Here is a 115,343-nt window from a genome sequence, read left to right as displayed (position 1 = left end):
TAACGCTAATAGGCGTAGTACTTCATTTTTGATATTGATAAAATGTATTTTAGGAATAGATTCATTAGAGAAGAGCATTAAATAAAAGGGAATGAGTAATTAAATATATAAAGTATTTAATTACTCATTCTTATGATTTTAAATTTAAATTATAAATCTTTCTTTGCATATATTTTTAGAGATATTATCATTGATATAAAACCAATAATAATTGAGATGAAACAAGGCATCCATGTTAGGACAGTTGGTGAGAATGGAAAAATACTTTTGAAATCAATATTGCTTGATTGAAGTCCCCTTATAAGAGTAGGAGCAACAAAAGGTATTAAAAAAGCAGTTAAAAGTGATATGATTTTTGTTTTGTCATAACCAAATTTAAACTGAACAGGAAGTAGTACACCAAATAAAATACTTAGAGTTAAAAACGTTATTCCAAGAGCACTAGCGCTAAGGCTTTCTATACTCAATGGGGCGACAACTGAAATGATTATACGAATAATAGCTGCACAAATAAAAATTACAAAAAGAAAAAGGTACTTCGCTTTTACAAATGCGCTTCGAGTGTACGGGGTAGCACAAAGTAAAGCCGCTCCCTTGTACTGATCCTCAAATTTGGATACTGTTCCGAACAAAATATATTCCATCAAAATAACGGTTAAAAGAAAGCTAAAAAGACCGCCATCGTTTAATTTTAATTGTGAAGAAAGATAAATAGGAGCTATAGCAGCAAAAACGAGTAAGATTAGAAAATATTTTTTGACTAACAAAAAGTCTTTCATCACTAGGTTAATTAACATGGATGTTCCCCCCAATATATGAAAGCATAATATCCTCAATAGTTGGTCTTTCTATTAATACATCAGGCATGAGTCGACGTACATCATCTTTTTTATTAGTAATCCCTTCAAATCCATAGTGAGTTTGATGTAAATTTAAAAAAAGAGGCCTTGTTTGTTCATTAATTAAGCGGTTGTCGCCCTTTACCAATGCATGTGTGTCTATTAAAACATCTTTTTCATCATTAACTAAAACTTTTCCATTATCAATTAAAATAATCATATCAGCAATTTTATCTAAATCTGATGTAATATGAGTGGAAAAAAATACGCTTTTCCCCGGCTCTTTCATGAAATCAAGGAGAATATTCATTAATTCACTTCGTACTAATGGATCTAAGCCACTTGTTGGTTCATCCATTATTAATAGATCTGCATGATGGGATAGGGCTAATGCAACTGCAAATTTCATTCGCATTCCTTTGGATAGGGTGGAGATTTTTTGTTCTAGATTTAAGTTAAACTTTTTAATGTAATTTTGGAAAACTGGTTCATCCCATTCAGTGTAGGATGGAGCAATAACATTTTTCATTTCCTTTACTGTTAATTCATCATAAAAATAGCCCTCATCTAGCACGATACCAATTTTGTTTTTAGACTTTCTTTCATGCTTATCCATATCTTTTCCTAAAAAATTAATTTTCCCAGAATCTTTTAAAATGAGGCCCAAAATCGCTTTAATTGTAGTGGTCTTTCCAGAACCATTTGTACCGATAAATCCTGTTATACAGTCTGTGTTAAGTGAAAAGGTAACATCTTTTAACGAAAAATTCCCGTAAGATTTATTTAAATTATTTACTTCTAACACAACATTCATTTTTCATTCTCCTCCTCTAAAATTAAATCTAAAATTGAATGGAGATCATCTGCATGAATACCTATACTACGAGCCATTTGACAAACTTCAGTAAGTTTAACTTCTACCATCCGGCGTTTGGACTCCATTAACAACTCTAAATTTGTAGGAGCTACATAGGTCCCTTTTCCAACCTTTGTTATTATAAAGCCTTCTGTTTCTAATTCTGCATAAACTCTTTTTGTAGTAAGTACACTTACATGTAAGTCGTTAGCAAGTGAGCGGATTGATGGTAATTGTTCACCCTCTTTTAATTCATTGTTAAATATAGATTCTTTAATTTGTTCCTTTATCTGTTGGTATAAAGGCATACTTGATACATTACTTAATACTATTTTCATTAAACAACCTCTCTATCGATAAGTGTTATGGTACGACATACACAGCATACACAACATACACACAATACACAGTTAATATTATAAATTATAAAAAATAGATTAACAATATATAATGCGATCAAATTGTTTGAAAGTTAACTTGAATAAATTATTCATAAATAAAATTTTTGTTATCAGTTAATAAAGATATTTGCTATTTTAAATAAATCAAAAAGAAAGTTTTGTAAATATATGTAACGAGATGTTAAATAAACACACAAAAAATGTTTAAAATTTTTTGTGTGTTTTTAGAAAACATGGGGGGTTATACTTTAGTCGCACCACACAATACAGAAAAGGAGGTAGGTCAAATGGAAACACCAGTAGTACAACCAAGGGATTGGACTTGTTGGAGTTGCTTAGTATGTACGGCATGTTCTGTGGAGTTATTAAATCTAGTTACTGCGGCAAATGGAGCTAGTACTGCAAGTTAAAACTTTAAAATGTGAGAGTGTTTATGGTGAAATTAAATTAGGACTTATTCTATAAACAAACAGTGATGTTAAGAATAAGTCCTATAAATTTATCAAAAATGAGTATGGGATTTTGTAATACATAAACTAAAAACAACTTAAAATTTTATAGGAGATGATTAAAGTGAATGGTTATCTATTTTGGAAAGAGAAGCTGGAAATAAGAAAATTCACATTAAATTATGAATCTATATTGGTTGTTCATAAAAATCCTAACGAAAGCGCTCCCACACTCAAAAACGAAAACACATTTACGATAAATAAAACCGCCACTGAAATTATTGAATTAATTGATGGTACTAAAACATATGGACAAGTTGTATCTTTCTTACCTTTAAAATAAAGTGAAGATCCAATAAGTATTGAAAAGAAATTAAATGCATTTTTGAATAATGTATCCAAAGTTTACAATATGAACATTGGTATGCAAGAAGAACCTATAAATGTACCAGTTAATTTAATTGAAGAACAAACTATATATCCAAAAATGGCTTCAATTGAAATCACAAATAGATGTAATGTAAGATGTCGTCATTGCTATGGAGATTTTGGGGCAGTAAAGCCAAAAGTAATGAGCTTAGATCAAATAAAATCATTATTAGATGACTTAAATCATATAGGAGTGAAATTAATTGAACTTACGGACGGTGATATAACAGTACATCCAATCTAAAAGAGATATTGTTATATGCATTTACCTTGGATTTTTCTCAAATAACACTGGTGACCAATGGCATAGCTCTTTCTGATAAAGTCATGGACATAATAATAATAATAAATAAGTCGAAAACATTTGTGCGGGTTGATATGCATAGTTTAGATGATAATTATTTGACTTGGTTCTTTAAAGTTCCTAATACACTTCATAAAATTAAAAATAACATTCTGAAATAAAGTAACGATTTTTTGAGGGGAGAAAAGTAAATGTTTATAGAAGCAAAAAGATTACTAATACGAAAATTTGAATTCAAGGATTGGGAAGCTGTTCATGAGTATACATCAGATAGCAATGTTATGAAATACATACCTGAAGGGATTTTTACTGAAGAAGATACAAGAAACTTTGTAAATAAAAATATGGGTGAAAATGCTAAGAACTTTCCTGTGATATTAATAGATGAAAATATCCTCATTGGTCATATTGTTTTTCATAAATATTTTGGTGAACATACTTATGAGATTGGTTGGGTATTCAATCCTAAATATTTCAATAAAGGATATGCTTCTGAAGCAGCACAAGCTACATTGAAATATGGGTTTAAGGAAATGAAATTACATAGAATTATAGCTACATGTCAGCCAGAAAATACCCCATCATATCGAGTGATGGAGAAAATTGGAATGAGGAGAGAAGGCTATTTCAAGAAGTGTATACCCCATGGAGATGAATGGTGGGATGAATATTATTACGCTATTTTAGAAGAAGAGTAGTGTTTCAGAGTGCATTATTTAAATCAAAATTACAATTTAATTTGAAAATCGCTTGGTCTATAAAATCATTAAAATGTGGATGGTGCACCATACTCATCAAGCTAATATTATATAAGTTTAATTTCATATAATATTTTTTCTTTTTTCTAAAGATCCAGTGTAAGTTCTTTAAAAATTTGCATCCTAAATAAACCCTAACGGGCTTCAGATTTTTGATTACGCTACATGATTGTGGGGCATAGAAAAATTATATACGACGCCTAAGATATCAAAGACTGTTTTCTTCTCATACCTATGGGATTTTCGTCCGTTTTTCTGTAAGAGATTAAACAGACGAAATAATATCTTTGTTAATTCTTGGGTGTTTTTTTGTAAAGATTGATAAAAAATATTTCTTAATTTTAATATTTAAAACTTGTGTATACGTGTTACAATGAAGTCCTCCAATTTATTTTATTCTTCTATTTAGAATTTATGGTTTAGTTATCCCTTACAACAAAATCGACCGTAGTGAATGATTCATGAATAGAGTGATGCATTTCGAAGGGTTCAAAGGCTGTTAAACATAATCATGTAAAGAATAAATTTACGTAGTTAAGTTTTAGAGAATTTATAATGGTAAGGATTTCATCCGATTGGAATAGCACTAAAGTGAACTACTCGCCACTTAGCAAAGCTTGAAGTGGGAGCTTCTCAGTTCCACGACGAAAGTAACCTTTCGTCTCCCTGAGCGTTACTTCGGGGTGTTCCACCCCTAGTCCAACGCATGGATGCTCTTTTGGTACGGTTGATATTTTACGCAGGAACCGAATGGCTTGGTTTTCGCACTCTATTTTCTTCCTGCAACCTTCTATATCAAGTTATCAAAGAACTTCATATAGCTAGTTTATCAAAAGTTTTTGGCTATGCCAAACCGAAATTCATCTTCCACCTATCATTGGGCTACGCCCTTCACACGCTTGAGGAAGGAGAATTCTTTCGGGGAATACGTTAAATTTTTTATCCAATTAAGGTCAAATAATATCTGTTAAATGAAGGTTATGTTTCATCTATTTTATTGGGAACAATTCGTAGCTTTAGAATTGCTGAAAATGAAAAGATAACATATTCGAAAGGAGGATAGATAAAACGCTGACTGTGAAATGCAAATCGCAAAATAAGAAAGTACAGATAATAGGATGTGATTATGGTTTCATTTCGAAAGGTACCATAAATGAATGTGGAAAAAATAAAGGAGAAAAATTTAAATAAACTATATCAGTAGTAAAAATGAAAGGGAGAAGCATCTAGTGTTTAATATAAAAGAAAGATTGGAACAAATGAAGCTTAAAACGAAGTTGTCTATGGCATTTATTGCAATATTAATTATACCAAGTCTTATCGTAGGAGTATCATCTTATGATAAAGCAAAAACAGATCTTAATGAAACAATTCTACAAACTGCGAAAGATAATGTAAGTATTTTAAATAAGATAGTTGATGATGAATTAGAAAATAAATATGGAGATGTAACTCATTTTGCAAAGATACTTACTCAAGGGGATTATAATGCTGACCAATTGCAAAATGTACAAAGTAAATTTGATCAATACATACAGTTACATCCAGAGATAGAAACAATTTATACTACATCTAGTAATAATCAATTTATTCATGCCCCCGTTGGAAAAGTACCAGAAGGATTTAATCCGTTAGAAAGTAGTTGGTATAAGGATGCAGTAAAAGCTAATGGAGAGATTATTGTTTCGTCTCCCTATAAATCAAAGGCTACAGGAAATATGGTAATAGCAATTGCAAAGCAAAATGCTGATAAAAGTGGTGTCATTGGTGTTGACTTGAATATTAATGATATTGTAAAAACATCTAAAATGATAAAAATAGGAAAACAAGGCTTTGTATCTATAGTAAGTCAAGACAAGACTATAGTTGTTCATCCTACACTTAAGCCAGGGGAGAAATTAGAGAAATCATTAGCAGATGAACTATACAAGAAAGAAGATGGAGTAATTACTTATACTCTTAATGACGAGGATCGAAACATAAGCTTTAATACAAACAAAAAAACAGGTTGGAAAATAGCTGGCGTAATGCCTACGAAAGAAATTGAAGAGGCTACCAATCCTATTTTTTATAAAACGCTCACTATAATAGGGTCTTCATTGTTGTTAGGTGGAATTGTTATCTTCTTCATTCTTAAATCTATTATTAATCCATTAAGGCAATTAGTTATTTCAGCTCAAAGAATTAGTCAGGGAGATTTAACTGAGAAAATAGATATTCGTTCAAAGGATGAACTGGGTCAATTAGGTGGTAGTTTCAACACAATGGCAGAGTCGTTACGTAATATAATTTCTCGAATTAATACATCTGCAGGACATGTGGCAGCTTCATCTGAGGAACTAACCGCTAGCGTGGAGCAAGCAAGTGTTGCGACAGAACAAATTACAAAAGAAATGGAAGAAATATCAAATAGTGCAGAAGTTCAAAATAATGAAGTTGCGTCGGGAGCGAAATTAATTGGTGAGGTAACACGAAACATTCAATGCGTGGCAGATAATGCTTCTGAAGTATCGGCCTCATCCTTATACACAAAACAAAAAGCCAATGAGGGTGAACAATTAGTAGAACAAACTGTAACGCAAATGCAGTCTATACATCATTCTGTTTCTCAATCCGATAATGTAATTAAATTATTAGATAAGAAATCGCAGCAAATTGGAAGTATATTAGAAGCAATTCAAACTATTGCAGAACAAACAAATTTATTAGCATTGAATGCAGCAATTGAAGCGGCTAGAGCAGGAGAACAGGGGCGTGGATTTGCAATTGTTGCCGATGAAGTCAGGAAGTTAGCGGAGCAATCATCCGAATCTTCAATGGAAATTGGAAGTTTAATTAATGAAATACAAGCAGATGTACATGAGACTGTAAAAGCTATGAATGAAGTAGGCGTTGAAGTGCAGTCGGGAATTCAAGTTGCGAATGATACAAAACAAAGTTTTTATGAAATTTCAAAATCTGCAAATGATATTGTGTCAAAAGTACATGGTATGGTGGAATTATCAAATAAAATGACAAGTGATGCAATGAAAGTCGATACATCAATTAATCAAATATCTATGGCTGTGAAAGAGAATTCTTCAAGTATGCAAGCGATAGCTGGTTCATCTGAAGAACAACATGCTTCGATGGAAGAGATAAATTCTTCGGCAATACAATTAGCACAGATGGCCGAAGAACTTCAAGAATTAATTGGTGGATTTAAGATTTAAATTCAGATTCTAGGATAGGATCCTAGATAGTGTGTTTAAGGATAGAAGTTAAAAATCTTATAACGATAAAAGGAGCAATTTAATTTGCTCCTTTTTCACTTGAATTCTACATGGAATTTAGTATCAATGATTCCAAAAGCAACTTTACAAGGGAACGGATTTCTCCCTGTTGAAGCAGCACACATGAAAGTACCCAATACTCCAATTCTAAAGGTAATCAGAAGAAAAAGAACCCTATTGGGTTCTTTTTCAAGGCATATTAACAGTAAGGAGAATCATGAAATGCTACTTCAAATCTTTATTAGGGGAAAGATTTTGAAAAAGCTTAACATACATCTATTTTTACATAAATGTAAGATATAGTAAATTGATAATGTTTATACTTACTATTATCAATATTCAATTAAGATAGTTAACACTATGTGTATAGTGTTAACTATCGCTTAGTGCAGTATAGATTTAGAAATCTAATAATAAATTTCATTTGTTAAAAAGCCTAATAGGTTTATCATTTCAAATACTAACTAACATTTAAACGATTTTAATTGATATAGCCAATGAAAGTAAATAAAATAAACAAAGACCCTGTAAAAAATACAGGGCCGGATATAGGGTTAAGGGAACACATAGTTTCTTAAAAACATAATAGCATATATTTTTTGTATAACTATATGAGGATTTTGACAAAATTAAGAACAAGGCAGAAAATCTTTGAGAAAGCAAATATAGTGGTGGAAATATGATTTGGAAGTGAACTATTTGCATGTTAATATAGATGAAAACTCTTGAGAACCGTGATCAAAATGTCTTTAAATAAGAGGTTTAGGTTAGTGGAATAATTGAATTTCCTGAAAAAGAAAAATGTTTTTTGAATAAAAAGTAGAAAAGACACCTTTTGGGTGTCTTTTCTTTTGGGATACAGCTTGCATATTGCTGAATTAGATACGAAACCATAATTCAATTATGAAATAAACAACATAAGAAATTTTAACATAATCTAGACTGAACAGAATATGTAATAGTGCATTTTTAGTTTTTATTTGGTTTATTGGATATAGAGCGCAATATAAATAAAAAGGGCATGCAGTCGTATCTGCCGCCCCTTTAGGAGGAATTCAAGACACCAATAGGACACGTATTGGTAAAAAGGCTCAAAAATAGTATATGTAAAAAGAAAAAGCCCTATACCAAAAGTGGAAGGAGCTTTGTCTTTTTTACATATTCAAAATCAAATTCCGTCCTTTTCAAAATCAGTACAGCAAACATATGGTTTGGAATAAAATTAGAAAAAGTATACATGAAAATGGCAGACAACAATTTTGTTGCCTGCCAGTGCCAATGGACTGAATGAGTTAGTCAATTACTGTAAATTTACTATCCCATTACCAGAAGAGTGAAGCCGCTAGTTCAAACGGCTTAAACCTAGTTTGCCTAATAAAGAGAAAATTATGTGAGGAAATTTTGTTTGCACTATATGAAAAGATAATTAGATATTCATCAGACAAGGATAATACAGCATATCTTGAATAGGGTGTAGGAACGAATTAAGGAAAAGAATGTTATTAGGGAAGGGACTGAATCAGGGGTGGGAATTTCGGACAGGATTTGGGGAGCCGTGGTTGCCTTTGGTATTGCGACTAATATCACTGCTTGTATAATGGCAGTATACATTCAAAAATATGAGCTAATGATAAACTACCTTACAAATATTTTATTTTTAATAATTATAGCGATAACGTATATTAAGATGAAAATTAACAAGTGGGTGGCGTTAGGGTTTACATTGGTTGTAATGGAAAAAGGTATTAAGGCAGGTTATGACTTCTACACACATGATTACTATGGTGTCAGTTGGAGTTTAGCTATCATTGTCTATTGCATATACGAGATGAAAAATTATTATGTTGAAACAAATAAATAGTCGTAAAAAATAAGAGTTAGTCGGTGGAATTCTTGTTAATGTATACAATTTTTTTGAACAATGATTTTACGGTCCTGTTTTTTACTTCAAGGGTATAAAAAAAGACGCCATAAGGCGCCCCAAAATTGGGTGAATGAGGTTTTAGTTTTTTAATCTAAAGAAACTTATGTATCAGCTCACAATGAAAGTATATCATAATATACAATGGGAATAATATGTATTATTACATATCTGAGTTTACCAAAAGTAAAATGAGAGTAAATCAAAATATTATAAAAAAGACACTACAAGAGTGTCTTTTTGTGGAAAATACTCTATAATTAACTTTGGGGAAGGTAATGTTAGAGTATTCGTTTAGCATTATCTTTATATTTGATAAACCATGAAATCAAAAGATTTTGTGGTTTATTTTTTGAACAATAACTATTACAGTATTAGCAGTGAGCTATCGATTATTATAAGCATTAGGAGAAAAGGGAATAAAAGTCTAACATCGAATAACGGTTCCGGAATATAGTGTTGCGAAATGATCTCCCATATCCCAAACGGCACTTGCTTGTATATAGCCCTTAAAGCCTTCTGAAGAATAATAAATCTCTTTTGGTATAATTTCTTTAGTTTGGAAATGTGCTTTAGAGTACTGTACATAATGGTTTTTAATAACTTTTGATTCTGGAACAATAGTGTTTTTTTGTTCCAATGTTTGTAGAGCACTAGTAGGTGGTATGAATTTTACAGTGTCTTGGTAATTACGATCTAAGGTGTCAGCTTGTATACTGTGTGACGACACAAATACGCTTAAACTACTTCCCACAATTAATGTTGCAAATGCTAACTTTGAGAATTGCGTTAATCTAATCATTTTATAATCTCCTTTTCATTATTTTGTAAGGTACCTCCTTACAACTCACAGTCTATATCCACTACATAAGGGTGTACATACATATTGATAGACAAAATTCTACAAAATACCTCGTGTTTTTTGGTTTGTGTATAATAATTCAATGTTTAATAATTTATCAGAATTAAAAATATAGGTCTCATATAAATGAAAATAAATAATTTATGCAGAACTTGTATATAAAATTATTGTTTAAATATTCTAAAATGAGTTGATAAAGATGACGTGGTATTATTAGACAATAATTCATTCGATAGGTTGTGTTTGAAAAGTGAATTCTCTTTTTGAGGTTTTATTATTTAAGATAACTAAAGGATTAAGTACAAGCCCACAATTTAAATAAAAAAAGTGAGAAAAATGATAAACATTCTTCTCACTTTCATCAATTAGGGTGGCATATACATAAATATGCGTTTAAGAGGATTTTCGGATGAAAAATCCACATACATAGTATAACAAAATATTTAAGGCACTTCGCATGTAATATTGCATATAAAGAGTTGATAGATATAATAGTTAGTCTATTTCTATTATTTAACGGATTTTTCCGAGAGAGTTCTCCTGCCTTAGGAGAGTGTAGGGTGACAGGTGAGAGAAGAATTTTGATTTGGCGTAGCCAAAAAGAACAATACATATTTTGATATGTAAAGACCCTTCATTTGAAGGGTCTTTACATACACTTACATTAAGTTTGTTGTGGTGCACCACCATGATCACCAACACTATATGTGGGAGCAGGGTAATGTCCATGAGTAGCAAACTGATCCGCTTTAGAAAATTGAGAAATTCCCACCGTTAGAACCCCAATAAAAGCAATACCTGATAATAATAGGCTGATTTTTTTCATTATTTTAACACTCCTTTTTCGATTGATTTTCGTCTTGCTTGGTAACAAATATGGAAATAGTCACTTACCTTTTGGTGATTCTCTAATTGTCTACATTTTGTGGCAAATAATTCAGCGTATTCGACAACATATTCCCATAATTCTTCTTCCTCAAAGTATAAGATTCCTTCTTGAATGATTTTTTCTAATTCTTCCAATGGAATATTTTCGTTTAATCTTTTTAAAATAGAGAAGTGGTGAATGTATTCTTCGTTATGAATTTCTCTGCAAATCTGTAATCCCTTATCAATGAGTTTGCTAGCTGTCGATTGTTCTCCTAATTTATAATGTTCCTTAGCTTGTAGGAAGATAGCCTTGAAGTGTGTAGGAATTTTTTCTGTTACTTCTGAAAGATGACGAATAGCTAACGTAGACATACTTTGATCAGAATACAGCCACCCCATAGTACTTTTTACGTATAACAAAGAATCTTCTTCCTTATTCTTCTGTAGTAATTCAATTGCACAATGTAGATATTCTTCTGCTTGTTCGTACTGCTTTAAATAGATACAGCAACCACCTAGCAAACTATTACAAAAAGCTGTTTTTATTTCATAACCTTCATACTTTGAAAAGATTGCTTTCGATTTATTTGCGTATTCGATAGAAGCGAGCATGTTATAGGTATGGTGATAAAAAGTAGCAATTCTATAGTAGAATTCAGCATGTTCAATTTCATCTGGAATATCTACTAATATCTTTTCTGCAAGTTTATAATGTTCCTCTGCCTCAGTAAAGCTTGATATAAAAGTAGAATGAATGGATTTGAAAAAGTGATAATAGAAGCGTAGAAAATGGTCTGTAGGCATATCATAATCACTAATAGCATCAAAACTATTTTGTTGAATACCGAGGCTGTCTGTTAAGACTGTATAACGAAATTTAAGTAGTGAGTAATATAGTAACAAATTTTGATCCTGACGTTCTTGATTTGGCTCAATGCTTAACTTATTAATTTTTTCATCAATTTTCTTTTTTAGATTAGTAGCCTTTATAACTTGTTGAGATAGCATAGATTGATACCAGTCGTTCAATAGAGAGGTTAATTGCTCATTTCCCTTTACTGAAACACTCACTATATACTCCCCCATCCTATAGAAATATCTTAATTCTATATAATTGTAACTATCATAGCAAAATAGGAGGGAAAATGGAGGTATTTTACAATGTTTTTCAATAAAATTCATAAAAAATAATCAATTTATGTCGAATGTACTTAGAATTTAACAAAAAAAGTATAAACTTTGGTTATGTAAATAAGAAGAGAATAAAGAAAAAAACTTGTAGGAATTCCTACAAGTTTTTTTAGATAATGTAAAAAGGTAAAACAGACTATCTCATTACTCGTAACAGGGAAACTATCTTACTTATGGCTTGATTTCATTATATAACGAGTATTAACATTTGGAGTTTTAATATTTGAAAATTATGTGAATTTATGAAGAAGGTATACTATTTTAAAGACCAGTAGGGGATAAGGTGCATAAAGGAGAGAATCTCCTTTAATCGTTCTGGAAAGATGATTCTATAAGTTATTTGTCAATAGAATAAACATTTCATGAATTTATTACCATTGGTGAAAGTAAATGAGAGACTCAATATATAAGCAAGAGCTTTGGTGGGGTAGTTACAAGAAGGGAATAAGTATAAAATTGTTAAAGCTCAGTATAATTGTCGGAATTTTAACCTTGTTTGTTTTTCTGATAGGATAAGTAGAAGAAGATAGGAAGTTTTTCTTTGAAATAAGCTTTTTTGACAGGAAGAGATTTTTTTCATAACTAGAACAAATAAATAAGTTCATATACTGTATTGTCGTTAAAGAAAGGCATTATGCTCTCTAAACAAAGGAATCACTAAAACAATATGTGATTCCTTTATTCTACGGTATAATGTCTATGATTGATTTGAAATAACAGAAGAAAAAAATTGTTAATGGACAATCACATGATTCTTGGTATAGTAGGTTCATAATTTAGACTATAAAAGTTAATGTGTTCTTTATTATTTTAGCCAAGAAGAAGCCCTCTTTAAGGAATACTCAGTGAGTATGAGTAAGAGGGATAGTTCAAAGCATGGAATATTGTTTGATTTGGTTAACACATAAATTTAGCATCTCTGCACGGGTGTAAGAATTATAATGTTTATACCATTCTATTGTATTTTCTAAAGTCTGTTGTAGGGACCACTTCGGTTGCCAATCAAGGTTGAATTTTGCTTTACTAATGTCAAGGTTTAGTAAATTTGCTTCATGAAAGTTTATTGGAACAATATTTTCTGCTGTCCAATCCCCGCACCCCCAAATATCTAGTAAACTCGTCACTAATTTTTCTACTGGAACAATATTGTCTAGGGATGGTCCAAAGTTCCATGCTCCTGAAAAAATAATACCATTATTTATAATCTTTTCTGTGAGAAGTAAATACCCGCTTAAGGGTTCTAATACATGTTGCCAGGGTCTAGTAGCAGTAGGGTTTCTGATAATAATCTTTTTATTCGATTCTAATGCTCGTATACAATCAGGAATAATCCTATCTATTGACCAATCACCACCACCAATTACATTACCAGCTCGAACGCTTGCAATTATTTTCTTGTGTTGAGAAAATGTTTCTTCTGAAAAATAAGAATTTCGATAGGAAGAAATTAAAAGCTCACAGCATCCTTTACTTGAACTATATATGTCATGACCGCCCATAGAATCAATTTCACGATAACCCCAAGGCCATTCTTTATTTTCATAGCACTTGTCACTTGTCACCATAATTCCTATTTTAGCTGATTCATGTAATCGAATTGCTTCTAGTACATTCATAGTTCCTAGAACATTTACCTCGTATGTTTCTCTAGGATATTCATATGAATACTTAACTAGCGGTTGTGCAGCTAAATGGAATACAATTTCAGGGTTATAATCTGTAAAAACTTTATTTAGTTTACTAAAATCTCTTATGTCTCCGCGAATATCTATTATATCATTTTGAAGATTGGTAACATTAAAGTTGTCGTTTTTATTTTTAGGATCCAATGAATATCCAATTACAGTGGCACCTAATTCCTTTAACCATAGGGATAACCAAGAACCTTTAAAACCAGTATGTCCTGTAATTAAAATTTTCTTTCCATAAAAAGCGTTATTAAAGTTTTTGTTTAACAATCAATCCACCTCCTTTAGTACCATATTTTTAGGGGATTAGGTATAAATGTGTATTGTTTCTATACCAATTAATAGTTTTAATAATGCCTTCTTCAATATTAATTCTAGGTTCCCAAGAAAGAGATTCTTTAATTTTATGAACATCTGCCTCAGGAATCCATCTTTCGTTTGTTCTAGAGGGAATTGCACCGTAATTTGGTCTGGAATTGGTGTTCAAATGTTTGAATAATAATTCTACATAATGTTTTAAGGGATGGATGGTACCACTCCCAATATTAAAGATATCATTTTGTACAGTGGTATTTTCTACTGTTAGGATACAGGCATCTATTATATTTTCTATATAACAATAATCTCTTAATTGATCGCATAGAGTTAAATTTACATCTTTATTTTGTAACACTTGCAAGATAATATAGCTGAATATTTTATGTGGATCCTCGGCTTCTCCGAATATGCCAAAAGGTCTTAGTGTTATAAGATTAATATTGTTTTCGCTTGCAATTTGATGGGCTAATATAGTAGCAGCAGCTTTGGTACTTCCATAGATATCCACAGGAGTTAGTAGCATATTTTCATGAATCGGTTCCATTTTATTGCCGTATTCAGAACTACTGCCCATATGAATAATTTTTTTGCAATTTACTAGTTTTGCTGCCTGAATTATGTTACATGTCCCTATAATATTTGTTTCTATAGCATGTACGTAGTCTGTATGGGCAGAATTTACACCATAGGCGGCCAGGTGAAAGATATAATCCGGATTAACTTTCTTTATTGCATCTTGTACTTGTTTTTTGTCTCGTATATCTATTTCGTAGGTTTCAATATTTTTTAGAATATCCTTCAGTCTCCAAGAATTGGATGATTTTCTTATAAAAAGAACAATTTTTGCTTGTAAATTTAAAAGTCTTCGTACCAAGTGAGAACCAATAAAACCGTATCCACCGGTAATAAGAAAAGTTTTGTTTTTAAATGAAGTAATCATAGTGATAATCTATCCTTTATTAAGATGTATTTTTAGTTGATGGAATAAAATTATTTATTTTAATATAAGGAGAATATCAGTCTTAATTGTGAAGAGGGGAGGGATATTTAAAATAATTTTTTATTGTTGTTGTATCAATGTGATCAGCAAATAAAGGGGATGAGGATTTTTGATAAGTGTTATGAAGGATATGACATGTCTTGTTCAATTGTTCAATATAAGGGATGTATATATGATCTAAAATCGCGGGAGGGAATTCTAAAGTTTCATGTTTCCATAAGTCGAACTCATTAGGATTAATAATCTGCATACTTCCAAAGTGAAAAGCAATTAGTTCATCTTGATCAATAAGAACTTTGTTATCTATTTTTGATATAGAACTGCTATTTAAAATTACATTCCAAGGTGCTGCATCAATACCTTTATGAGTCATGATTTTTATATTAGAAAAAATGTTAGGAATGTGATTTAAATATTTTTGGTCACCCCATCTATTCATTTCAACATCATAGTGATTTTTGCAATATTCTAGGCATTTATCTTTCCACCATGTTAAAATTTCTTTACTATTTTGATCGTTTTTAAAGCCTACTAAACCAGCTTGGTATATACCGTGTATGTTTTCAATTTCAGTAGAACTTCTTTGAGGGCAAAGGAATACAGAGTATTTCCACCATTCATCAAGAATGATATTAGGTGTTGTAAAGAAATACATATCAGCATCACAATATATAATGTGATCAACTTCGGGATAAAGACTAAGGACATGTAGACAAAGAGGAGATTTCAATGTCCAACAATATTCTTGTAAATTTCTTTCATTCTTTATACTGAGGAGTTCATGATTTTCAATATCTTCTACCGGAATGAGTATGGCGTGCTGTAATTTTAATTTCTCCAATGTTTGATAAGTTAAATCATCCATACAACAAATCCATACAGTAAATTTAGTGTTGAGATTTTCTAAGGAATAATAAGAGGTCAATCCTTGAATTAATCGTTCTTTACTTATAATCATAGAAAAGTTCATAAAATGATTGGATTGATTCATTTTTCTTCTTAATTGTGAATCTTTATATAAGGTTTGAGCTTCATTTATATCTTTTTTACTTAAAAATTGTTTCGTATTTTTATTGAATTTTTCTTTTAATTGCTTTAAAACAAATTGGATTCTTTCTAAATAAGGAGTGTAAATATGATTTAATATATTGTTTGGTATTGAAATTGCTCCCAAAGACCAAAGATCAAAGTCATTTTCAGTAAAGATAGTAATACATGCAAAATGGTAAACAACTAGTTTATCATTTTCAATAAATACATCATTTTTACTCTTATCAATTTTGTAATCGTTATTATATATACAGTTCCAAGGTGCAGCATTTATACCTAAGTTATTGGAAATTTTTACTTTTGGAAAATAGATAGGGATATAATCTAAATACTTTTGGTCGCCAAATTTTCCCTCCTCAGGTTCGGCACTACACCAATCTATACATTTATTTTTCCACCACTTTACACTCTTTCGTCCATAGAGATCATTCTTAAATCCAATTAGACCAGCCTGATATTTGCCGTACATTTTTTCTACCCAATCACGATCTCTTTGGGGAGTAAGGAAAATAGAATGTTCACCCCATTCCTCAAAAATAATATTAGGATCAGAGAAAAAGCATAAATCACCATCACAATATAGAATAGATGGTAAATCATAATTGACCAATAAATATTCTATCAAGACAGATTTTAAAGTCCAACAATATTCATTTACTTTTCTTTTTCTCTTAATTGCTTTTAGTTCACTGTCTTCTAATTCTTCAACTTGTAAAAGGTTTACGTTAATTAGATTCATTTCTTTTAATAATGAATATGCAAAAGGATCTATACAACAAATCCACAATGTGAATTTTTCTGAGTACTGCATTAATGATTGCTGTAAGGCAATGATTTTCAAGACATATTCACTACCTACAATGACACAGAAATGATTATTTAGATCATGTTGTTGATTATAGAATTGAGAGTTAATTTGTTTCTGAGTATTTTTGGGGGAGAGATTTGAAGTTTTCATTTCTGTTGAAAGCGGGTTAACTATTTTCTCATTAGAGGGGATATATAATCGAGGTAAACTTATTTTTTTATTATTAAAGTTCAATGTTTATTCAGTCCTCTCCACTAAAATTTATTAGGATTCCAACTTTCATCTACGATTTTTAAATCTTTAGGTGTATCGACACTAGCCCAAAAATCCTTGTGTTCATAGACTGCCAGCTCATTATCTTTTATTAAATTTCGGAGAGGGTCTTCTTCTAGAACACAATCATCACTATTACCTAAATAATCGAATATTTCTTTGTTAAATACAAAAAAACCGCCGTTAATTACTTGATCAAGTAATGGTTTTTCTTTAAAATCAATAGCAATTCCATTTTCGACCGCTAATAGGCCATATTGGCTATTCTTTTTAATTCCAGTTAAGGTAGCAATTTTTCCTTTTTCTTTATGGAATGCTATTAGTTGATCAATATCTATATTGGCTAATCCATCGCCATAAGTTAATAAAAAGGTTTCACCGTGTACAAAGGGTTCAAGTTTTTTTAGCCTTGCCCCAGTCATTGTATCAATTCCTGTATCTATAAAGTGTATATTCCAATTTTCTAATTCTTGAAGTAGCGTATATTGACTGGTTTTAAAATTCAAACTAAAGTCATTCTCTTTCCAGCTAAAGTCCATAAAATATTCTTTAATTTTCTCACCTTTATATCCTAAGGGCAAAATGAAATCAGAATGTCCAAATTTTCTATACCAATTCATTATATGCAAGAGGAGAGGTTTTCCTTGAACTCGAACTAATGGTTTGGGAATATCCTCTAAAATTCCTTGCATCCGAAGCCCTTTTCCGCCACACAAAATTATGACTTTCATAGATCTATTTCCTTCCCCTCTATATATTTTACTAATTTAAGCTATGTAGTTTGTTTGATAAATGTATACACGGTTGTACCATAATGACAATCAACTAAAAAATATATGTTAGATTTATAATTCAAATGCTGATTAAATGTGGAGAATACGCAAAGTAGTTTATCATGAATTGTATGTAAATTAGTTTATTTAGTACTAATGAAAGAAATTGCTTGTTCTTAAGATAAAAGAAGGGAAGGGGAATCTGGGGTAATGGAAGAAGCATGTAATTAAAAGTATAAGAAGATAAAATTATAACAAAAATAAGGTGAATTATAGAATCGGGTAGTTGTGAATATACTACCTACGCAGAATATGCTGATTGTATAAATGATTTTAAAGAAATTAACAGAAGAATAGCGAAGGAAATTAACTATTAAAGGAAAAGTGAACAAATATTCCATTTTAAATTCTAGAAATTAAAAAAGAGCACCGCATAAAGGTGCTCTAGTGATGGAATTAATTTTGTAAAGAACTATTGATCCTATAAAGAAGGACTTATGAATAATTATATGAACGGATAATGAATTAAGTGTGTACTAATCAGAGGGGAATTTTATATCTCTACGCCTATTTTAATCTACAGAAAAAATTATGTTAAAAGTGAAAAGGAAATTAATAAGTTAATGCTATTTTATTTAAAATATAATCCCAATCGGAATCATCACCTTCCCATCTATCCTGATAACGTGGGAGTTCAATTGAACAAACCCTAGGTATGCCCCAATTTTGTTCAACAATATTAGATATACCCTCCTTAAAATTTACAATAAGAATATTAAAATCTTTATTTGTAATTTTGGATAATACGTTCTGTAATTCAACGGCTTCATCTCGGTTTCCCCAAATTCTAATGAATAAAATTGATTCACTACTAGTTATTTTTTCAAGGAATCGATTAATTTTAGTATCTAATTTAGCTTTAAAAGAAGGGTAAATTACTTTCCAATCCTCATCTGAATTAATAGGAAAGTCATGCATTGATAAACAATTATAATAAGTGTCCTTTATACAGTAGGTAACTCGTTCTGCCCATTTAGTTTGATTATCAAATTCTGATTCAATAAGACCATAACTTTCTGAGCCTTCTACGACTAAATTTTCCAACTTCATAAATTTTTCAAATCGATTCTGAAGTAATCTGTTTACATCTGAAAGTGATGGATAATAAAACCAATCTAAAGGCCCAGAAAATGTTCTTAAATGGTGCCTTTTGATTTGGTTAGTAACTTGGCACAATCCTCCTAAACTTACAATTAGGCCATAGGATTTTTGTATGTCTTCTAGGTTCATCCTCATCATCCTTTTTATAAAATGATTTACATGGTCTATTCAGTATATGATGCAATAATAGATTAATGTGGACCTATATATCGAAGTACATAAAGTTAATACATTTGTATAAATTAAAAAAATTAAAATTCCTAAGTTGGGAAATTTTTTTTGATGTTATATCATGGAGTTGTTATTGGAACGAAAGCTGTTAGGGAATATTGCCCCAGGTTTATATATTTTCCAGTAAATTAGAAATCTGTCCTTGATTACTAATAATTATTGAAGAGGGAAAATTCCACTGAGAAATGCTGTACTAATTTCTAATGGTCCCGGTATCTTTTATTTTGATGTGTGTCTTTACATTTATTTTAGCCTCCGCTAACGTTTGTAACCAATCTCCTTTTACTTTTTTCCATTCTTTATATTGAAAAGCTCTGGCATATAGGGATAATCCGATTGGGTCAATTTTATTTTGCTGTATTTCATTCAATATACTTTGCAAATTATTATTAATTTCTTTTTGAATAGCACTTTTTAAATTATTTATGTTTTTTTTATTATCATAGTGCCCCTTAATTATATTGGAATTGGTTTTTTCTACTAAAGCTATATTGGCATTAATATCGAGATTAAATACAAACTTTCCATTTTGAAAAGTAACATCTACCTTCCTTGTCGCATTCTGTACGAAGATAGAAGTGTTTGTTTTTTTGTTGGATTTTTTAGAAGGAAGCGCAAGGTGTAGTATCATTCGACCGTTACTTTTTGACTTATTTAAAAGGTTAAAAAATTTAACATCTTTTTTAGGGAGATGAGTTAAATATTTCCCTCGGTGATTTAAAAATGCAATTCCTACTGTGTCGATTTCATCCTTTGATTTTTTGATAATTGGAACAGTTTGCGTCATACCTTCTTCATTTTGTTCTCTCATTAATTGTTGAATTGTAGAAGAGACGGATTGGTTATTTTGAATGGAAGATTCGATTACACTATTTATATAAGATGACAGTGATGGTTTACTAAGCTTATGAATTTTAAAAATTTCTTCTGCAGGTCCATCTACAAGTACTACTTTAGCATTAATGGTAGCGTAAGGATCACGGTAAGAAGAATCAAGCTCTTGTAACCAATTTGCTTCTCGCGCTAATTTTTTCCCAATTAAAATGATTTCAGCTTTGGAAGCTGTCATAAAGCCCGTTAATTTGGTATCTATCTTACTGAATCCAGTATATACAGTTGATGCTTGTGTCCAATGTTCTATAGTCCTTTTTGGCTGCTTATGATGAAAGAGCGGTATGCTTGTTCCAACTTTTATGTCTCCATTAGGGGTTCTATCCAAGCCAATTAACAGGATTAATGAAACCTTCTCAAGAGGGATTCTCTGACTACAACCAATTATATATACACAACAAATTACAATCCATATCCATTTTCGAATCAAAGTTGTTTCCTCCTAGTAAGCCAAGTAAAAAGAATGCTGTAAGCAAAAAATAAGATTGGTAATAGAATGAAGAAAATGACATTTAAGATATCCATAAGAGAATATATAAACAAATATTGATCCACATCGGGATTTAGGAAAATAAATAGGCCAACAATAAATAACATAAAAGCAAGCAGCGCCCAATTACGGGCGTTTTTTTGAAGTGAAATGGTCATAGATTCAAAACTGAAAAATAAATACGGATATATCGTAGTGGAAAATACAATTAAATAGTAAGCGATATAGATAATTTCTAATCGTTCCATGAAAGAAAAACGTACCCCTTTTAACAGATGAAATACTGGCCAAATTGCGTCTTTTATCCCCTCCGGACTAAAGTATATATAGGAAAGAATAGTTACATATAGATAGAAAAACATGGTTCCAGTATTTGCTATTAGTAGTCCTTTTATGGCTTTATGTTTTTTTTGTAAGAACGGATATATATAATATGCAATTTCTAAGCCAGCATAAGGAGTAATGGTTTCTTTTGTTGCCTTTACAATAGGGTATAATCCTTCTTTAAATATAGGTAGTAGGTGTAAAGGGTTGTAGTTAGTCTGTAGTGAAAAAAGAAGAAATAGTGGCATCCAAGTAGTGAAGAAGAAAACAAGCATAGAATAACTAGTAAGAGCCCTTAACCCACTCAAGGCTAAAATAATAAAAGGTAATAGTAATAATATGGTGATTTGATAAGCAGGAGTGGAAGGGAATATCCACACTTTTACAATGTCAGTTGCCTTTAATAAAGTATTAAAGCCAGCAAAAAATAGATAAAAGGCATATAAAAGAAAAAGAATTGTCCCTATCCATTTACCAAAGTATGTTCTTAAGATTTGTGAGAAATTTTTGTTAGGATTTTTTTGTAACATTAATATAATAAATACGCCGATTATAGAAGTAACTATCCATCCAAGAAGAATCGAAATCCAGCCATCTGTGCCAGCAGTAGCAGCAAGTGGGCTTGGCATAATTAACATACCTGATGCAAGTTGCAGTGAATGAATGAAAATAATGAATTCAAATAAAGTTATTTTTTGGAACTTAGGGTTCCCCATGTGAACCACCTTCTTTTTTCTTTCTTTGTTTCGGCTGACCTGTACTCGAGCGGCTGGTAAGCATAGAAATAGGAAATCTTATAAAAGAATCTTTTAACTCTTGAAGACGAAATGGTGCTATTGGCAATCCGTATGGTGAACCATACGAAGTTAGTGAAACAAAATGAGCAAATAAGAGCATTAATCCACTAACAATACCTACAATCCCATAAAAGTAAGCTAATAACATCATTGGAAAACGAATAAGGCGTATAGAACTTGATAAATCATAATTAGAAACAATAAATGAAGCAATGGCTGTAATAGATACGATAATAACCATAACGTTACTAACAAGACCTGCTTGAACAGCCGCCTGTCCAATTACAATCCCTCCAACAATTCCAATGGTTTGTCCAATTGGTTGTGGTAAACGAATACCAGCTTCACGTAGCATTTCTAGTGTGATTTCCATTATAAAAGCTTCCAATAAGGGAGAGAAAGGGACTTTGACTCTTGACGTTGCAATAGAAGTGTATAAATCTATAGGAATAATTTCAAAGTGAAAAGAGACTGTAGCAATATAAAATGCAGGTAAAAAAATAGCTAAAATAAATCCTGCAAATCGTAATAAGCGAAAAAATGAAGCAATGAGCCAATGAATATTATAATCATCTGGAGTTTGAAAGAATCCAATTAAATTCATTGGAACAACCATTGCGCCAGGGGATCTATCCATTAATACAGCCACTTTTCCATCAAGTATATGATTTGAAATGGCATCTGGGCGTTCGCTTAAATAAGCCTGTGGAAACGGAGACCAATTTTGATCCTTTGTAAAATTAGATAGTTCACCGATGCTTAATACCGCATCTGTTTTAATTCTACAGATTCTGTTTTCTATTTCTTGGACTACATCTGCGTTCGCAACATCACCTAAGTAAATTAAATAGACTAAAGAAGTGGCTCGTTCTCCAATCGTCAGCTTTTTGATTTTCAGCTCTGCAGAAGGGAGATATCGACGAAGTAAGCCTATATTTTTTGTGACATTTTCAATAAATCCATCATGTGACCCTTTAATGGTAACTTCTGAAATTGGTTCTTGAATTGCTCTTTCTGCCCAGCCTTTTGTATTTATTAGAAGAGACCGTTTTTCTCCTTCCATAAGCAAAACACATTGACCCTCAAGTAATCCTTCTTTAATTTCATTCCATGTATATACTATTTTGGTATGAGTAGCAATAATATTAGAATTAAATATTTGACTGTCTTCATGTACCTTTTGTAATAATGGGGTAACAACATTGCTTTTTAAAGCGACACCATCTGTAAGGCCTTCAAAATAATATAGTAAAATATTCGTGCTTGTTTTTAATTGCAAAGGATGTTCAATTAAATCTGCACTAATATCAAAGATATTATCTAATGTATTTTTAAGTTCTTCTAAGCTACTTGTTTGGATCTTCTCAATGTTTTTATCTGATTTAGTTTCTAAGGTCTCTTCATCTATGAACAAAATTGACACCTCTTTAATATAGAACGATTAGTTGTATTTATTATTTTTATATGATGGAATTTTATTCGTAAATGTAAATAAATTGGCAATGGAAGTTAATAATTGAGAGCAAAAAAGTAGGGACGATTTGTGTGGAAATCTAAGTATCAAGATAGAATTGAAATTTGAATGATTATAACAAAAAAGAACCCTTGATAGGCTCTTTTTCATAGTTGGTAAATATATTGTCAACAATAGATGGCGTTTAAGGTAGTAATTTAGATGTCTTTAAGTTAATCAGCTGAATTTTGTAGGAAGAATACTTTTTTTATATCTTAATGCTCAACTAAAAAGACATTACATTTATTTGGGTGTTTTAGTGTAATTGAATTTTGCACGCTAACAAATTTTGTTTAGGGACAAAATGTTTTTTCTGAATTAACAGAAAAATATATGCACAAAATTCCTATTAGTTATTTTGGTAGGTATCAAATATTGCTTTGGCCTTATTTTCTTGATGTTACCGTACGTTTATATGTTTCTAAGGGAAAGAAATACTTTCGTTTTTATTACCATCTATTGTTTGATTAAGATGGTAACATGAAATTGAAGCGTTTACAACCAGAAAATAAAGAAAAAATATTAAAATACGACTTTTTTCGACAATATTACTTCATTGATATTTCATATTTTTATAGGAAAAGGTGAAGAGAAACGTACCTTTTCCTATAAATTTTTTGTAGGAATTAGAAATAATTAAAGTAATAATAGCCTAAAATTAAAATGAAATTCAATGCATGTGAACCTAAAGTCATGAAAACCATTGATAACGTTATCATTGAATTTATGAACTGTAAAAGTTTTAAACAGTATGGTCAAACTTTAGTCCATTTTGCGTTTCTTCCTTTTGAAACTAGCTTAATATGGCCAAATAATTGTAAGGAATTTAAAGCCTTACTAATTGTACTCTCTGCAATGTCTGGATATCTGTTACGAATACTTTCCTTAGTAAAGGGTTGTTTTTGTTTAAGTATAAAATCCTGAATTCTCTCGACTTTAGTATGTTTACATATAGAATCAAGAACAGTGTTATGCAGATCTTTGTAAGCCTCTAATATAATAGTTAAAAACGTTTTTAACCAAAAGCTACTATTGTGTTCCTCGCAGTACCAATTTACCGATGATTTATAAATCGAATTGTAATATTCAGATTCGTTTTTCTTAATATACTTATCCAAACATACATATTTTACAAATGTATGTCCACTCTTAATGAGCAGCAACTGGATTAACATAAATGCTAGCCTACCATTACCTTGATTGAAAGGGACTATGCAATAAAAATTTAATATAAAACGAGCTATTAATAAAAGCGAATGTAGCCCCTTACTAGTATTTAATGAGTTGTATTGATCACATAATTGCTCCATAAACTGTGGAATGAGTTCATGTGGAAGAATGCGGTAACTATTCAAGTGCATTCCATGCTCAGGAATACCTGGAATAATAAAAGGTTTTTCACGCCATTTGGCACTGTCGGAGGTAAGGTAATGTATTAGTTGAAAATGTAATTCCTGTATAGTTGCTGGATTAATTGATAAAGTACAGGAGTTTTTATGTACAAAAGAAAGTGTTTGATAATAACAAAAAATAGCATCTTCCGAAATATTTTGAGGTACTATATCATCTAAAATAAGCTCTTTTAATCTTTTATTAGGAACTTTTATATCCTCATAAATAGTAGTGAAATTTTTTATGTAATGTAGTGGTATAGTTTTTTCTAGACTATTAAATATGTCAGGGTTTTGTTCCTGATAAGCAGCTAATTTTCCTTTGAATTCGCTAATTTCACTTATTAAATTGATTAACCTCCTTTTTAATTCAATATTTTTATACTTATCATCAAAAAAGTCTCTCATATTTGTTCCCCCTGTAACCCCTTAACACGTTGTTGCATATATCATTCCATTCTAAAGGTATTTCATGACATCATTGTGAAATAACGACATTTTTGTTCTGATTTTGATTATGTTTTAGAATTTATATTTTTATTTGATAATAAAAATATAAATTCTAAAGAAGAATCGTTAGGATTCAATTTTAATAGGCATAATCCTAACATCAAATGTACAAATGTACAATAAAAAAATAAAAAATATAAAACTATCGACACTTTTGAAAGATTATTTAAAAGATTTTTAAGTAGCTGTAGCTATAGATGTGTTTTAGTTTAAAAATAAACTATTAATTTGTGACAGTTATGTGCCTAATCTATTTATTTGCTATGATGAGAATTCCAAAATTAGATCCTAACGAGCTTAATTTTCTATATTTAACATAAAGATTAGGGGAGGTATGTTGATAAAATGTATCATTAAATATAGACATATATAACGTTTAACACTTGTATTGTAAAATATTTTGACATAAGTTAATTTAAATACTAGGTACAGGAACATTTAATAAAAATTCAGTAATGTACCCTTTAAACGTTTTACCCTAAGAACGTTTGTATTTATTTAAAACAAAAAAAACCTCAAGCACACTGAAGTTTTTCTCTTTGTTTCTGTACCTTATTAGGTAAAAATAATACAATAAATTGGTAGAACGTTATGGGGGAAATTGGATTTATAATTCTATTTTTTATCTTACGTTATCAATCTCTTGATGATTTGTTTAAAGTAAGGATTAAAAGGGCAGGAGATAGCCATTAAAAAGAGCTATAAATTAAGTTGGACAAACGATCCGGGAAACGAAAGATTATTTTTGTCCTGCAACTGAGAAGTTCCCACTTTAAGTTTTGCAAAGTGGTGGGTAGTTCATTCATATATTTAAAATATAGTTTAACCGTTTTTTTTATTGTATTACGGATATGTTTATCTAAAGAAGGGGGGATTAACTTGAGGAAATGTAAATGTGAGCCAAGCTCAAGATATTGAGCTCGGCCCTTAGGGATGTATTTTCTTAGTGATTGTAATTCATATTATCACCTCCTTTAATGGATATTTGGAGAACAGATACTTAAAACACATAATGAATTAACTAATATTGTTAGGAAAAAGAAACTGGCAACAACTCAATACCTCTTGAAGTAGCTGTGACCCTACGTGTTGGGCGTCTCAATAATCGTAAACGACTCGACTCTTCTAAAAGACATAAAATCAATTCTTTAATTGCTAATTTACCAAAAAAAGTTCCTACACATGTATGTGGTCCCCAACCAAACCCCAGATGTGGATTTTTTGAACGGTCAAGAATTATACTATCAGGTTCAGGAAACACTTCCGGATCCCTATTGGCTGCAGCAAACAGTACTACAATTACATCACCTTTCTGAATTGTAGTATCTCTAATTTTTGTCGTTTTGGCAGCTATGCGACCCGTTCCTTGTGCTGGTCCATCAAAACGAATTAATTCATCGACCCCAGTGTCAATTAAAGATTTATCATTTAATTTATCAAACACTTCTGGGTGTTCTAATAGAGTAAGTACGACATTACCAAATACAGCATATAAAGATCCAAAACTTGCATTGAACATCGTACCAGTTGTATTACGAATGTAATGCTCAGGAACATTTGTGTTTTGAGCATGCTTTCTAATGTATGAAACAATTCCTGGCCTATCTTCAGCAGCAAACCACTCACCAACAAGAGCATTGAGTTTTTCGCGTGCTTGATTACCTGGTTCAATATTCTCAGGTCTTAGTCCTGAATCCATTTGTCTAGTAATAGCTTCCGATATTTCAAGAAAAGAATCCAAGTTTGGCTCATCAACACCAAGTGTAATTGCTGTCATACTTAATGCTAGCGGAGCGGAAACCTCTCTCATAAAATCAAATTCATTTATTGATTTGTGTTTTTTAAAAATATCTTTAATTAATACATGTATTTTCTCTCGAACATTATTAATATCCTGTGAATTAAAAGTTCTCGTTAATAGATTACGCAAAGGTATATTGTCAGGTGGATCCAAAGATTGAACATTATGACGTACATCTGGAATTTCCACTCCAACTCGTCTTCTATCAGTTGTAAATACTTCATGATTACGTAGCACTTCTTTACAATCATCGTATCTTGTTAATACCCATGATTTCATTCCTTCATGCCAATAAACGGGAGCGTTCTCTCTTAACTTTTTATAAATAGGATATGGATTCAATAATGTTTCAGGATCGAGAGGATCATATTTAAGTTCTATTTTTTGTAACATAATCGTCTCCTTTCACAAAAAATAATGTTTTTATCTTTTTCTATAAATTAACAAGGGCTCTCCTAATCACCAATACCCTCACTAATTGGCTCCTCAAGAAGGGATTCTAATTTGGAAACTGATTAAATCTTATTAGCATAAATAGGAGCAGCATGAGTTATGCTAAATTCACCAGCTATTATTGCACTCGCTAAAGCGATGTCAGTAAACTTTTTTCCTTTCTCATTAAAACTCCGTAGTTGATTTATAATTCATAAATCAAATTTAACACTTTTAACACAAATGTAAATATTTTGAATTTTTAGAAATATTATTCTGATTATTACTAATATTGCTACGTATATAAGATTTAAATTTTGAACAAAGTTGTGATGTTTTTTCCTTTAGATCTGTTTATCTAAAGGGGATTACCATACATGCCCATCAAATTAAGATTTTGAAGTACCCCCTAAATGGAAATTTTGTGTTTTTATAGCATTGAAGTTTATTTTTCTCTATTTTCTTAAGTTGATGGGCATGGGGTTAAGAAAACATGTGCAAATTAAGATTTGGAAATGACTTATTTGGAAGTTATATAATAGAAATGTGAAGGCTGGAAGAAAGTGATAATATCAGTTTCTTCCAGCCTTTTTTTACTTTAAAAGTGTATTTTTTCTACATAAGATTAAACAAAAAACTTTAAATTAATATTTGAATTTTTTGTGAAATTAAATGAGGTTTTATTCTTCTATTAATACATAATGTTACAAAATAGACTTATTGTATTTATTTTATTTTAATATGAGATTAAAAATAATAATAAATGTACCAATATATGAGAGGTATTAGTAGATTTATTAGTAATTTGTTCGTTTATCTCTATATTGCTATTATATTAGCGATAATATATAGGGGGGATAAGAATGAATTTGAAATTTACATCTAAATTTGAAAGATTAAGAAAAAGTAAAAAGGGAATTGGTGCTTGTGTTTTAGCTGCAGGGGTGACGGCTATTACAATGATTCCTCAAAGTGCGTATGCACACGGATTTGTTGAAAAGCCAACCAGTCGTGCTGCTTTATGTAGTCAGAATTATGGAGCATTAAATTCAAATTGTGGAAATATAATGTACGAACCTCAAAGTCTAGAAGCACCTAAAGGATTTCCAGATGGTGGACCGATTGATGGGAAAATCGCTTCGGCAGGAGGATTGTTTGGAGGAATCCTTGACCAACAAACATCAAATCGCTGGTTCAAAAATACGATTAAGGGTGGAGAAAATACATTTACATGGAAATATACAGCTGCACATCTTACAAGTAAATGGCATTATTATATTACAAAAAAGCGGTGGGATCCTAATAAACCATTAACACGTGCTGAATTAGAACCAATTGGAACAGTGAAACATGATGGTTCGGCCGCATCAAATAATTTAACACATACAATTAATGTACCAACTGATCGAAATGGTTATCATGTTATTTTAGCTGTATGGGATGTAGCAGATACGTCAAATGCGTTTTATAATGTAATTGATATAAATCTAGTAAATAATGAAGCTCCCGATACAGTAGCTCCAAGTCAACCAACTGAATTAAATGCGTCTAAAGTTACTGCTAGTAGTGTTGTCCTAACATGGAAGGCCTCTACAGATAATATAGGTGTAAAGGAATATCAAGTGTTACGCAATGGAGAAGTAATTGATACGGTACAAGGTACAACATTTATTGATAAAAAACTAAAAGCAAATACGGAATATACCTATACAATAAAGGCATTAGACTCTGCTGGGAACATATCAAAAGAAAGTGAAGAACTGAAAGTAAAGACAATAAATGAAGTCCCAGATATAGAAGCTCCGACTCAACCGAAAGGATTACATAGTATGAGTACAACAGCAACAACTGTTGACTTGATGTGGAGTCCGTCTGAAGATAAGGTAGGTGTAGACCATTATATTGTATATAGAGAAAGCGCTGGAGTTATGAATAAAATTGGGACAACGGATAATACATCCTTTATGGATAAAGAATTAAAGGCTAATACATTGTATAAATATGTAGTAACGGCGGTTGATGAAGCTGGAAATGAATCTAGTAGAAGTGATATTTTGAACGTAACCACAAAGTCAGAGGATTTCACATATGAAAAATGGGATGCGAGAAAAGCATATACTAAAGGTGATAGAGTAGTACATGAGGGGAAAGTGTATGAAGCCGTTCAAGATTATCAAGGCAAAGGTGACACAAATTGGATTTTTGCCCTATCGCTTTGGAAGCCAGTTTTGAATAAATGATAAGTAGGAAAATGTAGTTAACATTTTTAGTTTTTTCTTTGAAAATAAAGGGTGTTTCAAATATAAATTCTCTAATGGTTTAAATGATATGCTAATACATTTAACCTGCATCTAATATTTATGAAATGAAATCAAAAAAAGAATCCCAATGGTATTCCACTAGGATTCTTTTTTCTAATTTGTAATAGCGTATATTTTCACAGTGAATTTGTTAGTCGCACCAATTGGGCTTGCGATATAATATTTAGTATTTGTGTAAGCTTCAGTCCTAGATCCATGTGAAATGTTTTTCCAACGAATAGAATCGGTACCTAGGGAAACATCAATCATTACATTGAAAGAGATAGTAGAAGGATGATCTTTTTCTGAAGGCTCAATAACCCATTTTAATTCTTTGGTACCTACAGGTAAGCTATCAATTTTAAAGTTTTGACTGGATCGATTTTTTTGTCCGGATAAAGGACTAGATTCGGATGAAATTTGCGAAATTAATATCTCTTTTTCATTCGAATGTACACCATTTAATTTAATGATACTATCAATTAAACCTGGCCCAGGAAAATCAGCTGCGATAATACCAGAATGTCTAACGCTACCTTGTTGTAAGAAGTCGGTTCCAAGTGTATTCATCCCACCATAATATACTTGTCCATTTATATCACGGGGGAAATCACCCCACGCATTAGTGGAATTCGTTTGAATCAACTTAGGGTTACTATCAGTATTTCTATTCTCTTTTCCACTTGCAACAAACCAAGGATATACATTATTTAAAAATGCGGCTGCGCCACCTGTACCACTAAAATGGTTAAGATATATTTTTCCTTTATTAAAGTTAGTATTTGCATCTTGTAGATGAGTTTTTATCGCATTCCATTTTTCATATATTTCGTCTGGTCCGCTTCCAATTTCAAATTTATCTTGTATATTCAAATTATCGTAATCAATACCGTACAATTGAGAGGAGGTAAAGTTTTGTAAGACTACAATTTTACCCCGGATATCTCCTAAAGTAGGGTTGTTTCTGTCTATAGTTGGTACGGAATTAGGATCCCAAAAATATGAAGCATGAACGTTTTTATATTTTAAAAATATCTCCTCAAATGATAGAGATCCACTTTCAGGTGTAGTTTCTTCTTTTAAGCGCATTAAAATGGTTTCTGTTGGATAATCTTTTAAAAATTGAATTGCCTCTTTTAATACATCTTCAAACACTGCTTTTTGATTTACAATGCCATGGTACATTGCAAAAGTATCTTTTACACGTTTAACGCGCATATCTACATATCGAATTCCAGAATTTAATTGTTGAGGTAGACTCATGGTTTGATTTTTTGTCAAATTTTCATCAAGAAAACTTGCCCCATGTAAAGCCATTGTACCGTGAGTTCCTGGAATAGATAGTTCACTTAATTTTGTTGAATCTGCTACTTCTGACATCCACGAGGGATTTTGATAACCCAGATTGGGTTCATAGGAATACCCTGGATGACTATCAGCTAAAATAGTTGATGGTGTACCTAAATTTGCTAGTGTAAAACAAGTGAGGATGCTAACTTTACAGAAATTTTTCATTTTTATTTTGTTCATTTTATCTCTCCTGACCTTTAAATAATGGCTATAATAAGATGGTTTTTGACTATATTTATTGTTTCCTATTCCTAATGTAATGAATTTTTGTAATTGGAAAAGGGGTAGTGAGCTAACTTGAGATATTATTAGTTTACTGTAATGAATTGTATCTAATAGCCAAACGGATTCTTAAAGAATAGAAGCATAAAAAGGTGAAAAATAAGCTTTTTGCTGTATTGTATACAAACAAAACAGAAGCCTTAAAAAGACTTCTATTTTGTGACATATTATGAATGATAAGGTGGTTTAACAAATTAAGATAATGTGAGTGAGCGGTAAAAATCAATTTATAGCTGTTTCAGGAATTTCTTGTAACAAGGCTATTTAGGAAAAGTGGTCCCTACAATGCTAATAAAAAATTAAAACATTTTACTCATTAAAACTTAGACTAACTACAGTTGCAATAGATTGGGCTGCATGTTCCCAGCTTCCATCTATAACTTTACCAATCTGCTGACCAAGTGCATTTAAATCATTTGGATTAACTGGAATTCCATTATACGCAGCAAGAATTGATAAAAGTGGAGCAGCAAATGGTGTCCAACCACCTCTATCAATATTAAATACAGGCTTATCTACTACTTTTCCATCTTGCACAGTAAACTCATAATAAAATTGATCATCTGGGCGGAAACTTAAATGATGAGAAATTTGTCCCTTAACATATTTTTTTCCTGCACCTAAATTTACTACTTCTATTTCTTTTACGTTAAATTCATGCTCAAATACTTTTATTTTTTTGACTTCTGGACCATTTAAGGCAGCATTAACAGCTGTTTCTAAATTATTTTGTGCTAATGGTTGAATACTCATTTGAGCCTCTTTTTGTTGGATAGGAGTCTCTTTTTCTGCAGCAAACACTGATGTAGTAGATAGTGCACTTGTAGCTAATGTAGCTGTAAGTACTGTTGTCATCATGATGTTTCTTTTCATCTTCATAGTTTTTCTTCCTCTCTTAAAGTTTTGATATATAATCTTTTAAAAACTGACATGGTGCAATATTTTATTCCATAATGCACAAAAAACTGGTTTAAGAATGATCTGGAATTATGTCAGGTAATTAAAATTAATTATATATGTATCTAAGATGATATCTATCTACACATATTTTTTCAATTTTTCGAAAAATTTAATAGTAATGACTTCTTAAGAGTCAATTTAGTACCTTGTTTATCTATAGAAATCTTATAAATAAACTAATTTCATAGTAAATGTAATATGTTTGATATTAAATGTCTTACATAATGCTATAATATTTCACAATTTTTTTGTTATTTATATTTAAAAAAGCTATCGGATTATGGGGGATATGTAATGCGTTACAAAACACTCATCCAAATGTATTGATTATAAAGGGTGGGTGTTTTCTTCATATAGGATGTTATGAAAACCTGTCGATGAAGGTCTACATTAAAGACTGTCAAGCATTTTTGTATGCTATATCATTTTTTATAAATAAGACCCAATGATATATAGACTAATTACAAATTTCAACAGTAGATAGATGACAGAATTGAAATAAAATTAGAAAAATCATCTTTATAATGGTAGAATATGGTTGGTTAACCTATCGATAAATAATCTAAAAATCCATTATTAAAGGGGGAATTAATTTGGGGAGCAGGAACAAAAGAATGAAAAATTATTTTCAAAGGTTAGTAGCTGTAAGTGTTTGTATTTTGTTAGTTTTTCTGGGGAGCAATTATTCAAAAGCGGAAATTGTTGCACCAATAACATTAAATCCTAAAGATGTAGAAGCGTTCGCCAATAAAGTAATCCCAGAGAAAATGAAAAAAGAAGGCGCTGCTGGTGTGGCTCTTGTCGTTGTAAAGGATAATCAAATTTTACTTCAAAAGGGATTCGGATTTTCCGATAAAGAAAAGAATACCTCCATCGATCCTAAAAAAACAGTTTTTCGATTAGCGTCAATATCAAAAGTTTTTACTGCTAGTGCTGTCATGCAGTTAGTTGAACAAGGAAAAATTGATTTAAATAAAGATATAGTAAATTATATGGGGGGACTAAAGTACCAAAATAACATGAGTGAACCAGTTACAATGGAGTATTTACTTACCCATACAACAGGGTTTGATTATGTAGATCCTAGACCAGAGGACATCCATTATCAAGATAATGATTATACAATGCTTAAAGATTATGTAGAAGGTAATATGCCCACAGTAGTGAGAAAGCCAGGAGATACATATACATATGATAATTTTGCTTCTATGCTTCAAGGGTATATTGTTCAAAATTTGACAAACACACCTTTTTACAAATATATGGCTAAAAATATTTTTTACCCTTTAGAAATGCATAATAGTAGTTTTGTTATGACTAATTTTATTAAAGAAAAGCTTGCAACAGGATATGATGCTAAAGGTAATGCCATTCCATATTATCAAACAAGACCAACAGATATGCCACAAGGGAGTATGTTTTCTACAGGGAGTGATGTAGCCAATTTTATGATTGCTCAATTGAATGATGGTAAATTTAAAGATAACCAAATACTGCAAAAAGAAACTGTAGAAGATATGCAAAAAACAAAATTTGCTTTACATCCCAAATACCCTAATATGACATACGGATTTGAGTTCTTTTCACCGCAAAGTCATAACGGGCAATATGTGTTTGGGAAAGGTGGAAATATACCCGGTTTTTCATCTTTAATGTGGTTAATTCCCGAGCATAAAATTGGAGTTTTTGTTGTTACAAATAAAGATAGTTCAGCACTACCTGTTGAAGTATTTGATGACTTTATGAATCAATTTTTCCCAGATAAAACAAAGCCTGAATATTTAAACCCTAATGAAGAAGAATTAAAGAAATTTGAAGGGGTTTACCGAGATTTGAGATTGAAAAACCTAATGTCACATGTAAACATAAGTGAAGGAAAGTTATATGTAAGTGATAAAGTATATGGTAAACAGGAGCTAAAACAAATAGACCCTTTACTATTTGAGGATGAAAAAGGGAATTATATGGCATTTAAACTTCACAAAGATGGTACTGTGAAAGAAATGATACATTGGAACTCTGGCAGCTCAGCAGTGAAGTTAAGTGAGCCTGAGAGATTTAAAGACATAGATGAAAATCATCCATATGCAAAGTTTATAAATCCTTTACATCAATACGAGGTATTACAAGCAAATAAGGAGGGGAATTTCACCCCAGAATCTTCTCTTACACGAGCAGAATTTGCATATTGGTTATCTCAAATTGCTTACTTTACGCCACCTTCAAAAAAAGAACCGGTGTTTTCTGATGTAAAAAATCATCCTTATGCGCCACATATTCAAAAGTTATATGAAATTGGTATTTTATATGAAAAAGAAGGGGAACAATTCCATCCAGACCGTGCAATTACTAGACAAGAAGCAGCATGGATTACCTGGCAGTATTTAAAAATGTTAGGTGCGCCATCTGCAGATGCAACATTAAAGGGAGAAACTGATGATTGGGCAGTAGAATCCGTGAAAAACATTGTAGGTCATCGTTTAGTAGGGCCTGAGGTTATATATAATGAAGATGGATCAGCAGATTATTTATCAAGACAAAGTATGAAACGACAAGAGGGAGCTGCATTGTTATTTTATGTTTTGTTATCTAGTTAATTTTTTTTGAGGTAAATTTCACAAAAAGAAAAAATCTAAAGAGTTTGAAATAATATACAGAAAAAGAATAGTCTTCGACCCATGATTTATCGTAACAAACAGGGGTGGATAAGTTATAACCATACTCCAAATCTTAAGTAGAGCAGTTATTAGAAGGGTTTCTTAAAAGTCACACTTAAATGAAAAATTTCTGTTTCTATATTTAGTTATTTTGAGAAGTCAGCTCATTTTTTGTTTTGGGGCGTTTCTTTTTTAAAACTGTTGGATATTAGTAACGAGGATTATGAAGTCAAAATTCCCTCTAACGTTTCATAAGAGAATTCATGATATTAACAATATCTAATTTACTTACTGGCTCAGAATGTCCTACTACACAAATATCAAAATCAAATCCTTCAATCGCTGTAATTAAAGAACTCAATTTATCCTTATCCAAGTGACAATTATTATAATAATCCACTCCAACAGCATCCAAAATAAATAATACTCTTTCTTGGAAGGCAAAGATGCAAACAGAATCGTCTCTATGTGGAGAGGTTACATGATGTAATTGTGCAACAATACCTCCTAAATCGATTTCCATATAACCGTTGAAGGATATGTCGGAAGTCTCTACTCGTATTTCGGATAGCAAAGGGTACTCTTTACGAATACAAGAATCTGCAAATTCAATTTCAACTCCTTCTGCTAACCTCTTTTTCATTTCAGAATCTGTCCATTCCTACATAGCCAATTCTGTTAATTTATCATTCGTCTTTTTGTGGGCAATTGTAATTCCTTCCAATGCATGCATCCCAAAAGTATGATCTCAGTGCCAATGTATAATTCCAATTCTTTCTGGATTTCTTAATCCCTCATTACGTACAGCTTCATTAAACAATTCAACATGATGTTTAGAATTTCCTGAGTCTACCATTAAAGAATAATTTTATCCATTTATATATCCAAGAACTGGTCTATCGGACTCTTTATTAAACATATTATAAAAGACACGATCTGTTAGCTTTCTCAAATCCATAAAATAAATCCTCCTGTTATATTCATATCTTTATCCAATACTACCATGCTCGTAAGTCTGTTTATACATTTTTTTACAGAAAACAATGTGTTTATTCGTTTTAGGGGCATTTGCTTTTCTTAGCCTGATGATGATGTGGTGCTACCACAAATAGTAATGTCGATGGGTAATATTAACAAAATATTCATTTAAATCAGATAAAATAAGGATGTTTTTAACTTATAATATTATTATTACGATGAGTTAACTTGAAAATTAATTTCATATAGGAGGAGGAGAATGAAGACTAGAGATAGTTATAAAATTATTGTAATTGGTGCTGGGACTGCAGGAATATCTTCTACTGCACATTTGTTACGAAATGTACCCCTATTGAAAGAAAGTATAGCAATTATTGATCCATCAAAAAAACATTATTTCCAACCACTATGGAGTTTAGTGGGGGGAGGAATTGTTTCAAAGGAAAGTACGATGCGTAATCAAGAATTGCTTATTCCAAAAGGGGCAACGTGGATTCCTAAAAGTGTCGTTAAGTTGTTTCCGGAAGAAAATAAGCTACTTTTAAATGATGGAATGCTGCTTGAGTATGAAATTCTTATTGTAGCAGCTGGTATACAAATAAATTGGGACGGCATTAAAGGCTTAAAGGAGTCTATTGGGACTAATGGGGTGTGTAGCAATTACTCTTATACATATGTTGATTCTACTTGGAAAGAAATTGAAAAATTTAAAGGAGGAAATGCGGTTTTTACCCACCCCAATACTCCTATTAAATGCGGCGGTGCTCCACAAAAGATTATGTATTTAGCAGAAGAGTATTTTTCTAATAGCGGTGTAAGAAACAAAAGTGAAGTGATGTTTTATACCGCGAACGCAAACATATTTCAGGTTCCACGATATGCTAATACATTAGAACAAGTACTAGAAAGAAAGAAAATTATAACAAATTATAATAAAAACTTAGTAGAAATTATTGCCGAAAAGAGAGAAGCAATTTTTGAAGATACGCAAACGCTGAAAAGAGAAACGGTACCCTACAGTATGATTCATGTTGTTCCACCAATGGGACCACCTAATTTTATTAAAGAGAGTGAAATAAGTGATTCTCAGGGGTGGGTAGATATAAACCCATATACTTTACAACATGTACAGTATAAGAATATTTTCGGACTTGGAGATTGTACCAATTTACCCACCTCTAAAACTGGAGCGGCAATTCGAAAACAAATACCTATCTTAAAACAAAATATTATGGACGTACTTAACGGAAGAGACTTGCAGGCTAAATATGATGGGTATACATCTTGTCCGATTATTACTGGTTATAAAAGTCTGATACTCGCTGAATTTAACTATAAATATGAGCCTCAAGAAACGTTTCCATTTAATCAAGCGAAAGAACGGTATAGTATGTTTTTACTTAAAAGATATATGTTGCCCTATATGTATTGGAATTTTATGTTGAAAGGGATCCTATAAGAGAAAAGAGAAAGTGGTTATAAAAATTAAAATTGAAAAGCAAATTGAAATAACTATTTGGAGGGAATAGCTATGCTTTTAAAATATTTTTATGATGAAAAATTAGCACATGCTTCTTATTTAGTAGGTTGTCAGAAGGAAGGCGTAGCAATTGTAATTGATCCAGGTCGCTATATAGAACAATATATAGAATTTGCTAAGAAAGAGGGGATGGAAGTAGTTGCTGCGGCTGAAACTCACATTCATGCAGATTTTCTTTCTGGGTCTAGGGAACTTGCTAATCTTTATCATGCAAATTTATATGTATCTGATGAAGGAGATTGTGATTGGAAGTATCAATATCTTAACGAAGGTCGATACAATTTGGTTAGAGAGGGCACAGAGTTTAAAGTAGGTCATATAAAATTTAATGTAATTCACACACCAGGGCATACGCCTGAAAGTATTTCTTTTTTAGTAACTGATACAAGTCAAAATAACTATACGAATAATAAGCCAATAGGAATATTCACAGGCGATTGTATATTTGTAGGAGATATAGGAAGACCCGATTTATTAGAAACCGCTATAGGTATGAAAGATACTGCTAAAATAGGAGCGAAACAATTATTTGATTCTATAGAAAAAATAAAAATACTCCCTGATTATTTGCAAATATGGCCATCACATGGTGCAGGAAGCGCATGTGGAAAAGCATTAGGAGCAATTCCGACTTCTACATTAGGTTATGAAAAGATGTTCAATTGGGCATTTCAGTGTAATGAAGAAAGTGATTTTGTATCGACTTTATTGACGGGACAGCCAGAGCCTCCAAAATATTTTTCATTAATGAAGGATTTAAATAAGTACGGTCCACCAATTCGTAAGAAGAGAGAAGTTTTTGCTATTAAAACAGTAAAAGAACTTCAAGAAGTTATGAGGAGTGTTCAGCAAATAGTTGATATAAGGGATGTAGAGAGTTTTGCTTCTGGTCACATCGAGAAATCAATTAACATACCGTATAACAATTCCTTTACAACCTGGTGTGGATGGTTACTAGATTATAAAACAGAAACGATAATCATTCTAGATGAGGAAAAAGTTAGAGTTGAGGAGGTTATTAGAGACTTTGAATCTATTGGGTTAGATAATATTATTGCTTTTGCACCCTTACAAGTTATACAAAGACTTGATAGGTTTGAAAGTTACAAAGAAAAAACATCAATTGAATTATATCCACATATAAAAGATGGAAGCGTTAAGGTAATCGACGTGCGTAGTAAAAAAGAGTGGGAGGAAGGACATCTTTATGATGCAATACATATCCCTTTAGGAAATCTATTTAAGCAGCTAGATTGTATACCAAAGGATTGCTCAATCGTTTTACAATGTCGAACCGGATTGCGTTCCGCTATAGCAGCTAGTATTTTACAAAGAGCTGGTATAAAGGAAGTGGTTAATCTAAAGGGAGGATTTCTTGCATGGAAAAAAGAAGAGCTTCCTTATACAACTTGTAATCTCAATGTGTAGGGAAATAATTTTTTTAATTTATCCGATAAGGAAAATTACGGATTACATAGGAGTATATCTATAAATAGGAGAACCACATTAAAATAGGAGAAATAGATAATTTATTCTATAGACCTAAATTTATTCAGAATTATGCTGATGAGCAAATAGATATAGTTTTATCAGGACACGCTCAGGGTGGACAATTTAGTTACTATTTATCAGCAAATTAGTGGCTCCAAATCAAGGTGTTTTACCTAAATATACAGTCGGTTTATATAAAAAACAAAATAAGTCTATGGTAGTGAGTATAGGATTAGGTAATAGTATCATTCCGCAAAGAATTTTTAATAGGCCAGAACTTGTAGTCGTACAGTTAAATTGAACTGTACGACTTTTCTATACAGAAAAAATAGGACATATGCATTTTATACAAGTTAACATTACAATTTTGTTAAAAATTTTCTACGTTACATAAAGTAACAAAATTTGACCCGAAGAGTTTGTTATAGTGTAAATAATCAAAAAAATCAAAAATTAGTCGAGTGAAAATTGTGATAAGTAATTCATGTAAAAAACTTAAAGGGGTGTACACATGCATAAAGAATACGAAATTGAAGAGTATACGGCGATTGAGGAACAAATACATTATTATTGTAAATGTTTATTAGTAACTCATCCTGATCAAATTATAAAGTATTTAGAAAAAAGATTAGAAAAATATGCAGAAACATTACAATATGCACATTTATATCCCGACACAGTTATATTACCGTTACAGCAATTAGTTATCGAATATTCTTTAGATGTTGCTAGAATTAGGAAGTATATGAATTTAAAAACGTAAAGTAAAATTTATAGTTTAAATGAAACAGAGTCGACTTTAGGAAATAAAATTCTAATGTCGACTCTGTTTCATTGTTTAATATCGTCGAGTGAAAATACATACTAATCAATGAAGTTTGACATATAATTACGCAAGAGTAAAATAAAAGTGAGTACTCACTCATTTTAGAGAAGGGGGAAGAATACGTGAAGCAACCTGCCATTATTTTACGGACTGTATCAAAAAGTTTTGGGAAAAAAGAAGTTTTACACAATCTTTCATTACAAGTTGAAAAAGCAGAGATATTTGGTTTAGTTGGCCCTTCAGGTTCTGGGAAAACGACTCTTATTAAATTGATTGCAGGTATTAACGAAGCAACGGAAGGTGAAGTGCTTGTTTACAACACGAACATGCCTAATTTAAATGAAATGAAAAGAATTGGTTATATGGCTCAAGCTGATGCATTATACGAAGAACTATCAGCATATGAAAATGCAGATTTTATGGCAACGATGTACGGATTAAAGGGAAAGCATAAAAAAGAAAGAATTGAAGAAGTTTTTGACCTTGTACAATTATCACAACATATGAAAAAGCAAGTGCAGCATTTTTCAGGCGGGATGAAGAAGCGTTTATCATTAGCAATAGCACTCCTTCATGAACCAGAAATATTAATTTTAGATGAGCCAACAGTGGGGATAGATCCGCTTCTTAGAAAAACAATCTGGGCAAAATTTTATGATTTGAAAAAGAAAGGCACAACGATAATTGTAACGACACACATTATGGACGAAGCTGAATTTTGTGAACGTCTAGGGTTAATTAGAGAAGGAAAGCTAGTTGCGACTGGTACAACTGAAGAATTGAAAAAGCGGGTATCATCAGGAAGGATTGAAGATGTCTTTTTGTTGGAAGAGGTGGCTGAATTATGAGAGTTACCGGTGTAATCATTCGTATTATTCGCCAATTTTTTCGAGATAAACGTTCGTTAGCGATGATGTTTGGGGCACCTATGTTATTACTTTGGTTATTGTCGCTAGTGTTTACACAAAAGGACTATGTACCGCATATTGCTGTTGTTGATATGCCCGCTCAGTTAGTGAAAGTGATGAAAAATCAGGAAGCGTCAATTTATGAATATAATACAGAAAAGGCAATGTCTGAGCTGGAAAATCAAAAGGTAGATGCAGTCATTCGTTTAGAAAATGGAAAAATGAATATTGTATTAGAAGGTAGCGATTCGTCAAAAAATCGTGCTGTACTTCAAATATTACAAAAAAGTACAGAGAAGAACGATGTATCGATTATGAAACCTGAAGTGAATTATTTACATGGCTCTAAAGACTTTACAATGTTTGATGGACTTGGTCCTGTATTAATCGGTTTCTTTACATTTTTCTTTGTATTCATTTTATCAGGGGTGTCTTTCGTAAGAGAACGTTTAAGTGGTACTTTAGAAAGGCTATTATCGACTCCAATTAAAAGATGGGAAATAGTTGTAGGATATATTATTGGTTTTGGGATCTTTGCATTTATACAATCCATTATTATCGTAAGTTTTTCAGTTTACATTTTAGACTTGTATGTAGCTGGCTCCATATGGCTAACGCTACTTATTACATGTATGCTTTCTTTAACGGCATTAACTTTAGGGACGTTTTTATCAGCATACGCAAATAATGAATTTCAAATGATTCAGTTTATACCGCTTGTCATTGTGCCACAAATATTCTTTTCTGGTTTGTTTCCAATTGAATCGATGAATAAGTGGCTCCAAATGTTAGGGAAATTATTTCCGCTCACATACGGCGCTGACGCAATGAGACAGGTGATGATTCGAAATCAAGGATTTACAGAGATTGCATTAGATTTAACTGTTTTACTATTTTTCTCAGTATTATTTGCAGTAGGGAATGTATTTGCATTAAAGAAACATCGAAAAATATAATGATGAGATAAAGGGGCATTATAGATGAAGAAGGATTGGCTGGAAGAATTAATTGCCGCAACAAATACAGACAAACGAAACGAACGTCAAATGCGTATATTAGAGGCGGCTGTTGATATGTTTGGAGAAAAAGGCTATGCTTCAACTTCAACAAGTGAAATTGCAAAACGGGCTGGTGTAGCGGAAGGAACAATCTTCCGCTACTATAAAACGAAAAAAGATTTATTGTTAGCAGTTGTCATGCCGACATTAACGAAGTTTGCTGCACCATTTTTCGTACAAGCATTCGCAAAGGAAATATTTAAATCGGAGTATAAATCATATGAAGGGCTTCTAAGAGTTGTTATTCATAATAGATTTGAATTTGCAAAAAAGCATTTTCCAATGATAAAAATATTAATTCAAGAAGTGCCATTTCAGCCGGAACTGAAAAATGAAATACAGCAGTTAGTTGAAACAGAATTACTTTCACATTTTAAAAGATTGATTGAAAAGTTTCAAGAAAAAGAGGAAATTATTGAAATGCCCCCAGCTACTGTTTTACGACTTACTTTATCAGCTGTATTAGGTTTATTATTAACACGATTTTTATTATTGCCAGAAGAAAAATGGAATGATGAAGCGGAAATTGAAAATACGATTCAATTCATATTGTACGGATTAACGCCACGAATTTAATCATAGGCAAAAATGTGTTGCAGTGTGAAGTACATATTTTCCATTTAAAAAAATAATAAATCGCCTTTAAAAAGGCGATTTATATCCATTATATATTTTTGATAAATAAGTACTTGTTTACTAAAAATGTTCTAAATTAACGTGTTTCTTTGTCTCTTCTTCTAAGGCCTAATAATCCTGCTAGTCCTAATAAACCGAGCCAAGCCCAATTATTATTTCTATCACGATTATCATTTAAATCATTTGTTGTATTTACATTTCGAGTTCTTACATCATTATTAACTCTGTCTAAGTTATTGTCATTAACTCGAGTTGAAATATCAGTGTTATTAACTCTGTTCATATTAGTTCCATCGTATTCAGCTTGTGCAGATGTACCTAAAAACATAATGGATAGTGCTAAAACACTTAAAATAGATGATAATTTTTTCTTCATAACGCTCCCTCCTTTCTTACATATTAATTTCTCCAGAGCATGTGTGTATTATTCGTTTCACAGTTTCTGAACCGTCATTATAAAGGACACATTTATAGAAAATAGAGTTGAATGATTGCTAATATATTATTGGCTATATATTTATCATAAAATTAAATGAATCAAACTTTGCTTAAAATGTTAATCTTAGTACAATTTATATTATACGGACTAGCATGAAGGAGGTAATGAAATGAGACAATTTGCAAAACCTACAATCGTTGTAAGTAAATGTTTAGAGTTTGATGCTTGTCGTTATAATGGAGAGATGATTCCGGATGTAACAATACGAAATTTGCAGCCATTTGTTACATTTATACCTGTTTGTCCAGAAGTCGAGATTGGATTGGGGACTCCTCGTGAAACGATACGCATTGTAGAAGAAAAAGGGGTGAATAAACTTGTGCAACCGTCTACAAGAGAAGACCTCACTGAAAAAATGGAGCAGTTTTCAAATGAATTTTTACAAACGATATCAGATGTGGATGGTTTTATTTTAAAAAATCGTTCACCAAGTTGTGGTACGCGTGATGTGAAAATTTATTCTGGTTTTGAAAAAGCACCAGCAAAAGGAAAGGGACCTGGTTTATTTGGCGGAGCAGTAATAAAAAATTTTTCGCATCTTCCAATTGAAGAAGAAGGTAGATTGTCGAATTTTATTATTAGAGAACATTTCTTTACAAGGTTATTTACAATCGCATATTACAAGATGATGAAACGGAATAAAAATATGAAAGACCTCGTATCGTTTCAGTCGGATAATAAATATTTATTTATGGCATATAATCAGGTAAAGCAAAAGGAATTAGGGCGTATTATTGCAAATCACAAAAATGAAAAGATTGAAGTTGTATTTGAAAACTATGAGAAGACTTTATATGAATTATTTATGCGCACACCCCGCTATACATCGAATGTAAATGTATGTGAGCATATTTTTGGATACTTTAAAACAAAGCTGAAAAAACAAGAAAAAGATCATTTTTTAGATCTGATACAAAAATATAAAGAAAAGAAAATTCCGCTTAGTAGCTTACTTGCAATTTTAAAATCATGGGCTCTTCGATTTGATGAAAAGTATTTATTAAGACAAACATATTTCGAACCATATCCTGAAGCTTTAGTAGAGATTTCAGATTCAGGTAAAGGTAGAGATTATTAAACAAAAAATTACATAATTCGACAATAAAACTCCTATGTTGTTGTAGAACAATGTAGGAATTTTTTTGTGCATTAGTACAGAATCTGTTTTAAAATTAAATTATGACAGAATTATAACAATTATCTAACTAATATTCTTGTCTTTTCATTCGTAATGTTTGTAGTAGAAACTCGCACGCTGTCGAAACTCAATATTCGATAAGGGGTGTGTAGCGGAATGGAATTTACTCTAACTCGCGAAAAACAAATGATTAAAGAAATGGTACGTGACTTTGCTGAAAAGGAAATCGCACCGAAAGCTGTATATTATGACAAAACTGCAGAATTTCCATATGAAACATTTCAAAAAATGGGCGAACTAGGATTATTAGGTATCCCATTCCCAGAAGAGTATGGAGGTTCAGGTGGCGATACTGTATCGTACGCGTTAGCAGTTGAAGAAATTGGTCGTGCTTGTGGTGGAACAGGATTAAGTTACGCTGCAACAATTTCATTAGGTGCTTCTCCAATTTATTATTTCGGTACAGAAGAACAAAAACAGAAATATTTAGTTCCAATGGCATCAGGCAAAACGTTAGGTGCTTTCGGACTAACTGAGCCGAATGCTGGATCTGATGCAGGTGGTACACAAACGAAAGCTATATTAGATGGAGACGAGTATGTTATTAGTGGTGAGAAGTGTTGGATTACAAATGCAGAGTATGCAAACACAATTATTGTAACCGCTGTCAACGGTGTTGAAGAGAATGGTAGAAAACGTATTTCTGCATTTATCGTACCGACTACTAGTGAAGGGTTAACGATTTCAAGCCCTTACGATAAGATGGGCGTACGTGCTTCTAATACATGTGAAATCGTACTTGATAGTGTACGTGTACCGAAAGAAAATATACTTGGTGATGTAAATAAAGGGTTTAAACAATTCTTATATACACTTGATGGAGGACGTATTTCAATCGCAGCATTAGCTGTTGGTATTGCGCAATCTGCATTTGAACGTGCACTGCAATATGCGAAAGAACGTCAACAATTTGGAAAGTCAATTTCTAATTTCCAAGCGATTCAATTTAAATTAGCTGATATGGCGACTGAAGTAGAGCTAGCGCGTAATTTAGTACATAAAGCAGCTTGGTTAAAAGATAACGATAAACCTTTCGGTAAAGAAGCGGCTATGGCAAAACTTTTCGCATCTGAGGCTGCTAGTCGTATTGCAAATCAAGCGGTACAAATTCACGGTGGATACGGCTATATGCGTGAATATGAAGTAGAACGACATATTCGTGATGCGAAACTATTAGAAATTGGTGAAGGAACTTCTGAAATTCAACGTCTCGTAATTGCTAGACATTTAGGATGTAGATAAAAAGGAGGAATCACTATGTTTCAAAAAATATTAATTGCTAATCGCGGGGAAATCGCAGTTCGTATTATGAAAACTTGTCAAAAACTTGGTATTCGCACTGTTGCTATTTATTCTGAGGCAGATGAAAATGCCTTGCATGTAAAAATGGCAAATGAAGCTTACTTAGTAGGTGGGCCGCGTGTCCAAGAAAGCTATTTAAACCTTGAAAAAATTATTGAAATAGCTAAGAAGACAAATGCTGAAGCAATCCACCCGGGGTATGGATTATTATCTGAGAATCCATCTTTTCCGGTTCGTTGTAAAGAAGAAGGAATCGTATTTATTGGTCCATCAGAAGAAATCATTACGAAGATGGGAAGTAAAATCGAATCACGTATTGCGATGCAAGCTGCAGATGTCCCAGTAGTTCCAGGTATTACTACAAATATTGAAACTGCTGAAGAAGCAATTGAAATTGCTAAACAAATTGGTTACCCATTAATGTTGAAGGCATCCGCAGGCGGCGGAGGCATTGGAATGCAGTTGATGGAAACTGAGCAAACGCTCACCAAAGCATTTGAAAGCAACAAAACAAGAGCACAAAACTTCTTCGGTAACGGAGAAATGTATTTAGAGCGCTATATTGCAGATGCACATCATATTGAAATTCAGCTTTTAGCAGATACACATGGTAACACAGTGTATTTATGGGAGCGTGAATGTTCAGTACAGCGCCGAAATCAGAAAGTAATTGAAGAAGCACCTTCACCATTTTTAGATGAAGGTACACGAAAAGCGATGGGTGAAGTTGCTGTACAAGCTGCTAAAGCACTTGGTTATACAAATGCAGGTACAGTTGAGTTTCTTGTAGATGATCAGAAAAACTTCTATTTTTTAGAGATGAATACGAGATTACAAGTAGAGCATCCAGTTACAGAAGAAATTACTGGTTTAGATCTTGTAGAACAACAACTTCTAATTGCATATGGTGAAAAATTATCGTTTACACAAGATGATGTAAAACGTAGTGGTCATGCCATCGAGGCACGTATTTATGCAGAAGATCCGAAAACTTTCTTCCCATCACCTGGGAAAATTACAGATTTAACGCTTCCAACAAATGTACGTATTGATCACTTTTTGGAGAATCAAGTAACGATTACACCTTTCTATGATCCAATGATTGCGAAAGTCATTGCTCATGGTGAAACGCGTGAAGAAGCAATTTCCAAATTACACGATGCATTAGAAGAATTAAAAGTAGAAGGTATTAAAACGAACACGCCAATGCTACTTCAAGTATTAGAGGACGAAGTGTTTAAAGAGGGCATTTATACAACAGGTTTTGTAACGAAACAACTTGTTAAAAAATAAGATTTAACAATACTAAGGGGGAAAAAATGATGACGAAAGTATATGCATCGATGGCAGGAAACGTTTGGAAGATTGTTGTAGGAGTAGGGGATACAGTAGAGGAAGAACAGGATGTCGTCATTTTGGAATCTATGAAAATGGAAATTCCAATCGTTTCAGAAGAAGCTGGCACAGTTATGAAAATTAATGTGCAAGAAGGCGATTTTGTAAATGAAGGAGATGTATTACTAGAAATTGAATAGGGAGATATAGGGGGGAAGCGAATTGAAACTACCTAATTTTGCTGTCATTAAAGAAGTCGGGCCACGTGATGGCTTACAAAATGAAAAAAAGATTGTTGGCACAAAAGATAAAGTAAAATGGATTCAACTACTTACAGAGGCTGGATTATCGTACGTTGAAGTTTCCTCATTCGTTCACCCTAAATGGGTCCCTGCATTGGCAGATGCAAATGATGTGTTTTCTGAGCTGAAAAGGGATCCAAATGTTACATATGCAGCGCTTGTTCCAAATCAAAATGGTTTGGAGCGAGCTTTTTTGCAAAATGTAGATGAGGTGAATGTTTTTTTATCAGCAAGTGAATCTCATAATAAAAGCAATATTAATAAATCAATTCAAGAAGCATTAGTTGTAATTGAAGATATAACAAAACAGGCATTATTCGAAGGGAAAAAAGTAAGAGGCTATGTTTCTACTGTATTTGGCTGTCCTTATGAAGGGGATATAAGTCTCGTAGCAGTTGACGAATTATGTGATCAACTATTTTCATACGGCATTTATGAAGTGTCTCTTGGTGACACAATCGGAGTAGCGAATCCGTTACAAGTAGAGCGAGTATTAGAGCATTTATTAAAGAAATATGATGCTTCGCAGTTTGCAATGCACTTCCATAATACGTACGGAATGGCTCTTGCGAATGTAGTAAAGTCTTTAGAATATGGTATTGCAACATTTGATAGTTCTTGTGGTGGTCTTGGCGGCTGTCCATATGCACCAGGAGCATCAGGCAATGTTGCAACTGATGACTTAGTTCATATGCTCCATAAGTTAGGTGTCCAAACGAATATTGATGAAGAGAAGTTATTGAGAGCGAGTCAATTTATTCAAAGTAAATTAAATATTCAATTACCGAGTCATGTGTATAGAGCGCTTCAACATAAAACGATAAGTAGGTGAGAAGATGCTACAATTACAAAACATTTCAGTTGATTATGTAACACCTCATGTTGTAAAGATTTCGTTATATCGTGAAAGACAAGCCAACTCATTATCTTTAGCGTTATTAGAAGAGTTACAAAACATATTAACTCAAATAAATGAAGAGTCAAATACTCGTGTAGTTATTCTAACAGGTGCTGGTGAAAAAGCGTTTTGTGCTGGTGCTGATTTAAAAGAACGCGCTGGTATGAATGAAGAACAAGTTCGCCATGCTGTTAGTATGATTCGCACTACTATGGAAATGGTTGAACAATTACCACAGCCAGTTATTGCTGCTATAAATGGAATCGCACTTGGTGGTGGTACGGAATTAAGTTTAGCTTGTGATTTTAGAATTGCGGCTGAATCTGCAAGTCTTGGTCTTACTGAAACTACACTTGCAATTATACCAGGAGCGGGTGGTACGCAGCGATTGCCAAGGTTAATTGGTGTTGGTAGAGCGAAAGAATTAATTTATACAGGAAGACGTATTTCGGCACAAGAAGCGAAAGAATATGGTCTAGTAGAATTTGTTGTACCAGCTCATTTACTTGAAGAAAAAGCGATTGAAATAGCAGAGAAAATTGCTAGTAATGGCCCTATTGCTGTTCGATTAGCGAAAGAAGCAATTTCAAACGGTATTCAAGTTGATTTACATACCGGATTACAAATGGAAAAACAAGCGTATGAAGGTGTAATCCATACGAAAGATAGATTAGAAGGATTACAGGCATTCAAGGAAAAACGCACACCAATGTATAAGGGGGAGTAAATATGTTAGATCAAAAACAACAATCGAATACATTTGAAGAACGAGTTGAAACGATTAAACAAGGCGGTGCACCAAAATATCATGAACAAAACAAAGCGAAAGGTAAACTATTCGTTCGAGATCGCTTAGCTCTTTTATTTGATAATGGTGAATATGTAGAAGATGCATTATTTGCAAATTGTGAACAAACAGGGTTACCCGCTGATGGTGTTATAACAGCAACGGGTAAAATACATGGTCGTACAGCATGTGTAATGGCGAATGATTCAACAGTAAAGGCTGGATCATGGGGCGCTCGTACAGTCGAAAAGATTTTACGTATTCAAGAAACGGCAGAAAAATTACGTGTTCCGTTATTTTATTTAGTTGACTCTGCTGGAGCACGTATTACTGATCAAGTTGAAATGTTCCCAGGGCGCCGCGGTGCAGGAAGAATCTTCTATAATCAAGTGAAATTATCAGGTAAAGTTCCTCAAGTATGCTTGTTATTTGGACCTTCTGCAGCTGGTGGTGCTTATATTCCAGCCTTTTGTGACGTTGTAATGATGGTTGAGGGAAATGCATCTATGTATTTAGGGTCTCCTCGTATGGCTGAGATGGTTATCGGTGAGAAGGTAACGTTAGAAGAGATGGGCGGAGCTCGTATGCATTGCTCTGTATCAGGATGCGGAGATGTTTTATGTAAGACAGAAGAAGATGCGATTACACAAGCAAGACAATACATTTCATATTTTCCAAACAACTACTTAGAAAAGACTCCATTAGTTACACCTCAAGAACCGAAACAATTCGATAAAACGTTAGAAGAAATCATTCCAGAAAATCAAAATGCTCCTTTCAATATGAAAGATCTTATTAATAGAGTTATTGATGAAGGTTCTTTCTATGAAGTGAAAAAATTATTTGCTCAAGAACTAATTACAGGTTTAGCACGTATTGATGGTAAGCCAGTTGGTATTATTGCAAATCAACCGCGAATGAAAGGCGGCGTATTATTCCACGATTCAGCTGATAAAGCAGCGAAGTTTATTAATTTATGCGATGCATATCATATTCCGTTACTATTCCTTGCAGATGTACCTGGATTTATGATTGGTACAAAAGTAGAACGTGCTGGTATTATTCGTCACGGTGCAAAAATGATTTCCGCAATGAGTGAAGCAACTGTACCGAAAGTTTCTATCGTTGTTCGTAAAGCATATGGTGCTGGCTTATATGCGATGGCAGGTCCAGCTTTTGAACCAGATTGCTGCCTAGCATTACCAACAGCTTCTATTGCGGTAATGGGTCCAGAAGCCGCGGTCAATGCTGTATATGCAAATAAGATTGCAGCTTTGCCTGAAGAAGAGCGTGATAGCTTCATTGCTGAAAAACGCGAAGAGTATAAGAAAGATATTGATATTTACCATTTAGCATCAGAGATGGTCATTGATGGTATTGTTCATCCGAACAATTTAAGAGAAGAGTTAAAAGGACGATTCGAAATGTATATGAGTAAATATCAAGTGTTTACGGATCGTAAACATCCTGTTTATCCAGTTTAAAAGCCCTATTTAGGGCTTTCTTGCTCAAAAAGTCAAGGAGGGGAAAACATTGAAACAAGCAGTTTGGTTTCCAACAGAAGAGTATAAAGAAAAAACGCGTTTATATGGTTGGATGAAATCATTGGGCTATGAAGATTATGAAACGTTTTATAATAAGTCAATCGAAGAAACGGCTTGGTTTTGGGGAGAAGCTGAGAAAGCAGTTGGCTATCAATGGATGAAACCTTATACAGAAGTGCTAGATTTAGAAAATGGTACGCCATTTGCACAGTGGTATAATGGCGGAACATGTAATGTTGTAGAATCGGTTTTATCACGCTGGCTTGCAGATGATGAAACGAGAACACAACCAGCACTTCAGTATGAAGGGGAAAATGGAACTTCAAAATCATTTACATATGAGGAGCTTGATAGCTGGGTAAGTCGCGTTGCAAACGGTTTGAAACATGCGGGTATTGAAAAAGGTGATCGTGTCACAATTTATATGCCGATGATTCCAGAAACAGTTGTTGCGATGCTAGCGGTTATGAAGATCGGAGCAATTATTTCACCAATATTCTCAGGATTTGCATCTGATGCAGTCATGACACGTGTACAAGCGGCAGGGTCTAAAATGATTATTACTGCAGATGGTTTTTCACGCCGAGGTAAAATTGTTTCATTAAAAGATGAAGTAGATAAAGCTTGTGAGCATTGTCCAACTGTTGAAAAAGTTGTTATCGTACGTCATGCAGGAAATGATTTTACACCGCATAATTATGATTTCTCATGGAGTACGTTAGAAAAAGAAAAGCCATTTGTACATGCTGAAGAAATGCATAGTGATGATCCATTAATGCTCATTTATACATCAGGTACTACTGGAAAACCGAAAGGGACAGTACACACTCATGCTGGATTTCCTTTAAAAGCAGCTTTTGATGCGGGATTTGGAATGAATATCAAACAAGGTGACCGCGTATTATGGGTAACTGATATGGGATGGATGATGGGACCATTTTTACTATTTGGCTCTCTCATTAATGGAGCAACGATGGTTATGTATGAAGGTGTTCCGGACTTCCCAGAAGCAGATCGTTTATGGGAGACAGTTGATAAATATGAAATTACACATCTCGGTATATCACCAACATTAATTCGTGCGTTAATGGCAAAAGGTGATGAGTATGTAAATAAACATTCACTTAAGAGTTTAGAAGTATTCGCCTCAACAGGTGAGCCTTGGAATCCAGATCCTTGGATGTGGCTATTTGAAACAGTTGGAAAAAGTAATGTACCAATTTGTAACTATTCAGGCGGGACTGAAATTTCTGGTGGGATTTTCGGGAACGTCCTTATTAAACCAATTGCACCGATTAGCTTTAACGCTTCTTTACCAGGAATGGCAGCGGTTGTGCTCGATGATCAAGGCAATCCGATTCGTGATGAAGTTGGAGAATTATGTTTAGAGAAACCTTGGGTTGGTATGACGAAAAGTTTCTGGGAAGACGATGAGCGTTATGTGAACACATATTGGTCACGTTTTGAAAATAAATGGGTTCATGGTGACTGGGTTGTTTACGATGGTGAGCAATATATTATTACAGGACGCTCGGATGATACGTTAAACATTGCTGGGAAACGTATTGGACCTGCTGAATATGAATCAATTCTTGTAAAGCATAATGATGTCATAGAAGCTGCCGCGATTGGTGTACCAGATGATGTAAAAGGTGAAGTTTGTCATTGTTTTGTAGTATTAAGAGATAATGTAACATTTACTGAAGAATTAAAGAAAGAATTAATGAGTTTAGTAAACTCTCATATTGGAAAAGCATTATGTCCAAAAGATATTCAGGTTGTAGAAGATTTACCGAAAACACGTAATTCTAAAGTAATGCGACGCGTCATTAAAGCCGCTTATTTAGGAAAAGAATTAGGCGATTTATCATCACTTGTAAATCCTGAGGTAGTTCCGTTTATTCAGGGATTACAGTCTAGTAAATTATAAAATTAAAGCATGTATAATGTGAACTGACCTCTAATTGTTAGAGGTCAGTTTTTATATATACAGGATAATTTAGTACATGTGTTTGTTTTTTCCTTTCTATGTTTTTGCCTCGTACACTTTAAAGTTAGTGGACATACTATATTAATAGAAATGATTAGGGGGTGAGATTTTGGGTTCTCGATTTAATAATTGTAAAAAGAAGTGTACATGTAAACAGGATGATTGTTGGGATGTTTTCGAAGAGTGTAAAAAAGAACATGAAGAGCAAAATAAAAAATGCGATTGTTGCTGTGTACAAGGAATTAGAGATGAGCTGAGAAAGTTAGTAAACAGATCAGTGCGCATTACAACAGGAACTAATAATTATGCAGGAACTGTTTCTTCTGTCACTTGTGATGTTGTAAAGCTTGCTAATAGTGCTGGGGTAGTTACAGTAATTATTTCAGTTTGTAAAATTGAAGCAATTGAACCATTGTTAACATAGGAAACATAGCATAACTGAGCTATGTTTTTGTAAAGCCATTCTTATGAATGGCTTTATTTTCATTTCGTATAAAAGGAGAATATATTCTATATATAGAAATAGGTTTGAGGATATATAGAATGGTGTAATGAAAGGAGAATGAAGTTGATTAAACTAAAGCCCTTTAAAAAATCTGATTTCAAGCCATTAATTGATTGGATTGACTCCGAGGATTTTTTAATACAATGGTCGGGAAATGCATTTACATATCCTTTAAATGAACAGCAATTAGAAAAATATATAGAAAGTGCAAATACACTTGCATTCAAAGTGATAGATGAAGACACCAAAGAGGTAGTTGGTCATATTTCACTTGGACAAATAGACAATATAAATAAATCTGCCAGGATTGGGAAAGTACTAGTTGGTGATACGAAAATGAGAGGACGTTCTATAGGGAAGCATATGATGAAAGCAGTACTTCATATTGCATTTGAAGAATTAAAACTACATAGAGTAACTCTTGGTGTCTATGATTTTAATACGTCAGCCATTTCATGTTACGAAAAAATAGGATTTGTAAAAGAAGGGTTATTAAGAGAGTCGAAAAAAGTAGGAGAAATGTATTGGAATTTATGGGAAATGAGTATGTTAGAATATGAATGGAGTGATAAAAAATCTTAGTTTTTTATAATTATGTTATGTTAATTAAAAGGGGTATGGTGGGAAGTTATGAATAAAAATACTAAAGTAATTTCAATTGCAGCTGTTTCAGGAGGAGGAAATAACAGTAAACAAAAATTTATAAAACACTATAAAATTTTATAATTACGGGTTGTGTATTTTACATAATTTAACATACAATATTTTTAGGTGATGAAAATGAAGAATTATATTTCAATTGGGAAAGCTGCAAACATATTAGGTAAAACACAACAAACTTTACGGAATTGGGATAAAGAAGGTGTTTTTATTGCGAATAGAACGCCAAAAGGTCATCGAATATATGATCTTGAAAAAGTTGTGGCATTTCAAAAGAAAAGCGAAACCCATGCAAAAACAGAAACGAATGATGTATTTATATATGGAAGAGTATCCACAAAAAACAACTCGAAAGTGATAATTTAGATAGACAATTACAACGATTAACTACATTTGCAGTTGAAAAAGAATACAGAATTACAGGTATTTATAAAGATATCGCAAGTGGATTAAACGAAAACAGAAAAGGTTTCCAAACAATGTTGAGAGATTGTAAAGAAAAGGCACCTTCTGTTATTTTGATTGAATATAAAGATAGATTAGCTAGATTCGGTTTTTCTTATATCGAATCTCATTTAAAAGATTTAGGAGTAAACATATATTGTATAGAGCATATAGAAAAAAACGAAGAAGAAGAGCTAGTGGAAGATCTTATAGCAATCACAACTTCTTTTTCTGCAAAAATTTATGGAAAAAGAGGAGGTAGAAAATTAGAAAATACAATAAAATCTGTATTAGAAAAGGGTGAAAAGGATGAAAACAACGCGGACTTGTAAAATCAATTCTATTACAAAAGAACAAATAGAAGATTTAATTTCTTTAATTCGCACCTTCGAAAGTGCAAAACGATATAGTTTAAATCGATTAATTGAAGGAGAAAACGAGAAAGAATTGATTAAAAAACTACAACCTAAATATTTGTTAAACAAACGCTTTTGTGAAGATGCAGTTTTGCAAGCACAAACCATCCTTTCCTCCCAAAAAGAACTTCTTCCTGTTTACCTAGAAAACAATCAAAAAAAATTAGAAAAAACATTACAAAAAAAAGATGATTATGAAAGTGGCAGGAAAAACCCCAAAAAAGTTTCATTAGAAATTTGTCTAATTGGATTAAGAAAAAGACAACAAAAATTAGAACAAAAAATTGAAATGTATGAAACACATATTAAAAATGGAACATTACCTCCTATTATTTTTGGTGGACGGAAAAATTTCTATGAAAGAATGAAAGATAAGATATCCAATCAAGAATGGAAAGATTTACGTACAAGGCAATTATATTCTCGCGGAGATAAAAGTAAAAAAGGGAATTTGAACATGCGCATTACAGTTGATGATTGTGGGCAAGGATGGTTAGAAATTGCAAATCCATTAGGACTAACAAATGGAAAAACAAAAAGCCCACGAATCAAAGTTCCGATTATTATTCCATATCGTTTTTATCATGAAATCACAAATGTTGTTATGGGGGAACAAATCGGTGTAAATCCAAAAGGAAAACCGATTATAGATCATCAAAAATATAGTGTAGAAATTATTCGCAAACAAAATGATTTTTATGTAAACATTACGTTTGATGAAACGGAAATAGGTCGTGTATTAGATTTTAAAGAAACACCACAATCTGATTTAATTGCAGGGATCGATGTAAATCCGGATCGAATTGCAGTTAGTTTATGTACAAAACAAGGTAATTTTAAGGGTTCGAAGATCTTTTACTTACACAATCTTGATACATTTTCAACAAACAAACGCACAACAGTAATCGGACAAATCGTACAACAAATCAAAAAATGGTTAATAGAAAACAATGTAGGTGGTATTGTTTTAGAGGATTTGAAATTCCAACAGTCTCATGATACTGATAAATACAGCAATCGTAAATTTCATCAATTTACGTATAAAAAAATGTTGGATAGTTTAATTCGTATGGCTCTTCGTAACGGATTTTCTGTCAAAACAGTAAATCCTGCCTATACAAGTGTGATCGGCAAATTAAAATATAGTAAAAAGTTTGGTATTAGTGTTCACGAAACCGCTGCGTTCACAATCGCAAGACGTGGATTAGGTTTCCAAGAAAGATTACCTAAAGAAGTTGTTCTATTATTAAAAAACAAAATTACAACAAAACTCCGTATTCTTGTCGCTTCAATGGAAGAAAGCGAAAAGGATACGAATACGAAAAAAGTATATAAAAAATGGCTACAAACGATTAAAACATGGAAAGATCATCACAATTGGAAATTGTGGAGTATTCTTCACAAAACTGTTTATATGAGCAATCAACAATTATTATTTAAAATTTAAATATAGAAGGGAGGTACTGGTTTATTTCTTATAACCTCTTGCATATTGCTGACTTGGATGAATGGTAGTATGCAAGAAAAGACCGTTCCTAACAGGAACCTGCCGTCATTCTTTCACAATAGGTGGATGAAAAGGTCACAAATCTTACGGACAGGAAAAAGGTGAGATTCCTTTTCGGTAGTTGGCATTTGACTTGGTTCGCCAACAATTTATAGATTTTTATAAGAATTTCAAACCAGGTAAAACTACTGTTACAGAAAGATTAACTCATAAATTAATGAATTCAAAAGCACTATATTTTGATAGCTACAACTTTGATAACTGTCCTGCAGGTATTTGTAAATGGATAGTGAAATGCAACAATTTATTGATGTAACTATATTTATTGACACGCCTTTAGATATTGCAATGGCTAGAAGAATTTTGCGAGATTTTAAAGAAGATACAATGAATGAAATACATAATGATTTAATGCATTATATAAACTATGCTAGAAAAGCCTATTTGGAGGCGCTTCGTACTGTAAAGCCAAATTCAGATATTGTGTTGGATGGATTTTTATCTGTAGATGAAATAATTAATCAAATTGAAGAGGAACTGAATCAAAGAGAAGTGACGTCAATGGTTAAAAGTATAGAAAAATATGTACAAGTTGATGATTTTAAAATGTATTCAAGTATTCAAAAAGATGAGCCGAAATATATAATAGATGCGATTAAGTGGATAATTGAGGTAGGGGAGGGATAAATATGTACACTTTATTTCAATACAATTGGCAAGTAAGAGATGATTGGTTTAAGTGGTGTGAGCAACTTTCAGAGGAAGAATTACTCCGCAAGCGTGTTGGTGGTGTTGGAAGTATTTTAGAAACATTATTTCATATTGTAGATGTTGAGTATAGCTGGATTAATGCGCTTCAAGAAAAAGAAGATGGTGCACCGCAGTTTAAAGAGTATCAATCAATCCAGAAGGTGAAAGCGCTATCTGATTTGTATAAAAGAGAAGTAGAAGAATTTTTACAAGTATGGTCAGCTAACTTAGAATGTAAGCTATTAAAAGCTTCGTGGACAGATAAAACATATACATATGGTGAGGTCTTAAGGCACGTAATTGTACATGAAATTCATCATATCGGTCAGTTATCTATATGGGCGAGGGCTATAGATTTAGAAAACGGCTTACGTTGTAAATGTAAGCCGTTTTCTATATATAAGAAGATTTCCTAGTTGAAATCCTCGGATTTTTTCTGACGTATATGTAAGAACATTAAAATTGTTATAATGAAGAAAATCAACAATGTTTGTATAATCAAATTTTTAAACTGAAGCAAAACTGCCCAAGATGTAACCGCATCTTTGAACGCTTGGAGTGCAGAGTAAGAAGAAGGATCAAAGCCGTACTGAAGTAACTTTTTTGTTTCAATAAACGTACTGTTTTCATTTTCGGCGTCTAATATTACTGAAATAAGTCTAGTATCTCCTCGTTTTGCGGTACTGACAAAACTATAATTGCCATTAGTTGAAAAACTAGTTTGTAAGCCATCAACACCTTGGAGTTTAATGTTTTTATTGAGGGAATATATCATTTTATTGGTGTTGAAAACTTTCGTATCTTTGAAGGAGAACTGGTAAGAGGTTAGTTTGGTAACGTTCAGTACATCTGGAAAGTCTGTTACTAATTCTGTTGCTAGTTTAGCAACTTCAATTGCTGTTGTAGTTGAAAGTTTATTTGTATCGTTATTCATTCCAGTAGCGTTTAGAAACGGAGATGGTTGTGATAACTTTAAGCGTTTTGCTTTTTCATTCATTAACTGTGTAAAATTATCTTCGTTTCCAGCGATATGTTCTGCAAGGGCAAGTGCGGAACGATTATTCCCTGTCAATAACAATGCATGTAGTAAATCACGAACCGTCGTTTTATCTTTCGAAGTTACTTGTATAGGACTCGTTTCTGCTTGGAAAACTTCGTTACTTATTTTTACGACTTCATCTAACTGTATATTTCCTTCATTCAGTTGTTCTAGTGCGATATATTCTGTCATTAATTTAGATAAAGTAGCCGATTGTATAGGAGTTTCTTCATTTTTTGTATAAACAACTTCACCTGAATGAGCATCTATTAAAATAGCTGATTTAGCTTGAATAATTGGGCCATTTACATAAAGATAAAAATATAAAACGATAAGTGCAGTAATAACAAAAGATAATAATAAAATTGCGAATTTTTTTAAGAATTGCATAAGCGATCCTCCTATTATGACATCGATAATAATATTGTAAAAAGGAATGCTTAATTAGGAAGAAAGAAAAGGTAAAGAATTTCTAAAGAATTATAAAGGATTATTAAATTTTGATGTTACTGGAAAATAAAAGGTCCAATTTCTTATATCGTAAGAAATTGGACCTAAAATTAAGCTGTATTAACATTTATATGGTTGTAGTTTTACAGTGAATGTTGTTTTTTTGTCATCACTATACACTTCAATTGTTCCTTTATGCAATTCGACAATACTCTTTGCAATTGCCAACCCGAGTCCAGATCCACCAGTGTTTGTAGAGCGCGATTTCTCAACGCGATAAAAACGTTCAAAAATATGGGGTAAATCGGTACTTGGAATAGGTTGGCCGTAATTGGTTATATCGATTGCAATCATATTATTACTTTCATAAGCAGTAATATCAATATAATCACCATCGTTACCGTAAGCGATAGCATTAATAATTAGATTTTCAAATACGCGCACTAATTTGTCTCCATCAGCTAATACCATTAGCTTCTTTGATGGAAAAAAGGGGCGACAATCAATATTAGCCTCTTGAAGCTGTATTCGAAATTGAACTGTTAATTGTCCAAGAAGCTCCACAATATCAATAGGGACAGAATATAAACTTAATTCTTTATTTTGAACACGTGTATATTCAAACAAATCATTCATTAATGCATTAAGACGGGTTACTTTATCGTAAATGACTTGTATATAATGACGTAATTCCACTTCATCTCTATAATTATCATGGTGGATTAAATTCACGTATCCAACTATAGAGGTAAGAGGAGTGCGTAAATCATGTGATACATTTGTAATCAATTCACTTTTTGCTTGTTCTGCCTGTCTTTCTTCATCAATTGAGACTTTCAATTGTTCAACAATTTGATTAACCCCGCTTGCTAACTCTTCCAAATAATTATGGTTTACGATAGAAACTTTATGATTGAAGTTTCCATTTGCAATATAACGAATCTCTTCTATCATTTTTTTAATGCAAGTTTCATAGTAAAGCTTTCTTTCATGACGGTAAAAAATGTATAGGTAAGATGAGAAAATCGAAAATAAAAATAAATAAGAGACGATCATCATCCAAAGAGATTCTTTTATTCCTTTATATTTTTCATAACCAAAAATTCTAATGAACTCTTTGCCGAGTTCGCTTAATGTAAGTGAACTTTCAATTACACTTGTAACAAGACGATATATAATTAATTCAGTAATAGGGGTAAGTGTGATAGCTAACATGAACCAAAAAATTAACTTCCACTTTGGGATATCCTTTAATATATCAAATGCTTCATTTCTCAATTTTATAGCCCACTCCCCAAACAGTATGAATAAATTTTTCTCCATTCATTCCTGTTTCAAGTTTGTCCCGTAAATTACTAATGTGGACCATTACAGTTTTATTTGAACCATAACCATCTTCATTCCAAACACGTTCAAAAATTTCTTCGGAACTAAATACTCGTCCTGTATTACTCGCAAGTAAATATAAAATATCAAATTCAATAGATGTAAGTTTAATATATTCTCCATTTACTTTTACAGTATGATTATGTTTGTGAATTTCAGCAGAACGAATGCGAATCATACCATCTTCATTTTTTGGAGAAGTAGCATTTTGGAAAGATGATCTTCGTAGTAAAGCTTTCACTCTAGCTACTAATTCTAATGGATTGAATGGTTTAATCATATAATCGTCTGCACCAGTCATAAGACCTAATATTTTATCCATATCTTCTGCTTTTGCACTCAGCATAAGAATAGGTACAGTATTATTTTCACGAACTTCTTGGCAAACTTCTAATCCATTTCGTTTTGGCATCATAATATCCAAAATCATAAGGTCAACTTCATATGTAGAAATCATTTGTAATGCTTCATCTCCATCATATGCTTTATAAATGTTATAGCCTTCATTTCGCAAATAAACAGCAAGTAATTCAACAATTTCTTTATCGTCATCAATAATTAATATATTTTTATTCATTATGTAGTTCCTTTCCTTACAAATCATTAACATTACTATAATATCAAACATTTATGTGTTTTGTAGTAATGATTCTCTATAAAATTTCATGTAACGTATAAAAAAGGGATTAAAACATTAATAACGAATACAAATAAAAAGGATATTTAAATACAACGTTATATTGAAAGTTAGGAAGAAGGGGGACTTAAGATGTTATATAAGGATATATACTCATTTACTCCAACTGGAAAAATTGAAAATGATATAAAAGCTTTTCTATTAAAATACAATAAAGAAGTTACATATAAACATTCAATTCGAGTGGCAAATGAGTCTCGTAAAATTGCAGTTATGTATCATGTAAATGAAGAAAAGGCAGCAATTGCAGGATATTTACATGATATTAGTGCAATCTTTCCGAATGGAGATCGGATTGTAGTTGCTGAGCAATTCGGAATAGAGATATTACAAGAAGAGCGAGAGTTTCCAATGATTATTCATCAAAAATTGTCGAGAGTAATCGCAGAACAGATATTTAAAGTAACAGATGAAGAGATTTTAAATGCAATTTGTTGCCATACCACGTTGCGTAAACATGCAACGAAGATGGATTTAGTGTTATTTGTTGCTGATAAAATAGAATGGGATCAAAATGGGACACCACCATACTTAGTAGACGTAAAAAAGGGGATAGAAAAATCTTTAGAACATGCTGCATTTGCATATATTTCATTTTTGTGGGAAAGAAAAGAAACGTTGAAAGTTATACATCCTTGGCTAAAAGATGCATATAGGCAGTTAAAAGAAATTATAGAGTAGAAAAGGTATACGAATGCAATTAAAAGAATATATGAATCAAACATTTCCTGGGGTTACATTAGTACCACATATATACTTTCAGTGGGAAAATCATTTGCATTTTCATTTTGGGAAAGGGAAAGACCTATTTGTAGAAAGAACTGACGATGTAAATAGGGAATACTTCACTCAGCTTTATACATATAATAAATACTTGTTTGAAGATATATTTTCAAAAGAAGATGAAGTCTTTTTAATAACAAATGTTTATCGATTTAAAAAGGAAAATATGAAAAATTCGCAGAAAATAAATGTATACAATAAATTTATTAAAAAGATGGATTTAAATTTCCAAATAAAACAAGAAACGTTAGCTTTTCTATTTGAAGATGAAGACGCTGATTTATATTGTACATATCAATTTTCATTAAAATGCTTTACAGAAGATATTAAATATCAATCGCTTATTCAAGCTGCAAATCATGAAGAATTTCCGGATCTTTATCCTCGTTTTGGACGCAAAAAAGAAATTTCTTATCCAGATGTATTTCTTATAAATGTATCGAAAGATATTATCATGTTTATTTACGATGATAGAGGATGTGAAGTAATTGCAAAGAATAAAGAAACAATCCGAAATTTATATGAGAAATATAAAGAGTGGATTCCAGATTATGAACGAGAGAGTATAGATAAAGTATTTACATGATAACAATAGGGGAAGTGAAGCGTGTAATGAAACGTATTGCAATCGTAGCCGCATGGGAACCTGAACTTACGTATTTGCATCAATATTATCCAAGTGAACGCATTGAAAAAAGAGCAGCTTGGGAATTTCATTTTCATACTATAAATGATCTGGAAATTATTTCAGTTATAACTGGAGTTGGGAAAGTAAGCTGTGCAAGTTGTGTACAATTATTAATTAGTGAGTTTCAGCCAGATGAGTTGTTTATGACAGGAATATGTGGAAGTCTATCAAATAAGGTGAAAAATGGACATATTGTAGTAGCTCTTAATGCAATACAACACGATGTTACTGCTGCCGGTTCGGGGGAAGATGTTTTTAATTTATATAATGGTAGGACAGCACCTATTGAAACAACAAAGTCGCTTGTAAGAAGAATAAAAAAGATACGATCATATGATTCGATTCATTATGGTACATTTTTATCTGGAGATCAACGTATTCGTAGTTCAGAAATGAGATATTTACTCCATACTGTATATGGAGCATTAGCGGTTGATCAAGAAGTGGCAGCTTTTGCTTATGTGTGCCAAATCAATAACAAACCTTTTCTATGTTTAAAAGCTGCTTCAGATCAAGCGAATGATAAAACGAAAGAGGAACAAAAAATCTTTAAAACGTTAGCATGTGAACGAGCGTGTGAGCATTTAATTGCTTTTTTACGTGTATATGAGATTAATGTAGTAAATCATAGATAGTGAGAGGGGTTAATATTGGAAAGTACAAATAAAATAGCTATTTTGGGTGCAAACGGAAAAGCGGGGAAATTCCTTGTAAAAGAAGCGCTAGATAAGGGGTATCAAGTAAAAATATTAACAAGAAATTCTAATAATATCAAAATAACAAATGAAAATATAGAGATCATTAATGGAGATGCACGTGATTTTGCTTCAATACGCAAATTACTTAAAGGGTGTGGAGCTGTAATTAATGCAGTAGGTCAACCCAAAAATGAATCTTATATTTTTAGCACAGTAACGAAGCATATTTTAGAAGCAATGAAGGAGTTTGAAATAAAAAGATATATTGTAATTTCCGGAGGCTCTTTAAATGTTACAGGAGATCAAAAGGGAATTGTAAATAAAATAGGAGCTACCTTATTTAAAGTTTTTTTATCAAAAATGATGCAAGATAAATATAAAGAATTACAAATTATCCAAAGTAGTGAAGTAGATTGGACAATTGTTAGATTACCATTTGTTATAGAGGGAAATGGTATTGGACGTATAAATGAGAGTTTAGTAGATATGCCAGGAATCAAAATTCAAAATAGTGATATTGCACCATTTGTTATAAAACAAATTAATAGTGACAGATATGTAGGGAAGTGCCCGTTTATTTCAAATTAAATGGTAGGATTAAAAATTAAAGAATGATGGGTAGAGTGGAGCTAGTACATTTTATGTATTTGAATGTTAAGTTTAACACGAGTAAGTGGGGGTAATTTTATATGATTCAATACAAAAGGTGCAGTGAAGTAAGTATAGATTTAGTATATGAAGCTTTTAGAGATGGCTTTTCAGATTACATTATTAAAATGGAAGTTTCAAAGGAAGATTTTATAAAAAGATTTTTTGGAGCTGAAGGGAATTCACTAAAACATTCATTTGTTGCTTTAGACGGTAATAAATCTGTTGGCGTAATACTTGGCGGGATAAAGGATTATGAAAACATAAAAACAATGCGCTGCGGAACATTAGCAGTTCATCCCAATTACCGTGGTATTGGTGTGAGCCAAAAGTTATTTGAATTACATAAAGAAGAGGCGATTCAAAATGAGTGTAAGCAACTTTTCCTTGAAGTCATTGTAGGCAATGATCGAGCGATTCGTTTTTATAATAAATTAGGCTATGAAAAAGTATATGATCTATCTTATTATAATTTAAAAGATATGACTAAAATAATAACTAAAGACTGTAACGGAATTGAAGTAAAACAATTAGAATTTGCAGCTTTCAAAGTTGAAGTTCAAAAATGGTTATACTTCCATATAAATTGGCAAAATGATATGGATTATATTGAAAAAACAAATAATACATTTTATGGCGCATATGTCGATAATGATTTAAAAGGTTCAATATGTATGAATGAACAAGGTAAAATTAGTTTTTTTTTCGTAGACAAAGACTATAGAAATCGTGGTATTGGATCAAGATTATTACAAGTGGCAAGAGAAAACTTAAATGTGTCAAGTTTATCAATTGGGTTTCCAAACAACAATTTACTAGAAGGTTTTTTAAAGAAAACTGGATTCAAAAAGAATTCGTTAGCACAATATGAAATGTATGTATTACTGTAAAAAGCGAAAGAAGTTATTCTTTCGCTTTTTATTTTTGTACTATATTGATATTTTACTTTGTATAATATTCTTTTTTTATGTAGAATAGATAGGATGGGAGGGGATAAAATGAATAACGGATTAAAGCTTAAGATTGTTGAGTTGCATTGTTTCGTTCAAAAGACTTATTCTGATATGAAAATAGCATGTGATATTGCTATTTATCAAGAAAACACTTCTAAATATTTAGTTTCATTAGGATTTTTAAATAAATCATATATGACTTATATAGAAGCAAGAAGATTTTATCGTGAAAATGAAGAACTTGTAAGTGTAGAATTTGATAATTTTTTTGATACATATGATATATTAGAACAGGAATTAAAACTAGTTATTTCAACTGAAGATAAAAATCCTTCATTGTTACATAGCAGGTTTGATCAGTTTCAGCAGAAAGTTGAAAATATAAATGACCTAATAAAAGTATTGCAAAATGCTCGTTAATGAATGCTTTTTCTGTTTTATATAGAAATTATATATTAAAAACATATTAGGTATATTACATATTGAAGAGGTGACTTTTGTTGAATACAGAGGTCATCTTTTTACATTAGAAATAAATTGTATGAATTTTAGCAGTTTCATATTTTAAAAAATTATACGAGGAAAATAACATGAAAAATAAAAAAGAAATAGCTATAGTTACATTAACAACAGGATTCGCTTTAACAAGCATAGTACCATACGAGATAGGTTATGCGGAGGAAACGGATCAAATGCAAGTTGATATTCAAGAAGATTCGTTCCGTACAGGTGAACTTACAAAACCATCACAAAAAACGCCAGAGAACGTAGTGAAAGATGCACTTAAGGAAAAGACGGAACATGCTTTGTCACCAAAACAAGTGAGTGGAGACAAAGGGGTAGATTACGAAGTTGTTCAAAAACGTGGTTCTTATGATGGGACTACACTTGTTCGTATGCAACAAATATATGAAGGTAAAGAAGTATACGGACACCAATTGACTGCTCATGTAGATAAAAAGGGTATTATTAAAAGTGTTTCAGGGGAAAGTGCACAAAACTTAGAAAAAGAAGATTTAAAGAATCCTATTAATTTATCAAAAGAAGAAGCAAAACAATATATTTATACGAAGTACGGAAATGATATTCAATTTATTTCTGAGGCAGAAGTTAAGGAAGTTATTTTTGTTGATGAAAATCGTGGGCAAGCTACAAATGCATATCAAGTTACATTTGCAGCTGCCACACCAAACTATGTATCTGGAACTTATTTAGTGGATGCTCATAGTGGTGATATGTTGAAAAATATGGTGCAAGAGTCAGATTTAAAAGTAAATGAAGAGCGTGTTGAAGCTATTCAGGAGAGTAAAAAAAGTAATTTTAAATCATTAACCGGGACTGGAAAAGATGATTTAGGAATAAATCGTACATTTGGTATTTCTGAACAAAGTAACGGGAAGTATGCGCTTGCCGATTACACAAGAGGGCAAGGAATTGAAACGTACGATGTGAATTATAGAGATATTACTTTTGAAGATAAATATTATCCTGGTATATTAGCAACTAGCACATCAACAACATTTAATGACCCAAAAGCGGTAAGTGCTCATTTCTTAGCAACAAACATATATGATTTTTATAAAGACAAATATAAGCGTAATAGTTTTGATAATAAAGGGAAAAAAGTAGTTTCAGTTGTACATGCATGGGATTCTGGAGAAACAAATGATCCTAAAAATTGGGCAAATGCATTTAGCGCTAATATTAACAATGTTAGTATGCTTATATATGGTGATCCAATGGTTAGATCGTTTGACATAGCGGGGCATGAATTTACACATGCGGTTACATCTAGTGAATCTAATCTTGAATTTTTTGGAGAATCTGGGGCAATTAACGAGGCGTTATCTGATATTATGGGAACGGCTATTGAGAAATATATAAATAATGGGGAATTTAATTGGACAATAGGAGAACAAAGTGGATCAGTTCTCCGTAATATGAAAAATCCATCTTCAGTAAAATTCTTTAATGGAGTACCGTATCCAGATGATTATAGCAAATACAATGATTTAAATGGAGAAGATAATGAGGGCGTTCATTTCAACTCAAGTATTATTAATAAAGTTGCGTATTTAATTGCAAAAGGTGGCACTCATAACGATGTAACTGTAAATGGCATTGGTGAAGATAAAATGTTTGATATTTTCTATTATGCAAATACTGATGAATTGAATATGACATCTAATTTCACTGAATTAAGATTAGCGTGTCTTAAAGTTGCAACAAATAAATATGGGGCAAATTCCATTGAGGTTGAAGCCGTTCAAAAAGCATTTGATGCAGCGAAAATTAAAGGAACAGTGAAAGAAAACGAAAAAACTGAGGCAAACCAATTCCCAGAGTTAACAGTACCGCCAACAATTACACTACGTGTCGGTGATAAATTTGACCCAATGAGCAATGTAAAAGCTATTGATAAAGAAGATGGTGATTTAACAAATCGAGTAGAACATAAAGGTGATGTAGATACTTCTAAACCAGGAAAATACATTGTGGAATACTCTGTCGTTGATTCTCAAGGGGGCAATGCAGCGGCTACGCAGACAGTAATTGTAGAGGGGAATGAAGAAACATTAGATTTAAACCCTACATTAACAGTACCTACTGCAACGACGATACATATAGGCGATTCATTCGAACCTATGGCAAAAGTATTAGCTATTGATAAAGAAGATGGCGATCTTACTTCTAAAGTAAAAGTTAATGGTGAAATAAATACCTCTAAAGCTGGTACTTACGTATTAATGTATACAGTGACAGATTCTAAAGGACATGAAGTAACTGCAAAACAAACTGTAACGGTCAAAGTTAGAGAAGAAGTTAAAAATGAAATACCAATACTAAAAGTACCTGCTACAACTACAATTACTGAGGAAGATCAATTTGATCCAATGGTAGGAGTATTAGCTACTGATAAAGAGGACGGTGACCTTACTTCTAAAGTAGCGTATGAAGGAACTGTAGATACCTCTAAAGCTGGTACTTTTGACATAATATATAGTGTCAAAGATTCTGTAGGTAATGAGGTTCATACAATACAAAAAGTATTAGTGAAAGATAAAGACATTAGCAAAGCTAATAGCCTTACTAATAACAGTAATATCCCGAACAACAGTAATTCCGATAAAAAAGAATCTACATATAAAGAACTTCCAAACACGGGTGCAAGTACAACTAATAGTGCAACAATGGGCATATGGATGGTTATTACAGGTACCGTACTCGCATTGGTTCGCAAATTTAGAAAGATACAAAAATAATAGTAGGAATTATTTCTCACACAATAATTATTAGATGAATTTTTTACTTAATAAGATTTTAGTATTTAAGTGGTGTATTTTGCTTCTATAAAACTTTATGTTTGGACGCTATTTTTCCTACTGACCTACATTACATATAAAGCACGTTACTATTCTCATTCAAATAAAAGAATAGTAACGTGCTTTTTGATTTAAAAATAGCCTAAATTCAAAAGGTCATGAATGTGGAAGTAATTCTAATCTGCCATTGATAAGTTACTAAAAACACTTTGTTTTAATGAAAGTTTAACTCTATATGACAACATGAGATTTTCGGTATTTACCAGGTGTTTCATTAGTGAATTTTTTGAAAATTTTAGTAAAATAACTTTGATCGCTAAAATTAAGCGAAGCGCATATGTCTGATAAGGGATAGGTGGTAAAAGTTAATAATTTCTTTGCTTCTTCGACTCGTTCACGTTGAATGTACTCAATTAATGAAATACCGACCTCTTTTTTAAATAATATAGATAAATAATCTGAATTCACATTAGCAAATTTAGCAAGTTGTTTAACAGATATTGGATTGTAAATATTTTTAAAAATATAGTTTTTGCAAATAGCAATAGTCTGTGAATGTTGCTGTGTTTTTTGTGCCTTTACACGGTCTGCAAAGGTGCAAAAAGCATTTTTTAATAAATCCCAAACAGATTCTTTGTCTTTTAAATCTTCTGTTCTTTGAATATGTAAATCATAAATTTTGTAAGCAATCCCAGATGGGAGTCCCCCTTTTATCGCATATCTAGTTGCGAGCGTGATGGATGAAATACAAATGTTTTTATGACGTCTTAATTGATGGAATGAAGATAAAGATGAAAGAGTCTCTTGTTGGAATTCGTAATAATATTTGAGTACGGTTTCTTTATCCCCGTTTTCTATAGACCCAAGTAGTTGCTGCTCTATATATAAATTATGATAAATGGATTCATCTTTTTGCATTGAAATATATACATCTTCGTTTAAGATTCTGCTATGACTTATATGAAGTGAGTCACTGTTATTTGAAAAGGTACTTACATCTGAATTTTTTTTATAGAGAATGTTATAGAACAATATTGCTATATTTACAAAGAAATTTTGATCTTTGACTGACAATGAAAAATAATGGTCTCTTGTTCTTTTATAATTCGGAATAAAATTAAGGTTACTATCCGCTTTACTTGTAGAAAAATTTACATGTGCCAAGGGCCCAATAATAACAGTACCGTTCACCATATAATCGCTCTTTATGTGAATTAAAATGAAGTGCCCTAAATGTTCGTGAGTTCTGAAGATGGGGGAATTATATGTATCATTTCTCTGAAAAAGCACATGTAACTGTTCTATTTTTGATGTATACAACGAATTCGAATCATTTTTTGATGTGAATTCTAAAAGAATATTTTTGTTACAATCTAAAAAACAAACTGGGATTTCAAAAGATTGGAAAAACATATTGCAAATGTACTCTATCTCAACTAGACTGAGCTTTTTAGTCATATTCTTCCTCCTTACAGTTATGCGTAATAGTTAAATAAGCATATATTCCTTTTTTCATAAGTAGAAGCGGAAAACCTTTATTAATAAAAAATATAAATAAAAGTTATAAACTTCTAAGAATAATACCATAATTTAACATAGATAGCACATATTATTTGAATATACAGGTAATAGTTTTAGACAGTAGGGTAAAATATGAATCGTCACACTTATTTGTTGGTTATTACTTATATGTATCAAAAAAGGATTAAGATTGGATTTTAAATAGGGATAGGAAGGGAGAAATGAATGGATTCACAGTAAGTGATTAGTCGAAATTAGCAGTGAAAGCTATTATGTAACAATGTAATGATTCTTGAAGTAGAGATATAATTTGTAATTCAGAGGAGAAAATTACATATATCATGCGGAGAGACAACGTAATAATAGAAGATAAGAAAAGTGAATAAGTGATTGTAAACAATGGATTGTTGGACGACTATGTTTTATGTTATGCGTTTAAATCTAATACTTGGCACACTATTGCTTGTAAGAAGGTAATAGTAATAAAGAGATTTTTAAAATGATAGAAGTAGTAAAGGGGATAAGAGAAATGAAAAAAATATCTAGTATTCTTTTAGTCTTTTTTTTAGTGTTTTCTACATGGACAAATGTATTAGTAAAGGCAGACTCACCAACCAAAGGTACTTTAACGATTCATAAGTATGAGCAAGAAAAAGGTGGAGAACAGGGACTAGAAGGTAATGGTTCTGCAAATCAAGAAGTGCCAAAAGATGCGAAACCATTAAAAGGTGTAACGTTTGAAGTGAAAAGGGTTGCTTCGTTTGAAAAAATTTCAAACGATGGGAAAATCGTAAAAGAAGACGTGCAACCTGTAATGGGAGCTACTCCAAATCAAGTAGTAACAGATGATAATGGACAAGCTGTATTAAAAGATCTTCCGCTAGGACGTTATGAAGTGAAAGAAGTGGCAGGACCTCCACATGTTAACCTAAATCCCAATACGTATACAGTGGATATTCCATTAACGAATAAAGAGGGTAAGGTGCTAAACTATGATGTTCATATGTATCCAAAAAATGAGATTAAACGTGGTGCAGTGGATTTAGTAAAAACTGGTGTAAATGAAAAAGCATTAGCAGGTGCAGTATTCTCTTTATTTAAAAAAGATGGTACAGAAGTGAAAAAAGAGTTAGTAACAGATGCTAATGGTCATATTCGCGTGCAAGGATTGGAGTATGGTGAATACTATTTCCAAGAAACAAAAGCTCCGAAAGGGTATGTAATAGATCCGACTAAACGCGAGTTTTTTATAAAGACCTCCGGAACTATTAACGAAGATGGAACAATTACTTCTGGTACAGTAGTTATAGTAAAAGTGCAAAACTATGAAGAACCAAATATTGATAAAAAGATTAACGGTTTTTTGGAAGCGTTACCAATTAATCCGTTAACTAATTACAATTATGATATCAAAACATTAATTCCAGAAGACATTAAAGAATACAAAAAATATGTAGTAACAGATACTTTGGACAATCGTTTAATGATTCAAGGAAAACCAGTCGTGAAAATTGATGGAGCGGAAGTAAATGCAAGCATTGTAGAGGTAGCTGTAGAAGGGCAAAAAGTAACAGCTACAGTAAAAGATTTCACAAAGTTAGATAGTAAAAAAGAATTTCATTTACAAATTAAATCACAAGTAAAAGAAGGAGTACTATCTGGTTCGGAAATTTTAAATACAGCAAAAATTGATTTTATAAATAAAAATGATGTAATTGGAGAAAAGGAATCTAAACCTGTAGTTATTGTTCCGACAACTGGAATTATTGAGTTAACAAAAGTTGATGGTGCTGATAAGAAGAAATTAAAAGGTGCAGAGTTTGTACTTAAAGATAAAAATGGAAAAATAGTTGTTGTGGCAGGTAAAGAAGTCACAGGTGTATCAGATGAAAATGGTGTTATTAAATGGACTAACATTCCGTATGGGGACTATCAAATTTTTGAAACGAAAGCACCAACTTATACAAAAGAAGATGGTACAACAGCTTCATATCAATTATTAAAGGACCCTATTGATGTAAAGATTAGTGAAAATAATCAAACGGTTAAATTATCGATAGAAAATAATAAAAGTGGATGGATTCTTCCAGTAACGGGTGGTATCGGAACGACTCTTTTTACTGTACTAGGCCTTGCGTTAATGGTTACAGCGGCATTTGTTTTCTTTAGAAAAAAGTTTGCTAATAATTAAGGTTTAGGAACATGTAACCAAGTGATGTGAAAAGGGGAGAAGCAAAATGCTTTCCTCTTTTTAATATTTTAGTATATACAGAGGTGGAAATATGAAACGAAATCTTGTTTTGGGGGGTATTTTTTTATTTGGATTAGGTATTTTTTTATATCCTACTATTAGTAATTGGTTGGCGACCCGTGCACATTATTCTGAGATTAGCTCTTACGATAAGAAGATTAAAGCATTACAAAAGAAAGAAGTCGAACGTAGGGAAAAAGAAGCCGCCGAATATAATAAACAAGTTCAAACTTCTGCGAAAACATTTACAGATCCATTTTCTGAAAAAAAAAGTAATCATCAAGCGTATGCTGATGCGTTAAATTTAGGAGATGTAATAGGGTATATTGAAATATCGAAAATTAATATAAAACTGCCAATCTATCAAGGGACCTCTGAGGAAGTATTGAGCCGCGGGATAGGTCATTTAGATTTTTCTTCGCTCCCGGTAGGTGGAGAAAATACCCACACTATTTTAACAGGGCATCGTGGTTTACCATCAGCAAAATTATTTACAGATTTAGATAAGTTGAGTGAAGGAGATCTTTTTTATATTCATTCTTTAGACAAAGTTCTTGCTTATAAAGTAGATCAAATTAAAGTAGTGTTACCACATGAAACGGACGATCTACAAATTGTAGAAAATAAAGATTATACAACTTTAATTACGTGTACGCCTTATGGAGTAAACACCAATAGATTGCTAGTTCGAGGTGAGCGCGTGGAGTTAAACGAGAAAGAAAAACAAAAAGTGAGTACAGAGATATTTATATTTAATAAGTGGACTGTAATAGTTACAATCCTATTGTTATGTGTGCTTCTAGTCGTAATTTATAAGAAAAAGTTAATTCGATAGAATGTATTTATCCTGCATTAATGGGAAGTGGGACCGGAAATTCAAAGATAAGTAAAGACGGTATATAGGGGATGAAGTAAATCATCATTAATAAAAATTCATTTTATTCGACTATAAAAAAATACGGTAAAGGTGGGAACAAAGGAATTGAGGCTACGATTAAAGCTGGTAAGTATTCATTTTATTGTTTTGTTAATGTTAAGTGTAAGTTTTGTCGTATATGTACCAAAAGAAGCATATGGATCCACGACTAACTTAGAAGGTCTAGGAGATATATCGCGTTATAATGCTGTTGTCTTTGGTAACCATAAAGCAATAGGTGGCGACATTGAAGGAGCAATTGCAGTTCAAGGTGATATGGATGCATCGGGGTATACGATTGTAGGTGCAGCAGCAGGAACATCTAATATAGTAGGTGAAAAATGGGTTGATGAGGGATATCCGTCCTTGTTATTGTCTGGAAAACTAAAAAAATCAAGAGAAGAGTCTTTTATCATTCAAAACGGAATAGTCGTAATGACAAAAGAGAGTGATCCAGATCGCATCATACAATCTTCTTATGATCGTATCGTTTATAAAGAAAAACTAGAAATTGACGCGAAATTTAATGAATTTCGCAATATAGTGAACCAAGTTAGTAAAAATGCAGGTCAATATAAAACGAATACCCCAATTCCAAATATGAGTCATGGAATTGGAAAAGATATAAACAATCCTAATATTTATGTTTCATCAGAATTGACAGGGAAAATCAGTGTAGATATAAGAGATGTATTTTTGCCCAATGCTAAGGATAAAGATTTTATTGTAATGTATTCAGATGCAATAGAGGTTACATTTAAAAATGGGTCTATTCTATATGACACGAACAATATTGGAAAGGCTACAGATATAGTTCCTACATCACAACCATATTCGCCTAATTCCCCGTTTACGGAGCTATATGGGAAAATGATTTGGGTTTTTCCAAATGCGAAAAAAATTACAACAGAGGGATATGGTGTCGTTGGGAGTGTGTTTGCTCCCAATGCTGTATTAGAAACAAAAGGCGGTTCGATTAATGGACAAGCATTTGTCGGTGCGGTACAACAAACTGGTGGATTTGAATTTCACAATTTTAAATTTAACTGGCAACATTGGAACAAGCCTAGTACAGGAAAAGTGAAAATAAAAAAGGTTGATAGTAATAATGATAATAAAAAATTGGTGGGAGCAAAGTTTAAAATTGAAGATTTAAATGAGAAAATAGTTGGAGAACTAGTAACAAATGAAGAAGGAGAAGTGATATCAAAAGACTTACCAATAGGAAACTATACCTTAGTGGAAGTAGAAGCGCCTAAAGGTTATGAATTATTAAAGGATAAAATAACTGTAAAAATAGAAAAAGATGCAGTGGTAGAAATTAAAATAGGAAATAAGAAATTGCCCGATCCAATGGGGAAAATGAAGCTTGTGAAAGTAGACATAAGTGATAAAAATAAAAAACTAGCAGGAGCAAAGTTTAAAATTGAAGATTTAAATGGGAAAATAGTTGGAGAACTAGTAACAAATGAAGAAGGAGAAGTAATATCAAAAGACTTACCAATAGGAAACTATACCTTAGTGGAAGTAGAAGCACCAAAAGGCTATGAATTAGTAAAAGATAAAATAACTGTAAAAATAGAAAAAGATGCAGTAGCAGAAATTAAAATAGAAAATAAGAAATTGCCAGATCCGACTGGGCAATTTGAAATTGAAAAAGTTGATGATAAGGATAGTGAATTAAAGCTAAAAGGCGCTGTATTTCAAGTGTTAGATAAAGAAGGGAAAGAAGTTAGTAGATTAATAACGAATGAAAAAGGAAAGGTAATTTCCAACCAATTAGCAATTGGAAAGTATACGATTAAAGAAATAAAAGCACCGAACGGATACATGTTACTTAGGGATCCAATAGAAATAGAAATTACAGAAGCAGTAAAGACACAAAAAATAACAGTGAAAAATGCGAAGAATAATTGGGTAATTCCTAATACTGGTGGGAGCGGAACAACAATTTTTTACGTGATTGGTATTATGCTAATGCTTTGTATGCTATATTTCCGTAAGAAAAATCGTATATTATGAACTAATTTTATAGAGTTAGACAGATCGTTACGTTAGAGAGTTTTTAGGGCATGAGTCCTGTATTGTACTGGACTCATGTTACTAAATTTGTTGAAGGAGGAAGGATAATAGTAAACATAGAATATATTAATAAATTAAAATATTTAAGAGGTGAAAATGGTGGTAATAAAACAAGACGAAATTAAAGTAGTTGTCGGAGCTGGAGTGTTTAATAATAATCCAGGGTGGATACAAACGCAAGAAAATGAACTTAATTTACTAGATAAAACTACGTGGGAAGAAAGATTTGAATACAATTCTATTTCAGCTATCTTAGCTGAGCATGTATGGGAACACCTTACTTTTGAAGAAGGTGTAAGAGCTGCTGAAATTTGCTATGAATTTTTAAAGTCAGAGGGGCATATTCGGTGCGGTGTTCCTGATGCATTTTTCCGAGATGAGGCGTACCAAAATATAGTTCAAATAGGTGGACCTGGTCCGAAAGATCATCCAGCAGCAAGTCATAAAATCGTTCATAATTATAAAACCTTAACGAAAATGTTTGAAACTGCTGGATTTGAGGTAGTTTTACTTGAATATTGTGATGAAAATGGTCAGTTTTATTACAAGGAATGGGATGCAAACGACGGTGTTATTTTCCGTTCGAAAAGGTATGATTCTAGAAATAAAGGTGATAAGCTTGGTTTTCCATCGCTAATTGTTGATGCAATTAAGCGCTAAATCATTCAACAAAAACAGAAGTAATTCTATAAATTTATGAGTCGCAAAGGCGGCTCTTTTTATTTGGGCGTAAGTCTATATTTAATAGGGAAACGTACAGTTATGATAATTAATTCTAAAGATTATAAAATTCGATTTAGAAAATATTTAAATTTTTTTCATAATCATTAACTTTAAATTAATATTTCGTTGATATAAAGATTTATTTTATATTTATATTTGTGTAAAATGAAATGAGAACGTACATTCTGTTTAGGGGGCAATTAATATGGTAGCTGAAATCGGGAAACTAACTCATGGATATATTGTAAAATTTGAACGTCAATTTGCATATACGATTGAAGAGGTTTGGTCAGTTTTAACTGAAAACAGTAATTTGAAAAAATGGATGTCTAATTTACAAATCGAAAGCCTTAAAACAGGTGGAATAATCAAGTTTGATATGATGGACGGTTCATTTATAAATATCGATATTTTAGAGTGTCAAGTAAACGCAGTGCTTGAATTTACTTGGGATAAAGATCGTGTCCGATTTGAAATACATAAAGAAGAAAATGGTTCTATTTTATTTCTTAAAGAATTCATTCATGAGTTAACAGATCATACTCCGAAAGATATAGCGGGTTGGCATATTTGTTTAGATCTTTTTTCCTCCGTACTAGAAGGGAAAGAAAAAGAATTTTCTAAAGATGAATGGCAACAGTGGTTTGAAATATATAAAGATAAGGTTCTTGAATTAAGAGCGTAATCAACTTAAAGGTTATATTCATTATGTAATTATTATATTACAAATATGATTTTAATGAGAGATAAGAATAGAGGTTAATATGAAGGTAAACCAATTAATTGCTAATAACATAAACAAATTAGATACAGTCATTCCATTTTATAAGTCTTTTGGAATCGCTGGTTTATCAGGATCAGGTAAAACAACTTTTTGTCAAACAATTGGTGAAGAATCAAAAAAACGATTAGTTTCTTTATTACCAAAGGCTGAATATCAATATTTATTTCCTAATATCATGGAAACGAATTTTAGTGCTATTAAGATGGAGGATATGCCTTTAGTACTTTTTCTGGGGAAATCATCAATTTCTTCTAATCCACGTTCAACGCTAGGTACTCATACTGGTGTTTTCACTGAAATTCGCGAAAAACTTGCTGACGTATTTCATCTTTCCCCTGAGGTTTTTTCATTTAATAACCAGTTAGGTTGGTGTTCTGGTTGTAAAGGCCGAGGTACTAATAAAAATATTGAGTGTAAAAAATGTAAGGGAAAACGTTATAGTGAAGAAATTGAACAACATACTATAGATTTATTTGCTAAACCACATACCATTTCAAATATTAATGATTTAAGTGTTGAGTCTATTCTTTTGCTAGCGGAAGTGTTAAATATTAGTGAAGCAAAGCAACATATACTACAAAATATAATAAATATGAACATTGGTTATTTAACATTAAATCGAATAATGGGTACGTTGTCAGGTGGAGAGTTAACACGACTATATTTAGCTGAATTCATGGCAGTAAGTGAAAATGCTGTAATTATTATTGATGAGATTTCAGTTGGACTTGATCATGAAACATTATTACAAATATTAGAAGAGATCAAGCAATTAGGGTGTAAAAATCAAATTTGGCTTATAGATCATTCAGATACAGTACTGGATACAACAGATGAGCAATTGTTCTTTGGACCTGGTAGCGGAAAATATGGTGGACAAATTGTGAAAGAATCACCAAGACCAAAATCAATACTGTGCGATCTAAATAAAGAAGTACCAACAGAATATTATACATTCCAAGAATTATATTGCCGTAATATCCAAATGGCGGAGTTTCAAATTCCTAAAAATAGGCTTGTAACAGTTACAGGAGAATCTGGTTGCGGGAAATCTACTCTTGTCAATGAATGTTTAGCTACAGATTTCTTGAAACGATATCCAAAAGATAAACTAGTTATGGTAGGGCAAGATCGAAATCAATCCATTACAAGTCGATCAACTGTAGCAACTTTTCTAGATATTAAAAAGAAACTAACAAAGTATAGTGAAGAAATTGAAGATATTTTTGAGCGTTCGATTGAAGATATTATTGACGAACTTCCAAATGAAGATATTGCGTATAAACGCTTGAGCCTACTAGTTAAATTAGGGCTTGGCTATTTAACATTAGAACGAAAAACACAAACATTATCAACAGGTGAGTTTCAATGTGTTCATTTAGTTTCTGAATTATTTGCAAACACAAGAAATCCACATACGTTATTTATCTTTGACGAGCCTTCAAAAGGTTTATCACAAAATATTTTAAATCAATTTATAGATAGTGTTAGAGGAATATTGCAAGATAAATCAGTCTCGATTATTATGATTGAACATAATAGTTACATGTTAGAAAGCTCTGATTATATTGTAGATTTTGGGGAAAGACAGCTTGAAGCTATCAATCATCTTGAAGTAGTAAGTCATGATGATTATTATCGTCAAAAAAGCAGTGTGAATAATGTTGAGCAAATACATATGTCTTCAGCACTTAAGCATAAAGAAGGCGTTCACTATTTAGAAGAAAATCATATTAACTATTTTAAAAATGCCGAAAATGTTTATAAGGGTGGTATTTTAAAAAGTTTATCTTCTATGGCGCGTTTAATTTATGGTGAATATGAATCTGATACAATTGCACCGGTTATTGCTATTGATCTTGAGAGACATTTATATAGTCAATATAGTTTTTTATATGAGGTTGGTGGACTAATTAATCATATTGTAGCTGCTCATCCAACTAATAAAGATACGAGAAGTTTTGATTTCTATTCACAGGACAACCATTGTCCATCTTGCTCTGGACGTCTTCAAATTGAAGTTTTCGATAAAGATATTACAATTCAAAATAAAAACGTTCCATTTTGGGACGGTTTATTCGATCCGGAAATCATGAAAGTATTAAAATTTTATCAATATGAAAAAATAGAATTTCTATTTGATGAAATTAAAAATGAGCTTGGTCAAGATTTGTCAAAGAGCTATAATGAAATGTCCGAAGAAGAAAAGCATACGTTTTGGTACGGATATTTTGAAAAATCATTTTATGATAAAAAAGGAAAGACACGCAGAACCTGGGTAGGTTTTAATACGATTATTGGTGGATATATTGTTATTTCAAAAGCACCTATTAAAGAAGAAATTAAGACTTCTAAAGAAATGGTGACATGTCCAATTTGTGAAGGGACGGTTTTAAATCATCATAAACCACTTAAATTTGGCAACTCAGATATTCGTGAAATTATCAATCAGCCAGTTGATGAAGTGTTGAAAATAGTCGGTGATTTACCTGCACTTCATAAATTGAAGGATATAGTTGGTGGCGATATGAGATTGACAGAAGATGTTTCTTTATTGCCAAGAAAAGTACAAGTTGCATTGAAAATGTTTGAATTAGAACAGGCAAGCTTTTCAAACTATGAAATAGTGTTACAAAATGTCTTACCATTCTGGGATAAAATAAAAGGAAATATCGAATTCATTAGTGGTAATAATCAAGTAACTGTTTGTGATTTCCTTAATGTTTATGAAACGAGAGAAAACATGATAGATAAGTATTTCACAAATGGTAAATATAAAAAACTTACGTATGTATACGAAGCATTTGGATATAAAAAGTTAGTTACCCAAATTAATAAAATTAAAAAAGGTTATCCATGTCCATTCTGTAAAGGAAAGAAAGTTATAACGGAAGATAATTTGCATGATGGTGTCTTTAAATTAACAATTCCATGTGTAACTTGTAATGCAAGTGGTATTAATGACGAAGGACTAAAAGAAGTTGTTGAGGGTGTGGATGTAAAAACATGGTTAACTGGAAAAGTTAGTGATGTTGTGGATGAGAGCTTATTAACAGAGGCTGTTGAGCAAATACCAATTTTTAATCGTATTCGTGAATTGGATAAACGAGATATGATGGCGGTTTATGAATGTCTTGAGCGTAATCAGTAAAGTTTTATTAGCTTATGTGTTATTAACATAACTTATATAAAATGTATATTCTTTATAATATATATATTAACGCAGTATGATTAATACAAGGTAATGAAAGAAGATTCAATTTCTTAATGTTAAAATTAAGAAATTGGATCTTTTATTATTTTTATGTTCCGCATACAATGTTTTTTACTAAGAAAAGAATTATGGAAAGGAGGAGAGATGGAAAACTAAAAAGAATAAACAGTTGATATATTATGTAATTATTATATTATAAAAGTGATGAATAAGGTTGAAAACAGTTCATAAGTTATATGTTTATTAATCTATTTGTTTTATTGTCTGATTTTTTAAATTTAACAGAAATATATACTTGAATAAAATATATATTTCTGTTAAATTTATCCTATGGATAGAACGAGTTTAATTAAAGGTCATTTAGAAATGTGTGTATTATCTATTTTGTCGAAAAAGAAAAGTTATGGTTATGAGATTATGAAAGAACTTGAATTAAACAATTTAAAATTGAAAGGAGTAGGAAGTATTTATCCAATTCTAACTAAGTTGAAAAATCAAGAGTGGGTTAATACTTATCAAGAAGTAACAGACAGTGGTAAAGTTAGGATTTATTATGAGATTAATGAAAATGGAAAATTACGTCTTGAGAAGAAAATTAATGAGTGGTTAGAATTGCAATCGGATATTCAAACATTACTAAAAAGCGGTTTGAAAGGAGACCTTCTGAATTGAGGAATAAATTGATAGGTAAAGAAAAGCAATTTTTAACAGACGTACTTAAGGAATTAAAGCAATACGATATTAGTCTAGAAGAAAGGGAAAATATTAAGCGACAAATATTAGAACATATTCAAGAATGTCGTGAACATGGAGAAGATAGTATAGATGATTTAGGTACACCTGAATTATTTGTTCAAGATTTTTTAGAAATAAATGAAATTGATTCACAAGTTAAAATGAAACAACTTCAAAATGAAAAGTGCAAATTCAACACATTTATGTTACGTGGCATATTCATCGCAATTATTACTTACCTCATCTCGCAAACTACATTTTCAATATTTTTAACTGAATCATTTAATTCAACTAATAGTAAAAATACATTTAATTATAATATTTTATATCGCATATCAGAGAATCAATGGTGGAACGCATTATTAATAATGACTAGTTTGACGCTCTCTGTAGTAGTATTTATTAGCTTAGTAAGTTATAAAAAAAGAAAGCATCTAAAGTATAATGAAGAATACAATCTATAAACTGTCTCTAATTTGTATGCTTTGTAATGTATTAATATTATGTATCACACCTCCCAAAGTTTATGCTCAGCAAAATATTAAAGTTACATTAGATAAGTATATTGAAAAATTTATAAAAGAGCAGAACATTCCGGGAGCTTCTGTTGCAATTGTACATAATAGAGATGTATTCTTCGCAAAAACAATGGGGGTTACTGGGGAATTTGCAAAAAAGGTAACTAGTAAAACACCATTTGCAATCGGCTCTATAAGTAAATCTTTAACAGCTTTAGCTATAGTGAAATTAATAGAAGATAAAAAAATAAAATTAGAGGATCCAGTTCAACGATATCTCCCTTGGTTTAAACTAAAGAATCCTCAAATATCCTCAACTATAACAATCCAACATCTACTAACTCATACAAGCGGAATCAGCACATATGAAGGCTTAGCATTATCAGATAAACAGTCCAAAAGTTCTACAGCATTAAAAGAAAATGTAATGGAGCTTTCAAATGTAAAAGTAACTGCTCCGCCAGGTGAAAAATATCAATATAGTAATGCGAATTATATTATTTTAGGTGCACTTATTGAAGAAGTCACAAATGAAACATATTCATCATATATGCAAAAGCATATTTTTCAGCCATTAAATATGAATGGCGCAGCTGCAAGTAAAGAAATTGCATATGAAAAAGGTTATTTAACAGGTTATCAGTCGTGGTTTGGCATACCAAGAAAAAGTGTAGTGTCCTATGATAATGCCGGGGCACCATATGGTTATATTACCGCGAATTTGGAAGATATGATTCAATTCATTATGTTTTTGAATCGCCAAGGAAATCCTCAATTTTTAAAGCAAGAAAACATGGATCTTTATCTTTCACCACTTTATCAAACAAATTCAGAAAAAAGTTATGGTTTTGGATTAAGAACAACAAATATAAATGAAAGTGAAACGATGATTTGGCATTCAGGATCAACGCCCGATGCTCGTGCAGAAATATTTACTTTAAATAAAAGTGGCTGGGGTGGTGTGATTTTAACAAATAAAAATCATGTATTAGAAGAAACCACACTATCAGTATTGAAAAAGGGGATTATTAGTATTTTGAATGGAGAACAACCGGTTGATATCCCTAAAAATATACCATTAACACAAATTATTTTGTTGATAGTTACACTCATACTTTTCGTAATATCAATTATGTTAATTAAAAAGTATAAACATATGAAAACTGTAAAAAAGGTAATTTGGTTATCGATAGGGGGTCTATCGCTACTATTATCTATTACATTCATCCCAATTCTTACTTATAGTACAAGTTCACCATGGCATACGATTAAAATGTTTGCGCCAGACGTAGCTTTATTTGCAAGTACTATTGTAACTTTATTAGTTGTGAACGGGCTAATTTCAATCTTTATAGCCTTAAGAAGGAAAAAAGGTATAGGTATAAAGGTAAATAATTAAAGAAATATAATTTAAGCGTTATAAACAGTTGACTCTCACACGATGTCATTGTTTAAGATAAAGTTGAGCTTCGAAGTAGATGTGAATTTTAGGAGGAAATCATGTTTAAAATAGGAGATTTTTCAAAGTTATCTTCCATTAGTATACGTATGTTGAGACACTACGATAAAGTGGAATTATTACAACCAGTAAAAGTCGATGAACAAAGTGGTTATCGATACTATGCAGCAGCACAGCTAAAGAAAGTAAATCAAATTCAAACATTAAAAGATATGGGATTTAATATTGCAACTATTAAAGAAATAGTTGCAAGTGAAAATATGGAAGTAATAAAATCGCAATTTAAAAATCGTAGTGCTCAAATAAAAGATGAAATGGATGGCCTCCAAAAACAATTACGTCTTCTTGAAGCCTCAATGAAATCGATGAGAGAGGATGTAGTTGAGATGAACTATCATGTTTCAATAAAAGAAATTCCAGAAAGAAATGTAGCTAGTGTTAGAAAGATTATTCCATCTTATAATCGCGAAGAGGATTTATGGGGTATATTAATGCAAGAAATACAAATGAAAAATATTAGTATTGCCCATCCGAGTTATAGTATTGCAGTTTTCCATGATCGTGAATACAAAGAAAATGATGTAGATGTAGAAATACAGCTAAGTATTTTAGAGAAACAAAAAAATACAAAAGACGTTACATTTAAAAATGTAAAATCAACCAATGTAGCTTCCATAACGGTTAATGGAAGTTATGAACAAATGACAGCTGTAAATGAAGCTGCGGCAAAATGGATTGAGACAGAAGGTTACGAATTAGCAGGCCCAATGTTTAATATTTATCATGTGAGCCCAGCGATGGAATCGGATCCTAATAAGTGGGTTACAGAAGTTTGTTATCCAGTAAAATGATGATAAAGAAAAAAGGCATTATGATATGCCTTTTTTCTTTATAAACTTATCCGTAATTAAAATTAACCAATCATATATAATTATCTTTCCTTCTATTATAGTTTTCTTATCGGACTATATAGTGCAATAAAAACTTCAAGTAGCTTCGTGAAAGCAGCTAAAGCAAATACATACACTGGATCATAAGCTGAAAGAATGCCTCCTACTAATGCTCCGAGTGGCATAGCTAATCGTGTAAGTACACGTGAAAACCCTAAAACTCTTCCTTGCATATTTGATGGAACTGTTTCCTGGCGAACCGTGGCTACAATTGTATTCCATGCAATATTGCAAGTCATTGCAATACCGAAAGCAATTCCAGGAGCGAACCAATATGTATTCCAAAGTGGAAAAGTTAAGCCAATTGCTCCAACAAATAGGAGTAAAGGAATTAGTATGCCGCGCTGCAACCTCTTTTCTAAAGGAACTGCAATAAAGCTTCCTAAAAGACCACCTATTCCAATTAATGAATAATTAACCCCACTTTGTTCTGGGGTAAGTTGTAATGTGGATAATAAATAATACATGAATATACCTAAAACTGCACTTGCTCCAAAGTTTCCTATCATAGCTTGAAAAGATAAAGCTAAATTTAAGCGGTCATTTTTAAGCCATTTAAATCCATTAACCAAATCAGATAGTACATTTTGAAGTGTATTTTTATCTTCGCATTTCTTGTTGACGGTTTTCATAGACGGTAATAATATCACAGCAACTAATGTTGCAATAAATGAAAGAACATTAATCCAAAGCAACTGAAAGCCGCCAATAAAAGAAATGAAAACCCCAGCTATCATTGGACCAAATAAACTAGCCAATTGATTAACCATTTGATAGAAAGAATTGGCCTTCGTTAAGGATGCTCCAGCAATTTGCGGAATGACTGTAACAGTTGTTACATCGAAAAGCATGGACATAACTGCTAGGATAAAAGTAATTACGTATAAATGCCAGATTTCTAATAGATGTAATGAATGTAGTATTGGAACAAGACTTACTAAAATAATATTAGTAATATCCGCTACCAAAAGTAACTTTTTTCGATCATAACGATCAATTATTACACCAACTAAAGGGCCAAATAAAATGATTGGCAATACGTTAATAGCAAATAAAGAACTCATAATTACAGCTGAACCGGTTAATTGATAGGCAATCCAAGGTAACGCAAAAGTATACAATGAGTCCCCAATTCGTGAAATGAGTAAACCAAAAATAAAAATCTTGTATTCTTTAGAAAAAGTTGTCTTTACGGTAAGGCTACGTTCTTGTATAGGTTTCACACTGTTTATACCACCTTTATGATAGAGGAATTTGAAAATCATCCGTCCAATACTTGTTATATATAATTCTGTAATTTTTTGGTGAATCCTACTTTTTGCATGTATTTTAAGGAGGAAATAAAAATGAAGAATGTAAAAGCAGTCTGTACTGTTTTAGATAGTATGTGTGGTTGGGGAGAGATGTAGATTATACATGTAAATAAACCATAAAAATGTTATGTAAACTGTTTGCGCATATGAAATATATTTTCCTTATAATTTGTATTTTATAATATATAATAGAAAGTAAGAACATTTTGGTAGTTATTGAATGAAATTAAGAGCCTGTATTTGAAAGGAGTGATGTTTTATGAACAAACAAAAGAAAACAAAGTATGAGGTAAAAATAATTTGAGTATGCGTATCATACCTCTATAAACTACGTTCGCTCAAAGCTAGGAGCAGCGCATGATAAAAATTACAATAGGAAAAAATCAATATCCATTAACATTAGCTGAGGAACATAATTTTGATTGGTTAAAGGATGTAGAAGTATTTACTATTTTTGATCAACAAGATTCAGGTAATATTAGTTTTGGTATTATTGAAAAGGGACAACGCTATTTTTTGAAGTATGCAGGTGCACGCAATTTAGAGTATAAAGGTAATGTAGAGGATGCAATTCAACGATTAATGAAAGCAAAAGAAGTTTATGAACAAATTCAACATCCTTTACTAGTTCCATATATTAATTCGATTCAAATGAAAAATGGATTTTGTTTAAGGTTTCATTGGATTGATGGGGAATGCATGCACAATCATTGGGACTTTACACCGTTTGAAAAACACCATGCACCAAATTCACCTTTTGTTAAGTTAAGAAAATTATCCGTGATGGAGAGACTTAACATATTGACACAAATTTTTGAGTTTGCAACCTATGTGGAGTCATTAGGATATGTCATGGTTGATTTTTATGACGGTAGTATTTTATATAATTTTGAGCAATCAAAACTGACGATTTGTGATATTGATTTCTTTCAAAAAACACCTGTAATCAATGAAATTGGGAAAGAGTTTTGGGGGACAGCTCGCTTTAAAGCACCGGAGGAATATGAACTACATGCACAAATTACCAGCGAAACGAATGTGTACGTATTAGCCGGAATTGCTTTTGCCTTTATCGGCGGAAAAAATGGTAAAAGCTATGAAAAATGGGAGAGCACACAAGAATTATATAATATATGTAAAAAAGCGCTACATAAAGAAAAAAGTAATAGATATCGCACTATTCAAGCATTTTATGAAGCTTGGCTTTCATATATAGAATAAATAATTGATGATTCATTTTAATTTATATGTAATAACAAAGGGGAACACATAAAATGAACGAATTAGAGTACAAAAACTTTTATGATAAAGTAGGAAGACTAAATGGATGGGATTTTAGTAAGATAAAATGTGAAACTGTAGGAGATTCATGGGACTTTTATAGAGAGGTAAAAGAAAGATGCAAACCATCACATATTTTACTTGATGTTGGTACAGGCGGAGGAGAAAATGTACTTCATATAGCATCATCAGCTAAATCTTTAATTGGAATAGATAATTCTAACGGAATGATTGAAAAAGCACATTCCAATTTGAGAAAATCAGGTGTACAAAATGTTGAGTTTCTGCAAATGGATTCTGAAGCTTTAACGTTTCCACATGTTTATTTTGATATTGTTTCAAGTTGTCACGCACCGTTTATAGCATCTGAGTTGGCAAAAGTGATGAAACAAGGAGCTTTTTTCTTAACGCAACAAGTTTGCGAACATGATAAATTGAATCTTAAAGAAGCATTTGGAAGAGGACAATGCTTAGGTGAAAGAGATGGTACATTAAAAGAAAAGTATATGAGTGAACTTATTAGTGCAGGATTTGAACTCGTGCAAGTACGTGAATATGATGTTACTGATTATTACAGTACGCCTGAGGATCTTATTTTCTTATTAAAACATACGCCTATAATTCCTAATTTTGGAGAAGAGGAAGAGGATTTTACTATTTTACAAAAGTTCATTGATGCAAATAGTTCTGAAAAAGGGATCCGTACGAATTCAAAAAGGTTTATGATTATTGCTGTAAAATCTTAATGTATTTTATTGTAAAAGCTGCTTTTCGTTTAAGAAAGGCAGCTTTCTTATATAGAAACAATGCAGGGGAAACTTGAAAAAATAAAAATAAGTAAAGTGTTAATCAAAAAATGAAATATGGAGGATAATTGTTTTGAAACATTACTGTACGCACACTGAAAGAAGCTAACATATTCATACTAAAGTTGTAGTCTTTATATGAAAAATCCATCCTTCCGTTTGATTTTATCTATTTATAAGTGTAATACAATACAAATAGATAGTATGAAATAGGGGGATGTAAAATGATTACACATATTTCTGATATAAAACTACAAACTGTTTCCATAGAAGGGGTAAAACAAGTTTATAGGGACGTATTATCTTTTCCAATAAAAAAAGAAACAGCATCCTACATTCAATTTGAAGTAACACCGTATACAACAATTAGTTTTCAAGAAGTGTATGAGCCAATTGCACCTGCGCACTTCGCCTTTGAAATTTCATATTCAAAATTTCATGAAACAGCAAAATGGCTTGAAAAGTCTGGGTTACTTATTGTGAAATGGAAAGATGGAAATACAATTGGTGAGGAGAACGAGTTATTCAATTTATACTTTAAAGACGGAGATGGAAATCTACTCGAAATTATCGCACATAGTTATGTTAAGGAGGATGTATTAGTACCGCAGTCACCTTTAAACATTTTATATGTAAGGGAAATTGGTCTTCCCGTTAAAAGTGTACCTGTATTTACGGAATGGTTGAAATTAAATCTCGATATGAAAACGATGGAAGATGGAGATATTTTCAACTTTGTAGTTGGAGGCACTGCATATATCGTCGCAACTTGGTGGCAGCGACCTTGGATCCCAATTGCGATGAAAGCTTTACCACCGAAAGTACATGTTTCTTTTGGAACACCAGACGTCGCATTTTTACAGCGAATCCAAAATAACTTTAAGAAAAATAGTGTACTATTTGAATGTAAACGTAATGAAGTATCATTTATTGAGCAAGGATATACATTTTCAATTGTGCATACATCAGAGTTTCATTCTGATATTCCTAAACAATTAAACTTACCGCTTTCTATTTAATGATGGAAAGCGGTAAGTTTTTTTATATTTTCGTGGAGAAGGGTTTCAGCATAATTACACTGAATTTATAGAGGAGTATAATGTATTAGCTTAATTTTATAGTAAGGAGAGAAATGAATTGAATCTAGGAAATCCGATAGCAAAAGGGAACACAGCGGAAATTTATCTATATGATAATAAGATTATGAAATTATTTAAAGATTACCTCCCAAATACAGAGTCTATGAATGAAGCAAAAAAACAAAAATATGCTTATTCATGCGGGCTGCCAGTTCCAAACGTATTTGAAGTGACAAAGATACAAAATAGACAGGCAATTATTATGGAATACGTAAAAGGGGACAGTATTGGTGATCTCCTACTTAATAATCTAAATGAGGCAGAGTATTATATAAATATTTGTGTGAATGAACAAAAAAAGATTCATGCTATACATGTGAATACAGATGAAATGGAAGCAATGGGGGAAAGGCTAGAGCGTCAAATTAAATCTGTACATAAATTGGATGAAAAACAAAAGGAAAGTATATTGAATAAGTTACATTCAATCAAATTTGATCCTAGATTATGCCATGGCGATTTCCATCCATTTAATCTAATTTTAAGTGAAAAGAATGTAAGTATTATAGACTGGGTAGATGCTAGTTCAGGTGACATTCGCGCAGATTTGTTTCGGACATACTTGTTGTACTCACAATCTTCGGTAGAATTAGCTGAAAAGTATTTGCATATTTATTGCAGAAATACTGGATTATCGAGAGATGAGATTTTTCAATGGGCACCTATTATTATTGCGGCTAGAATATCTGAAAATGTAACTGCTACAAACATTGAATATTTAAATGATTTGGTAGCGCAGTATTGTAATTAAAGAAGAGCTCTTCCTAAATTCATTTTTTATTATATCCGTTCTAACAATGCAAATGGATGAGTAAGGTTATTGAGATTTGTAATTGGGTATTACATTTGTAAAGAAGGAGTCCATTTTATGAAAACTGGTGAACCAATTTCAATGCATACTGAATTTGAGCAAGTTGCTCCAGCACTACAGCTTTTGAAACTATATAAGCGTTTCGGAGAATTTATTGCAGTTAATCATATTGATTTAGTTGTGCCAAGAGGATCTTTTTACGGAGTTGTTGGGCCTAATGGAGCAGGGAAAACTACATCTTTATCGATGGCCGTTGGTTTGTTACGACCAGATAGTGGGAGCGCAAAAGTTTTTGGAATTGATGTTTGGGGTAATCCAAAACAAGCTAAAACATTGATTGGGGTATTACCAGATGGGTTAGCTTTACCGGAAAGACTTACTGGTCGCGAATTATTAACATATATGGGATTGTTAAGAGGAATGAGTGCTAAGGAAGTTGCTCAGCGGACAGAAGAATTACTTACAATATTAGAGTTAAATAATACTGAGGGGACTTTAGTTATTAATTATTCTACTGGTATGCGCAAGAAAATTGGCCTTGCACTTGCACTTCTTCATGCGCCGAAATTACTCGTTCTCGACGAACCGTTTGAAGCGGTAGACCCTATTTCTGCAGCTACTATCAAAAAGATTTTACAGAAATTTGTTAGTTCGGGTGGTTCTGTAGTATTTTCTAGTCACGTCATGGCGTTAGTTGAACAACTTTGTGATCACGTTGCAATTATTTCAAAAGGTAGAGTGGTTTCTTCAGGAACAATGGGAGAGGTTTGCGGTGAAGAAACCCTCGAAGACATTTTCGTTCAGTTAGTAGGGATTCCTGCTGTTAAAGGAGAGGAACTGTCTTGGTTAGTGTTTTGATTCGAATGAAGTTATCTATCCTTAAAAATTCAATGAATAGTGGTAAAGCAGTTCTTTTCATTGTTACAGGAATAGTTGGCTTATTAATTGCAATTGGAACCATGCTGCTTTTTTCTTTTTATCCTACGGAACAGAACGTTTCACAAAGTATTCTATACATTACATTTGCTCTGTGGACAGTAGGGTGGGTTTTGGGTCCAATTATCGCTGGGGGAGATGGAATATTACGTTCTGAATATTTCGTGTTGCTTCCATTTACTTCTTATAAACTTGCTAGGGCGTTACTTTTTGTAGCTTTTATAGGATTAGGACCAATCGTTAGTTTAATAGCCTTCATAGGACTATTCATTTACGCAGCTAGGGTTAGCTTATCTGCAACTATAGTTGCAATTCCAGCAATTATTTTACAGTTAATTTTTGTGGTGTTGTTATCGAAAGTAGTAGTTAGTATTATTGGTGAGACGTTGAAATCAAGGATTGGAATGGAAGTGGGAGCAATGCTCTTTGGTTTCATTATAGCGTTTCTAAATGTGGGCTGGTATGTACTTCCTGCTATTAATAAGATGACACTTAGTGATTCAACTTTACTTTACATGTTTCCGTCTAGTTGGGCGATACTCGCTGTAGAGTATGCGATTCAATCCAATTGGTTATTAGTTCTTGTTTTTTTAATTGTTCTAACAATATTATGTGGATTGCTGTTTTTTATATGGGCTACATTATTAATGAAAAGTACAGAAACTAAAAAAATCGAAGGAAGGATTACTACTAATAAACATAGAAAAGCTTTACGTTTCTTTTCAGAAACGAAAATTGGAGCAACAATTACGAAAGAATTAAAAAGTTGGAGAAGAGATCCACAACGTGGTCGTTTCCTCCGAATGGGTATTTGGATAGGGGTATTTTATGGTATTTTAGTTACAAGTGCTAATATATCGTACTTAATGCCTTGGGCAGGGATAATTATGATTGTATTCACAAGTATGTTTTCCTGTAATATATATGGTTTTGATGGGAGTGCATTATGGTTAACTTTGACAACACCTGACGCAGAACGAATTGATGTGCGTGGTCGTCAATTTGCATGGTTGATAGCAGTTGGTCCAATTGCAATTTTAGCAACAATTATTTTCACAATTTCTAGCGGGCTTACTTTCATTTATCCTTGGGTATTTACAGTAATACCAGCATTACTTGGTGGAGCTGCAGGTCTAATTATGTTATTTTCTGTATTTAACGTAGTACCGATAACTGATCCTCATCGCCGCGGGAGAGGATCAGTTATCTCAGGTGATGATATGAATGCGAGTAAAATGTTTATAACAACGTGGTTAATGATGGTGATGGTAATGGCAACAACTATACCCGCTTTGTTAGTTGTATGGCTTGGGACATTACTACATGTACAGTTCTTACAATGGCTAGGTGTGTTGACTGGCATTTGTACAGGAATGTTTTTTGCTTGGTGGTTTGGGCGAATTGCTTACTTAAAAATTGAAAAAAGTGGATCTGAATTGCTATTTGAAATGAAGAATGGCATGAAAATATTGCGTGATGATAACAAAAAGAAAGATAACAGAAAAGCGGTTGAATTACCTAAGAAAAAACTAGCTATTGTTGTTCTTTTAGTATTTATGGGTATCTTTTTTTTGATACATCAAAGTGTAGTCCCGTTAATTTTTGAGATATTTAGTATAGATGATAAAGTTCGTCTTTTCTTTCTACCACGCTATGTTCCACATATTGTTCGTATTCCTATAATCATCCTATTTGCTATATTAGGTATAGCATCTTTGTATAAAGCAATTTTAATTAAGAAAAAACATGGAAAGGAACATCGATTTATAAAAGACGAAATGTAGAATACCATTTAAAATAATTTAGTAATTATAGGATGTTGTTCAACTATCATTACCATGTAGTTGAACAACACTTCTGTTAAATATTAATGAGAGAACGATTAGTTTCGATCTTCATCCTATAAAGGTTCATTATCCGTACTTGTTCCTCAGTTAATTCTTCTTTATCCCAATACATATGCATTAAGCTATATTCAAAAATCCCCTTTAATTTAATAAACATAGGCAACTGGTCTATCATCTCTTTAGGTAGTTCATTTTCTTTTTGATATCCTTCAAATAGTGCTTTTGTAATAGAATACTCATAGTCAACGATATTCCCATTTCCAGCAAATGAATATTCTATCGCACTATAAATAGGAACTGCTAAATCAAATATGTAAAAATGTTTTTCACAGTCTTGAAAATCAATCATTGTTAAGTTTGAATTGTTTTCAACTAAAATATTTTCTAACCATAAATCACCGTGGATTAAGCCGTAATTCGAAGTAGATTTTTCTAGCCCTTTTATAGAAGTTAAAACGTCAGATGCAATTTCTCTTATAGTAGTTTCTTCTTTAGGGATATACTTAAGAAAATTATATTCTTCATTTTCATACCAATCGTGTATATGTTTAACTGGTTTAGTCTTTTCAAAGCTTTTAGAAATACGATGTAATTTTCCAATTTGTTTACCAAGCTTTTTAAATATATTAGAATCCCATTCGCACCTTGGTAAATGTATACCTGGAGCTGCTTTATATAATACGGCAAAAATCTCTTTATCTAATGTTAACTTTTCTACAAAATTCCCTTGCAATGAAGGGACGATTGGTGGAACAGCTAAACTGTTTTGGTATAAAAAATTCGTATATGTAACTTCTTCTAATTGTTCTTCATACGTTTTATAGTTTGTAACTCTAATGAAGTATGTACCTTGTTCAGTGAGACATTTATACATTTCATTTGTTATTGGTTGAATGTTAATAAAATTCAACGGATATAGTTCATTTATGAATTGAAGTATTTCTTTTTCTAGTTTGTTCATTGTAACGTCCTTTCTAAATTTTTATTTTTTATTAGAGAATTAAAAGAATCTTATTTTACATCATATTTCATTTTTGAAATCCTTTAAAATGAAATATGATGTAAATCGACCTTTAATAATTAGTTAGATCTTACCAGCATACGAATGAACACTAAATTGAAAAATGAATAGAAGGTATGTCAAAATAAGATAGATAACAAATATAAAATTAATACACTTACAGAATGGCTCATGTTATTAAACACAAGAAATATCAAAAGAATGAAACGCATTTCTCTTATACTTTTTATAAGGAGTGAAGGAAATGAATGAACATATACAGCAGATGATTGATTGGATTGAGCGCAATTTGAAAAAAGGATTTTCATTAGATGAATTATCTCGTTACATGGGGTATTCTCCTTATTATTGCTCTTTTAAGTTTCATCAAGTAACAGGTTTCAGTATTAGACGCTATATTCTTCTTAGAAGATTATATTTATCTACAGAAGATTTAAAGAATGGTAGGAAAATAATTGAAATCGCATTGGATTACGATTACTCTTCCCAAGAAGCTTATAGTAGAGCTTTTAAAAATGTTTTAGGAATAAATCCAAGAGAATACCAACTTAACAAAATGCCTATTCAATCATTTGTTAAACTCAACTTAAATAAAGAAGGGGTGTTTACTATGAATAATTCTAGAAAAATAGAGGTTGAACAGTTACGAAATAGGAAGAGTGAGCTATTTGATAAAGAGGTACTTAACATATTAAATGGTCAAGTTATGTATGAAGAATTTAAAAATAAAAAGCTAATGGGTGATTCTGATTATGCCCCATTTAATGAAGTGATGTGCGTAAACCGAGTTACTACACGAGTTTTTGATGAAGAATTTATTAAGACAAGGGCAACAGGACATAACAGTTCAGTAGAAAGTTACACAAAAAAGGTTATAGATCCATTAAAGAAACTTTTTACGAAAGAGTACAAATGTATTGTTTTATGGTTTGGTGAAGATATGTTTTGTCAAATGAACTTACTTACAATACTTTCATACCTTGAACATTCTCGTTATGAGGGGAAGGTATACTTAAATAGCTTCAGAGAAGATGAATTTAAAGTAAGTCAAACTGAAATGAAGTTAGGTAACTATCATTATGTATATAAAGAAGTGTTGGTGAATTATAAAAAACCATCTATTGAATTAATGACAATAATGTATCAGTCTATAGATTTATATTTAGAAATGCTAAAAGAAGACAATGCTGTAATGAAATTTATCTTTAAAAATAAAGACGAATCAACTCAAGAATTATTAACGAAGTTGTTTCAAGTTTTTCCAACAATTGGATATGGAGATACTCAGTACATAGAATTGATTAATAAAATAAAGAAGAAAACTACACCTAAAATATAGGTGTAGTTTTCTTCTTATAATTGCTCAAGTAATTCTAATTCTTTTTCTACAAATGCCATTAATTCTTTAATTGTTTCGCCAGAAAAATCAAAACGAATTCCAGCTGCTTCATACACTTCTTTTATAGATTGCGAGCTTCCTAGTGATAATGCCTTTTTATAATTTTCTAGTGCTTGCTTTGGATCCTCTTTATATTGTTTATACATTTGTAATGCACCCAGTTGGGCGATCGCATATTCAATATAATAAAATGGTACTTCAAAAATATGGAGTACAGGTAACCAACTCGTTGCTATCCAGTTTTCGTAGCCATCAATATGTATGACGCTAGACTGATAATGTTTTTGAAGTTGTAAGTATTTTTCATTTCTTTCTTCAGAAGTATGACTTGGATTTTCATACAGCCAGTGTTGAAATTGATCGACAATAAGCATAATAGGTAAATATGAAATAACATCTTTAAAGAAGTTAATTTTTGCTTGTTTTAAATCTTTTTTGTCTGTATAGAAGGTATCCCAATAATTAAGCGAGAATAACTCCATTGTCATACTGGCTAGTTCAGCTGTTTCAGCTGGAATTTCTATATACTGTCGTAATTTTAATGATTTTATGAGTTCGTTATGAATACTATGACCCATTTCATGTATAAAAGTGATAATATCATCTTGTGTATAATTTAAGTTCATAAAAATAAATGATAATTGTGAAGCTGGTAAGTACTCACAAAAGCCTCCAGCTGCTTTTCCTTTGCGGCTTGTTAAATTAAGACAATCGTGTTTATACATTCGGTTTAATAGTGTTGAAAATTCAGCATCTAGTTTATTAAAGATATGAGTGCTCTTTTCAATTAAATCATTTTCATTTGCAATGGGTTTAAGGATCTTTTGATCTGGAGTTACAGCTGATACATCCCACGGGCGAAGCGTATTCACTTGTAGTTTCTCTTTTTTCTCTAGTAATATTTTATCTTTAAGAGGCACAACATACTTACGTATGGATTCAGCTAGTTCATAGCAATCTTTTGCTGAATAATCAAAACGCTCGTATTTCTTGAACATATAATCACGATAATTCTCTAGTTGAGTATTGTTTGCTTTTTGATGGCGAATTTCAATTAATTGATTTAATATGTTTTGGAGTTCTTTTTCAACAGATAAAAATTGTTCAGAAATAATGGTTTTTGCCTTTTTACGGGTGTCACGATTCGAATCTTGTAAATAGGATTGTAATTCTGTTATCGTTTTTTCTTCTCCGTCCCAAATTCCAATTAATCCTCCTGTGATTTCAAAGTACTCTGTGATTAATTTGTCTTCTTTTATTTCTAATTCGATATTTTCCTCACAAAATAACTTTTGAGCATTTTTTATTTTTGCATCCAATAAACCATATACGTTAGAATCTAATTCCATTCGAAATGGTGACTCTAAATATTTATTATCCAATAAATTTTGGTACCGCTTTAAAAGTGGCTTTACAAATTGTTGATCATGTTCAAAAGTATCTTTTATTTCTTCATCATCCGTATTACATTGAAAGGCGATATAATGTGATCTTAATTGTTCTTCGATTTCCCAAATCACTTTTGACTGCTCTTTTAACCAATTTTCAAGGTCTAGTTTTGAAGAAATCATTTTATTTAATAAAGTCGAAAGCGTTTTTTCCAATTGTAGTACATTACTAATATCAATCGTATTTACACGTTGCATTATATATCCCTCACTTTTTATTTATTCATGAAGATATTCTATTTATTAATTGTAATTTCCTTTTTAAGAGGAGAAAATGTGAAATAATGTTAAATTTTAAAATTATAGAAGGTATTTATATGTGAAAGTAAAAGTTTATCGTAAATGAAAATTTACGGAGGGAAGTGCAATGAAAAGAGGAAAGAAGTTGATTGTATTTTTATTTTCAATTGCTTTATTGTGTGCTTGTGAGTCTGAAATGGAAGAATCCAAAAGTGAAGATTCTATAGTTATGGATATTGCTACAGCGACAGTCAAGGAGGAATCTTTTTTTAGTGCTGCTATATGGGATGAAAAGGAAAGAATAGTAGATTTAGAGATTGCTGATAGCGAAAATGTTAACGAAATAAAAAAAGAAATTGATAAAAGATTGCAAATTCAAGGCATTATGTCTTATAAAGTAAATATATCTCAAAGAAACAAGGAGATTGTAAATGCAGAACATAGATGGGAGTTAGTTTTTGGACAGATATTTGATGACGTATTCAGAAAAAATGGATATGAAGGGTTTGGGATTCAGCAAATAAATTATAAAAAGAATCAACCTGTTACCATAGATATAAAAACTAAGATTAGCGATGATGAAGTAGGGGCGAGAGAACTTGGACAGAAAATAGAAAAAGAAGTTGAAGGTGTACTTAAAACAGAAGCAGTAAAGAAATGGATTGAAAATGATTCATATGCTATTGGGATTTACGATATAGATAATCGAAAAATTAACTAATTGAGGAATGAATGCTATATGGATGAAAAATCGATGTAATTAAATATAAAATTGCTGAAGGAGGTGTAAAATGTATAAGTATTTACGTATTTTTAATGATATAGAAAACATGATTGAACATGGAGAAATAAAAGAAGGAAAGAAATTACCGTCTATACGATCGCTTGTTACACAATATGAATGTAATAAGGCGACAGTTATACGTGCACTTCATGAATTAGAAAAGCGTCATATTATATATTCTGTCCCTCAAAGTGGTTACTACGTTGTTAAGAAATCTAGGAGTACCATAGAAAATAACGAGATAATTGATTTCGCTTCTTCAGCACCAGATCCAGATGTTTTCCCATATTTAGATTTTCAGCATTGTATGAATAAGGCAATTGATACTTATAAAAATGATTTGTTCGTATACGGAACACCGAAAGGGTTACCATCTTTAATTCCAGTCATTCAAAAACAGTTGGCAAATTATCAAGTGTTCACGAAAGAAGACAATATTTTTATAACATCAGGTGTGCAGCAGGCACTTGCAATATTAACTTCTATACCATTTCCAAATGAAAATGAAACAATATTAGTTGAACAGCCAACGTATCATTTATATATAGAATATCTAGAAATAAATAAAGTCCCTGTAATCGGTATTAAACGTACGAATGAAGGTATTGATTTAAATGAATTGGAGCGTATTTTTCGAACTGGTAAAATAAAATTCTTTTATACAATACCGAGATATCATCATCCACTTGGAACCTCTTATTCTAAAGATGAGAAAGAAAAAATAGTACTATTGGCTAAGAAATATAATGTATTTATAGTAGAAGATGATTATTTAGCAGATTTAGAAACGGATTCAAAAGCCGATCCTTTATATAGCTTGGATCATAGTAATCATGTTATATATTTGAAAAGTTATTCGAAAATTATTTTTCCAGGTTTACGAATTGGTGTAGCAGTTATTCCACCGGTTATTTCGAGTGCTTTCCATACATATAAAAAGATTTTAGATATCGATAGCCCAATGATATCCCAAGCTGCTTTAGAAATTTATATAAAGAGTGGCATGTTCGAACGCCATAAAAATAAAATTAAATCTTCCTATAATAATAGATCTAAAAAACTAGCAGAAGCATTAGAAAGAATGCATAGTGAAAACCCGCTTTTATTCACATATAAAAAGCAAAATACAATTGGAATCCATACTTGTTTAGAAGTACATAAAACAAGTATTTCGGACATGTTGATACAAAGACTAAGTGAAATACAAATCAGTATTGATTCGATTGATAAAAATTATGTGAGAGGTTTTCCGAAACAAAGACTATTAAAGTTAAACGTATCGAATGTAAAGGAAGATAGGGTTGAGGAAGGAATTCGTAAAGTGGTGGAGGAAATCAAACAAGTGGAACGTCTAAATTTTCAATTTAAAAAAGAATAAATTGAATTAGGAGGTTTGTTGTGAGACGCAAAATGATTCTCTTGTTTGTGTGTATCACTGCAATAATTGGAGCTATAGTTGTGACTAATTATTATAAAAAAGATGATCAATGCATTGCGGTTGGTAAGTATTCAAGAGGTATTATCATAGGTCAAAATAATGAACCTATATTTAATGTGAAAATTTATCCTTTTCGGCAAGAAAACTCCATCTGATTTGTGTTACGGGTGAAACCCAACAATTCAGGTGGAGATGAATTGCCGTCAGCAGGTAGGCTGAACTCTTTTGTTTCGCTCATAATAATATTTGAGGGCGAATGTTTGTTTCTTTTTTTCTTACGATATCATGTAGATAAAGAGGAAATAGATTGTAAGACAACGAAATTAGATAATGATTCTCATTCCGCTACTTGTTCCATTTCTTTCTACATATTAATTTGTCAAAAATAATTTTAATACTCCCTCTAAGAAAGGTGGTGAAAACAATGACTAGAAAGAAAGCAGTGAAAGTATTACGGAAACAAAAGAAAAGAGAAAACATGCAACGATTCACGCAGAAACAGAATATCGGACGAGCTTGTCTGACTGCAAAAGAATTCCGCTTACTACAACGCATGTCACACAGTTCAAAGGCATTGAGGAATGTTGGATTGTACACGATGAAACAAAGCTATTTGAACGATAATAAAATGGCTACTGTAAAAGAAGTGGACACTGCCATGCAAGCCGATACGAATTATTGGGGCGTTCAATCAAATTCTGTTCAAGCGATTCGTAGAGCCTTATTTACAGAAGTGAAGAGCTTTTTTAAGGCATTGGAACAGTGGAAGAAAAATCCTGAGAAGTTCACAGGTCGTCCGAAGTTTCCGAATTATTCTCGTTCCACTGACAAGCGAATCATTGAAATCTATCAAGTGCCAAAAGTGGATGAGAACGGGTATTGGATGATTCCGATGAATGTTGCATTCAGAAAAAAATTCGGTTCCATTAAAATACGTATGCCAAAAAACTTAAGAAATAAAAACATCTCCTACATTGAGATTGTACCGAAGCAAAAAGGTCGGTTCTTTGAGGTGCATTACACATATGAAATGAACGTTTCTCAAATGAAGAAACCATCCACGACCACGAGTAACGCTTTGAGTTGCGATTTAGGTGTAGACAGATTGTTAAGTTGCGTAACCAATACAGGTGATGCCTTCTTAATTGATGGAAAAAAACTAAAATCCATAAATCAATACTTCAACAAAATAATATGTAACCTCCAACAGAAAAATATGGACAATGGAATTTCAAAACGTATTGTAACGAATAAAATCGCTGCACTTTGGCATAAACGAGAAAGACAAATAAACGGTTACATTGCACAAGCGCTAGGCCTATTGTTCAAAAAAGTGAAAGAATTCGATATAGATACGGTTGTCGTAGGGTATAACGCTGGTTGGAAACAGAAATCTCATATGGGGAAAAAGAATAATCAAAAGTTTGTTCAAATCCCATTTCAAAAATTGATTGCAGCGATTGAGAATAAATGTGTAAAAGAAGGCATCCGATTTTTCAAACAAGAAGAAAGCTATACTTCAAAAGCTAGTTTTCTTGATAAGGATCCGGTTCCAGTTTGGTCTAAGGATGATAAGACACAGTATCGCTTTAGTGGCAAACGAATTACGCGTGGTCTGTATCAAAGTAAAGCAGGAACATGTATCCATGCTGATATTAATGGTGCGCTGAATATATTGAAAAAATCAGGAGTTGTAGAACTGGATGAAAATCTGAAAGTGAAAACGCAGATTCTATTAGAAGTGCAAAAACGTAAGGCTATTGCCTCACGCATAGCTTAGTGGGTGCGTCAACCATCCATGTGTACGCGGCTTGTCGGGGCTTGTAGCACACGCCGGAGTCATCTGAGTGGTGGCTTCTTCCATAAGGGAGAACCGCTCTTTTTCGAAAGGGTGGTGCAAGTGGGAAAACAATCGTTCGTTGTCAGTACCAACCAAAAACAGACTTGGGGTGTTACCATAAGGTAGCATGAATGCTAGAGCGTCAAACTGTCTAGCGATAGACGAAAAGACCTAGTGTTCGAACTCAAGCCCCCACTGAAAGGTTTTATCTCAGTGGGGGTAGTTGACGAAGGTTCTATTAAAGGTAAGGAACGCAATATTTCAAATGCAGAAGGTGAATTTGAAATACTAGATGGGGTATGTGGTGAGATTGTTTTACAATTCGTTACTCCAGATGGAGAGATCTATACGAGGAAATATGATAGGAAGCATCATATACCAAAAGTTATAAAGCTTAAGTAGAAACATAAAGGTGAATAAGATGAAACCATTACGGAAAAAGTAGCAGTTGTGGTCGGAGCAACTATATATGTAACTGGATAATTATATATTTTTTAAGAGCACTCTTAGCAAAGGGTGCTCTTTTTCATCATAAATATTTACTTAGCATCTTTTTAAAGTGATTTTTATCATAATTTACATATTGTGTAGCTGTATTTCGTATTGGATCTCCCGCGTAAAATCTTTCGTATAATTCGTGTCTTGATCCTAATGGGCTTCCAATAATATCCCAGGCTAACTTAAATAATTTTGTGCGTTGTTCGGCATCTATATTTGTTCCTTTAAAGTGCTTTTTTAATAAATCAGCTATTGGACTCTGGAAATCAATCGAGCTTGAAGGAAGTTGAATGAAGCCACCTGCTCCAATTAATTGTAAAATTTCTATTGCGCGGGGATAATATTTAGAACCAAGATTCCTTGCAGTTTCGATATATTTAAAGTTTGGTAAATAAGTTTTTGTTTCATTTGTACTACCTTCAACTTCTGCAGCAATTAAAAGTGCGCGAATTGTTTCGATTTGCATAATTAATTCTCCAAGTTTTTCTTGAACATGCAAATAAGTATGAGCTCCAATTGCTTCAGCAATTTCAAAAGCAATCGCAGTTATAAATTCTAGCTTTATTAGTAGTCGTACTATAGCTTGATGATAAGCTAAACTACTAGAAGCCGTATCGGATTTTATAGCCCATATTGCTTCTGGATTATTATAAAGTAAAACACGTTCCCAGGGGACAAATACATTATCAAAGATTAATAGTGCATCCATTTCATCGTACTGTGAGCTAATAGGGGAATCAACTGTGCTTGAAGTTGTATTTGCATATGGTTCTCTACAAACCATATGTAATCCTGGAGAATTGGCTGCCACGATAAGAAAGTGAGCTAAATCTTTTTGGGCGTCAGTCAGTTTTGTTAATGGGTAGATTAATAAATCATTTGAATAAGGAGAAGCAGTTCCTATCATTTTCGCACCACTTAAATAAATTCCATCAGAAGTTTCCTTTGTAACTCTTAGCAACTCTAAGTCATTTGCATTTAACATTGATTCTGTTGAGCGATTTATTTGTGGATCACGTTGGACCACACTTAAAAACAAGTGATTATCCCTAGCTTTTTCGTAATAAGATGCGATTTTATCTGGAAACTGTGCATCGAACTTTTTATAAAAATCTCTTGATACGTACCAGCCAGTAAGTCTCGATCTTGCGTAATCAGATAGTCTACTCATTACACCGTCTGTAGCATAACTCCATGTTTCAAATGCAGTTCTTCTCATTAATAATTCATTATAGGAATTCGGAACTAAAAATGATTTATGAACAAAGTCTTTCGTTTTTGGGCTCACATATCCAATAGAATCTCTCTGTTTGGGATCATCAAATAACGAAAATAAATTAGAAATGGTACATAGTGTCCCCGCAAAATTGTTGTCTGTAGTTACATCTACTTTTTTTCCATACAGCCAAACATTTCGACCATCTTGTAAGCTCTTTATATAGTGATCCTTTAAATTTTGCATATTTCCTCCTTTTAAAGACTACTCATATATTTGTACATCTTTTAATGGTGGTGAATATACATGGAATGTTATTGCTGTTGAATCTGTAGCATTATACATTTTATGCACAGTATCTTTTTTTACGGTGAAAATATTTCCCTCTGTAAACTCTTCAATCCGTTCGCTATTTTTTTCGTACGTAATATTTTGTAGCGTACCATTGACTATTAATATACATCCTATAGATATTCCGTGATCATGAATAAGAGTCTTTGCTTTGCTAGGGAAATTTAATACTAAAATCTCCACAAATTCAGACTTATAGATAACATTTCTTCCGTATTCAAGGTTAAGTGGTGAAGTAATAAAAGGAGATATTTTATGAAGTGTAATATTTAATGATTGAATAGCGGATATTAGATTTGCCGTATCGTAGTCACATAAGTTATGAAACGCTTTTTTTATGTTATGAATCAATTGCATGTAAAACTTCCTCCTAAGCATGTACAGTAAAAGAAAAAGTAATCTAATATTATATAGAGCGTAGTTAATTACATAATATTGTATTGAAACATTAAAAAAAAGTGACTTCTTTTACTTAGGAAGATTATTTAATTCGAAAATTATGGTAGTTAATTCCATTAACATGATATGCTTGAACTATATACTTTTTTATTGGAAAGGTGATGAAATAAATGGCAGTTCTTTTAGTGGAAAATCTATATCAAATGTCTATTGTTTTATTACTTCTATGTTCATTTTGTTTTTATAGATATTTAAAGAAAATAAAAAGGGAAAGAAAGCTTACAGGTTTTGAAATTACGATGTATATCATGACGCAACTTGCGTATTTCATTTGGGCGGCAACAACTTTTCTTAAAATGTTATCAGAATAGTTAATTTATGGTTAATTGTTTATTAGGTGCTGGGCAGAAATGTACGGTAAATAAAGGCAAAGGACAAAGATAGGCTTATAGATTAGGTAAATAAATATAGTCGGTATCTAGATCGATTACAATATCACTTATAATGTCTTTACAAAAAGAGCGGGGAAGACATTCATAATTATGTCGAACACAAAACAAATCAATGACACCACCGTTAGAAATCCCCTCATGTTTTACATTCAAATACATCCTCTTTAATTTCGTAATTGAAACGCATTGCCCAGCTACATACTCATTTATACCATATCCATCAAATTCAATTATCATATTATCACTGTTGGGTGCTAGCCAACGTTATAGCTTAAATTTTTGATGAATCTATTATACATTGTTTGAAATTTAGTGAGAATATATTTTTATAAAATGAGAGGGTTATAAATGGAACAAAATAAATTAGTTTTAGAAGGACCAAAATACCTTAAGTGGAAAACGTGTAGAGTAAAGTCTATACAGGATGATGAAATTATCGTTAAAACAATTGCAGGTGCAATAAGCATTGGAGCAGAGTTACCGCAGTATAAAGGATCCGATGTTACAGATACGAACCATTTTTATCCAAGAAAAACTGGATATGAAAGTTATGGTGAGGTTGTTCGAGTTGGGAATAAAATAACAAATTTAAAAGTAGGTGATAAAGTAGTTTCTTTTTATGGACATGAAACGATAGGAATAGTTAAGGGGCATAAAGTGATTCGAGTTCCTAATTCAATAAAACCTAAAGTTGCTTTATTATCTATTCTTTCGTGTGATGCTGCTAAAGGAGTATTAAAACTAAATATGCGACAGGATGAAAAAGTACTTATAACTGGAATGGGAGTTATTGGTTTACTCGCTTGTTATTTTTTAAAATACTATGTAGGTGTTAAGCATGTAGATGTTGTTGAACCTAATAAAAATAGAAGAGATTTTGCAAAGAATTTTGGTGCGAAAAACATATATGAATCAGAAGAACAAATAATAGAAACATATAATTACGGTTTCGAATGTTCTGCTACAAATATCGGATTTCATACATTGCAAAAAGCACTTAACAGTAATAGTGAAATATGTATACTTTCTGATGGGAATTTAGAGGAACTAACATTAATCGCTAATTTTTATGAGAAAGAACTGCGGATCATTGGTTCAAGTGACGGATATAATTATCAACAACATGCAGATTGGTTTTTTAGTCAAATAGAACAAACACCATGGATAGAAGAGATTTTTCAACATGAAATACAACATACAGGACTCATTCAATGTTTTGAGGAATTAAGTCAAGGAATAATTACCCCTTTAAAAGTATTTGTCTCATATGAATAATGAACAAAATGACCTGGTACTTGTCACATAGCCCACATATGTTTAGACACTAATATGATAGCAGAGCGCGGAGTAACATGTACGGGGATTCTTTAATAGGTACAACGGGTTGTGAAAACAGAGAATGGTTTTTGCTCTTTCATTATGTACAAATAGTATATTATCTTTCTCAGTGTACATATTAAGTAAAGTGTTTAATATCATGTACATAAAAGGCGGGGTAATATGGATGGAAAAAAGAAAAATGAAGAATTGATTAAATTTAAAAAACAATGGTTTAATGAAGATAATCAACCAGTAGCTGGTATAGAGTTAGCTTTACCACCTGATATAGGCAGCATGTTAGACTCCAAATCAGTTGATGATGAAAGTGAAGAAAGTAATAATGAATAAGTTTAATCTATATGCATCCATTCGGGTGCTTTTTCTTTTTTGACAATGGAAGATGGACCATCAAATCCTTATTGAAAAAAGGTTGATTAAAATAGGTTCTTTTTCAGTATATGTAAGTTTGATTTTTACAAAAAAATTTAATTAAAATACATTTAGAATGCTATATGAAATGGGAATGCTAGTAACATTCACCATTAAAGGATTGGGCTATTATGAATATGATTTTTGAAAGTATTATTTTAATTCTGACTGGGATTATTGCATTAAAAATGACAGGTAGTAAATCTGTTAGCCAAATGACAAGAGCTGAAATTATTATAGTAGTATCAATTGCACGTATTATTGTGGAGCCTGTATTAAGTAGGAAAGTAGGCCCATCTATATTTGCAGCTGTAATATTTGCAGGCGTCCTTCTTATCATTCATTTCTTTGAATTGAAATCAAAGAAGATGGAACAATTCCTAAATGGCAGTAGCATTATAGTAGTAGAAAATGGAGAGATTGTAAAAGAGAATTTGATGAAGGCGAAAATGTCGGAACAACAACTATATATGCAATTAAGAGAAAAAGGGATTCATGATTTAAAGAGTTTACAGCAAGTTACAGCTGAACCGAATGGACGTATTGGTTACCAATTAATAGAGAAAGCTCAACCGATAACTTTAGAAATGTTAGAAAAAGTAATAGATCAGTACAATATAAAAAGATAATTTATCTTAAGAAAAACCAATACTACAACGGAAGTATTGGTTTTTCTATTTTTTACACACTAATATAGGGTAAATAATAAGCCAATCTTAAAATTAGATATAGGCTTATTATTATGCTATATTCAATGAACCTATAGTGAATGTGGTAAAAAAATTAATTTGGCATAGGTCATAGGTAACTGCAGCACTAAAATTTATAAGTTTTTAATGTGATACTAAAAATAGGATTAGAACAAGGAGATAGAAACATAATGGAATTTTGGGAATCAAGCTTTATTGAGAAGCAAACAATGTGGGGGTTTGAACCTACAGAATCTGCAATTTTGGCAAAAGATTTTTTTCTAGAAAAGAACGTTAAGAACATATTAGTTCCGGGTATTGGATATGGTAGAAACGCAAAAGTGTTTATCGATAATGATATAAATGTAACAGGAATTGAAATTTCAAAAACAGCTATTGATTTAGCGAAACAAAACGGATTAGAAGATATTAGTATATATCACGGTTCAGTAAACGAAATGCCTTTTGATAATAAACTGTATGATGGGATATTTAGTCATGCACTTCTTCATTTGTTGAATGAACAGGAAAGAGAGAAATTTATTGAAGATTGTTATATTCTGTTAAAACCAGGCGGATATATGGTTTTTACAACTGTTTCTAAAAAAGCTCCAATGTACGGAAAAGGAAAACAGTTGGATAAAGATTATTATGAGATAATGGAAGGCGTAAAAATGTTCTTCTATGATTCTGAATCTATAAAAAAAGATTTTAATCAATATGGATTAGTACAAGTTTCGGAAATTGATGAACCAAATAAGAACATGGCAAATAAACCTTCAATCAACTTTTTAACGATAAAATGTAAGAAAGAACTATAACTAAAAGTTATTAAGAATGATTAAATATGTTTATATATTGATTATGCACAAATAAAAAGGACAAGCATATAATAGAAATACCTATTAACTTTAAGTAACCGTAACTTTCGTTAATAGGGTATCTCAAAATCCCCAAAAGAGCACTTGCGGAAACAAGTGCTCTTTTATTTTTTGTTTAATAAATATTAAAAGGTAAAAATCTCATTCAATAAAAATAAATTAGAAGGAAAGAGTCACATCTTAATTATACGATTATTTCTGAACAACAAACGTAATAGCATTTGTTTTTAATTGAATATGCCTTTCATCGCGAACAATATCATAGACTAATTCTTTTATTTCAACTTTAATTTCTTTCCATTCCTTATAAATACTTTCTAATAGATATATCATATCTTCAGTAGGAAGGTTAATTTCAATTAAAGCATCTAATTCTTCATTCGTATGTAAGTCGATTTCTTGTATGTTTGAATTAATAATTAAACAATTGATACCACCAATCTTTGTACCTTTTTTTATAGAATGGAGCACGTTTTTTAAATCTTCTTCTGATTGAACATGCTCTAAACTGGATACTGCAACGATATAATCATAAGTATTAGGTTGGATGTAATAGTTTTCAATTGCTGCTTGTTCTGTTTTAATATTATTAATTACACCATATTCTTTACTATAAGTTTGTAATTTTGTTAAAGCGGAATGAAGTAAATCCACACACGTAACAGTACCACTAGCATTTTGAATCTTTTGGGCAATTGGAATACTATTTCTTCCAACACCAGAGCCGAGATCAAGTACTTGCAAGTTGTTTTTTCCTTCAAAATAATCCATCAAATCCATAACTGTTTTAACCGGTTTGTAAAGCCAAGAACCAGTTTCAAATAGTTTGTATTGTTCATAACAAAGGTCATGATATTTCTTTTCTTCTTCTCTTATGTAATCGATACGGTTCATATTGTTTCAGCTCCAATATTTTTATTACAAAATGAATAAGTGGGGCAGCCTTTAACATTTGTTTGGATTCGAAAAATACCACCAGCATGTGGATATTTCTTTAATTCGTCATCCGTCATTCTTGTTCTGGCTGTTGTAACATATAAATCTGTTAAATTAGGCCCTCCAAATGTACACGACGTTACATATAACGCTGGAATTGGAATACTCAATATTTGTTTGCCAGTTAAAGGATTCCATCTAGTAATCTTTGAGCCTCCCCAATGCGCAATCCATAAACAACCTTCTTCATCAATTGTCATACCATCAGGTAAACCTTCATTCTCAGAGAACATGATTACATCGTTTGGATTGCAAATTTCTCCAGTACTTATATCATAATGAAAACGAACTACTTTTTTAGTAGGTGTATCAATATAGTAAAGGTATGTATGGTCAGGTGACCAAGCTATGCCATTTGATGTATTTACATGTGAAACTTTTTTCTCTACCTTTAAACTATTATTTAAACAATACAAGGAACCTGCAGCATTAATACCGTATGTATCTGTAGTACCTGCCCAAAAACGTCCTGCTGGATCGCATTTTCCATCGTTAAAACGATTATCAAATAAATGTGGTTCAGGGTCAAAAATATGTGTCAGTTTTTCTGTTTTTATATTAATAGAATAAAAGCCATTTTCCATAGCTAGGAGTAGTACGTCATCTAAATATGGAACAACACAGCCAATTTGTTGATTGAGAGCAATTACTCGGTTTGTATTAGCGGTAGGACTAAATATGCATAATTGTTTCTCTACAATATTAACCCAGTATAAAAGTTGCTTTTTTTCATCCCAGCATGGTCCTTCTGCTAAACTTGCTTTCGCATCTAAAACTAATTCTATAGTACTGTCCAAGATGTTCACCTCGCTTTATAAGATATTTATATAATTCGATAAAAATAGAGGTAAACCTTTTAATCAGAAGATATTAAGATTTGTACTATGGAAAAGTGATTTTCTCGAGTGATTAAAAATTGTATAAACATGGAGAGGAAAATGCATATGATGTTTTATGAGATTGTTTGCTTTTCTTGTAAAAATATATTTCGTGTTTATGAAGGTAGTGAAAAATATAAGCGATTTAAAGAGAAACCAAAAGGGGTATATTGCTGTGATGAGTGTAGTCACAAAATTCAATTAGAAGCGATAAAGAATTTTTTTAGATAATTATATAATTTTGTTTCGGAAAAGTTTGACAATAATAGTGTTATAAATTATCATATGAAAAAACTAATATTTAAAATGGCATGGAAGAGAAGAGTAGTTAAGAAAAGATACATACAGAGAGCTCTGGTAGCTGAGAAAGAGCGGTATACATCTTAACGAAAAAAGACTTGGAGCTGCGCAAGGAACTAATTTATTTAAGGATGGTGCGACGGGTTCTCCCGTTATAGAGATAGGGTATAAGCTATTTTGCCGTACCTGAAGAGGTTAATATGGCGACATATTAACAAACTGAGGTGGTACCGCGAAGCTAATAACTCTCGTCCTCAAGATGAATAATCTTGGGGGTGGGAGTTTTTTTATTGCAAAAAAATGAAAATGTGAGAACAAAAATATAATTGAGGTGAGTAGTATATGCATTGGGCGTATGAAGTAGCAAATGAATTAATTAGAAAACATCCAAACAAAGAAACTTTTATTTGCGCATCTGGAATTAGTCCATCAGGTTCTGTTCATATTGGAAACTTTCGTGAAATCGTAACGACTTATTTTGTTGTAAGGGCACTTCAAGATTTAGGGAAAAAAGCGCGTTTTATATTTTCATGGGATGATTACGACAGGTTTAGAAAAGTTCCTAAAAATATTGATCCATCTTTTATAAAGTATATCGGTATGCCATACTGTAATATACCAGATCAGTATGGATGTCATAATTCATATGCTGATCATTTTGAAAAAGAGTTTGAGGAATCTCTTCAAGCATTTGGAATTGAAGTAGAATTTATTTATCAACATGATGAATACAGGAGCGGAAGGTATAACAAAAGCATATTAGAGGCTTTGTATAAAAGAAAAGAAATATATGGTATTTTAATGGATTATAAAACTGGGGAATGTAGTGAAGAAGAGCGAGAGAGCTTTTATCCAGTTACGTTATATTGCGAGAAATGCGGGAGAGATACAACAGCGATTACGCATTTTGATGAAGTATTAAAAACAGTTCGGTATGAATGTGAATGTGGAAATCAAAATGAATTATCTATACTAAACACAAATAATATGAAATTGAATTGGAAAATCGATTGGCCGATGAGATGGATGATAGAGGATGTTGTTTTTGAACCGGGCGGAAGAGATCATTCATCAGAAACGGGTAGTTATAATGTATCAAAAGAAATTGCGAGAAAAATATTCAATCGTGAAGCGCCTCATTACGTTGCTTACGATTTCATTGGTATTAAAGGGAATCATGAAAAAATGTCTAGTTCTTCAGGGAATAGTATTACACCTAGCGAGTTGCTAAAAGTGTATTTGCCCGAAGTGATTCTATTTATGTTTGCAAAATATAGGCCAGACGCAGCTTTTCATATCGGTCTTGATGAAGATGTGATTCGCAATTATACAGAGTATGAACGATCAAAAGATCGTTATAAAAATAAAACGCTCAAAAATGAAGATTTATTTGATGCAATTAAACTTTCTAGAGTAGATAGCGAATTGTAAGAATATCCGAAATTTAATCAAGTAGCAGGAACGTTACCGTTATTAAATTTTGATTCATCTGTTTTACAAGGTATATTAGACAAAATAGATAGGAATTATGCATTAGAGGATATGGTAGCGATAAGTAAACGTGCAGAGTATTGGGTTAGAAACTTTCAATCTGAAAAATTAATGGCGGTAAATCAAGAGAGAAATATAGAGTTTTACAACACATTAGATGAAAGACAGAAAGAATGGTTAGTAGAAGTCTGCAACATACTTCGTTCTAACAAAGATTACTCTAACTTAATGGAACAATTGTACGCGCTTTGTCATCATGAAAATAAAAAAATAATGAAAGAAAATCAAAAACAATTATTTATTATTATATATAAGCTCATTATGAATCAGTCCAGTGGCCCTCGAATACCGTTATTAATACATGTTGTAGGTATCGAAAAATTTATCGAATTATTAGATTTCTAAAAAATAAAGGCAACGCAAGTACTCAGCTAAGTACTTGCGTTGCAAATTTTACTAACGTGAATACATTTTCGGACATTCATCACCACTAGGTTCATAAAAACAATGACTTTTAAACTGCCCTACAAACGGCTGATTATACCATTGGGGTGGACAAGCTCCAACTGGACGGAAATACCAAAGAGCCCATCTTGCTGGCCAGCGCCATTCACCTTGTAAAACTTTTCGTGCGATTTCTTTTTCTGAATCACGAGCGCGTTGATAAAAATATCCGTATTGCACTGCTTCGAATCCACCAGGGCTTTGATATACAGCGTCACGTACGGTACGGAGTTGTTTAAAATCTAAGCAATCACAAAATACACGATTTACTACTACGCAGCCAACAAGTTGTTCACCTTGTCGACCTTCGCCTTCAGCTTCAGCACGCATTAAACGAGCTAGTAAATCAACATCGCTTTCGTTATATGGAATAAGGGGCATAGTGATACCAACTTTCTTTACCTGTCATAGTAAAGAGTGTATGTATGAAAATAAGCTAAGTGCTTTTCTATATGTAAATTCATTAATTATTAAAAGGAGCTTTTATGAAAAAAGCTAATTAGTAATTGTAGACTAATATAAAGAGGAGAGATAATATGCATCGAATTCAGAAAGACCATATCATTTACGCAATGTCACCAGAAAATCAACCATGTATGGAAGTAGAAATTGGGAGTCGCCTTATATTTGAAACATATGATTGCTTTGAAAATCAAATTAATTCTGAAGATGTTGTGTTTCAAGAATTAGATTGGAATCGGATTAATCCAGCGACTGGTCCAGTATATATTAATGGAGCAGAACCTGGTGATATATTAGTTGTTACGATTGAAAAAATAAAAATTGCAGAGCAAGGTGTTTTAACTACAGGGGTGAATCTTGGCGTAATGGGTGAAGAGCTACATGAAATTACAGTGAAAATCGTCTCAATACATAATGAACATGTTTTGTTTTCAAATGAACTACAAATCCCGATTAATCCAATGATCGGTGTAATTGGAACAGCGCCGAAAGAAGCGAGCATTTCATGTGGCACACCACATGATCACGGCGGGAATATGGACTGTAAAGAGATAAAAGAAGGGACAACATTATTATTACCTGTAAATGTTCCTGGTGCTCTATTAGCATTAGGTGATTTACACGCAGCGATGGGCGATGGTGAAATTGGGGTTAGTGGAGTAGAGGTTGCTGGTGAGGTAACCGTAACAGTCCAAATTATAAAAGGGAAAAAATGGCTACTACCAATGGCTATTCAAAAAGAAAAAGTAATGACGATTGCTTCAGAAAAATTGCTAGATGATGCAGCGAATCGTGCTGTACGTAATATGGTGACATTTTTACATGAAGAATTAGAAATGTCTAAAGCTGATGCAACACTTTTATTATCGGCTGCCGGCAATTTAAAAGTTTGTCAAGTGGTTGATCCGCTGAAGACTGCTCGAATGGAATTAGGGATGAATTATGTGGAGAAATTGGGGTTTACTATAAGTGAATTCTATATTAAATAAGAAATGATAGAAGAAAGCTGATTTTGTATAAAAGTATCTTTTTTGATTTACGGATTATATAAAAAAAGGTAGTATTTATTTTATATAATTGAATATAAGATTGTGGGTCGAAAAAGGAGTAAACACATGGTTAAAATTATGATTGTAGAAGACGATATGAAAATTGCAGAACTATTATCAACACACGTTGCGAAATATGGGTATGAAGGAATTATTGTATCGGATTTTCATAATGTATTAAATATTTTTTTAGAAGAACAACCAGAGTTAGTTTTATTGGATATTAATTTACCGAGTTTTGATGGGTACTATTGGTGTCGTCAAATTCGTGGAGTTTCTACATGTCCGATATTATTTATTTCAGCTCGTGAAGGTACGATGGATCAAGTCATGGCGCTAGAAAACGGTGGCGATGATTTCATTTCAAAGCCATTCCATTACGAAGTTGTAATGGCTAAAATTCGAAGTCATTTAAGGCGTGCTTACGGAGATTATGCACCGAAAGTAGAAGAACGGATGGTTGAGCAACAGGGTCTTTGTTTATATCCTGAAAGGCTTGTATTGAAGCTTAAGAATCAAGAAATTGATGTAACGAGAAATGAAGCTATTTTATTAGAAATGTTAATGAAAAATTATCCGCGTGTTGTGAGTAGAGAAGTGTTATTAAATAAATTATGGGATAGTGAATCCTATGTTGATGATAATACATTGAGTGTAAATACGACACGTGTTCGAAAAAAGTTAAAAACGTTACATATTGAGAATGCGATTGAAACAATTCGTAGTGTTGGATATAGATTGCATATTACTTGGGATACTGGTATGGAAAAATGATAAGGCTGTTTATACGTGATCATATACCACTTATTTGCTTTACAGCAATCCAACTACTAGCCATATTCCTCGTATATTGGTTTGATGGACATAACCGTATTGCGACGGCATTGTATGCAATGTTTTTAGGTGCCTTTTTTATGGTAGGCTATTTACTATTTCGTTACTATACACATCGTTCTTTTTATGAACGTTTAGCAAACCCGATGCAATCTTTAGATGAATCGGTTCAAAAATCTGATTTTGCAGCTATATCTGCTGCTCTTCAAGACTTGCTTGAGGTACAATATCGCCATTATCAAAATCAACTCCAGATACAAGAGAGAAAAAATAATGATCATTTAACTTTTATGAATCAGTGGATTCATCAAATGAAAACACCTTTATCTGTAATAGAATTAATTACACAGGATGAAGTGGATCCACGTTTTGAAAGTATAAATGAGGAAACAGATAGGCTGAAAAAGGGATTAGAGATGGCACTGTATGTCGCACGTTTAGAAGCATTTACACAAGATTTTTATGTGGAAAGAGTACAATTACATAAAATAGTGAATGATTCTGTGCATGAACATAAACGCTTCTTTATCCGAAATTTTGTATATCCAGAGCTTAAAATTGATAAGGACATTACAGTAGAAAGTGATGCGAAATGGTTACAATTTTTAATTGGACAAATACTATCAAATGCGATTAAATATTCATCTGGTAGTAGAGAGAAGATTAGAGTAAGAGCTTGTAAGGAAGGTAATAATGTTATACTTGAAATTGCCGATAATGGTGTAGGAATACCGAAGCAAGATTTACCAAGAGTGTTTAAACCTTTCTTTACAGGAGAAAATGGTAGAGATTTTAAAGAATCAACTGGAATGGGGCTATATCTCGTATGTGAAATTACGAAGCAATTAGGACATAGTGTAGAAATACATTCAGAAGTTGGTAAAGGTACGGTTGTACGAATTAAATTTTATAATGTATAAATGAGTGATCTAGGCTAAAGAACTTTGGAAATAAGTTTTTTAGCCTTATTTTATCTCGTTTTAATGGGGGCGGATTGCTCATTAAAGTCCGATTGATGAGGGATAATAATTAGTGGGTGATAAAGAAAACCCCCACTGGTTAAAGTTTAACTTTATGGCGATTATATGGAATGGTAAAAGGTCATCTTAGTATACATAATGCCACGCTAATAAATACGATTGTTAAATTAGAAGTATTTAATAAAAGTTGATGAATAGTTTTTGTAAGAAAAAAGCTATCCCTTTGAAAGAGATAGCTTCATGAATCCAGCCTATGAATAAGTGTATCAACATTAATAAGTATAATGATCAAATTCTTGATATATTTTGTGGACTATAATAGAATTAGTCTTTTGTTTTTTCATGATACAGTATTGTAATTAAGTAAACAAACTTAATAATTTATATCCAATTAATCCTAAAATAGTGATAGGAACCATCATTAAGAAAGAAGAAATTCGATTAGCATTAGAGCGTTCTAATACAAGAATCAAGATAATCCCGACTATGACTTCGGTATATCCAACAGGTAACATGTGATTATAGTCTTCAAAATTTAAAAGAATGTGAAGTCCATCCGTTACAAAAACTCCACCAATAAGTGCACTTCCTAATTTATGAAGTGGATTTGTAGTATCTTTCCATAGAAAACCTGCAATTCCAAAGATAGTTCCTCCAATGAATGCACATGTTATCCATACAGAAATAAAATAAATAGAATGAGATACATTTTTAAATATTATTGCATAACCATAGTAGCCTAGTACCATACCGAGTAGTGCAAGGATACCAGAAAGTATAGCTGTACGCTTAGAATAACTAAAGCTAGCCACAAAAAAGGATGGAACTAACCAAACGCTTCCTAGGTTAGCTAATGAATTCCAATGTCCCGGAAGTATACCTTGCCCCAATTTCGTTAGTATACCAACAAGTATCCCTACTATAATCGGGAGGATAAAAATCCTTATAAACATATTTAACTTTGTGATTTCTAATGTCCTGTCCATAAATTCAATCCTTACATTAATATTTTCTGTAAAGATATAATAGCTTATTACAAGGGAATAATCAATAAAAATTTATCGAAAAACAATAAGTGGTTATTGGATAACGAATAAGATCTTGTTTTTATATAAAATTTATTACTGGGGAAATCTAAAGGACGTATTACAATCAATGTAATTTGTGCTTATTCAACATGAAGTTAAGGAATGATAAATAAATCTAAAAGAAAGCAATCTTTTTAACGGCACATATAATTACATTTACTCATACAGTACTAGTATGGTACAATATGGTTATTAACGACGGAAAGGAATGATGGGTGGACGATGATTAACTAATCTTATTTTTAAATGTTGAAATTCAATATATTTCAATTTCTAAAAAATAGGATTAGTCTGCCCAATTTCCATACAACGGTATTGCTATTTATGTTGCGCAATAGCTTATTTGGGTATAAATATTTTAACGACTAATCCTGCCAAATTTATTTGGGAGGATTTTTTTATTCTCCCTTAATGAAAGGGATCGGTATTATGAAAGAATTATTAAAATTAAATGATGTTTATGTTGAAATAAAGGAAAATACTTTGTTAGAGAAAATGAATGTGACAGTAAGACAAGGGGATGTTATCGGATTAATCGGCAAAAATGGGGCTGGTAAATCAACGTTACTTCAATTAATAAATGGGAAGATTGAACCATCAAAAGGTACTGTTGAATGGATGCAAATGAATATGACAACAGCATATGTTGAACAAGAAAAAGAATCTTTCGTTAGTAAGGATATAATTGCAAAAGAGGCGGAACTTCTTGCGAAATGGGGTGTGCCAACGAATGATTTTCATACTTTAAGTGGTGGTGAAAAGCTAAAAGTTCGATTAGCAAAAGGATTTGCTGAAAATCCTAATGTCTTAATATTAGACGAACCGACAAATCATCTAGATGAGATGAGTACGGAATTTCTTATTAAACAAATAAAAAATATGAAAGGTACAGTTATCGTCGTATCGCATGATCGATATTTTTTAGATGTTGTCGCGACTAGAATATGGTCAATTGAGGATAAGAAATTAATTGATCATAGCGGGAATTATACGAGTTATATGAAAGCACGTGAGCATAAAAGAATGACGCAGCAGCGTGAATATGAAAAACAACAAAAAAAGATAGAACAAGTAGAAACTCATATAAAAGAATTAAGTTCATGGTCACAAAAGGCACATGCACAGTCTACAAAACAAGAAGGAGTTAAAGAATTTTATCGTGTAAAAGCGAAGCGCATGGATGCACAAGTGAAGTCAAAACGAAAGCGTCTCGAAAAAGAGCTAGAGAAAACGAAGGTAGAACGTGTGAAAGAGGAGTATTCAGTTGAATTTTCTATTCAAGCGAGTAAAAAAGTAGGGAAACGTTTTTTAGAAGTAAAACAATTGCGGAAAGAATTTAATAATCGAACATTATTTGAAAACGTTAATTTTACAATTCAGCATGGTGAGAAGGTTGCGATTGTTGGCCCAAACGGTAGCGGGAAAACAACATTATTGAAGATGATTATGGGAGCGGAAACTGCTCAAGGAGAAATATGGGTTTCACCATCAGCAAACATTGGATATTTAACACAAGAAGTATTTGATTTACCACTTGATAAAACACCAGAAGATTTATTTTATAAAGAGACATTTGAAGAAAGAGGAAAAGTCCAAAATTTAATGAAACATTTAGGATTTGAATCTTCTCAATGGACAGAGCCGATACGATATATGAGTATGGGAGAACGAGTAAAATG

At 32.0% G+C, this 115,343-nt stretch carries 99 protein-coding genes, 6 pseudogenes and 1 other annotated feature (1 of these 106 only partly in view); of the genes and pseudogenes, 70 read left to right on the top strand and 35 right to left on the bottom strand.

The genetic code is table 11. The annotated features are described in order from the left end of the window. Positions 1-149 precede the first annotated feature (149 nt). From ACTFRS_RS05855 to ACTFRS_RS05845, 3 genes are read right to left on the bottom strand one after another with little or no spacing between them, the layout of a single operon-like run. A complete protein-coding gene (locus tag ACTFRS_RS05855) occupies positions 150-797 on the bottom strand; it encodes an ABC-2 transporter permease (RefSeq protein ID WP_431084565.1) in 648 nt (215 codons plus the stop codon). Further along, positions 787-1,653 carry an ABC transporter ATP-binding protein gene (locus tag ACTFRS_RS05850; protein WP_431084566.1) on the bottom strand — a complete coding sequence of 289 codons (867 nt, stop codon included), beginning with the start codon at positions 1,651-1,653 and terminating at the stop codon, positions 787-789. Before ACTFRS_RS05850 ends, ACTFRS_RS05855 begins: the two co-directional genes overlap by 11 nt. Beyond that, a complete protein-coding gene (locus ACTFRS_RS05845) occupies positions 1,650-2,033 on the bottom strand; it encodes a GntR family transcriptional regulator (RefSeq protein ID WP_000706801.1) in 384 nt (127 codons plus the stop codon). Before ACTFRS_RS05845 ends, ACTFRS_RS05850 begins: the two co-directional genes overlap by 4 nt. A 350-nt stretch (positions 2,034-2,383) precedes the next feature. Between ACTFRS_RS05845 and tucA the strand changes: the two genes are divergently transcribed. From tucA to ACTFRS_RS05825, 4 genes are all read left to right on the top strand, one after another. Next, positions 2,384-2,506: a subclass IId bacteriocin thuricin17 gene (gene tucA / locus ACTFRS_RS05840; protein WP_255448881.1), complete on the top strand. Its 123-nt coding sequence runs from the start codon at positions 2,384-2,386 to the stop codon at positions 2,504-2,506. A gap of 163 nt (positions 2,507-2,669) precedes the next feature. After that, complete coding sequence (locus tag ACTFRS_RS05835; RefSeq protein ID WP_240795817.1) at positions 2,670-2,888, top strand: hypothetical protein; 219 nt, start codon at positions 2,670-2,672, stop codon at positions 2,886-2,888. A gap of 69 nt (positions 2,889-2,957) precedes the next feature. Continuing rightward, positions 2,958-3,218, top strand: coding sequence for a radical SAM protein (locus ACTFRS_RS05830; RefSeq protein WP_440023967.1), 261 nt, complete (start codon positions 2,958-2,960; stop codon positions 3,216-3,218). A gap of 251 nt (positions 3,219-3,469) precedes the next feature. Beyond that, on the top strand, positions 3,470-3,976 hold the full coding sequence (locus ACTFRS_RS05825) for a GNAT family N-acetyltransferase (RefSeq protein WP_139869106.1): 507 nt from the start codon (positions 3,470-3,472) through the stop codon (positions 3,974-3,976). A gap of 216 nt (positions 3,977-4,192) precedes the next feature. Here the strand turns inward: ACTFRS_RS05825 and ACTFRS_RS05820 are convergent. Continuing rightward, positions 4,193-4,366 (bottom strand): annotated as a pseudogene (locus tag ACTFRS_RS05820) (IS4 family transposase); the annotation flags it as partial. Between the two features lie 899 nt (positions 4,367-5,265). On the opposite strand from ACTFRS_RS05820, the gene ACTFRS_RS05815 reads away from it, so the two are divergent. Together ACTFRS_RS05815 and ACTFRS_RS05810 are read left to right on the top strand one after the other, a co-directional pair. Continuing rightward, complete coding sequence (locus ACTFRS_RS05815) at positions 5,266-7,248, top strand: methyl-accepting chemotaxis protein (protein ID WP_440023969.1); 1,983 nt, start codon at positions 5,266-5,268, stop codon at positions 7,246-7,248. A 1,585-nt stretch (positions 7,249-8,833) separates the two neighbouring features. Beyond that, positions 8,834-9,169, top strand: coding sequence for a hypothetical protein (locus ACTFRS_RS05810; RefSeq protein WP_139869104.1), 336 nt, complete (start codon positions 8,834-8,836; stop codon positions 9,167-9,169). 487 nt (positions 9,170-9,656) lie between these two features. Here ACTFRS_RS05810 and ACTFRS_RS05805 read toward each other — a convergent pair whose 3' ends face one another. From ACTFRS_RS05805 to ACTFRS_RS05745, 13 genes are all read right to left on the bottom strand, one after another. Continuing rightward, positions 9,657-10,031, bottom strand: coding sequence for a hypothetical protein (locus tag ACTFRS_RS05805; RefSeq protein WP_139869103.1), 375 nt, complete (start codon positions 10,029-10,031; stop codon positions 9,657-9,659). Between the two features lie 724 nt (positions 10,032-10,755). Beyond that, positions 10,756-10,917, bottom strand: a complete 162-nt coding sequence (locus ACTFRS_RS05800; protein ID WP_088065107.1) for a hypothetical protein — start codon at positions 10,915-10,917, stop codon at positions 10,756-10,758. Continuing rightward, entirely contained in the window at positions 10,917-12,032 is a 1,116-nt protein-coding gene (locus ACTFRS_RS05795) for a tetratricopeptide repeat protein (protein ID WP_139869102.1), read from the bottom strand. Before ACTFRS_RS05795 ends, ACTFRS_RS05800 begins: the two co-directional genes overlap by 1 nt. Before the next feature lie 989 nt (positions 12,033-13,021). Beyond that, positions 13,022-14,110 carry a CDP-glucose 4,6-dehydratase gene (rfbG, locus tag ACTFRS_RS05790; protein ID WP_139869101.1) on the bottom strand — a complete coding sequence of 363 codons (1,089 nt, stop codon included), beginning with the start codon at positions 14,108-14,110 and terminating at the stop codon, positions 13,022-13,024. A 28-nt stretch (positions 14,111-14,138) separates the two neighbouring features. Continuing rightward, on the bottom strand, positions 14,139-15,098 hold the full coding sequence (locus ACTFRS_RS05785) for an NAD-dependent epimerase/dehydratase family protein (RefSeq protein ID WP_139869100.1): 960 nt from the start codon (positions 15,096-15,098) through the stop codon (positions 14,139-14,141). Positions 15,099-15,180: 82 nt separating this feature from the next. Continuing rightward, positions 15,181-17,250, bottom strand: coding sequence for a glycosyl transferase (locus ACTFRS_RS05780; protein WP_139869099.1), 2,070 nt, complete (start codon positions 17,248-17,250; stop codon positions 15,181-15,183). A gap of 20 nt (positions 17,251-17,270) precedes the next feature. Beyond that, complete coding sequence (locus ACTFRS_RS05775; protein ID WP_139869098.1) at positions 17,271-18,020, bottom strand: sugar phosphate nucleotidyltransferase; 750 nt, start codon at positions 18,018-18,020, stop codon at positions 17,271-17,273. 654 nt (positions 18,021-18,674) lie between these two features. After that, on the bottom strand, positions 18,675-19,352 hold the full coding sequence (locus ACTFRS_RS05770) for a papain-like cysteine peptidase (protein WP_139869097.1): 678 nt from the start codon (positions 19,350-19,352) through the stop codon (positions 18,675-18,677). Positions 19,353-19,647: 295 nt separating this feature from the next. Continuing rightward, positions 19,648-20,775, bottom strand: a complete 1,128-nt coding sequence (locus ACTFRS_RS05765) for a Ger(x)C family spore germination protein (protein WP_139869096.1) — start codon at positions 20,773-20,775, stop codon at positions 19,648-19,650. Continuing rightward, a complete protein-coding gene (locus ACTFRS_RS05760; protein ID WP_440023974.1) occupies positions 20,772-21,875 on the bottom strand; it encodes a GerAB/ArcD/ProY family transporter in 1,104 nt (367 codons plus the stop codon). Before ACTFRS_RS05760 ends, ACTFRS_RS05765 begins: the two co-directional genes overlap by 4 nt. Continuing rightward, a complete protein-coding gene (locus tag ACTFRS_RS05755) occupies positions 21,862-23,370 on the bottom strand; it encodes a spore germination protein (protein WP_139869094.1) in 1,509 nt (502 codons plus the stop codon). The genes ACTFRS_RS05760 and ACTFRS_RS05755 overlap by 14 nt, the downstream gene beginning before the upstream one ends. Positions 23,371-24,224: 854 nt before the next feature. Then, a complete protein-coding gene (locus tag ACTFRS_RS05750) occupies positions 24,225-25,268 on the bottom strand; it encodes a Fic family protein (RefSeq protein WP_139869093.1) in 1,044 nt (347 codons plus the stop codon). Positions 25,269-26,400: 1,132 nt separating this feature from the next. After that, on the bottom strand, positions 26,401-27,450 hold the full coding sequence (locus tag ACTFRS_RS05745; RefSeq protein ID WP_440023976.1) for a cytochrome P450: 1,050 nt from the start codon (positions 27,448-27,450) through the stop codon (positions 26,401-26,403). Between the two features lie 1,016 nt (positions 27,451-28,466). On the opposite strand from ACTFRS_RS05745, the gene ACTFRS_RS05740 reads away from it, so the two are divergent. Further along, positions 28,467-29,843, top strand: coding sequence for a lytic polysaccharide monooxygenase (locus ACTFRS_RS05740; RefSeq protein ID WP_139869091.1), 1,377 nt, complete (start codon positions 28,467-28,469; stop codon positions 29,841-29,843). A gap of 174 nt (positions 29,844-30,017) precedes the next feature. Here ACTFRS_RS05740 and ACTFRS_RS05735 read toward each other — a convergent pair whose 3' ends face one another. Next, positions 30,018-31,433, bottom strand: coding sequence for a phosphatidylinositol-specific phospholipase C (locus ACTFRS_RS05735; protein WP_139869090.1), 1,416 nt, complete (start codon positions 31,431-31,433; stop codon positions 30,018-30,020). 411 nt (positions 31,434-31,844) lie between these two features. Beyond that, positions 31,845-32,414, bottom strand: a complete 570-nt coding sequence (locus ACTFRS_RS05730) for a methyltransferase (protein WP_139869089.1) — start codon at positions 32,412-32,414, stop codon at positions 31,845-31,847. Between the two features lie 695 nt (positions 32,415-33,109). Here ACTFRS_RS05730 and ACTFRS_RS05725 point away from each other — a divergent pair. Further along, positions 33,110-35,092 (top strand): serine hydrolase, encoded by a 1,983-nt coding sequence (locus tag ACTFRS_RS05725; RefSeq protein ID WP_440023979.1) that lies wholly within the window; start codon positions 33,110-33,112, stop codon positions 35,090-35,092. 301 nt (positions 35,093-35,393) lie between these two features. On the opposite strand, the gene ACTFRS_RS05720 is transcribed toward ACTFRS_RS05725, so the two are convergent. Beyond that, on the bottom strand, positions 35,394-35,795 hold the full coding sequence (locus ACTFRS_RS05720) for a hypothetical protein (protein WP_240795814.1): 402 nt from the start codon (positions 35,793-35,795) through the stop codon (positions 35,394-35,396). Between the two features lie 594 nt (positions 35,796-36,389). Between ACTFRS_RS05720 and ACTFRS_RS05715 the strand changes: the two genes are divergently transcribed. The 7 genes and pseudogenes from ACTFRS_RS05715 (at position 36,390) to ACTFRS_RS05685 (ending at position 42,529) form a co-directional block, all read left to right on the top strand. Next, entirely contained in the window at positions 36,390-37,589 is a 1,200-nt protein-coding gene (locus tag ACTFRS_RS05715) for an FAD/NAD(P)-binding oxidoreductase (protein WP_440023981.1), read from the top strand. Positions 37,590-37,661: 72 nt separating this feature from the next. Further along, a complete protein-coding gene (locus tag ACTFRS_RS05710; RefSeq protein WP_440023983.1) occupies positions 37,662-39,098 on the top strand; it encodes an MBL fold metallo-hydrolase in 1,437 nt (478 codons plus the stop codon). A gap of 101 nt (positions 39,099-39,199) precedes the next feature. Continuing rightward, positions 39,200-39,462 (top strand): annotated as a pseudogene (locus ACTFRS_RS05705) (metallophosphoesterase); the annotation flags it as partial. 210 nt (positions 39,463-39,672) lie between these two features. After that, entirely contained in the window at positions 39,673-39,924 is a 252-nt protein-coding gene (locus tag ACTFRS_RS05700) for a hypothetical protein (RefSeq protein ID WP_000548624.1), read from the top strand. Between the two features lie 185 nt (positions 39,925-40,109). Further along, entirely contained in the window at positions 40,110-40,835 is a 726-nt protein-coding gene (locus ACTFRS_RS05695; RefSeq protein WP_000812699.1) for an ABC transporter ATP-binding protein, read from the top strand. Further along, entirely contained in the window at positions 40,832-41,851 is a 1,020-nt protein-coding gene (locus ACTFRS_RS05690; protein ID WP_139869085.1) for an ABC transporter permease, read from the top strand. The genes ACTFRS_RS05695 and ACTFRS_RS05690 overlap by 4 nt, the downstream gene beginning before the upstream one ends. Before the next feature lie 24 nt (positions 41,852-41,875). Beyond that, the gene (locus ACTFRS_RS05685) at positions 41,876-42,529 is read left to right on the top strand and encodes a TetR/AcrR family transcriptional regulator (RefSeq protein ID WP_139869084.1); all 654 of its coding nucleotides are present in this window, start codon (positions 41,876-41,878) and stop codon (positions 42,527-42,529) included. A 136-nt stretch (positions 42,530-42,665) separates the two neighbouring features. On the opposite strand, the gene ACTFRS_RS05680 is transcribed toward ACTFRS_RS05685, so the two are convergent. Further along, complete coding sequence (locus tag ACTFRS_RS05680) at positions 42,666-42,965, bottom strand: WGxxGxxG family protein (RefSeq protein WP_000728154.1); 300 nt, start codon at positions 42,963-42,965, stop codon at positions 42,666-42,668. Between the two features lie 232 nt (positions 42,966-43,197). Here ACTFRS_RS05680 and ACTFRS_RS05675 point away from each other — a divergent pair, with 232 nt between their 5' ends. The 15 genes and pseudogenes from ACTFRS_RS05675 (at position 43,198) to ACTFRS_RS05605 (ending at position 57,142) form a co-directional block, all read left to right on the top strand. Continuing rightward, the gene (locus tag ACTFRS_RS05675) at positions 43,198-44,166 is read left to right on the top strand and encodes a YbgA family protein (protein ID WP_016717529.1); all 969 of its coding nucleotides are present in this window, start codon (positions 43,198-43,200) and stop codon (positions 44,164-44,166) included. Between the two features lie 216 nt (positions 44,167-44,382). Next, positions 44,383-45,528 carry an acyl-CoA dehydrogenase gene (locus ACTFRS_RS05670; RefSeq protein WP_087953718.1) on the top strand — a complete coding sequence of 382 codons (1,146 nt, stop codon included), beginning with the start codon at positions 44,383-44,385 and terminating at the stop codon, positions 45,526-45,528. A 15-nt stretch (positions 45,529-45,543) separates the two neighbouring features. Continuing rightward, positions 45,544-46,881, top strand: a complete 1,338-nt coding sequence (locus tag ACTFRS_RS05665) for an acetyl-CoA carboxylase biotin carboxylase subunit (RefSeq protein WP_087953717.1) — start codon at positions 45,544-45,546, stop codon at positions 46,879-46,881. Between the two features lie 26 nt (positions 46,882-46,907). Beyond that, positions 46,908-47,123 (top strand): acetyl-CoA carboxylase biotin carboxyl carrier protein subunit, encoded by a 216-nt coding sequence (locus tag ACTFRS_RS05660; protein ID WP_001985297.1) that lies wholly within the window; start codon positions 46,908-46,910, stop codon positions 47,121-47,123. A gap of 22 nt (positions 47,124-47,145) precedes the next feature. Next, positions 47,146-48,057, top strand: coding sequence for a hydroxymethylglutaryl-CoA lyase (mvaB, locus tag ACTFRS_RS05655; RefSeq protein ID WP_242294254.1), 912 nt, complete (start codon positions 47,146-47,148; stop codon positions 48,055-48,057). Between the two features lie 4 nt (positions 48,058-48,061). After that, entirely contained in the window at positions 48,062-48,850 is a 789-nt protein-coding gene (locus ACTFRS_RS05650) for an enoyl-CoA hydratase (protein WP_431084570.1), read from the top strand. 2 nt (positions 48,851-48,852) lie between these two features. After that, positions 48,853-50,394, top strand: a complete 1,542-nt coding sequence (locus ACTFRS_RS05645; protein WP_139869081.1) for an acyl-CoA carboxylase subunit beta — start codon at positions 48,853-48,855, stop codon at positions 50,392-50,394. 49 nt (positions 50,395-50,443) lie between these two features. After that, the gene (locus ACTFRS_RS05640) at positions 50,444-52,384 is read left to right on the top strand and encodes an AMP-binding protein (RefSeq protein ID WP_139869080.1); all 1,941 of its coding nucleotides are present in this window, start codon (positions 50,444-50,446) and stop codon (positions 52,382-52,384) included. Between the two features lie 169 nt (positions 52,385-52,553). Next, positions 52,554-52,868 carry an exosporium protein ExsK gene (gene exsK, locus ACTFRS_RS05635; protein ID WP_000535567.1) on the top strand — a complete coding sequence of 105 codons (315 nt, stop codon included), beginning with the start codon at positions 52,554-52,556 and terminating at the stop codon, positions 52,866-52,868. A gap of 138 nt (positions 52,869-53,006) precedes the next feature. Continuing rightward, positions 53,007-53,531, top strand: a complete 525-nt coding sequence (locus ACTFRS_RS05630; protein ID WP_440023989.1) for a GNAT family N-acetyltransferase — start codon at positions 53,007-53,009, stop codon at positions 53,529-53,531. A gap of 198 nt (positions 53,532-53,729) precedes the next feature. Beyond that, complete coding sequence (locus ACTFRS_RS05625) at positions 53,730-53,975, top strand: MerR family DNA-binding transcriptional regulator (protein ID WP_440023991.1); 246 nt, start codon at positions 53,730-53,732, stop codon at positions 53,973-53,975. Further along, positions 53,924-54,385: an IS607 family transposase gene (locus tag ACTFRS_RS05620; RefSeq protein WP_440048711.1), complete on the top strand. Its 462-nt coding sequence runs from the start codon at positions 53,924-53,926 to the stop codon at positions 54,383-54,385. The genes ACTFRS_RS05625 and ACTFRS_RS05620 overlap by 52 nt, the downstream gene beginning before the upstream one ends. Then, positions 54,363-55,916: an IS200/IS605 family accessory protein TnpB-related protein gene (locus ACTFRS_RS05615; RefSeq protein ID WP_440023993.1), complete on the top strand. Its 1,554-nt coding sequence runs from the start codon at positions 54,363-54,365 to the stop codon at positions 55,914-55,916. The genes ACTFRS_RS05620 and ACTFRS_RS05615 overlap by 23 nt, the downstream gene beginning before the upstream one ends. Before the next feature lie 193 nt (positions 55,917-56,109). Beyond that, positions 56,110-56,531, top strand: a pseudogene (locus tag ACTFRS_RS05610) (hypothetical protein); the annotation flags it as partial. Positions 56,532-56,665: 134 nt separating this feature from the next. Continuing rightward, positions 56,666-57,142: a DinB family protein gene (locus ACTFRS_RS05605; protein WP_440023995.1), complete on the top strand. Its 477-nt coding sequence runs from the start codon at positions 56,666-56,668 to the stop codon at positions 57,140-57,142. Here the strand turns inward: ACTFRS_RS05605 and ACTFRS_RS05600 are convergent. The 3 genes from ACTFRS_RS05600 to ACTFRS_RS05590 all read right to left on the bottom strand — a co-directional run bounded on the left by ACTFRS_RS05600 (position 57,139) and on the right by ACTFRS_RS05590 (position 60,178). Beyond that, positions 57,139-58,155, bottom strand: a complete 1,017-nt coding sequence (locus tag ACTFRS_RS05600; RefSeq protein ID WP_139869078.1) for a D-alanyl-D-alanine carboxypeptidase family protein — start codon at positions 58,153-58,155, stop codon at positions 57,139-57,141. The two genes, ACTFRS_RS05605 and ACTFRS_RS05600, sit on opposite strands and share 4 nt — an antisense overlap. A 180-nt stretch (positions 58,156-58,335) precedes the next feature. After that, the gene (locus tag ACTFRS_RS05595; RefSeq protein WP_001243288.1) at positions 58,336-59,493 is read right to left on the bottom strand and encodes a sensor histidine kinase; all 1,158 of its coding nucleotides are present in this window, start codon (positions 59,491-59,493) and stop codon (positions 58,336-58,338) included. Further along, positions 59,483-60,178 (bottom strand): response regulator transcription factor, encoded by a 696-nt coding sequence (locus ACTFRS_RS05590; RefSeq protein ID WP_062822442.1) that lies wholly within the window; start codon positions 60,176-60,178, stop codon positions 59,483-59,485. Before ACTFRS_RS05590 ends, ACTFRS_RS05595 begins: the two co-directional genes overlap by 11 nt. 192 nt (positions 60,179-60,370) lie before the next feature. Between ACTFRS_RS05590 and yqeK the strand changes: the two genes are divergently transcribed. The 7 genes from yqeK to ACTFRS_RS05555 all read left to right on the top strand — a co-directional run bounded on the left by yqeK (position 60,371) and on the right by ACTFRS_RS05555 (position 67,331). Continuing rightward, complete coding sequence (yqeK, locus tag ACTFRS_RS05585) at positions 60,371-60,979, top strand: bis(5'-nucleosyl)-tetraphosphatase (symmetrical) YqeK (protein ID WP_139869077.1); 609 nt, start codon at positions 60,371-60,373, stop codon at positions 60,977-60,979. Positions 60,980-60,992: 13 nt separating this feature from the next. Beyond that, positions 60,993-61,667, top strand: coding sequence for a DUF3885 domain-containing protein (locus ACTFRS_RS05580; RefSeq protein ID WP_439194703.1), 675 nt, complete (start codon positions 60,993-60,995; stop codon positions 61,665-61,667). Continuing rightward, a complete protein-coding gene (mtnN, locus tag ACTFRS_RS05575; RefSeq protein WP_242294264.1) occupies positions 61,667-62,404 on the top strand; it encodes a 5'-methylthioadenosine/S-adenosylhomocysteine nucleosidase in 738 nt (245 codons plus the stop codon). The genes ACTFRS_RS05580 and mtnN overlap by 1 nt, the downstream gene beginning before the upstream one ends. 15 nt (positions 62,405-62,419) lie before the next feature. Beyond that, entirely contained in the window at positions 62,420-63,055 is a 636-nt protein-coding gene (locus tag ACTFRS_RS05570) for an SDR family oxidoreductase (RefSeq protein ID WP_098922383.1), read from the top strand. A 101-nt stretch (positions 63,056-63,156) separates the two neighbouring features. Further along, entirely contained in the window at positions 63,157-64,005 is an 849-nt protein-coding gene (locus ACTFRS_RS05565) for a GNAT family N-acetyltransferase (protein ID WP_242294249.1), read from the top strand. A gap of 108 nt (positions 64,006-64,113) precedes the next feature. Further along, positions 64,114-64,488: a hypothetical protein gene (locus ACTFRS_RS05560; protein WP_049114040.1), complete on the top strand. Its 375-nt coding sequence runs from the start codon at positions 64,114-64,116 to the stop codon at positions 64,486-64,488. A gap of 170 nt (positions 64,489-64,658) precedes the next feature. Then, entirely contained in the window at positions 64,659-67,331 is a 2,673-nt protein-coding gene (locus ACTFRS_RS05555; protein WP_139869074.1) for a M4 family metallopeptidase, read from the top strand. Positions 67,332-67,622: 291 nt separating this feature from the next. Here ACTFRS_RS05555 and ACTFRS_RS05550 read toward each other — a convergent pair whose 3' ends face one another. Beyond that, positions 67,623-68,849 carry an AraC family transcriptional regulator gene (locus tag ACTFRS_RS05550; protein ID WP_139869073.1) on the bottom strand — a complete coding sequence of 409 codons (1,227 nt, stop codon included), beginning with the start codon at positions 68,847-68,849 and terminating at the stop codon, positions 67,623-67,625. Positions 68,850-69,441: 592 nt separating this feature from the next. On the opposite strand from ACTFRS_RS05550, the gene ACTFRS_RS05545 reads away from it, so the two are divergent. From ACTFRS_RS05545 to ACTFRS_RS05500, 10 genes are all read left to right on the top strand, one after another. Continuing rightward, positions 69,442-71,103, top strand: coding sequence for a SpaA isopeptide-forming pilin-related protein (locus ACTFRS_RS05545; RefSeq protein WP_440023999.1), 1,662 nt, complete (start codon positions 69,442-69,444; stop codon positions 71,101-71,103). 91 nt (positions 71,104-71,194) lie between these two features. Further along, entirely contained in the window at positions 71,195-71,998 is an 804-nt protein-coding gene (locus ACTFRS_RS05540) for a class C sortase (protein ID WP_139869071.1), read from the top strand. 147 nt (positions 71,999-72,145) lie between these two features. After that, the gene (locus ACTFRS_RS05535; protein WP_440024001.1) at positions 72,146-74,101 is read left to right on the top strand and encodes a SpaA isopeptide-forming pilin-related protein; all 1,956 of its coding nucleotides are present in this window, start codon (positions 72,146-72,148) and stop codon (positions 74,099-74,101) included. Positions 74,102-74,257: 156 nt separating this feature from the next. Beyond that, positions 74,258-74,821 carry a class I SAM-dependent methyltransferase gene (locus ACTFRS_RS05530; RefSeq protein ID WP_242294064.1) on the top strand — a complete coding sequence of 188 codons (564 nt, stop codon included), beginning with the start codon at positions 74,258-74,260 and terminating at the stop codon, positions 74,819-74,821. Positions 74,822-75,089: 268 nt separating this feature from the next. After that, a complete protein-coding gene (locus ACTFRS_RS05525) occupies positions 75,090-75,569 on the top strand; it encodes an SRPBCC family protein (RefSeq protein WP_242294063.1) in 480 nt (159 codons plus the stop codon). A 79-nt stretch (positions 75,570-75,648) separates the two neighbouring features. Then, the gene (locus tag ACTFRS_RS05520; protein WP_440024004.1) at positions 75,649-78,819 is read left to right on the top strand and encodes an ATP-binding cassette domain-containing protein; all 3,171 of its coding nucleotides are present in this window, start codon (positions 75,649-75,651) and stop codon (positions 78,817-78,819) included. Positions 78,820-79,212: 393 nt separating this feature from the next. Next, a complete protein-coding gene (locus tag ACTFRS_RS05515) occupies positions 79,213-79,554 on the top strand; it encodes a PadR family transcriptional regulator (protein WP_139869066.1) in 342 nt (113 codons plus the stop codon). Next, positions 79,551-80,081: a hypothetical protein gene (locus ACTFRS_RS05510; RefSeq protein ID WP_242294062.1), complete on the top strand. Its 531-nt coding sequence runs from the start codon at positions 79,551-79,553 to the stop codon at positions 80,079-80,081. The genes ACTFRS_RS05515 and ACTFRS_RS05510 overlap by 4 nt, the downstream gene beginning before the upstream one ends. Further along, positions 80,062-81,534: a serine hydrolase domain-containing protein gene (locus ACTFRS_RS05505; protein ID WP_440024006.1), complete on the top strand. Its 1,473-nt coding sequence runs from the start codon at positions 80,062-80,064 to the stop codon at positions 81,532-81,534. Before ACTFRS_RS05510 ends, ACTFRS_RS05505 begins: the two co-directional genes overlap by 20 nt. Positions 81,535-81,635: 101 nt before the next feature. Continuing rightward, positions 81,636-82,445 (top strand): MerR family transcriptional regulator, encoded by an 810-nt coding sequence (locus ACTFRS_RS05500; RefSeq protein ID WP_242294060.1) that lies wholly within the window; start codon positions 81,636-81,638, stop codon positions 82,443-82,445. A 95-nt stretch (positions 82,446-82,540) separates the two neighbouring features. Here the strand turns inward: ACTFRS_RS05500 and ACTFRS_RS05495 are convergent, their stop codons facing one another. After that, on the bottom strand, positions 82,541-83,767 hold the full coding sequence (locus ACTFRS_RS05495; RefSeq protein WP_440024008.1) for an MFS transporter: 1,227 nt from the start codon (positions 83,765-83,767) through the stop codon (positions 82,541-82,543). 447 nt (positions 83,768-84,214) lie between these two features. On the opposite strand from ACTFRS_RS05495, the gene ACTFRS_RS05490 reads away from it, so the two are divergent. The 6 genes from ACTFRS_RS05490 (at position 84,215) to ACTFRS_RS05465 (ending at position 90,614) form a co-directional block, all read left to right on the top strand. Further along, on the top strand, positions 84,215-85,078 hold the full coding sequence (locus ACTFRS_RS05490) for a serine/threonine protein kinase (RefSeq protein ID WP_440024010.1): 864 nt from the start codon (positions 84,215-84,217) through the stop codon (positions 85,076-85,078). A gap of 53 nt (positions 85,079-85,131) precedes the next feature. Beyond that, positions 85,132-85,884 (top strand): class I SAM-dependent methyltransferase, encoded by a 753-nt coding sequence (locus ACTFRS_RS05485; RefSeq protein ID WP_440024012.1) that lies wholly within the window; start codon positions 85,132-85,134, stop codon positions 85,882-85,884. A 284-nt stretch (positions 85,885-86,168) separates the two neighbouring features. After that, positions 86,169-86,963 (top strand): VOC family protein, encoded by a 795-nt coding sequence (locus ACTFRS_RS05480; RefSeq protein WP_440024014.1) that lies wholly within the window; start codon positions 86,169-86,171, stop codon positions 86,961-86,963. Between the two features lie 118 nt (positions 86,964-87,081). Then, on the top strand, positions 87,082-87,834 hold the full coding sequence (locus ACTFRS_RS05475) for an aminoglycoside phosphotransferase family protein (protein WP_242294056.1): 753 nt from the start codon (positions 87,082-87,084) through the stop codon (positions 87,832-87,834). A 117-nt stretch (positions 87,835-87,951) separates the two neighbouring features. Then, a complete protein-coding gene (locus tag ACTFRS_RS05470) occupies positions 87,952-88,752 on the top strand; it encodes an ABC transporter ATP-binding protein (RefSeq protein ID WP_000847755.1) in 801 nt (266 codons plus the stop codon). After that, positions 88,737-90,614, top strand: coding sequence for a hypothetical protein (locus ACTFRS_RS05465; protein WP_440024016.1), 1,878 nt, complete (start codon positions 88,737-88,739; stop codon positions 90,612-90,614). Before ACTFRS_RS05470 ends, ACTFRS_RS05465 begins: the two co-directional genes overlap by 16 nt. 76 nt (positions 90,615-90,690) lie before the next feature. Here ACTFRS_RS05465 and ACTFRS_RS05460 read toward each other — a convergent pair whose 3' ends face one another. After that, on the bottom strand, positions 90,691-91,638 hold the full coding sequence (locus ACTFRS_RS05460) for a phosphotransferase enzyme family protein (RefSeq protein ID WP_439194706.1): 948 nt from the start codon (positions 91,636-91,638) through the stop codon (positions 90,691-90,693). A 304-nt stretch (positions 91,639-91,942) separates the two neighbouring features. On the opposite strand from ACTFRS_RS05460, the gene ACTFRS_RS05455 reads away from it, so the two are divergent. Then, positions 91,943-93,037, top strand: coding sequence for a helix-turn-helix domain-containing protein (locus ACTFRS_RS05455; protein WP_440024019.1), 1,095 nt, complete (start codon positions 91,943-91,945; stop codon positions 93,035-93,037). A 14-nt stretch (positions 93,038-93,051) separates the two neighbouring features. Here the strand turns inward: ACTFRS_RS05455 and ACTFRS_RS05450 are convergent, their stop codons facing one another. Continuing rightward, complete coding sequence (locus ACTFRS_RS05450) at positions 93,052-94,743, bottom strand: M3 family oligoendopeptidase (RefSeq protein ID WP_242294052.1); 1,692 nt, start codon at positions 94,741-94,743, stop codon at positions 93,052-93,054. Positions 94,744-94,912: 169 nt separating this feature from the next. Between ACTFRS_RS05450 and ACTFRS_RS05445 the strand changes: the two genes are divergently transcribed. From ACTFRS_RS05445 to ACTFRS_RS05425, 5 genes and pseudogenes are all read left to right on the top strand, one after another. Further along, complete coding sequence (locus ACTFRS_RS05445) at positions 94,913-95,506, top strand: DUF4030 domain-containing protein (protein WP_242294051.1); 594 nt, start codon at positions 94,913-94,915, stop codon at positions 95,504-95,506. A 70-nt stretch (positions 95,507-95,576) separates the two neighbouring features. Beyond that, positions 95,577-96,947: a PLP-dependent aminotransferase family protein gene (locus tag ACTFRS_RS05440; RefSeq protein ID WP_440024021.1), complete on the top strand. Its 1,371-nt coding sequence runs from the start codon at positions 95,577-95,579 to the stop codon at positions 96,945-96,947. A gap of 20 nt (positions 96,948-96,967) precedes the next feature. After that, positions 96,968-97,135, top strand: a pseudogene (locus ACTFRS_RS05435) (carboxypeptidase regulatory-like domain-containing protein); the annotation flags it as partial. Positions 97,136-97,431: 296 nt separating this feature from the next. Continuing rightward, positions 97,432-98,787 (top strand): transposase, encoded by a 1,356-nt coding sequence (locus tag ACTFRS_RS05430; protein ID WP_318160697.1) that lies wholly within the window; start codon positions 97,432-97,434, stop codon positions 98,785-98,787. A gap of 288 nt (positions 98,788-99,075) precedes the next feature. After that, positions 99,076-99,249: pseudogene (locus ACTFRS_RS05425) on the top strand (carboxypeptidase regulatory-like domain-containing protein); the annotation flags it as partial. Between the two features lie 127 nt (positions 99,250-99,376). Here the strand turns inward: ACTFRS_RS05425 and ACTFRS_RS05420 are convergent. Continuing rightward, positions 99,377-100,807: a 4-hydroxyphenylacetate 3-hydroxylase family protein gene (locus tag ACTFRS_RS05420; protein ID WP_440024023.1), complete on the bottom strand. Its 1,431-nt coding sequence runs from the start codon at positions 100,805-100,807 to the stop codon at positions 99,377-99,379. An 18-nt stretch (positions 100,808-100,825) separates the two neighbouring features. Then, the gene (locus tag ACTFRS_RS05415) at positions 100,826-101,269 is read right to left on the bottom strand and encodes a cysteine dioxygenase (protein ID WP_001176000.1); all 444 of its coding nucleotides are present in this window, start codon (positions 101,267-101,269) and stop codon (positions 100,826-100,828) included. A 212-nt stretch (positions 101,270-101,481) separates the two neighbouring features. Here ACTFRS_RS05415 and ACTFRS_RS05410 point away from each other — a divergent pair, with 212 nt between their 5' ends. Continuing rightward, the gene (locus ACTFRS_RS05410) at positions 101,482-101,682 is read left to right on the top strand and encodes a hypothetical protein (protein ID WP_048554549.1); all 201 of its coding nucleotides are present in this window, start codon (positions 101,482-101,484) and stop codon (positions 101,680-101,682) included. Between the two features lie 75 nt (positions 101,683-101,757). On the opposite strand, the gene ACTFRS_RS05405 is transcribed toward ACTFRS_RS05410, so the two are convergent. Next, complete coding sequence (locus tag ACTFRS_RS05405; RefSeq protein ID WP_049111239.1) at positions 101,758-102,000, bottom strand: hypothetical protein; 243 nt, start codon at positions 101,998-102,000, stop codon at positions 101,758-101,760. A gap of 111 nt (positions 102,001-102,111) precedes the next feature. Here ACTFRS_RS05405 and ACTFRS_RS05400 point away from each other — a divergent pair, with 111 nt between their 5' ends. The 4 genes from ACTFRS_RS05400 (at position 102,112) to ACTFRS_RS05385 (ending at position 105,022) form a co-directional block, all read left to right on the top strand. Continuing rightward, entirely contained in the window at positions 102,112-103,038 is a 927-nt protein-coding gene (locus tag ACTFRS_RS05400; protein WP_242294047.1) for an alcohol dehydrogenase catalytic domain-containing protein, read from the top strand. 225 nt (positions 103,039-103,263) lie between these two features. Beyond that, a complete protein-coding gene (locus tag ACTFRS_RS05395; protein WP_087953679.1) occupies positions 103,264-103,431 on the top strand; it encodes a hypothetical protein in 168 nt (55 codons plus the stop codon). Positions 103,432-103,643: 212 nt separating this feature from the next. After that, positions 103,644-104,141, top strand: coding sequence for a DUF421 domain-containing protein (locus ACTFRS_RS05390; RefSeq protein WP_001055958.1), 498 nt, complete (start codon positions 103,644-103,646; stop codon positions 104,139-104,141). 251 nt (positions 104,142-104,392) lie between these two features. Next, positions 104,393-105,022 carry a class I SAM-dependent methyltransferase gene (locus tag ACTFRS_RS05385; RefSeq protein ID WP_242294046.1) on the top strand — a complete coding sequence of 210 codons (630 nt, stop codon included), beginning with the start codon at positions 104,393-104,395 and terminating at the stop codon, positions 105,020-105,022. 252 nt (positions 105,023-105,274) lie between these two features. Here the strand turns inward: ACTFRS_RS05385 and ACTFRS_RS05380 are convergent, their stop codons facing one another. Both ACTFRS_RS05380 and ACTFRS_RS05375 read right to left on the bottom strand, forming a co-directional pair. Continuing rightward, positions 105,275-105,976: a class I SAM-dependent methyltransferase gene (locus ACTFRS_RS05380; RefSeq protein ID WP_139869044.1), complete on the bottom strand. Its 702-nt coding sequence runs from the start codon at positions 105,974-105,976 to the stop codon at positions 105,275-105,277. Then, entirely contained in the window at positions 105,973-106,875 is a 903-nt protein-coding gene (locus ACTFRS_RS05375; RefSeq protein WP_431084600.1) for an SMP-30/gluconolactonase/LRE family protein, read from the bottom strand. Before ACTFRS_RS05375 ends, ACTFRS_RS05380 begins: the two co-directional genes overlap by 4 nt. Positions 106,876-107,016: 141 nt before the next feature. Between ACTFRS_RS05375 and ACTFRS_RS05370 the strand changes: the two genes are divergently transcribed. Continuing rightward, entirely contained in the window at positions 107,017-107,187 is a 171-nt protein-coding gene (locus tag ACTFRS_RS05370) for a DUF2197 domain-containing protein (protein ID WP_000551046.1), read from the top strand. A 72-nt stretch (positions 107,188-107,259) separates the two neighbouring features. Continuing rightward, positions 107,260-107,515: a binding site (T-box leader), on the top strand. Positions 107,516-107,598: 83 nt separating this feature from the next. Beyond that, positions 107,599-109,152: pseudogene (gene lysS, locus ACTFRS_RS05365) on the top strand (lysine--tRNA ligase). Positions 109,153-109,203: 51 nt separating this feature from the next. Here lysS and ACTFRS_RS05360 read toward each other — a convergent pair. Beyond that, positions 109,204-109,632 (bottom strand): cell wall hydrolase, encoded by a 429-nt coding sequence (locus ACTFRS_RS05360; RefSeq protein WP_242294043.1) that lies wholly within the window; start codon positions 109,630-109,632, stop codon positions 109,204-109,206. Positions 109,633-109,787: 155 nt separating this feature from the next. On the opposite strand from ACTFRS_RS05360, the gene ACTFRS_RS05355 reads away from it, so the two are divergent. The 3 genes from ACTFRS_RS05355 to ACTFRS_RS05345 all read left to right on the top strand — a co-directional run bounded on the left by ACTFRS_RS05355 (position 109,788) and on the right by ACTFRS_RS05345 (position 112,516). Beyond that, complete coding sequence (locus ACTFRS_RS05355; RefSeq protein ID WP_440024027.1) at positions 109,788-110,702, top strand: acetamidase/formamidase family protein; 915 nt, start codon at positions 109,788-109,790, stop codon at positions 110,700-110,702. 126 nt (positions 110,703-110,828) lie between these two features. Beyond that, the gene (locus tag ACTFRS_RS05350; protein ID WP_087953671.1) at positions 110,829-111,536 is read left to right on the top strand and encodes a response regulator transcription factor; all 708 of its coding nucleotides are present in this window, start codon (positions 110,829-110,831) and stop codon (positions 111,534-111,536) included. Next, positions 111,533-112,516: a sensor histidine kinase gene (locus ACTFRS_RS05345; protein WP_139869185.1), complete on the top strand. Its 984-nt coding sequence runs from the start codon at positions 111,533-111,535 to the stop codon at positions 112,514-112,516. Before ACTFRS_RS05350 ends, ACTFRS_RS05345 begins: the two co-directional genes overlap by 4 nt. A 419-nt stretch (positions 112,517-112,935) precedes the next feature. Here the strand turns inward: ACTFRS_RS05345 and ACTFRS_RS05340 are convergent, their stop codons facing one another. Further along, on the bottom strand, positions 112,936-113,562 hold the full coding sequence (locus ACTFRS_RS05340) for a DUF6518 family protein (protein WP_000376246.1): 627 nt from the start codon (positions 113,560-113,562) through the stop codon (positions 112,936-112,938). Between the two features lie 531 nt (positions 113,563-114,093). On the opposite strand from ACTFRS_RS05340, the gene abc-f reads away from it, so the two are divergent. Next, on the top strand, positions 114,094-115,343 hold the 5' portion of the coding sequence (gene abc-f, locus ACTFRS_RS05335) for a ribosomal protection-like ABC-F family protein (protein WP_440024029.1). 379 nt of this gene lie beyond the right edge of the window; the window shows 1,250 of its 1,629 coding nt (coding positions 1-1,250); the start codon lies at positions 114,094-114,096; its stop codon lies off the right edge, out of view.

Source organism: Bacillus cereus group sp. MYBK139-1 (assembly GCF_051916915.1).
Classification (GTDB): domain Bacteria; phylum Bacillota; class Bacilli; order Bacillales; family Bacillaceae_G; genus Bacillus_A; species Bacillus_A pacificus.
This window is presented reverse-complemented; position numbering and strand designations above follow the sequence as displayed.

What these genes read in the sequence shown, in the direction of transcription:
- ACTFRS_RS05440 (WP_440024021.1), top strand. Translation starts at nt 95,577, where the DNA reads ATGTATAAGTATTTACGTATTTTTAATGATATAGAAAACATGATTGAA.
- ACTFRS_RS05380 (WP_139869044.1), bottom strand. Translation starts at nt 105,976, where the DNA reads ATGAACCGTATCGATTACATAAGAGAAGAAGAAAAGAAATATCATGAC.
- ACTFRS_RS05450 (WP_242294052.1), bottom strand. Translation starts at nt 94,743, where the DNA reads ATGCAACGTGTAAATACGATTGATATTAGTAATGTACTACAATTGGAA.
- ACTFRS_RS05715 (WP_440023981.1), top strand. Translation starts at nt 36,390, where the DNA reads ATGAAGACTAGAGATAGTTATAAAATTATTGTAATTGGTGCTGGGACT.
- ACTFRS_RS05590 (WP_062822442.1), bottom strand. Translation starts at nt 60,178, where the DNA reads ATGAATAAAAATATATTAATTATTGATGACGATAAAGAAATTGTTGAA.
- ACTFRS_RS05420 (WP_440024023.1), bottom strand. Translation starts at nt 100,807, where the DNA reads ATGCAAAATTTAAAGGATCACTATATAAAGAGCTTACAAGATGGTCGA.
- ACTFRS_RS05760 (WP_440023974.1), bottom strand. Translation starts at nt 21,875, where the DNA reads ATGGGGAACCCTAAGTTCCAAAAAATAACTTTATTTGAATTCATTATT.
- ACTFRS_RS05480 (WP_440024014.1), top strand. Translation starts at nt 86,169, where the DNA reads ATGATTACACATATTTCTGATATAAAACTACAAACTGTTTCCATAGAA.
- ACTFRS_RS05455 (WP_440024019.1), top strand. Translation starts at nt 91,943, where the DNA reads ATGAATGAACATATACAGCAGATGATTGATTGGATTGAGCGCAATTTG.
- ACTFRS_RS05825 (WP_139869106.1), top strand. Translation starts at nt 3,470, where the DNA reads ATGTTTATAGAAGCAAAAAGATTACTAATACGAAAATTTGAATTCAAG.
- ACTFRS_RS05540 (WP_139869071.1), top strand. Translation starts at nt 71,195, where the DNA reads ATGAAACGAAATCTTGTTTTGGGGGGTATTTTTTTATTTGGATTAGGT.
- ACTFRS_RS05785 (WP_139869100.1), bottom strand. Translation starts at nt 15,098, where the DNA reads ATGATTACTTCATTTAAAAACAAAACTTTTCTTATTACCGGTGGATAC.
- ACTFRS_RS05615 (WP_440023993.1), top strand. Translation starts at nt 54,363, where the DNA reads ATGAAAACAACGCGGACTTGTAAAATCAATTCTATTACAAAAGAACAA.
- ACTFRS_RS05340 (WP_000376246.1), bottom strand. Translation starts at nt 113,562, where the DNA reads ATGGACAGGACATTAGAAATCACAAAGTTAAATATGTTTATAAGGATT.
- ACTFRS_RS05830 (WP_440023967.1), top strand. Translation starts at nt 2,958, where the DNA reads ATGAACATTGGTATGCAAGAAGAACCTATAAATGTACCAGTTAATTTA.
- ACTFRS_RS05740 (WP_139869091.1), top strand. Translation starts at nt 28,467, where the DNA reads ATGAATTTGAAATTTACATCTAAATTTGAAAGATTAAGAAAAAGTAAA.
- ACTFRS_RS05800 (WP_088065107.1), bottom strand. Translation starts at nt 10,917, where the DNA reads ATGAAAAAAATCAGCCTATTATTATCAGGTATTGCTTTTATTGGGGTT.
- ACTFRS_RS05430 (WP_318160697.1), top strand. Translation starts at nt 97,432, where the DNA reads ATGACTAGAAAGAAAGCAGTGAAAGTATTACGGAAACAAAAGAAAAGA.
- ACTFRS_RS05770 (WP_139869097.1), bottom strand. Translation starts at nt 19,352, where the DNA reads ATGAACCTAGAAGACATACAAAAATCCTATGGCCTAATTGTAAGTTTA.
- tucA (WP_255448881.1), top strand. Translation starts at nt 2,384, where the DNA reads ATGGAAACACCAGTAGTACAACCAAGGGATTGGACTTGTTGGAGTTGC.
- ACTFRS_RS05390 (WP_001055958.1), top strand. Translation starts at nt 103,644, where the DNA reads ATGAATATGATTTTTGAAAGTATTATTTTAATTCTGACTGGGATTATT.
- ACTFRS_RS05550 (WP_139869073.1), bottom strand. Translation starts at nt 68,849, where the DNA reads ATGACTAAAAAGCTCAGTCTAGTTGAGATAGAGTACATTTGCAATATG.
- ACTFRS_RS05580 (WP_439194703.1), top strand. Translation starts at nt 60,993, where the DNA reads ATGCAATTAAAAGAATATATGAATCAAACATTTCCTGGGGTTACATTA.
- ACTFRS_RS05370 (WP_000551046.1), top strand. Translation starts at nt 107,017, where the DNA reads ATGCATATGATGTTTTATGAGATTGTTTGCTTTTCTTGTAAAAATATA.
- ACTFRS_RS05560 (WP_049114040.1), top strand. Translation starts at nt 64,114, where the DNA reads ATGAATAACGGATTAAAGCTTAAGATTGTTGAGTTGCATTGTTTCGTT.
- ACTFRS_RS05485 (WP_440024012.1), top strand. Translation starts at nt 85,132, where the DNA reads ATGAACGAATTAGAGTACAAAAACTTTTATGATAAAGTAGGAAGACTA.
- ACTFRS_RS05775 (WP_139869098.1), bottom strand. Translation starts at nt 18,020, where the DNA reads ATGAAAGTCATAATTTTGTGTGGCGGAAAAGGGCTTCGGATGCAAGGA.
- ACTFRS_RS05680 (WP_000728154.1), bottom strand. Translation starts at nt 42,965, where the DNA reads ATGAAGAAAAAATTATCATCTATTTTAAGTGTTTTAGCACTATCCATT.
- ACTFRS_RS05500 (WP_242294060.1), top strand. Translation starts at nt 81,636, where the DNA reads ATGTTTAAAATAGGAGATTTTTCAAAGTTATCTTCCATTAGTATACGT.
- ACTFRS_RS05845 (WP_000706801.1), bottom strand. Translation starts at nt 2,033, where the DNA reads ATGAAAATAGTATTAAGTAATGTATCAAGTATGCCTTTATACCAACAG.
- ACTFRS_RS05530 (WP_242294064.1), top strand. Translation starts at nt 74,258, where the DNA reads ATGGTGGTAATAAAACAAGACGAAATTAAAGTAGTTGTCGGAGCTGGA.
- ACTFRS_RS05515 (WP_139869066.1), top strand. Translation starts at nt 79,213, where the DNA reads ATGGATAGAACGAGTTTAATTAAAGGTCATTTAGAAATGTGTGTATTA.
- ACTFRS_RS05345 (WP_139869185.1), top strand. Translation starts at nt 111,533, where the DNA reads ATGATAAGGCTGTTTATACGTGATCATATACCACTTATTTGCTTTACA.
- ACTFRS_RS05850 (WP_431084566.1), bottom strand. Translation starts at nt 1,653, where the DNA reads ATGAATGTTGTGTTAGAAGTAAATAATTTAAATAAATCTTACGGGAAT.
- ACTFRS_RS05445 (WP_242294051.1), top strand. Translation starts at nt 94,913, where the DNA reads ATGAAAAGAGGAAAGAAGTTGATTGTATTTTTATTTTCAATTGCTTTA.
- ACTFRS_RS05355 (WP_440024027.1), top strand. Translation starts at nt 109,788, where the DNA reads ATGCATCGAATTCAGAAAGACCATATCATTTACGCAATGTCACCAGAA.
- ACTFRS_RS05745 (WP_440023976.1), bottom strand. Translation starts at nt 27,450, where the DNA reads ATGAAATCATGGGTATTAACAAGATACGATGATTGTAAAGAAGTGCTA.
- ACTFRS_RS05690 (WP_139869085.1), top strand. Translation starts at nt 40,832, where the DNA reads ATGAGAGTTACCGGTGTAATCATTCGTATTATTCGCCAATTTTTTCGA.
- ACTFRS_RS05630 (WP_440023989.1), top strand. Translation starts at nt 53,007, where the DNA reads ATGAAGTTGATTAAACTAAAGCCCTTTAAAAAATCTGATTTCAAGCCA.
- ACTFRS_RS05460 (WP_439194706.1), bottom strand. Translation starts at nt 91,638, where the DNA reads ATGAACAAACTAGAAAAAGAAATACTTCAATTCATAAATGAACTATAT.
- ACTFRS_RS05660 (WP_001985297.1), top strand. Translation starts at nt 46,908, where the DNA reads ATGATGACGAAAGTATATGCATCGATGGCAGGAAACGTTTGGAAGATT.
- ACTFRS_RS05675 (WP_016717529.1), top strand. Translation starts at nt 43,198, where the DNA reads ATGAGACAATTTGCAAAACCTACAATCGTTGTAAGTAAATGTTTAGAG.
- ACTFRS_RS05410 (WP_048554549.1), top strand. Translation starts at nt 101,482, where the DNA reads ATGGCAGTTCTTTTAGTGGAAAATCTATATCAAATGTCTATTGTTTTA.
- ACTFRS_RS05720 (WP_240795814.1), bottom strand. Translation starts at nt 35,795, where the DNA reads ATGAAAAAGAGGTTAGCAGAAGGAGTTGAAATTGAATTTGCAGATTCT.
- ACTFRS_RS05505 (WP_440024006.1), top strand. Translation starts at nt 80,062, where the DNA reads ATGAAGAATACAATCTATAAACTGTCTCTAATTTGTATGCTTTGTAAT.
- ACTFRS_RS05360 (WP_242294043.1), bottom strand. Translation starts at nt 109,632, where the DNA reads ATGCCCCTTATTCCATATAACGAAAGCGATGTTGATTTACTAGCTCGT.
- ACTFRS_RS05600 (WP_139869078.1), bottom strand. Translation starts at nt 58,155, where the DNA reads ATGCAATTCTTAAAAAAATTCGCAATTTTATTATTATCTTTTGTTATT.
- ACTFRS_RS05385 (WP_242294046.1), top strand. Translation starts at nt 104,393, where the DNA reads ATGGAATTTTGGGAATCAAGCTTTATTGAGAAGCAAACAATGTGGGGG.
- ACTFRS_RS05665 (WP_087953717.1), top strand. Translation starts at nt 45,544, where the DNA reads ATGTTTCAAAAAATATTAATTGCTAATCGCGGGGAAATCGCAGTTCGT.
- ACTFRS_RS05735 (WP_139869090.1), bottom strand. Translation starts at nt 31,433, where the DNA reads ATGAACAAAATAAAAATGAAAAATTTCTGTAAAGTTAGCATCCTCACT.
- ACTFRS_RS05625 (WP_440023991.1), top strand. Translation starts at nt 53,730, where the DNA reads ATGAAGAATTATATTTCAATTGGGAAAGCTGCAAACATATTAGGTAAA.
- ACTFRS_RS05400 (WP_242294047.1), top strand. Translation starts at nt 102,112, where the DNA reads ATGGAACAAAATAAATTAGTTTTAGAAGGACCAAAATACCTTAAGTGG.
- ACTFRS_RS05725 (WP_440023979.1), top strand. Translation starts at nt 33,110, where the DNA reads ATGAAAAATTATTTTCAAAGGTTAGTAGCTGTAAGTGTTTGTATTTTG.
- ACTFRS_RS05750 (WP_139869093.1), bottom strand. Translation starts at nt 25,268, where the DNA reads ATGAGAGACTTTTTTGATGATAAGTATAAAAATATTGAATTAAAAAGG.
- ACTFRS_RS05645 (WP_139869081.1), top strand. Translation starts at nt 48,853, where the DNA reads ATGTTAGATCAAAAACAACAATCGAATACATTTGAAGAACGAGTTGAA.
- ACTFRS_RS05470 (WP_000847755.1), top strand. Translation starts at nt 87,952, where the DNA reads ATGAAAACTGGTGAACCAATTTCAATGCATACTGAATTTGAGCAAGTT.
- ACTFRS_RS05405 (WP_049111239.1), bottom strand. Translation starts at nt 102,000, where the DNA reads ATGATAATTGAATTTGATGGATATGGTATAAATGAGTATGTAGCTGGG.
- yqeK (WP_139869077.1), top strand. Translation starts at nt 60,371, where the DNA reads ATGTTATATAAGGATATATACTCATTTACTCCAACTGGAAAAATTGAA.
- ACTFRS_RS05545 (WP_440023999.1), top strand. Translation starts at nt 69,442, where the DNA reads ATGAAAAAAATATCTAGTATTCTTTTAGTCTTTTTTTTAGTGTTTTCT.
- ACTFRS_RS05520 (WP_440024004.1), top strand. Translation starts at nt 75,649, where the DNA reads ATGAAGGTAAACCAATTAATTGCTAATAACATAAACAAATTAGATACA.
- ACTFRS_RS05710 (WP_440023983.1), top strand. Translation starts at nt 37,662, where the DNA reads ATGCTTTTAAAATATTTTTATGATGAAAAATTAGCACATGCTTCTTAT.
- ACTFRS_RS05350 (WP_087953671.1), top strand. Translation starts at nt 110,829, where the DNA reads ATGGTTAAAATTATGATTGTAGAAGACGATATGAAAATTGCAGAACTA.
- ACTFRS_RS05395 (WP_087953679.1), top strand. Translation starts at nt 103,264, where the DNA reads ATGGATGGAAAAAAGAAAAATGAAGAATTGATTAAATTTAAAAAACAA.
- ACTFRS_RS05700 (WP_000548624.1), top strand. Translation starts at nt 39,673, where the DNA reads ATGCATAAAGAATACGAAATTGAAGAGTATACGGCGATTGAGGAACAA.
- ACTFRS_RS05565 (WP_242294249.1), top strand. Translation starts at nt 63,157, where the DNA reads ATGATTCAATACAAAAGGTGCAGTGAAGTAAGTATAGATTTAGTATAT.
- ACTFRS_RS05525 (WP_242294063.1), top strand. Translation starts at nt 75,090, where the DNA reads ATGGTAGCTGAAATCGGGAAACTAACTCATGGATATATTGTAAAATTT.
- ACTFRS_RS05650 (WP_431084570.1), top strand. Translation starts at nt 48,062, where the DNA reads ATGCTACAATTACAAAACATTTCAGTTGATTATGTAACACCTCATGTT.
- ACTFRS_RS05670 (WP_087953718.1), top strand. Translation starts at nt 44,383, where the DNA reads ATGGAATTTACTCTAACTCGCGAAAAACAAATGATTAAAGAAATGGTA.
- ACTFRS_RS05855 (WP_431084565.1), bottom strand. Translation starts at nt 797, where the DNA reads ATGTTAATTAACCTAGTGATGAAAGACTTTTTGTTAGTCAAAAAATAT.
- ACTFRS_RS05490 (WP_440024010.1), top strand. Translation starts at nt 84,215, where the DNA reads ATGATAAAAATTACAATAGGAAAAAATCAATATCCATTAACATTAGCT.
- ACTFRS_RS05805 (WP_139869103.1), bottom strand. Translation starts at nt 10,031, where the DNA reads ATGATTAGATTAACGCAATTCTCAAAGTTAGCATTTGCAACATTAATT.
- ACTFRS_RS05685 (WP_139869084.1), top strand. Translation starts at nt 41,876, where the DNA reads ATGAAGAAGGATTGGCTGGAAGAATTAATTGCCGCAACAAATACAGAC.
- ACTFRS_RS05555 (WP_139869074.1), top strand. Translation starts at nt 64,659, where the DNA reads ATGAAAAATAAAAAAGAAATAGCTATAGTTACATTAACAACAGGATTC.
- ACTFRS_RS05415 (WP_001176000.1), bottom strand. Translation starts at nt 101,269, where the DNA reads ATGCAATTGATTCATAACATAAAAAAAGCGTTTCATAACTTATGTGAC.
- ACTFRS_RS05605 (WP_440023995.1), top strand. Translation starts at nt 56,666, where the DNA reads ATGTACACTTTATTTCAATACAATTGGCAAGTAAGAGATGATTGGTTT.
- ACTFRS_RS05730 (WP_139869089.1), bottom strand. Translation starts at nt 32,414, where the DNA reads ATGAAGATGAAAAGAAACATCATGATGACAACAGTACTTACAGCTACA.